Annotated in this window: 107 protein-coding genes, 2 tRNA genes, 1 pseudogene and 2 riboswitches; of the genes and pseudogenes, 96 read left to right on the top strand and 14 right to left on the bottom strand. The window is 43.1% G+C overall.

Going from position 1 to position 115343, the window contains the following annotated elements; genetic code table 11:
• The first annotated feature begins 183 nt into the window (after positions 1-183).
• The 9 genes and pseudogenes from B6K08_RS06905 (at position 184) to B6K08_RS06870 (ending at position 7549) form a co-directional block, all read left to right on the top strand.
• Positions 184-534, top strand: coding sequence for a hypothetical protein (locus tag B6K08_RS06905; RefSeq protein ID WP_143254860.1), 351 nt, complete (start codon positions 184-186; stop codon positions 532-534).
• Positions 521-841 (top strand): type II toxin-antitoxin system RelE/ParE family toxin, encoded by a 321-nt coding sequence (locus B6K08_RS06900; protein WP_080325776.1) that lies wholly within the window; start codon positions 521-523, stop codon positions 839-841. Before B6K08_RS06905 ends, B6K08_RS06900 begins: the two co-directional genes overlap by 14 nt.
• Positions 842-1172: 331 nt before the next feature.
• Entirely contained in the window at positions 1173-1337 is a 165-nt protein-coding gene (locus B6K08_RS13750) for a hypothetical protein (protein ID WP_159446728.1), read from the top strand.
• 124 nt (positions 1338-1461) lie between these two features.
• Positions 1462-1752, top strand: a complete 291-nt coding sequence (gene gatC / locus B6K08_RS06895; protein ID WP_027397042.1) for an Asp-tRNA(Asn)/Glu-tRNA(Gln) amidotransferase subunit GatC — start codon at positions 1462-1464, stop codon at positions 1750-1752.
• Positions 1753-1768: 16 nt separating this feature from the next.
• Complete coding sequence (gene gatA / locus B6K08_RS06890) at positions 1769-3238, top strand: Asp-tRNA(Asn)/Glu-tRNA(Gln) amidotransferase subunit GatA (protein WP_080325775.1); 1470 nt, start codon at positions 1769-1771, stop codon at positions 3236-3238.
• A gap of 2 nt (positions 3239-3240) precedes the next feature.
• The gene (gene gatB / locus B6K08_RS06885; RefSeq protein WP_027397044.1) at positions 3241-4683 is read left to right on the top strand and encodes an Asp-tRNA(Asn)/Glu-tRNA(Gln) amidotransferase subunit GatB; all 1443 of its coding nucleotides are present in this window, start codon (positions 3241-3243) and stop codon (positions 4681-4683) included.
• A gap of 169 nt (positions 4684-4852) precedes the next feature.
• Positions 4853-5518 (top strand): amino acid ABC transporter permease, encoded by a 666-nt coding sequence (locus B6K08_RS06880; RefSeq protein WP_080325774.1) that lies wholly within the window; start codon positions 4853-4855, stop codon positions 5516-5518.
• Between the two features lie 6 nt (positions 5519-5524).
• Positions 5525-6244 (top strand): annotated as a pseudogene (locus B6K08_RS14055) (amino acid ABC transporter ATP-binding protein); the annotation flags it as partial.
• A 423-nt stretch (positions 6245-6667) separates the two neighbouring features.
• Entirely contained in the window at positions 6668-7549 is an 882-nt protein-coding gene (locus B6K08_RS06870) for a transporter substrate-binding domain-containing protein (protein WP_080325772.1), read from the top strand.
• A gap of 103 nt (positions 7550-7652) precedes the next feature.
• Here B6K08_RS06870 and B6K08_RS06865 read toward each other — a convergent pair whose 3' ends face one another.
• Positions 7653-8954, bottom strand: coding sequence for an NCS2 family permease (locus B6K08_RS06865; protein ID WP_080325771.1), 1302 nt, complete (start codon positions 8952-8954; stop codon positions 7653-7655).
• A gap of 261 nt (positions 8955-9215) precedes the next feature.
• Between B6K08_RS06865 and B6K08_RS06860 the strand changes: the two genes are divergently transcribed.
• The 27 genes from B6K08_RS06860 (at position 9216) to scpB (ending at position 31133) form a co-directional block, all read left to right on the top strand.
• Positions 9216-10763 (top strand): SLC13 family permease, encoded by a 1548-nt coding sequence (locus B6K08_RS06860; protein WP_080325770.1) that lies wholly within the window; start codon positions 9216-9218, stop codon positions 10761-10763.
• A 135-nt stretch (positions 10764-10898) separates the two neighbouring features.
• Complete coding sequence (locus B6K08_RS06855) at positions 10899-11147, top strand: IreB family regulatory phosphoprotein (protein ID WP_027397049.1); 249 nt, start codon at positions 10899-10901, stop codon at positions 11145-11147.
• Positions 11147-11563, top strand: a complete 417-nt coding sequence (gene ruvX / locus B6K08_RS06850) for a Holliday junction resolvase RuvX (RefSeq protein ID WP_080325769.1) — start codon at positions 11147-11149, stop codon at positions 11561-11563. The genes B6K08_RS06855 and ruvX overlap by 1 nt, the downstream gene beginning before the upstream one ends.
• Positions 11564-11648: 85 nt before the next feature.
• Positions 11649-11963 carry a DUF1292 domain-containing protein gene (locus B6K08_RS06845; protein ID WP_080325768.1) on the top strand — a complete coding sequence of 105 codons (315 nt, stop codon included), beginning with the start codon at positions 11649-11651 and terminating at the stop codon, positions 11961-11963.
• A gap of 147 nt (positions 11964-12110) precedes the next feature.
• Positions 12111-13211, top strand: a complete 1101-nt coding sequence (mltG, locus tag B6K08_RS06840; protein ID WP_143254859.1) for an endolytic transglycosylase MltG — start codon at positions 12111-12113, stop codon at positions 13209-13211.
• Entirely contained in the window at positions 13211-13825 is a 615-nt protein-coding gene (locus B6K08_RS06835) for an O-methyltransferase (RefSeq protein WP_080325767.1), read from the top strand. The genes mltG and B6K08_RS06835 overlap by 1 nt, the downstream gene beginning before the upstream one ends.
• A complete protein-coding gene (locus B6K08_RS06830; protein WP_080325766.1) occupies positions 13822-15042 on the top strand; it encodes a peptidase U32 family protein in 1221 nt (406 codons plus the stop codon). Before B6K08_RS06835 ends, B6K08_RS06830 begins: the two co-directional genes overlap by 4 nt.
• Before the next feature lie 16 nt (positions 15043-15058).
• Positions 15059-15508, top strand: a complete 450-nt coding sequence (gene aroQ / locus B6K08_RS06825; protein ID WP_027397055.1) for a type II 3-dehydroquinate dehydratase — start codon at positions 15059-15061, stop codon at positions 15506-15508.
• A 12-nt stretch (positions 15509-15520) separates the two neighbouring features.
• Positions 15521-16597 (top strand): M24 family metallopeptidase, encoded by a 1077-nt coding sequence (locus B6K08_RS06820; RefSeq protein ID WP_143254858.1) that lies wholly within the window; start codon positions 15521-15523, stop codon positions 16595-16597.
• Positions 16598-16740: 143 nt separating this feature from the next.
• A complete protein-coding gene (gene efp / locus B6K08_RS06815; protein ID WP_039208017.1) occupies positions 16741-17298 on the top strand; it encodes an elongation factor P in 558 nt (185 codons plus the stop codon).
• 174 nt (positions 17299-17472) lie between these two features.
• Complete coding sequence (locus tag B6K08_RS06810; protein ID WP_027397058.1) at positions 17473-17868, top strand: Asp23/Gls24 family envelope stress response protein; 396 nt, start codon at positions 17473-17475, stop codon at positions 17866-17868.
• 11 nt (positions 17869-17879) lie between these two features.
• Complete coding sequence (amaP, locus tag B6K08_RS06805) at positions 17880-18452, top strand: alkaline shock response membrane anchor protein AmaP (RefSeq protein ID WP_080325765.1); 573 nt, start codon at positions 17880-17882, stop codon at positions 18450-18452.
• 13 nt (positions 18453-18465) lie between these two features.
• Positions 18466-18726: a DUF2273 domain-containing protein gene (locus B6K08_RS06800; RefSeq protein WP_051555430.1), complete on the top strand. Its 261-nt coding sequence runs from the start codon at positions 18466-18468 to the stop codon at positions 18724-18726.
• Between the two features lie 43 nt (positions 18727-18769).
• Complete coding sequence (gene nusB / locus B6K08_RS06795; RefSeq protein ID WP_027397061.1) at positions 18770-19204, top strand: transcription antitermination factor NusB; 435 nt, start codon at positions 18770-18772, stop codon at positions 19202-19204.
• A gap of 68 nt (positions 19205-19272) precedes the next feature.
• Complete coding sequence (xseA, locus tag B6K08_RS06790) at positions 19273-20475, top strand: exodeoxyribonuclease VII large subunit (RefSeq protein WP_080325764.1); 1203 nt, start codon at positions 19273-19275, stop codon at positions 20473-20475.
• Positions 20476-20479: 4 nt separating this feature from the next.
• Positions 20480-20722 (top strand): exodeoxyribonuclease VII small subunit, encoded by a 243-nt coding sequence (gene xseB, locus B6K08_RS06785; RefSeq protein ID WP_080325763.1) that lies wholly within the window; start codon positions 20480-20482, stop codon positions 20720-20722.
• A gap of 2 nt (positions 20723-20724) precedes the next feature.
• A complete protein-coding gene (locus B6K08_RS06780) occupies positions 20725-21609 on the top strand; it encodes a polyprenyl synthetase family protein (protein WP_234985274.1) in 885 nt (294 codons plus the stop codon).
• Positions 21610-21624: 15 nt separating this feature from the next.
• Positions 21625-23511: a 1-deoxy-D-xylulose-5-phosphate synthase gene (gene dxs / locus B6K08_RS06775; RefSeq protein WP_080325762.1), complete on the top strand. Its 1887-nt coding sequence runs from the start codon at positions 21625-21627 to the stop codon at positions 23509-23511.
• Between the two features lie 2 nt (positions 23512-23513).
• On the top strand, positions 23514-24344 hold the full coding sequence (locus tag B6K08_RS06770) for a TlyA family RNA methyltransferase (RefSeq protein WP_080325761.1): 831 nt from the start codon (positions 23514-23516) through the stop codon (positions 24342-24344).
• 37 nt (positions 24345-24381) lie between these two features.
• Positions 24382-25242 carry an NAD(+)/NADH kinase gene (locus tag B6K08_RS06765; protein WP_080325760.1) on the top strand — a complete coding sequence of 287 codons (861 nt, stop codon included), beginning with the start codon at positions 24382-24384 and terminating at the stop codon, positions 25240-25242.
• Positions 25239-25700, top strand: coding sequence for an arginine repressor (gene argR, locus B6K08_RS06760; protein ID WP_027397068.1), 462 nt, complete (start codon positions 25239-25241; stop codon positions 25698-25700). Before B6K08_RS06765 ends, argR begins: the two co-directional genes overlap by 4 nt.
• A 36-nt stretch (positions 25701-25736) precedes the next feature.
• Complete coding sequence (gene recN, locus B6K08_RS06755; RefSeq protein ID WP_080325759.1) at positions 25737-27449, top strand: DNA repair protein RecN; 1713 nt, start codon at positions 25737-25739, stop codon at positions 27447-27449.
• Between the two features lie 56 nt (positions 27450-27505).
• Positions 27506-28051, top strand: coding sequence for an NUDIX domain-containing protein (locus B6K08_RS06750; protein ID WP_080325758.1), 546 nt, complete (start codon positions 27506-27508; stop codon positions 28049-28051).
• A gap of 11 nt (positions 28052-28062) precedes the next feature.
• Positions 28063-28689: a site-2 protease family protein gene (locus B6K08_RS06745; RefSeq protein WP_039207987.1), complete on the top strand. Its 627-nt coding sequence runs from the start codon at positions 28063-28065 to the stop codon at positions 28687-28689.
• A gap of 47 nt (positions 28690-28736) precedes the next feature.
• Positions 28737-29834: a tryptophan--tRNA ligase gene (gene trpS / locus B6K08_RS06740; protein ID WP_080325757.1), complete on the top strand. Its 1098-nt coding sequence runs from the start codon at positions 28737-28739 to the stop codon at positions 29832-29834.
• Between the two features lie 7 nt (positions 29835-29841).
• Positions 29842-30573 carry a segregation and condensation protein A gene (locus B6K08_RS06735; RefSeq protein WP_407639836.1) on the top strand — a complete coding sequence of 244 codons (732 nt, stop codon included), beginning with the start codon at positions 29842-29844 and terminating at the stop codon, positions 30571-30573.
• Between the two features lie 5 nt (positions 30574-30578).
• Positions 30579-31133, top strand: a complete 555-nt coding sequence (gene scpB, locus B6K08_RS06730; RefSeq protein ID WP_234985273.1) for an SMC-Scp complex subunit ScpB — start codon at positions 30579-30581, stop codon at positions 31131-31133.
• A 72-nt stretch (positions 31134-31205) separates the two neighbouring features.
• Here scpB and rsmH read toward each other — a convergent pair whose 3' ends face one another.
• A complete protein-coding gene (gene rsmH / locus B6K08_RS06725; protein ID WP_080325755.1) occupies positions 31206-32300 on the bottom strand; it encodes a 16S rRNA (cytosine(1402)-N(4))-methyltransferase RsmH in 1095 nt (364 codons plus the stop codon).
• Between the two features lie 118 nt (positions 32301-32418).
• Between rsmH and B6K08_RS06720 the strand changes: the two genes are divergently transcribed.
• Positions 32419-33441 carry an alpha-hydroxy-acid oxidizing protein gene (locus B6K08_RS06720; protein WP_080325754.1) on the top strand — a complete coding sequence of 341 codons (1023 nt, stop codon included), beginning with the start codon at positions 32419-32421 and terminating at the stop codon, positions 33439-33441.
• A gap of 96 nt (positions 33442-33537) precedes the next feature.
• On the opposite strand, the gene nadE is transcribed toward B6K08_RS06720, so the two are convergent.
• Positions 33538-35421, bottom strand: coding sequence for an NAD(+) synthase (gene nadE, locus B6K08_RS06715; RefSeq protein ID WP_080325753.1), 1884 nt, complete (start codon positions 35419-35421; stop codon positions 33538-33540).
• A 241-nt stretch (positions 35422-35662) separates the two neighbouring features.
• On the opposite strand from nadE, the gene B6K08_RS06710 reads away from it, so the two are divergent.
• The 5 genes from B6K08_RS06710 (at position 35663) to B6K08_RS06690 (ending at position 41865) form a co-directional block, all read left to right on the top strand.
• Positions 35663-36904: a hypothetical protein gene (locus B6K08_RS06710; protein ID WP_080325752.1), complete on the top strand. Its 1242-nt coding sequence runs from the start codon at positions 35663-35665 to the stop codon at positions 36902-36904.
• Between the two features lie 132 nt (positions 36905-37036).
• Positions 37037-37513, top strand: coding sequence for a Cys-tRNA(Pro) deacylase (gene ybaK, locus B6K08_RS06705; protein WP_039207972.1), 477 nt, complete (start codon positions 37037-37039; stop codon positions 37511-37513).
• 118 nt (positions 37514-37631) lie between these two features.
• Positions 37632-39116, top strand: coding sequence for a threonine synthase (gene thrC / locus B6K08_RS06700; protein WP_080325750.1), 1485 nt, complete (start codon positions 37632-37634; stop codon positions 39114-39116).
• Between the two features lie 220 nt (positions 39117-39336).
• The gene (gene pckA, locus B6K08_RS06695) at positions 39337-40938 is read left to right on the top strand and encodes a phosphoenolpyruvate carboxykinase (ATP) (RefSeq protein ID WP_027397081.1); all 1602 of its coding nucleotides are present in this window, start codon (positions 39337-39339) and stop codon (positions 40936-40938) included.
• A 198-nt stretch (positions 40939-41136) separates the two neighbouring features.
• Positions 41137-41865: a LytR/AlgR family response regulator transcription factor gene (locus tag B6K08_RS06690; protein ID WP_039211021.1), complete on the top strand. Its 729-nt coding sequence runs from the start codon at positions 41137-41139 to the stop codon at positions 41863-41865.
• 58 nt (positions 41866-41923) lie between these two features.
• Here the strand turns inward: B6K08_RS06690 and B6K08_RS06685 are convergent, their stop codons facing one another.
• Both B6K08_RS06685 and B6K08_RS06680 read right to left on the bottom strand, forming a co-directional pair.
• Positions 41924-42733 (bottom strand): hypothetical protein, encoded by an 810-nt coding sequence (locus tag B6K08_RS06685; RefSeq protein WP_159446727.1) that lies wholly within the window; start codon positions 42731-42733, stop codon positions 41924-41926.
• Between the two features lie 77 nt (positions 42734-42810).
• Entirely contained in the window at positions 42811-44151 is a 1341-nt protein-coding gene (locus tag B6K08_RS06680) for a GHKL domain-containing protein (protein WP_080325749.1), read from the bottom strand.
• Positions 44152-44396: 245 nt separating this feature from the next.
• Here B6K08_RS06680 and B6K08_RS06675 point away from each other — a divergent pair, with 245 nt between their 5' ends.
• The 3 genes from B6K08_RS06675 (at position 44397) to B6K08_RS06665 (ending at position 47600) form a co-directional block, all read left to right on the top strand.
• Complete coding sequence (locus B6K08_RS06675) at positions 44397-45050, top strand: LptM family lipoprotein (protein ID WP_039211011.1); 654 nt, start codon at positions 44397-44399, stop codon at positions 45048-45050.
• Positions 45051-45126: 76 nt separating this feature from the next.
• Positions 45127-45327: a hypothetical protein gene (locus tag B6K08_RS06670; RefSeq protein ID WP_027397086.1), complete on the top strand. Its 201-nt coding sequence runs from the start codon at positions 45127-45129 to the stop codon at positions 45325-45327.
• A gap of 269 nt (positions 45328-45596) precedes the next feature.
• Positions 45597-47600, top strand: a complete 2004-nt coding sequence (locus B6K08_RS06665) for a clostripain-related cysteine peptidase (RefSeq protein ID WP_039211009.1) — start codon at positions 45597-45599, stop codon at positions 47598-47600.
• Positions 47601-47623: 23 nt separating this feature from the next.
• Here the strand turns inward: B6K08_RS06665 and B6K08_RS06660 are convergent, their stop codons facing one another.
• Positions 47624-48118, bottom strand: a complete 495-nt coding sequence (locus tag B6K08_RS06660; protein ID WP_039211007.1) for a hypothetical protein — start codon at positions 48116-48118, stop codon at positions 47624-47626.
• Between the two features lie 18 nt (positions 48119-48136).
• The gene (locus tag B6K08_RS06655; protein WP_039211005.1) at positions 48137-48991 is read right to left on the bottom strand and encodes a DUF3990 domain-containing protein; all 855 of its coding nucleotides are present in this window, start codon (positions 48989-48991) and stop codon (positions 48137-48139) included.
• Positions 48992-49213: 222 nt separating this feature from the next.
• Positions 49214-49389, top strand: a riboswitch (cobalamin riboswitch).
• Positions 49390-49566: 177 nt separating this feature from the next.
• On the opposite strand from B6K08_RS06655, the gene B6K08_RS06650 reads away from it, so the two are divergent.
• The 8 genes from B6K08_RS06650 to B6K08_RS06615 all read left to right on the top strand — a co-directional run bounded on the left by B6K08_RS06650 (position 49567) and on the right by B6K08_RS06615 (position 60340).
• On the top strand, positions 49567-51732 hold the full coding sequence (locus B6K08_RS06650; RefSeq protein WP_039211002.1) for a TonB-dependent receptor plug domain-containing protein: 2166 nt from the start codon (positions 49567-49569) through the stop codon (positions 51730-51732).
• 54 nt (positions 51733-51786) lie between these two features.
• On the top strand, positions 51787-52800 hold the full coding sequence (locus B6K08_RS06645) for an ABC transporter substrate-binding protein (protein WP_052212489.1): 1014 nt from the start codon (positions 51787-51789) through the stop codon (positions 52798-52800).
• Positions 52790-53830 carry a FecCD family ABC transporter permease gene (locus B6K08_RS06640; RefSeq protein ID WP_039211000.1) on the top strand — a complete coding sequence of 347 codons (1041 nt, stop codon included), beginning with the start codon at positions 52790-52792 and terminating at the stop codon, positions 53828-53830. Before B6K08_RS06645 ends, B6K08_RS06640 begins: the two co-directional genes overlap by 11 nt.
• A gap of 6 nt (positions 53831-53836) precedes the next feature.
• Positions 53837-54604: an ABC transporter ATP-binding protein gene (locus B6K08_RS06635; protein ID WP_039210996.1), complete on the top strand. Its 768-nt coding sequence runs from the start codon at positions 53837-53839 to the stop codon at positions 54602-54604.
• A gap of 257 nt (positions 54605-54861) precedes the next feature.
• Positions 54862-55722, top strand: a complete 861-nt coding sequence (locus tag B6K08_RS06630) for an ABC transporter ATP-binding protein (protein WP_234985266.1) — start codon at positions 54862-54864, stop codon at positions 55720-55722.
• Positions 55715-56743: a FecCD family ABC transporter permease gene (locus tag B6K08_RS06625; protein WP_080325748.1), complete on the top strand. Its 1029-nt coding sequence runs from the start codon at positions 55715-55717 to the stop codon at positions 56741-56743. The genes B6K08_RS06630 and B6K08_RS06625 overlap by 8 nt, the downstream gene beginning before the upstream one ends.
• A 164-nt stretch (positions 56744-56907) precedes the next feature.
• A riboswitch (cobalamin riboswitch) is annotated at positions 56908-57094 on the top strand.
• A 180-nt stretch (positions 57095-57274) separates the two neighbouring features.
• On the top strand, positions 57275-58267 hold the full coding sequence (locus B6K08_RS06620; RefSeq protein WP_052212341.1) for an ABC transporter substrate-binding protein: 993 nt from the start codon (positions 57275-57277) through the stop codon (positions 58265-58267).
• A 90-nt stretch (positions 58268-58357) separates the two neighbouring features.
• On the top strand, positions 58358-60340 hold the full coding sequence (locus B6K08_RS06615; RefSeq protein ID WP_039209970.1) for a TonB-dependent receptor plug domain-containing protein: 1983 nt from the start codon (positions 58358-58360) through the stop codon (positions 60338-60340).
• A 206-nt stretch (positions 60341-60546) separates the two neighbouring features.
• Here B6K08_RS06615 and B6K08_RS06610 read toward each other — a convergent pair whose 3' ends face one another.
• Positions 60547-60744 (bottom strand): hypothetical protein, encoded by a 198-nt coding sequence (locus tag B6K08_RS06610; RefSeq protein ID WP_039209967.1) that lies wholly within the window; start codon positions 60742-60744, stop codon positions 60547-60549.
• 126 nt (positions 60745-60870) lie between these two features.
• On the opposite strand from B6K08_RS06610, the gene B6K08_RS06605 reads away from it, so the two are divergent.
• The 13 genes from B6K08_RS06605 to B6K08_RS06545 all read left to right on the top strand — a co-directional run bounded on the left by B6K08_RS06605 (position 60871) and on the right by B6K08_RS06545 (position 71911).
• Entirely contained in the window at positions 60871-61761 is an 891-nt protein-coding gene (locus tag B6K08_RS06605) for an AraC family transcriptional regulator (protein ID WP_027397742.1), read from the top strand.
• A gap of 36 nt (positions 61762-61797) precedes the next feature.
• On the top strand, positions 61798-62595 hold the full coding sequence (locus B6K08_RS06600; protein WP_080325747.1) for a molybdopterin-binding protein: 798 nt from the start codon (positions 61798-61800) through the stop codon (positions 62593-62595).
• A 91-nt stretch (positions 62596-62686) separates the two neighbouring features.
• Positions 62687-62759, top strand: a tRNA-Lys gene (locus B6K08_RS06595).
• A gap of 41 nt (positions 62760-62800) precedes the next feature.
• Positions 62801-62876: transfer RNA gene (locus tag B6K08_RS06590), tRNA-Lys, on the top strand.
• Positions 62877-62937: 61 nt separating this feature from the next.
• On the top strand, positions 62938-63711 hold the full coding sequence (surE, locus tag B6K08_RS06585) for a 5'/3'-nucleotidase SurE (RefSeq protein ID WP_159446726.1): 774 nt from the start codon (positions 62938-62940) through the stop codon (positions 63709-63711).
• Between the two features lie 88 nt (positions 63712-63799).
• Positions 63800-65041: an adenosylhomocysteinase gene (locus tag B6K08_RS06580; protein WP_080325745.1), complete on the top strand. Its 1242-nt coding sequence runs from the start codon at positions 63800-63802 to the stop codon at positions 65039-65041.
• Between the two features lie 180 nt (positions 65042-65221).
• A complete protein-coding gene (locus tag B6K08_RS06575; protein WP_080325744.1) occupies positions 65222-65899 on the top strand; it encodes a L,D-transpeptidase family protein in 678 nt (225 codons plus the stop codon).
• 12 nt (positions 65900-65911) lie between these two features.
• Positions 65912-67189, top strand: coding sequence for a serine hydrolase domain-containing protein (locus B6K08_RS06570; RefSeq protein ID WP_143254857.1), 1278 nt, complete (start codon positions 65912-65914; stop codon positions 67187-67189).
• Between the two features lie 25 nt (positions 67190-67214).
• Positions 67215-68144 carry an ABC transporter permease gene (locus tag B6K08_RS06565; protein WP_143254856.1) on the top strand — a complete coding sequence of 310 codons (930 nt, stop codon included), beginning with the start codon at positions 67215-67217 and terminating at the stop codon, positions 68142-68144.
• 2 nt (positions 68145-68146) lie between these two features.
• Positions 68147-69064, top strand: a complete 918-nt coding sequence (locus tag B6K08_RS06560) for an ABC transporter permease (protein WP_080325743.1) — start codon at positions 68147-68149, stop codon at positions 69062-69064.
• 15 nt (positions 69065-69079) lie between these two features.
• Positions 69080-69994 (top strand): ABC transporter ATP-binding protein, encoded by a 915-nt coding sequence (locus B6K08_RS06555; protein ID WP_234985265.1) that lies wholly within the window; start codon positions 69080-69082, stop codon positions 69992-69994.
• A 68-nt stretch (positions 69995-70062) separates the two neighbouring features.
• On the top strand, positions 70063-71028 hold the full coding sequence (locus tag B6K08_RS06550) for an ABC transporter ATP-binding protein (RefSeq protein WP_080325742.1): 966 nt from the start codon (positions 70063-70065) through the stop codon (positions 71026-71028).
• 55 nt (positions 71029-71083) lie between these two features.
• Positions 71084-71911 carry a M15 family metallopeptidase gene (locus tag B6K08_RS06545; protein WP_080325741.1) on the top strand — a complete coding sequence of 276 codons (828 nt, stop codon included), beginning with the start codon at positions 71084-71086 and terminating at the stop codon, positions 71909-71911.
• Between the two features lie 84 nt (positions 71912-71995).
• Here B6K08_RS06545 and B6K08_RS06540 read toward each other — a convergent pair whose 3' ends face one another.
• Both B6K08_RS06540 and B6K08_RS06535 read right to left on the bottom strand, forming a co-directional pair.
• Positions 71996-73126, bottom strand: a complete 1131-nt coding sequence (locus tag B6K08_RS06540) for an amidohydrolase (RefSeq protein WP_080325740.1) — start codon at positions 73124-73126, stop codon at positions 71996-71998.
• A 12-nt stretch (positions 73127-73138) separates the two neighbouring features.
• On the bottom strand, positions 73139-74713 hold the full coding sequence (locus B6K08_RS06535; RefSeq protein ID WP_080325739.1) for a peptide ABC transporter substrate-binding protein: 1575 nt from the start codon (positions 74711-74713) through the stop codon (positions 73139-73141).
• A gap of 164 nt (positions 74714-74877) precedes the next feature.
• Here B6K08_RS06535 and B6K08_RS06530 point away from each other — a divergent pair, with 164 nt between their 5' ends.
• The 24 genes from B6K08_RS06530 (at position 74878) to B6K08_RS06415 (ending at position 107054) form a co-directional block, all read left to right on the top strand.
• Positions 74878-75498 carry a M15 family metallopeptidase gene (locus B6K08_RS06530; protein ID WP_080325738.1) on the top strand — a complete coding sequence of 207 codons (621 nt, stop codon included), beginning with the start codon at positions 74878-74880 and terminating at the stop codon, positions 75496-75498.
• A gap of 27 nt (positions 75499-75525) precedes the next feature.
• Entirely contained in the window at positions 75526-76809 is a 1284-nt protein-coding gene (locus B6K08_RS06525) for an amidohydrolase (protein WP_080325737.1), read from the top strand.
• Positions 76809-77390: a ribonuclease H1 domain-containing protein gene (locus B6K08_RS06520; protein ID WP_080325736.1), complete on the top strand. Its 582-nt coding sequence runs from the start codon at positions 76809-76811 to the stop codon at positions 77388-77390. The genes B6K08_RS06525 and B6K08_RS06520 overlap by 1 nt, the downstream gene beginning before the upstream one ends.
• A gap of 223 nt (positions 77391-77613) precedes the next feature.
• Entirely contained in the window at positions 77614-78960 is a 1347-nt protein-coding gene (locus B6K08_RS06515; protein ID WP_159446725.1) for a TolC family protein, read from the top strand.
• A gap of 6 nt (positions 78961-78966) precedes the next feature.
• Positions 78967-80175 (top strand): efflux RND transporter periplasmic adaptor subunit, encoded by a 1209-nt coding sequence (locus B6K08_RS06510; RefSeq protein WP_080325734.1) that lies wholly within the window; start codon positions 78967-78969, stop codon positions 80173-80175.
• Between the two features lie 13 nt (positions 80176-80188).
• The gene (locus B6K08_RS06505; protein ID WP_080325733.1) at positions 80189-83368 is read left to right on the top strand and encodes an efflux RND transporter permease subunit; all 3180 of its coding nucleotides are present in this window, start codon (positions 80189-80191) and stop codon (positions 83366-83368) included.
• Between the two features lie 167 nt (positions 83369-83535).
• Positions 83536-84252, top strand: a complete 717-nt coding sequence (locus B6K08_RS06500) for a hypothetical protein (protein ID WP_080325732.1) — start codon at positions 83536-83538, stop codon at positions 84250-84252.
• A gap of 166 nt (positions 84253-84418) precedes the next feature.
• On the top strand, positions 84419-87700 hold the full coding sequence (locus B6K08_RS06495; protein ID WP_159446724.1) for an FtsK/SpoIIIE family DNA translocase: 3282 nt from the start codon (positions 84419-84421) through the stop codon (positions 87698-87700).
• A 1-nt stretch (position 87701) separates the two neighbouring features.
• Positions 87702-89063, top strand: coding sequence for an MATE family efflux transporter (locus tag B6K08_RS06490; RefSeq protein WP_200810399.1), 1362 nt, complete (start codon positions 87702-87704; stop codon positions 89061-89063).
• On the top strand, positions 89042-89578 hold the full coding sequence (gene cobO / locus B6K08_RS06485; RefSeq protein ID WP_080325729.1) for a cob(I)yrinic acid a,c-diamide adenosyltransferase: 537 nt from the start codon (positions 89042-89044) through the stop codon (positions 89576-89578). Before B6K08_RS06490 ends, cobO begins: the two co-directional genes overlap by 22 nt.
• 126 nt (positions 89579-89704) lie before the next feature.
• Positions 89705-91363, top strand: a complete 1659-nt coding sequence (gene ilvD, locus B6K08_RS06480) for a dihydroxy-acid dehydratase (protein WP_080325728.1) — start codon at positions 89705-89707, stop codon at positions 91361-91363.
• Positions 91364-91379: 16 nt separating this feature from the next.
• Positions 91380-91862 (top strand): tRNA (uridine(34)/cytosine(34)/5-carboxymethylaminomethyluridine(34)-2'-O)-methyltransferase TrmL, encoded by a 483-nt coding sequence (trmL, locus tag B6K08_RS06475; protein ID WP_039209908.1) that lies wholly within the window; start codon positions 91380-91382, stop codon positions 91860-91862.
• Between the two features lie 74 nt (positions 91863-91936).
• On the top strand, positions 91937-92863 hold the full coding sequence (locus B6K08_RS06470; RefSeq protein ID WP_027397764.1) for a manganese-dependent inorganic pyrophosphatase: 927 nt from the start codon (positions 91937-91939) through the stop codon (positions 92861-92863).
• A gap of 89 nt (positions 92864-92952) precedes the next feature.
• A complete protein-coding gene (gene pcrA, locus B6K08_RS06465) occupies positions 92953-95328 on the top strand; it encodes a DNA helicase PcrA (protein ID WP_080325727.1) in 2376 nt (791 codons plus the stop codon).
• Between the two features lie 20 nt (positions 95329-95348).
• Positions 95349-97355: an NAD-dependent DNA ligase LigA gene (gene ligA, locus B6K08_RS06460; RefSeq protein ID WP_080325726.1), complete on the top strand. Its 2007-nt coding sequence runs from the start codon at positions 95349-95351 to the stop codon at positions 97353-97355.
• A 5-nt stretch (positions 97356-97360) separates the two neighbouring features.
• Positions 97361-98284, top strand: coding sequence for an RluA family pseudouridine synthase (locus B6K08_RS06455; RefSeq protein ID WP_039209898.1), 924 nt, complete (start codon positions 97361-97363; stop codon positions 98282-98284).
• A 184-nt stretch (positions 98285-98468) separates the two neighbouring features.
• Positions 98469-100154 (top strand): methyl-accepting chemotaxis protein, encoded by a 1686-nt coding sequence (locus B6K08_RS06450; protein WP_080325725.1) that lies wholly within the window; start codon positions 98469-98471, stop codon positions 100152-100154.
• Positions 100155-100285: 131 nt separating this feature from the next.
• Entirely contained in the window at positions 100286-100900 is a 615-nt protein-coding gene (locus B6K08_RS06445; protein ID WP_080325724.1) for a 4'-phosphopantetheinyl transferase family protein, read from the top strand.
• Between the two features lie 82 nt (positions 100901-100982).
• Positions 100983-101222 carry a TetR/AcrR family transcriptional regulator gene (locus tag B6K08_RS14315; RefSeq protein WP_080325723.1) on the top strand — a complete coding sequence of 80 codons (240 nt, stop codon included), beginning with the start codon at positions 100983-100985 and terminating at the stop codon, positions 101220-101222.
• Between the two features lie 7 nt (positions 101223-101229).
• On the top strand, positions 101230-101655 hold the full coding sequence (locus B6K08_RS06435) for a hypothetical protein (RefSeq protein WP_159446722.1): 426 nt from the start codon (positions 101230-101232) through the stop codon (positions 101653-101655).
• Positions 101656-101769: 114 nt separating this feature from the next.
• On the top strand, positions 101770-103041 hold the full coding sequence (locus tag B6K08_RS06430; protein WP_080325721.1) for a hypothetical protein: 1272 nt from the start codon (positions 101770-101772) through the stop codon (positions 103039-103041).
• A 38-nt stretch (positions 103042-103079) separates the two neighbouring features.
• Positions 103080-104696: a bifunctional metallophosphatase/5'-nucleotidase gene (locus tag B6K08_RS06425; protein WP_080325720.1), complete on the top strand. Its 1617-nt coding sequence runs from the start codon at positions 103080-103082 to the stop codon at positions 104694-104696.
• A gap of 141 nt (positions 104697-104837) precedes the next feature.
• Positions 104838-105449: a hypothetical protein gene (locus B6K08_RS06420; protein WP_080325719.1), complete on the top strand. Its 612-nt coding sequence runs from the start codon at positions 104838-104840 to the stop codon at positions 105447-105449.
• Between the two features lie 141 nt (positions 105450-105590).
• Complete coding sequence (locus B6K08_RS06415; RefSeq protein WP_080325718.1) at positions 105591-107054, top strand: radical SAM/SPASM domain-containing protein; 1464 nt, start codon at positions 105591-105593, stop codon at positions 107052-107054.
• 112 nt (positions 107055-107166) lie between these two features.
• On the opposite strand, the gene B6K08_RS06410 is transcribed toward B6K08_RS06415, so the two are convergent.
• A complete protein-coding gene (locus B6K08_RS06410; RefSeq protein ID WP_080325717.1) occupies positions 107167-108105 on the bottom strand; it encodes a hypothetical protein in 939 nt (312 codons plus the stop codon).
• A 452-nt stretch (positions 108106-108557) separates the two neighbouring features.
• Between B6K08_RS06410 and B6K08_RS06405 the strand changes: the two genes are divergently transcribed.
• Together B6K08_RS06405 and B6K08_RS06400 are read left to right on the top strand one after the other, a co-directional pair.
• Positions 108558-108758 (top strand): hypothetical protein, encoded by a 201-nt coding sequence (locus B6K08_RS06405; protein ID WP_027397086.1) that lies wholly within the window; start codon positions 108558-108560, stop codon positions 108756-108758.
• A 120-nt stretch (positions 108759-108878) separates the two neighbouring features.
• Positions 108879-109688, top strand: coding sequence for an ion transporter (locus tag B6K08_RS06400; RefSeq protein WP_080325716.1), 810 nt, complete (start codon positions 108879-108881; stop codon positions 109686-109688).
• A gap of 159 nt (positions 109689-109847) precedes the next feature.
• On the opposite strand, the gene B6K08_RS06395 is transcribed toward B6K08_RS06400, so the two are convergent.
• Genes B6K08_RS06395 through B6K08_RS06385 form a run of 3 tightly spaced genes read right to left on the bottom strand, consistent with a single transcriptional unit; the run spans position 109848 to position 110689 of the window.
• Positions 109848-110135, bottom strand: a complete 288-nt coding sequence (locus tag B6K08_RS06395) for a HigA family addiction module antitoxin (protein WP_039209867.1) — start codon at positions 110133-110135, stop codon at positions 109848-109850.
• 11 nt (positions 110136-110146) lie between these two features.
• The gene (locus B6K08_RS06390) at positions 110147-110425 is read right to left on the bottom strand and encodes a type II toxin-antitoxin system RelE/ParE family toxin (protein WP_072033483.1); all 279 of its coding nucleotides are present in this window, start codon (positions 110423-110425) and stop codon (positions 110147-110149) included.
• Between the two features lie 24 nt (positions 110426-110449).
• Positions 110450-110689 (bottom strand): hypothetical protein, encoded by a 240-nt coding sequence (locus B6K08_RS06385; RefSeq protein WP_039209862.1) that lies wholly within the window; start codon positions 110687-110689, stop codon positions 110450-110452.
• 93 nt (positions 110690-110782) lie between these two features.
• Between B6K08_RS06385 and B6K08_RS06380 the strand changes: the two genes are divergently transcribed.
• The 4 genes from B6K08_RS06380 to B6K08_RS06365 all read left to right on the top strand — a co-directional run bounded on the left by B6K08_RS06380 (position 110783) and on the right by B6K08_RS06365 (position 114769).
• Positions 110783-111076, top strand: a complete 294-nt coding sequence (locus tag B6K08_RS06380; RefSeq protein ID WP_027397777.1) for a type II toxin-antitoxin system RelB/DinJ family antitoxin — start codon at positions 110783-110785, stop codon at positions 111074-111076.
• A 3-nt stretch (positions 111077-111079) separates the two neighbouring features.
• A complete protein-coding gene (locus tag B6K08_RS06375; RefSeq protein WP_039209977.1) occupies positions 111080-111412 on the top strand; it encodes a type II toxin-antitoxin system RelE/ParE family toxin in 333 nt (110 codons plus the stop codon).
• Between the two features lie 437 nt (positions 111413-111849).
• Positions 111850-113616, top strand: a complete 1767-nt coding sequence (locus B6K08_RS06370; RefSeq protein ID WP_039209858.1) for an autotransporter outer membrane beta-barrel domain-containing protein — start codon at positions 111850-111852, stop codon at positions 113614-113616.
• 181 nt (positions 113617-113797) lie between these two features.
• A complete protein-coding gene (locus tag B6K08_RS06365; protein WP_234985258.1) occupies positions 113798-114769 on the top strand; it encodes an Rpn family recombination-promoting nuclease/putative transposase in 972 nt (323 codons plus the stop codon).
• Positions 114770-115343 lie beyond the last annotated feature (574 nt).

Here is a 115343-nt window from a genome sequence, read left to right as displayed (position 1 = left end):
CAGATGCATTTCACCGGGGGACTTTCTGCGGTATTCCATATTTAAGATAATAGATTTATTTAGGGACTGCTTCGTGCAGTCCTTAATTTTTTTCATAATAAGGCATAAAAATATAATAGACTTATGCTATATGTATATTTTTATTAACAAAAATATGAAAATATATTAATATAATATTGCCTGATGTGGTATAATAATAAAAAGTATAATAAAGTCAGAAAATATAACAAAAAGAAGGGAGAGGTCAATATGACATATACTCTGGCGCTGGATGCGGCTGATGAGGCTTTAATTGAACGATATGCTGCGAAAGAGAATCTTAGCGTACCAGACTTCATGCTTAAGGCAACTAAGGAAACGATTGAACGACGCATTCATGTTGCCCGCCCGAAGGCAAGGGACGAAATGACCAACGAGGAATTCGACGCAATGCTTGAACGAGGTATGGAAGATATACGGCAAGGGAAAGTTACGCCTGTAAATGAAGTCTTTGCGGAAATCAGGAGGGAACTGGGACTAAATGGAACAGTATAAGATTGGACTTTCTGACGAAGCAAAAAAGGATTTGGGGAACATCTCATCATATATATTGTATGAATTGAAATCACCACAAGCTGCGGAGGCTGTACTGGTGGATTTAGAAAGTGCCATTGTTTCTCTTGACCTTTTGCCGGACAGAATTCCTCTTGCACGTGAAGATTATTGGAAAAAACAAGGCATACATGCTATGGTAGTCCGAAACTATTTGATTTATTTTTTGATAGATGAAGTGAAACATCAGGTGAATATCGTCCGTATTATCTATGGTAAACGTGATCAGGCACAGGTTGATTATAAATAATGCCTAAAGTTATTTTGCCTTCCCCTCTAGGGGAAGGTGTCGAGCCATGCTCGACGGATGAGGTGAGCTATTTCTAATTCCACATTACGAATTATCATAGAGGAGGATATGAAAAATGACTACATGGAAGTATGATAGTCCACTAGGGGGGACATCAGCAATCGTAAAGTTGCTAATGGTAATGGCTGGAAAGGATTAAAGGGACAGGCGGCTCTGCCTTGGCTGTTTCCCTGTGGATAGGGGGAGCCGGAGTAGCCGTGGAGGGCTTGGCCAACTCAAGTAACGCGGGCACTGACGGCTTGGCAACCTATACCAATATGGGTGTGGCTCCATGAATGTGGAAACTGGTTCCCATGTAAAGACCCGTAGCTGTAATGCTATTTTGGCGTTGGGCCATAAGAATGAAAAGAAAATAATATTTGAAGGGGCTGCTTCGGCAGTCCTTTTTAATATTAAAGAAGCATCAGAAACTATAGTACATGCCAGGACGAAGTAATGAAGCCGAAAAAGTTTTCCCCATATAAATTGGGCGGTTTAAATTAGCCCGATATTATGGTATAATTGCTTCTGTGTTTAAACAATGAAATCTATATCAAATATATGATTTGGATGGTGATAAAATGAAGGTTACCAAGAAGGATATGGAAAATGTAGCAGTATTGTCCCGTCTGGATATTCCTGCTGACAAGGAGGCTCAGTACACCCAGCAGCTCAATGATGTGCTGGAGTATTTTGACAATCTGAGCGCCGTTAATACCGACGACATTAAGCCACTGGCCCATGTATTGCCTATCAGCAATGTGTTCCGTGAGGACGTGGTGAAGGAATCCCTTGATCGTGATTTGGCTTTGTCCAATGCACCATTGAAGGAAGATGGATATTTCAAGGTTCCAAAGGTATTGGAAGACTAAACTAGGAGGCAGCACTGTGAAATTATTTGAACAGCCAGCACATGTCCTGCACGACATGCTTGTTAATAAAGAAATAACCTCACTGGAGCTTACTGAAGCAGTTTTGGCCCGTATTGATGAGGTGGAGGGTGATGTTAAGGCTTATCTGACCATTACCCGTGACGTGGCTATTGCCCAGGCAAAGGCCGTAGATGAGAAGATTGCCAAGGGTGAGACCATTTCCTTCTTGGAAGGTATCCCTGGCGCCATTAAGGATAACATCTGCACCAAGGGGGTAAAGACTACCTGTGCATCCAAGATTCTGCAGAATTTCGTTGCTCCTTATGATGCAACTGTTATGACCAAGCTGAAGGCTCAGAATCCTGTTATTATTGGTAAGGCCAACATGGATGAGTTTGCCATGGGTGGTTCTACTGAGAATTCCGCTTTCCAGAAAACCGGCAATCCATGGAATACTGAGTGTGTTCCTGGTGGTTCCTCCGGTGGTAGTGCCGCTGCTGTTGCTGCTGGTACTGCTGTATGGGCCCTGGGCTCCGATACTGGCGGATCCATCCGTCAGCCAGCATCCTTCTGCGGTGTTGTAGGTATGAAGCCAACCTATGGCCGTGTATCCCGTTATGGTCTGGTGGCTTATGCGTCCTCTTTGGACCAGATTGGACCTATAACCAAGGATGTTACTGACTGTGCTCATATCTTAAATATTATCTCCGGCCGTGATGAAATGGATTCCACCAGCGTAAATGAGGAAGTACCTGATTTTACAAAGGCTCTGGTGGAGGATGTTAAGGGCCTGAAGGTGGGTATTCCTAAGGAATACTTCGTAAAGGGCATCGACCCTGATGTGGAAAAGACCGTTCGTGAGGCTATTGATAAGCTGAAGGAGCTGGGTGCTGAAATCGTTGAGATTTCCCTGCCAAATACCGATTATGCAATTTCTACATATTATCTTATTTCCCCGGCTGAGGCTGCCACCAATCTTGCCCGCTATGACGGCGTAAGCTATGGTGAGCGTGCTGAGGATGCCGCTGATTTGGTTGAGATGATTACCAAGACCCGTACCCAATATTTGGGTGAGGAGGTTAAGCGCCGTATTATGATTGGTAACTACGCCCTTAGTGCTGGTTACTATGATGCGTATTATCTGAAGGCCCTGAAGGTTCGTCGCCTTATTAAGGAGGACTTCGATAAGGCCTTTGAGCAGGTGGATGTAATTGTATGTCCTACTGCACCAACCCCTGCCTATAAGATTGGTGAGAAGATTTCCAACCCACTGGAAATGTATTTGCAGGATGCCTGCACTGTTCCTCTTAACCTTGCTGGTCTCCCAGGTATTTCCGTACCATGCGGTTACAGCTCCGACAATATGCCAATCGGTTTGCAGATTATTGGTAAGGCCTTGGATGAGGAGACTATCCTCCGTGTGGCCTACACTTATGAGCAGAGCCAGTCATACCATAATGACCGCGCTCAGTTGGGAGGTAACTAAGCATGAGCTATGAGGCAGTTATTGGACTTGAGATCCATAGTGAATTAAAAACTAATACCAAGATTTTCTGTGGCTGTGCTACTACCTTTGGTGCTGAACACAACACCCATGTGTGCCCTGTATGTCTTGGTCTTCCGGGGGTATTGCCAACCCTTAACAAGCGGGTTCTGGAATTTGCCATTAAGGCAGGTCTGGCCCTGAATTGTGAGATTAATAAATTCTCCAAATTTGACCGTAAGAACTATTATTATCCTGACCTTCCAAAGAACTGGCAGACCTCTCAGTATGATTTGCCAATCTGCGAGAACGGTTATGTAGATATTACCAAGAGCAATGGTGAAACCAAGCGCATTCGCATCACCCGTATTCACATGGAGGAGGATGCCGGTAAGCTGGTTCATTCCGGAAACACCATTAAGGATTCCGATACATCCAATGTAGACTACAATCGTACCGGTGTGCCTCTTATTGAAATTGTATCCGAGCCGGATATGTCTTCCCCTGAGGAAGCCCGTCTCTATATGGAGAAGGTTAAATCAATCTTGCAGTACATTGATGTTTCCAACTGTAAGATGGAGGAGGGGAATCTCCGTGCTGACCTTAACGTATCTCTCCGTCCTGCTGGCAGTGATGTTCTGGGTACCCGTACTGAGATGAAGAACATTAACTCCTTTAAGGCTGTGGAAGAAGCCCTGACTTACGAGATTGAGCGTCAGGAGGAGGTCCTTGAGGATGGTGGTCACATTATTCAGGAGACCCGTACCTGGGACCCTGACCGCGGCATTACCCTTTCCATGCGCAGCAAGGAAAATGCCCATGATTATCGTTACATGCCAGAGCCGGATTTGGTGCCTATTATCACTACTGACGAGGAAATCGAAGCCTTCAGAAAGTCTCTGCCAGAGCTCCCAGATGCCCGTAAGGCCCGTCTGGAGGAGCAGTTTGGTCTCTCTGCATACGATGCTGGCATCATTACCAGCTCCCGTGAAATGGCTGAGTATTTTGATGCGGTTATTGAGACTGGTGCTGATGCCAAGCTGGCAGCAAACTGGATTATGGGTGATTTGTCCAAGAATTTGAATGCTGAAAGCCTGGAAATTTCCGATTCCCCGGTTGACGCAAAGCGTCTGGGTGAGATGATTGGTCTTATCAGCAAGGGAACCATTTCCTCCAAGATTGCCAAGAAGGTATTTGAGGAAATGTGGAAGAGTCCAGACAGTCCAGAGAAGATTGTTAAGGATAAGGGCCTGGTACAGATTACTGATACCAAGGCTATCGAGGAAATCGTTGACAAGGTTATCGAGGCTAACCAGAAGGCCGTTGAGGACTACAAGTCCGGCAACAAGAAGGCCATTGGTGCTCTCGTTGGCCAGGTAATGAAGCAGTCCAAGGGCAAAGCCAACCCACAGACTGTAAATCAGATTTTGGCCCAGAAGCTGGGATAAGTACATAGTGAATAATTAAACGGAGCTGTTTCTGTGTGGAGATAGCTTCGTTTTTTTTGTTTTAGCCAAATTTTTGTCCATTTTAAAGGATTTACCATTTATTTGTCGAAAAATAATAAAGAAATAAAGTAAATTGAGAATAGAAAACAGATTGGAGGCATCATATATTATGGATACAATATATCAAATATTTATTGCCAACGGTGCCTTCGCTACTATCTGTAAGGGCCTTTTGGTAACTGTGGAAATCTCCTTGGCCGCCCTTGTATTGGGAACCTTGCTGGGGGCTGTGCTGTGCTTCTTCCGAATGGGAAAAAACAGGCCTATGCGATTTTTGACAGCAGGCTACATTGCTTTGGTACGAGGATGTCCAGTGCTGATGTTATTGATGCTGCTATTTTACGGCGTGTTGGCCCAAAGCGGACTTGCACCAATAGTGGTGGCAATTCTTGCCTTTGCCCTTCATACGGCGGCCCATGTGGCTGAGCTGTTCCGTTCCTCCATTATGGCCACTGATTTCGGACAGGTGGAGGCAGCCAGAACCCTTGGCTTTTCCCGTATCCAGGCTTTTCGACTGGTGACCCTGCCTCAGATGATGCACATTGCCAGACCAGTTTATCAGTCCACCATAGTGAACCTGATTCAATGGACCAGCGTAGTAGGCTATGTGACTATCACTGATCTTACCCGTGTTATTTATAATACGGCCTCCAGAACCATGCAGCCAATGATAACTATACTTGGCGGAATGATTATCTATATTGCCATATCCTATTGCGTGTATGGAATTTTCGCCTGGCTGGAATGGCGGGATAAGAGGGAGGTGGCGGAATAAATGGGCATTCTTGATGTAAAGGGCCTGTCCAAAGCCTTTGGGGACTTACAGGTGTTAAACAATGTTGACCTCAGTGTTCAGGAGGGAGAGCGGATTGCCATTATCGGGGCCTCGGGCTGTGGTAAAAGCGTTTTCCTGCGTTGTTTGAATCTTTTGGAGGTACCGGATGAAGGTCATATAACCATTGGTGGTGAGGAAATTACAGCCAAGGGAGCTAATATTGACCTTATTCGCCGTCAGATGGGTATGGTATTCCAGAAATTTCATCTCTTTTCCCATTACAATGTGATGGATAATTTGTGCCTGGCACCAACCTATCTTTTAGGCATGGACCGTCAGACGGCGGAGAAAAAGGCTATGTCCTTGCTGACTCAGGTGGGTTTGGCTTCTAAAGCCCATGTATATCCTACAGTTTTGTCAGGTGGTCAGCAACAGCGTATTGCCATTTGTCGTGCTCTTATGATGGAGCCAAAGGTGTTGCTGCTGGATGAACCAACCAGTGCCTTGGATCCTACGATGGTAGGCGAGGTGTTGGCGGTTATTCGGATGCTGGCAAAGAAAAAACTGACCATGATTATCGTTACCCATGAAATGAAATTTGCTCAGGAAGTGGCAAATCGCGTATTGTTTTTTGCTGATCATGGGATATACGAGCAGGGCCCGCCGGAGGAGATTTTCAATTCTCCAGAGAGGGAAAAAACCATTTCTTTTATACGCAAGCATACATTCTTTAGTTATGAAATTTCCAAACGGTCGGAGTTTGACCTGATGAAGCTTCAGGGGGGAATATGGAGCTTTGCGGAAAAATATGGTATTAATGATAAGCATACTTATTTGCTCCAGCTTTCCAGCGAGGAGCTGATATATGAATTTTTCCATGGCAGCTTTGCCGACGATGAGGAGGTGGACCTTAAGCTGGATGTGACTTATGCTCAGGCCATGGATTGCATCATCTTGGAAATTGTTAGCGGTGGTGTTGCCTACGACCCGATTTTGGCTGAAAGTCAGGATGAGGATGGTATGGAGCATATTGGTATCACCCTGTTGAAAAAACGGGTATCCAGTATTTCTTACACCCATGAGGGTGGAAAGAACCGGGTGCGTGTTGAAGTTGCAGGAAATTAATTTTAGGTTGAGGAGGAAAGAAAAATGAATTGGAAAAAAGCGGCTACAATTTTATTAGGTTGTGCCCTTGCAGGGGCCGTTCTGGTGGGATGCGGTGGTCAACAGGCTGCCCAAAAGGATAATAATCAGGATGGGAAAAATATTGTCAAGGTTGGCTTGCTGACAAGACAAAATCTTAGCGAAGATAAGCTGAATAGTTTATTAAAGGAAAAAGAGTCATCCGGTCAGGCAATGATAGTTACTTATTATGATAATCTTTCCGCTATGCAGATGGCCTTGGATGCCGGTAACATTCAGTCCATGAGAATTTATAAGAGTGTGGCATCTTATTTGACAGACCGCAATAATAATTTGGTAGTAAAGGAAGTTGCTGATCATCCAATGGATGAATTCTGCTTTGGTGTCAGAAAAGAGGATGAAAAATTACAGGCTGATTTGAATCGGGTTATCGCTGATATGAAGGCCGATGGCACCTTAGAAAAGCTGTCCAAGGAATATGTTACCGCGCTGAAGAAGGGTGAGGAGCCACCTGCAGTAACCTTGCCATTCCAGCCAGGGGATGTTCCTTTGAGAATCGCTGTAACTGGTGATTTACCTCCACTTGATTTAGTTAAGGCTGATGGAAGTGCAGCAGGCTTTAACACAGCTATTTTGGCTGAAATTGGTAAACGGCTGAGATGCAGCATTGAGGTAGTACAGGTTGCCAGTGGTGGCAGAGCTGCTACTCTGACCTCCAAGAAGGCCGATGTGGTATTCTGGACCGTTGTTCCTGTTGAAAAGAAGGCTAACAATGAGGCTGTTGGTATTAAAGGGTTGTTTATGCCACGCGATGCCGATGTTCCAGAGGGTATGGCTTTGACAGATTCCTATTTTAGTGATGAAGTCGTTGATGTAGCAAAGAAATAAAATTTATTAAAGATAAAAAACGGGGCTACTTATTTCAATATAAGCAGCTCCGCTTTTAATTTGTGGTTATTAATTTCTTTTTATTAACTGACGTGCTAGTTACTTACAGTATATGCAAGAAGTCCAACAGGAACCAGATGCTGAACAGATAAAGCAATGGATGAATCTCCTTATATTTGCCGGCAGCAATGGTGATGGCAACATAGCTTATCATGCCGAAGGCAACACCGTTAGTGATACTGTAGGTGAGGGGCATCATAATGCAGGCCAGAACAGATGGATACAGTGTTCGTTTTTCTTCCCAGTCCAGAGTGCTGATTTCACTGAACATCTGTATACCAGCAATAATAAGGACTGGAGCAGTTATGGCTGGTACAGAGGCTACGGCCTGAGCCAGGGGGAAGATAAATATCAGTGATAGAAATAATATACCGGTAGTTACTGCCGCCAAACCAGTACGTGCACCCGCCATAACACCGGCGGAGGACTCAGCGAAGCTGGAGCAGGGGCCGGTTCCCAGCAATGTGCCCCAGAAGCTGGCAAAAGCATCTGCCATAAGGGCACTGCGCAAATGAGGAAATACGCCGTTTTTTACGATTTTTGCCTGTTTGCCTACACCTATCATGGTTCCGGTTGTATCAAACATGGTTACCAGCAGAATTACCATTATAATAGGTATCATCTCATGTATTCGGTCAAATTCCAGGCCTCCCACTGTGGAGCCAATGTTTGATGGCAGTGATATCAGTTCTGAAGGTAATTGAAGCATTCCTAGTGTCCAGGCAACTATAGCCATAATTACCATACCCAATAGCATAGCTGCAGGTACATTTAAAATAGATAATATAAGACACAGAAGAACACCAATAGCAGTAAGGGCAGTGCCGTGATCCGCAAGGCTGCCCATGGTTACAAAGGTGTCCGGGTTTTCCACCACAAGTCCGCCACTTTTCAATCCGATAAAGGCAACAAACAGTCCTATACCGGCGGTAATACCAATTTTCAGACATTCAGGAATGGAGTTAACAAGCTGCTCCCGGAATGATGTGAGACTTAAAACCAAAAAAATGGCAGATGCCACAAAACAGCAGCCTAAGGCATCCTGCCAGCTGTATCCCCTGGATACAACTATTGTATAGACAACATAAGCATTTATGCCAAGACCAGGTGCAATAACTATGGGATAATTTGCCATCATACCCATGTAAAAGCAGCCGATGGCAGTTGCACAAATCGTTGCCAGGAATACGCCACCAAAATTCATACCGGCGTGTTCAAAGAGGGCTGGATTTACCACTATAATATACATTATGGCGAAAAAATTTAGAAGTCCACACAGTAATTCAGTTTTTATAGAAGTATTTCGCTGTTCAATTTGGAAATGATTCAAAATAAAGTTCTTCATATTGTATCAATCCTTTCTGAGTTATGGCTCATTCCCGAATTAGACGAGATGGATTTTGTATTTGGTTATACATTATTATTTATACTATTGTATATTTAATTATGTCAAATGGTTTATTATTATGCGTTAACTATTCTTAATAATACAATGATAAATTTTATTTTATATTATTTGTATTTTTGTAGGAAAAAAAGAAATAATGTCGAATACACTTCAATATATAATGTATGATGAATTATATATACAAAGGGGTGTGAAGCGATGCGAAAACTTAGTCAGGAAGCCCTGGAAATAAAAAGGGCAGAGCAGGCCTTCGACCGAAAGCGAAAGACTATCGGTATGTTTGGCGCCCCCATATTGGCTATCTTAATTTTTTTTACGCCAATAGGCGGGCTATCGGTGGAAGCACATAAGCTGCTTTCCATAATGGTATTGGTTTCATTGTGGTGGATTACAGAACCGGTTCCAATTCCAGTTACTTCTCTTATTGGCCCAGTGTTGGCTGTTATCACGGGCGTGGTTAAGGCCTCAGATGCCTTTGCCGCCTTTGCGAATCCTATGATTTTCCTTTTCATGGGTGGATTTATTCTGGCCAAGGCAATGATGCTTCACGGGCTGGATAAAAGATTTTCCTATTGGCTGTTGTCCATGTCCTGGGTAGGCTCAAACCCAAGAAGGATTTTTTTGGCGATTGGTCTTGCCGCAGCCCTTTGTTCTGGCTGGGTCAGCAATACTGCTACCGCTGCCATGATGCTGCCAATATGTTTGGGCCTCTTGGGTGCCATTAAGGATATGATGGCGGCCAACGGAAAGGATATTGATTTATCAGATTATAAATATGCTACAGGACTTATGCTTATGACGGCCTATGCGGCTTCCATCGGTGGTGTGCTTACCCCTATCGGAACTCCGCCAAACCTGATTATGTTGGGTTTCTTGGATCAGATGGCCAATATTCACATTTCCTTCTTTGAGTGGATGACTTGGGGATTTATAGCCATGGTGGTATACTTTGTCATTGCTTATGTGGTGCTGATGAAGCTGTTCCCACCTGATGTGGACAAGATTGAGGGGGCAGAAGAATTTATTGCTCAGCGTACCAAAGAGTTGGGAGAATGGACAAGAGCCCAGAAAAATACTCTGTTTTGCTTTATTGTAGCCGTAATACTGTGGGTTACCCCTGGTATATTAAGCATTGCCTTGGGTACAACTTCACCCGTTCTTACAATGTATAACAGATTATTCCCAGAGGCCATTGCTGCCATGGCAGGAGCTCTGCTGCTCTTTATTATTCCTGTGGATTTCAGCGAAAGGAAATTCACTATTAAGTGGGATGAAGCCAAGGACGGTATTGAGTGGGGTACTCTTATCCTCTTTGGTGGCGGTCTTGCCATGGGTTCCATGATGTATAAGACTGGTCTTTCCGCATGGGTTGGTGACCTGATTATCGGTGGTCTTGGTGGTTCCGTTTCCCAGGTAAGCATTGTGGCAATTTTCTCTGTATTGGCACTGTTGCTGGCAGAGCTTACCTCCCATACGGCGGCTACCAATATGATCGGTCCTTTGGCCATTACAGCTGCCATGTCAGCCGGTCTTAGCCCGGTTCCTGTTTGTATTGGCATTGCTTTGGCAGCTTCCTTGGGCTTTATGCTTCCAGTTTCTACACCGCCAAATGCCATCGTATATGCCACGGGATATATTCCAATTACCAAGATGCTTCATACTGGTGCAATTATCGATTTTATTGGTATCGCATTTGTAACTATTCCATTGGTAGTTTATTTTGTAACCTGGGTAGTTGGAATTTAATTTTCAGCAGATAAATAATTAGGCAGATTGCCAATACTAGAGAATGGGCTTCAGCTTTATGGGGCTCATTCTTTTATTTTTCAGATTCATGTGTTAAACTATTATCATGAATGAAACAAAATCGGAGGTGTAAATATGGTTAGTGAAGAAACTATGATGTTCCGTTTCGGTGCAGATGAGAATAAGGCAGAGAATATTATAAAGAGCACCTGCTCATCCATGGAAAAGAAGGGCTATAACCCAATTAATCAGTTGGTGGGGTATCTTTTGTCAGGTGATCCAACCTATGTTACCAGCTTTGAGGATGCACGCAAGAAGATTCGCACTTTGGAGCGGGATGAGATTTTGGAAGAATTAATCAGATCATATTTGGAGAAGAAATAATGGAAAGAGCTTTGGCCCTTGATGTGGGAGATAGAACAATAGGAATTGCTGTCAGTGATCTTCTGGGAATGACTGCCCAAGGCGTGGAAACCATTCGCAGAACAACCATGGAGGATGATATTAATCGTATCAAGGAACTGACGGCAGAGTACGAAACCACCAAAATGGTGGTGGGCTATCCCCGCAATATGAATGGCACCGAGGGTCCCCGTTGTGAGTTTGTAAAGGAATTCTGTGAGGAGGTCAAGAAAGCTATCCCGGATGCCAATATTATTCTTTGGGATGAGCGATTATCTACTGTGGCGGCTACCCGCTCCCTTATTGAGGCTGATGTGAGCCGTAAGAAACGCAAGAAGGTTATAGATAAGATGGCAGCGGTATTTATTCTGCAGGGGTGGCTTGACGGTAATGGTTGACAATGGTATTACTATAGGGTAAAATTCCACTGTTTACCGAGTTAATTCGTGACCTTAGGGTCATGTAACCAAAAAGGAGAAAAGCATGGCAGATAATAAAAATGTACCTGAAGATTATATGGATGATGATATTATTGTTACCTTTCAGGATGATGAGGGGAATGAGCGTTATTTCGCAGAGGAAATGCGTATTCCTTTAAATGGTGCTGAATATGCACTGCTGGTGGGCCTCAATGTGGAGGAGGACGAGGACTTTGACGAGGAAGAAAATGTTACCATTGCCAAGATCGTAAAGGACGAGAATGGCGAGGACGAGTACATTGTGGATTTTCCTGAGGAAGAGTTCGATGCAGTTGTAGTTGAGTACAACAAGATTATGGACGAGGCAGAGGCTGAATAATCTTCCTGAATTAAGGGCGGTTGCTTTTGAAGCAGCCGTCTTTTTTGTGGTAAAAATCTGTCTTTATTTTTGTGCTTTCCTATGGACTATGATATTATATTACTATCTGTAACTATGGATATATGAAAAGATTATGGGGTGAACACTGTGGATTTTAAGAATCTGAAGGATTCATTAAAAGACATCGTAACTGAGAGTATTTCGTATGATGCCAAGGCAAGTGAGGAAGAAATAAAAAAGAAAAAGAGAAATATCATCATAGCTGTTTCCGGCCTTATGGTGGTATTTGTTTTGTTTTTTGGAATAATGTTCTTTTCCTTTAGGCTGGGCAGTCCTATGAATATGGACGGCAAAAAGGATTTGGTATATATTCATGTGGCCAAGGGAATGAGCAGTGCCGACATAGGCAAGGAGCTGGAAAAGAAGGGCGTTATCAGCTCAACCACCAAATTTTGGATTGCCACAAAATTAAATGGGGCTGATTCAAAGTTCAAGGTGGGAACCTTTGCCCTTGCCAAGAATATGAGTGCGGCGGATGCCCTGTCGGTTCTTATTAACGGCAATACTGTGGCTGTGAGGGTAACAATTCCTGAGGGCTATGGGGTAAAGGACATTGCCAAGCGTCTTGATGAGTATGGTGTTTGCACCGAAAAGGAATTTTTGGAGCTGGCCAAGGATTATGCTCCTTATGATTACATGGAAAAGCATAAGGATACCGTTTATCGGGTGGAGGGCTTCCTGTTTCCGGATACATACGATTTTGCCAGTGACGCCACTGCCAAGGATGTTATGAATCGCATGATAGACGAGTTTGATAACAAGCTTACTGCAGATATGAGAAAAGAGGCGGCAGCCAGGGATATTTCTATTTATGATTTGGTTACCATGGCTTCCCTTGTTGAGAAGGAAGCCCGCTATGAGGAGGACATGCCTATTATTTCCCAGGTGCTGTGGAAGCGTCTGAATATCTCCATGCCTCTCCAGAGTGATGCCACCCTTCAGTATGTAATGGCGGAAATCAAGGAGGACGTATCCATTGCGGATACCAAGATAGATTCACCATATAATTCCTATCAGAACTACGGCTTACCACCTGGACCTATAGCCAGCCCGGGGCTGAAGGCCTTGAAGTCTGCCCTTAGACCTGCGTCTACTGATTATCTCTACTTTGTGGCTGACAGACAGGGTAAAAACTATTACAGCAATACCTATGATGAGCATCTGGCCATCGTGTCGGAGGTTCGTTAATGGAAAAATTTGAGGCTTTAATTGGGGAAATGGAGGAATACGGCCGCAGTAATCACGTTCCCATTATAAATGAAAAGGGAATGCCGGTACTGCTGGAGATGGTTCGTCAAAAGAAGCCCCACCGTGTACTGGAAATCGGTACGGCCATCGGCTATTCAGCTTTGCTCATTGCCCATAATTCCGCAGATGATGTGGAAATAGATACTCTGGAGCTTTCCCAGGAGCGGGCAGATATAGCCAGAGCCTATATAGACAGATCTGCTTATAAGGACCGCATCAGAATACATATCGGGGATGCAGGGGAGAATATATTGAAGCTCTCCGGTAAATATGATTTTGTGTTTATTGATGCTGCCAAGGGACAATATCCAGATTATTTCCGTAAGGTATATCCCCTTTTGACAGAGAATGCCATGGTGCTGGCGGATAACGTGCTGTTTCGTGGATATGTACGGGGGGCTGCAGAGTGTCCCCGTCGCTTTAAGACCATAGTGAAAAGACTGCGGGAGTATATTTCCCTGGTCAGCGAGAATAATGAATTTGAAACTGTAATTCGTGAGGACGGCGACGGTCTGGCAGTAAGCCAGCGGTTGCCCAAGGAGAACAATAGATGATAAAAAAGCCTGAATTACTGGCCCCCGCCGGTAATATGGAAAAACTTAAGATGGCTCTGATATATGGTGCTGATGCCGTATATCTGGGAGGCAAGGCCTTTGGACTTAGGGCCTTTGGAGGCAACTTTGACTATGATGAGCTGAAGGAGGCTGTGGACTTTGCCCACAAGCTGGGGAGAAAGGTATATGTCACTGTAAATATCTTTCCCCATAATAATGATATGGAAAAGCTGCCGGAGTATTTGGCATACCTTAATGAGATAAAGGTTGATGCCATGCTTATAGCTGATTTGGGGATTTTCACACTGGCCAAGAAGTACGCACCAGATACGGATATTCACATCAGCACCCAGGCCAACAATACCAACTGGGTCACCGTAAACACCTGGGCGGATATGGGAGCTTCCCGTGTAGTGCTGGCCAGAGAAATGTCCTTGGGGGAAATCAGAACAATTCGCGAAAAATGCCCTGTGGAGCTGGAGATGTTCGTTCATGGTGCCATGTGTATTTCCTATTCCGGCCGTTGCCTTATGAGCAACTATATGACGGGCCGTGATGCCAATCGTGGCAGCTGTGCCCAGGCCTGCCGTTGGAAATATGCGTTGGTGGAGGAAAAGCGTCCCGGCCAGTATTTTCCTATTGAGGAGGATGACAGAGGTACTTATTTCTTTAATTCCAAGGATATGTGTCTGCTGCCTCATATTGGGGATGTTATTGACAGCGGTGTGGACAGCCTGAAAATCGAGGGGCGCATGAAAAGCGTTCATTATGCCGCCAGCATCGTTAAGGCCTATAGGGCTGCCATTGACAGCTATTGTGAGGACCCGGAGCATTTTGAGCTGAAGCAGGAGTGGATTGATGAGCTGGGAAAGGTGTCTCACCGTCAGTACACCACCGGCTTTTACTATAACAAGCCAACGGAGGATGACCAGATATACGGCACCACCTCCTATGAACAGACCTCAGATTTTGTGGGGCTGGTTCTTTCCTATGATGAGGCCACCGGCTATGCCATGGTGGAGCAGCGCAACAATATGAAGAAGGGGCAGGAAATCGAGGTATTTCAGCCCAACCTTCCAGGCTATCGCATGATTTTGGATGAGATGTATAATGATGAAGGGGAGCTCATTGACGTGGCACCTCATCCCCAGCAGCTGGTGAAAATGAAGATGGCCCAGCCAGTGGAGCCATATACCATCTTGCGCAGAGATATATAAAAAGGAGTATGATGAAATGGGTAAAGTTCTTGTAATTCACGGACCAAATCTTAATCTGTTGGGCACCAGGGAACCGGAAATTTACGGCTATGAAACCTTGGCAGACATTAATGATATGCTGCAGAAGCAGGCGGCAGCTGACGGGGTACCCGCTGATTTCTTCCAGTCCAACCACGAGGGGGACATTGTGGACACCATTCAGCAGGCACCAGCCAAGGGCTACAATTTCATTATCTTAAATGCCGGGGCCTTTACCCATTACAGCATTGCTATTCGGGATGCCATTGCGGCCATAAATGTACCAGTAATTGAGGTTCATCTTTCCAATGTTCATACCCGGGAGGAATTTCGCCACAAGTCTGTAATTGCACCAGTGGTAATGGGACAGATTCTTGGCTTTGGGGTGGACAGCTACTTTGCCGCCATGGCGGTGGTGTTGAGAAAAATCAAGCAAAGACTTAATTAGGAAGTGTTTTTTGTGGTTAAGGAAAGAATTAGGGCACTTAGAGATTATATAAAGGATAAGGGCTTGGATGGAGTCCTTGTAAGCAAGGAGGAAAACCTCCATTATTTCAGTGGCTTCACCGGTGACGATACCATGCTGGTGGTTTCTGCTGATGATGCGGTTATTGTAACTGATTTTCGATATGTGGAGCAGGCTGCAAATGAGGCTCCTGACTACAGAATTGCCAAACAGGAAAAGGGCCTTTTGCTGAGAGTATCCGAGGTAATCAAGGAGCTTGGTCTTAAGAAAATTGGCTTTGAAGGCGCCTCCTTGGTAGTTGATTGGTACGAAAAAATCAAAGAGCAGGTGGGAGATGGGGCTTCGCTGAATTCCTTGGAGCTTAACAGCCTCCGCCAGATAAAGGACCAGCAGGAGCTGCAGTTTATCAGAAAGGCTGTAGCCATTAGTGATAAGGCCTTTGAGGATATTATTACCTTCATTAAGCCCGGCGTAAGCGAAAATCAGGTGGCAGCCCGTCTTGAAGGGGTTATGCGTTCCTTGGGCTCCCAACGGCCGGCATTTGCCACTATTGTGGCCTCTGGAAAAAGGGGAAGTCTTCCCCATGGAACTGCAACAGAAAAGTTGATTAATGCAGGGGAATTTGTTACAATGGACTACGGTGCTGTGTATGAGGGGTATCACTCCGATATTACCCGTACCATTTGCGTTGGTCATGCAGATTCCAAGCAGCGTGATATATACGATGCTGTGCTTCAGGCCCAGCTGCTGGGGGTGTCCCTGGTGAGACCTGGAGCATCAGGGAAATCTGTGGATGGTGAGGTCAGAAAATATCTTTATGATAAAGGATATGCAGAATATTTTGGCCACGGTCTGGGACACAGTCTGGGGCTGGAGATTCATGAGGCACCTACACTTTCACCGCGCAGCACCTGTGAGGCATTACAGCCCAACACACTTATTACAGTGGAGCCAGGGGTATACATCCCGGACTGGGGCGGTGTCCGCATAGAGGATACAGTACTGGTTACAGACACATCAAATGATGTGCTTACATCATCTTCTAAAGAGCTAATGGAGCTTACATTTTAATTATATGTGAGGATGTATAGCTTACCCTTGCCTTCCCCTCTGGGGAAGGGGGACCGCTTGCGACGCAAAGCTAGTCCTGTAAGGGCGGTGGATGAGGTCAATATAAAAAATTAATTTGCAAATTAAATTGGAGGGTTTTTCTAATGATTACAAGTACAGATTTTCGTACAGGTTTGACAATTGAGATTGATGGTGGCGTATGGCAGGTAGTAGACTTCCAGCACGTTAAGCCAGGTAAGGGTGCAGCCTTCGTTCGTACCAAGATTAAGAATGTAGAAACTGGTGCTGTTGTTGAGCGTACCTTCAACCCTAACGAAAAGATGCCTCAGGCTCGTCTGGATACTGCCCGCATGGCATTCCTCTATGAGACTGACGGCATGTACACTTTCATGGACAACGAGACCTATGAGCAGACTGAGCTGAACAAGGAGCAGCTGGGTGATGCTCTGAACTATCTTCAGGAGAACATGGAGGTTGCTATTCAGTCCTACAAGGGCCGCGTAATTGGTGTAACTCTCCCTAATTCCGTAGAGCTGAAGGTTACTGAGTGCGAGCCAAGCGTAAAGGGCAACACTGCTACTGGTGCTACCAAGATGGCAACTTTGGAGACCGGCTATGCAGTTCGTGTACCTCTCTTTATTAACGAGGGTGATGTACTCCGCATCGATACCCGTACCGGTGCTTACATCGAGCGTGCATAATATTTAATTAAGATTACTTTTGGGCTGTGGAAAATGTTGCGACATTTTCTACAGCTTTTTCTTTTTTCGAATCTTTTATACATGATATGCACATTTCTTGAATATCAACTACATGTTTGGTATAATGATAAGCAAGTAATATTATGCATAATTATTGATTGGGGGGGTATTTGTATGGCAGACGAAATGATTAAAATTGATGACGGTTTAGGTTCTGTTCGCATTGGCGATGAGGTTGTCAGCATGATGGCCGGTATTGCTGCCCTGGAGATTCCTGGCATAGCCGGAATGAGCGGCGGCATTGCCGGGGGCATTGCTGAGCTTCTGGGCAGAAAAAATCTTTCCAAGGGCGTTAAGGTAGAAGTAGGCGAAAAGGAAGCCCGTGTTGATTTGTACATCATTATTAAATATGGTGAGCGTATTCCAGATGTGGCTATTGCTGTTCAGGAGAACGTAAAGAAGCAGATCGAGACCATGACCGGGCTGAGCGTTATCGAGGTCAATGTTCACGTTCAGGGCGTGGATTTCGGAGAAGAAGAAAATAAGGAAGAAACCAGAAAGATCCGCTAGGGGGCAGTTTAATGGGAGTATTTAACAGATTCCTGCTGTTTTTGTACACCTTGCTTTTTGGTGTAGTAAGCCTGGGGGTCGTTTTACTGGTATTTAATGTGGTTCCGGAAAGAGTGCTTCTCAACGAGTATCAGTTTGCTGTAACACAGTGGCAGACAGGTGCTGTTGCTGCTGTTGTGTTTATCATCAGCATTCATCTGTTGTTTTGCTCCTTTGCTGGTAAAGGCAGCAAGGAACTGGCCACGGGAGATATTGTGCTGGTACACGGTACAGAGGGAGATGTGAACGTTTCCATTAACGCCATAAAGGGTATGATAGAGCGAATTTCCGGTGGTGTGCGTGGTGTACGTGAAGCAAAGGTCAAGGCTCTTTTGAAGCAGGACAAGGAAAAGGGCGACTGTCTGAATCTGGATGTTAAGCTTGAGGTGGGGCAGGAGCGCAGTATAGCAAACATTTCTGATGATGTTCGTACCCAGTCAAGCAAATACCTGACTGACATAGCATGTATTTCTAATTTTAATGTTGTGGTTTCCGTTCAGAGTATTTCCAGCGGTGTGGTTGTCAAGAAAAGACGACTGAAGTAATGGAGGTGTCTGAATGGATAACGAAATCAGTTTGAAGCAGGCTTTGGCCAACGCTTTTCGCCGTCAGTGTGAAAGACGTCCAGGAACCCTTATGGGGATAGCTGGTGGCATTTTGATTGCTGTGGGCATTTTGCTCTTTGGCTTTTGGAGTGTCATGTTTGTGGTCATTTGTGGCTTTATAGGCTGCTTTATCGGTAAGAATATTGATAAGGGCGGTAGCTTTATAGATAATATCCGGGATTCCGTTCCCCGGGATATTCACCGGTGGCGCTGATAGCCAAATATATTATTTTGTTTAAGAATCGAGGAATATAAGTATGAGTCGTAGACAAGCTCGTGAGGTAGCACTTCAGGCTTTGTTTCAGTTGGATATGAATCCGTTGGATGAAGGTATGGACGTAGCTCAGGCAAGACAGAATGCCATTGATGCTGCTGTCTTTGCAAAGGATGAGGATGTTAAGCTGGGCAGCAAGGACATGGATTTTCTGAAGGGGCTGGTAAATGGTACTCTTGATAATCAGGAGTCCATTGATGAAATGATTACCAATAGCTCCAAGGAGTGGAAGTTGCAGCGTATGGCCGGAGTAGATAGAAATATTACCCGTATGGCTGTTTATGAGCTTAAGTTCTGCGAGGAGAAGCTGACTCCTAATATCGTTATTAATGAGGCAGTTGAGCTGGCCAAGAAGTTTGGCAGTGATGAGTCCAGCCGTTTTGTAAATGGTATTCTGGGAGCTATTGCTCGTGTATAAGATCTAGGGCCGCATTTTTGGGTGCGGCCCGTTTTCTGTGTTTTAGAATATGCTTTTTCGGGTGAAATATGGCTGTTATCAGAAGTGTTTCTGAGATAACTAAATATATTGCGGGACTTTTAAAGAATGATCTGGCCCTGCACAATGTCACTATCAGAGGACAGATTTCCAATTTTAAGCAGTATTCCTCCGGCCATTGCTACTTTGATCTGAAGGATAAGGATTCTATTTTAAAGTGCGTTATCTGGCGAAGCTATGCGGAACGTCTGAGGTTTCGTCCTGAAAACGATATGCAGGTGCTGACCACTGGCAGTGTGGAGGTTTACGAGCGTGACGGCAAGTATCAGTTTTACGTCAGCCGTATGGCTCCAGATGGTGTAGGAGAGCTGGCTCTGGCCTTTGAGCAGCTGAAGGAGCGCCTTTCCCAGGAGGGCCTTTTTGATGTTGAAATTAAGAAGGGTTTACCCGCCTATCCAAAAACCATTGGTATTGTTACATCGCCAACGGGGGCAGTGCTGAGGGATATTTATACGGTGTCAAGGCGACGTATGCCGTCAATAAGACTGGCCCTTTATCCTGTTATGGTGCAGGGGGCAGGCTCAGCAGAGCAGATAGCCCATGGTATTGATTTTTTCAATACCAAATATCCTGTGGATGTGCTCATAGTAGGCCGTGGTGGCGGTTCTATGGAGGATTTGTGGTCATTTAATGAGGAAGCGGTGGTTCGGGCTATTTTTAAGTCCAGAATACCTGTGATTTCTGCTGTGGGCCATGAAACGGATTTTACACTGGCGGATTTTGTGGCTGACCAGAGAGCAGCTACCCCATCCCAGGCGGCGGAGTTGGCAGTGCCGGATGTGTCTGAGGTAATTCAGCGCATAAATACTGCCAGAGAAAGACTGCAGATGGCGGCTGTTACAAGTATTAAGGACTCCAGACGGAGTCTGGAAGCTATTATGGACAGCTTCGTGTTTACCCAGCCCCTTCGTATGCTGGAATCAAGCAGTATGAGGCTGGATAATTTGCAGTCGAGATTAAACAAGATAGCAATTCAGCTGGTGAAGGAGAAAAAAAACCAGCTGCTTCACGATATGGAAAAATTGGAGCTGATAAATCCTCTGGGAGTTATCAGACGGGGTTATGGTATTGTTCATGACCAAAAGGGCACTATTGTCAGTGATATCAGCAATATAAAGGTTGATGATATTGTGTCTGTAAAGCTTAATGGAGGGCAGTTTGATGCCCAGGTTAAGGCAATAAGGGAGGAGTAGTTCGATGCCACGGAAAAAAGAGGCTTCCTTTGAGGAAAATCTGGCGGAGTTGGAACAGATTGTAGATAAATTGGAAAGTGGCGAGGCAAGCCTGAAGGATGTTATTGATAACTATACATTGGGCATGGAGCTTTCCAGAAAATGTCTGGCTGAACTGAAATCAGTTGAGGACAGGATGAATGTCATCCTCAGCGAAGAGAATGGAAAAGTAGTGGAAATGCCTTTGGAGCTTAAGGGAGGACAATAATTGTGGACAAGACTCAGTGGAATGAACGAATTAAGCTAATAGAAAAAGCTCTGGTGGAGGAGCTTCAGGAAGATAAGGCATTGAACCCAACTCTTTGTGAATCCATGAAATACAGCCTCACTGCAGGTGGCAAGCGATTGCGCCCAATTCTTGTTATGGCGGCGGCTGATGCCATTGGTGCCAAGGGCACTGATTTTATTCATATTGCCTGTGCCATCGAAATGATTCACACCTATTCCCTTATTCATGATGATTTGCCTGCCATGGATAATGATGATTATCGCCGTGGCAAGCTGACCAACCATAAGGTGTATGGTGATGGTATGGCCATTTTGGCTGGAGATGCCCTGTTGACCCAGGCCTTTGAGGTAATGCTTCGTCAGGACAATTTACCGGCAGATGTGCTGTTAAAGGTAGTTCGGGAAATGTCCATTGGTGCTGGCCCTAATGGTATGGTGGGGGGACAGGCCATTGATTTGGAGGCTGAGGGCAAGCAAAAATCCCTTAGTCTTGAAGAATTAAAGAAGATGCACACTGGCAAAACCGGAGCTTTATTTAGAGCTGCCATCAGAAGTGGCGCTATTGTGGCCGGGGCCTCTGACGAGGAGCTGGCGGCCCTTACCACTTATGCTGATTGCTTCGGCCTTGCTTTCCAGATTACTGATGATATTCTGGATGTTATTGGTGATGAAGCGGTTATCGGCAAGCCTGTGGGCAGTGATGAGCGTAATGACAAATCCACCTATGTGTCCCTTACATCCCTGGATGAAGCCAAAAAGCTGGCGGCTGATACTGTGGCAGAAGCCGTCGATGCCTTGGAAATGTTTGGTGACAAGGCCACCTTCTTACGGGAGCTTGTGGAATATCTATTAAAGAGAAATAAGTAATTAAGGAGCCACACTATGTCTGAGAACATATTGGAAAAAATAAACAGTGCTTCTGATGTGGCTAAGTGCAGCTTAGAGGAACTGAAAACTCTGGCTGGCGAAATCAGAGGCAAAATTATAAATACATGTGCTGCCAATGGTGGTCATTTGGCACCTAGTCTTGGTACTGTGGATCTGACTTTGGCCATGTACAGTGTATTCAACCCTGAAAAAGACAAGATAGTATGGGATGTGGGGCATCAAGCGTACTCCCATAAAATTCTCACTGGTCGTAAGGAAAGATTTAGCACTTTGCGCACCAAGGGGGGCATTACAGGCTTCCCTAAACGCTCAGAATCAAAGTGCGATGCATTTGGTGTGGGTCACGCCAGTACCTCCATTTCTGCTGCAGTGGGTATGGCCATTGAGCGGGATATTCGCAAGCAGGATTATAGCGTTATTGCGGTAATCGGTGATGGGGCCTTTACTGGTGGTGAGGCCTATGAAGGCCTTAACTATGGCGGAACCATTGGCAAGAATATGATTGTGGTTCTTAATGACAATGAGATGTCCATTGATAAAAATGTGGGTGCTATGTCAGAGTACTTGAGCCATATTCGCATTATGCCCCAGTATAACAAGGCAAAGAAGGAGCTGCAGGAATTTTTAAAGGGGTTCCCTGGGATTGGCGAAACTGTATGGAACGCAGCGGGCTCCGTTAAGGATGGTATTTATGCCCTTTTGACTCCGGGCAGTGTCTTTGAGTCCCTTGGATATACCTACGTTGGACCTATTGATGGTCACAACATTGAAAAAATGCAGGAGATTTTCCAAAAGGCTAGGGGCATTGAGGGCCCTGTGCTTATTCATGTGCGAACCACCAAGGGAAAGGGATATTCCTTTGCAGAAAATCAGCCCCATAAGTTCCACGGGGTGGGAAAATTTAACTGCGACACTGGTGAAATGATAAAAAAGGAGGGGGCACCTCCTTCTTATACGGATATTTTCAGTGATGCTCTTATCGAGCTGGCGGGAAAGTATGATAATATTACGGCAATTACGGCGGCTATGCCATCTGGCACTGGCCTAAAGAAGTTTTCTGGGGTGTATCCGGAGCGCTTTTTTGACGTGGGTATTGCAGAGGAGCATGCCATGACTATGGCAGCTGGAATGGCGGCAGTTGGTGGCAAGCCATTTGTGGCATTGTATTCCACCTTTGCCCAGCGGGCATACGATCAGATAATTCACGATGTTTGTCTGCAAAATCTGCCTGTTACCCTTTGCCTTGACCGTGGTGGTCTTGTGGGTGCTGATGGCCCGACCCATCATGGCGTATTTGATTATTCCTATTTGCGTCACATTCCTAACATGGTGGTAATGGCTCCTAAGGATGAAAATGAGCTGCGGAATATGCTTTATACAGCAGCAAATTACAATGGCCCTATCAGTGTGCGTTATCCTCGGGGCTCTGCCACAGGGGTACCCGTGAATGAGGGCTTTGAGCAGCTTGAAATCGGCAGGGGAGAAATTCTTTCCAGAGATAGCAAAGCAATAGTATTACTTGCTGTTGGCAGTATGGTAAAGCAGGCTGTAAAGGCGGCACAAATCCTAAAGGAAAAGGATATTTACACCACTGTTGTGAACATGAGATTTGTAAAGCCTCTGGATACTGGTCTCATTGATGAGCTGGTAAGGGATGCCCGCCTTGTGGTAACCCTGGAGGAAAATGCACTGGCTGGGGGCTTTGGCTCCGGCGTTTTGGAATATTTGGCAGATGCCGGTATCAATACCGCTAAGATTATGCGTTTTGGCATAGAGGATAAGTTTATCGAACAGGGCTCTTGCCCTGAGCTTCTGGAGCTTTGTGGTCTTCTTCCGGAACAGATTGCGGACCGCATTGTAAAGGATTATGGTGATTTATAATTATGGGTGATAATACGGAAAAAGTAAAAAAAGAGCGCCTTGACGTGCTTCTAGTGAAAAAGAATCTGGTTCAGAGCCGTGAGCGGGCCAAGACCACCATTATGGCCGGGATGGTTATTGTGGATGGCAACAAGATTGACAAGGCTGGCACCATGGTTAAGGAAAATGCTGATATCCGGGTTTTGGGAAATCAGATTCCTTATGTGAGCCGTGGTGGTCTGAAGCTGGAGAAGGCCATTAAGGAATTTGGCGTGGAGCTGAAGGGAAAGGTTACTGCTGATATTGGTGCTTCCACTGGAGGGTTTACTGATTGTATGCTCCAAAATGGTGCTGTAAAGGTGTTTGCCATTGATGTGGGATATGGTCAGCTGGCCTGGAGTCTACGCACTGATGAACGGGTAGTAAATATGGAGCGCACTAACGTGCGCAATGTAACCTCGGAGGATATCGGTCAGCTTATTGATTTTGCTTCCATAGATGTGGCCTTTATTTCCCTGGAGAAGGTTTTGCCTGCTGTAAAGGCAATGCTGAAGCCGGATGGCCAGGTGGTAGCTCTCATTAAGCCACAGTTCGAGGCTGGCAAGGAAAAGGTGGGCAAAAAGGGTGTTGTAAGAGATCCTAAGGTTCATCTGGAGGTTATTCATAAGGTTATTGATACTGCCCGTGAGATGGAATTTGTCACCAAGGAGCTGACTTTTTCTCCCGTAAAGGGGCCTGAGGGCAATATTGAATATCTCGTTTGGCTTACCAAGGACAGGGAAGCTGTTGATAATGTAACTGATGAGGTAATGGCAAGCACTGTTGAGCTGGCTCATAGCAACCTTGACAAGTAATTTGCGGGAAGATTAGCTAAATAAAGAGGATGTCTTTATGAAGACAATTGCTATTTATCCAAATATTAATAAGGACGAATCAGCCCAGGTTATGGAAAGAATCCGCAGCTATTTTGCAGATAAGCAGGACAGGGTTCGCATTGTTATGTCACGCAGCATTGCGGAAATGTTTAACTGTCCCGAGTACGGCATAGACGATTTGGACAATGAAACCATTGATTTGGGACTGAGTATCGGTGGTGACGGAACTCTCCTGGGGGTATGTCGCAAGCTGTATACCCGAAAGATTCCAGCCTGTGGAATCAACATTGGCCGCGTGGGCTTTCTTACAGATATTGAGCTGACGGAGCTGGAGAGTCGCCTTGATAACCTTTTAAATGGTGAGTATCAGGTGGTGGAGCGCACAGTTATTTCTGGCTCTGTTTTGAGTCAGGGCAATCGGCGTATGCTGGGTCATGCCATTAATGATGTGGTCATTGGCAAGGGTGGCCTGTCCCGTATGCTGAGTCTTAGCATGCGTATAGATGATACCATGATTAACGATTATAAGGCTGATGGTGTTATTGTATCCACTGCCACCGGATCTACGGCCTATTCCCTTTCAGCAGGGGGACCAATAGTAAATCCAAGTGTTCCCGCACTTCTCATTACGCCAATTTGTCCTCATACTCTGGATGCCAGACCGATGATAATACCAGATGATGAGGAAGTGCAGATTTATATAGCGGCAGTTCATCAGGATATTCAGATGACCTTTGACGGTCAGGAGAGCTTCCAGCTTTTGCCCGGGGATGTGGTTTATATCCGCAAGGGAAAGAATCCGGCACGCATAATAAAATTTGGTGACAAAAATTATTACGACACTCTAAAAAGTAAGTTATGGGGGAATTCTAAATGAAGGCTCATAGACAATCAAAGATTAAGCAGATTATTGAAAATCAGATAATTGAGACTCAGGAGGATTTGGCCGCAGCCCTTAGAGCAAGGGATATTGAGGTTACCCAGGCCACCGTTTCCAGAGATATTAAGGATATGCAGCTGGTGAAGATTCCTTGTGGAAATGGCAAGTACCGCTATGCTTATCCAATGGACACCCAGACCATGCACTCCGAGGACCGCATGCAGCGTCTGTTTAAGGAGCTGGTAAAGAAGATAGACTACAGTGAGAATATTATTGTGGTAAAAACCATGCCGGGGGCAGCCAATTCCATTTGTGCAGCCCTTGATAATGCCCGCTGGCCGGAGGTTATTGGCACTGTGGCCGGTGATGATACCATTTTGGCGGTGGTAAAGTCCTCCAGTATGGCTGAGGATGTGGCTCTGAAGCTGGAAGCCATGAGTATGGGAATTAAATGATTGAAGGAATGTTTGGGTAGCTAGGAGATTTTCAAAATGCTCAACACGCTTACAATATGGAACTTCGCTTTGTTGGAGCAGGTTCAGATTGATTTTGACAAGGGTTTGAATATTCTTACGGGTGAAACCGGCGCCGGTAAGTCAATTCTCATTGATGCACTGGGAGCCATGCTGGGAAACCGTCTCTCCACTGATTTTATTCGTACTGGGGCTGACTGGCTTCGGGTGGAGGCTATCTTCTCTTTGGATAATCAGCCAAAGGTTGTTGATTACCTTAACGAGAATGCCATTGATACCACGGAGGGGGAGCTTATTATCACCCGTCAGATAACCAGCAACGGACGTGGCACTATACTGGTAAATGGCTGTCACACCACTGTGGCGGTACTTAAAAAATTGGGAACATTGCTGGTAGACATCCACGGCCAGAACGAGAATCTGGCCCTTCTTAATGCGTCCAATCAGTACAAGCTGGTGGATGGCTCAGATGATCGAATCAAGGTGGCCTTAAGGGCTTATCAGCAGGCCTTCAAGTCCTATAAGGACAAGGAGCATCAGCTGGCTGAAAAGGAAAAAAGCTCTGCTGATAAAGAGCAGAAGCTGGAAATGCTGAAATGGCAGGTACAGGAAATTGAAACGGCCCAGCTACAGGAGAATGAGGATGAGGAGCTGGAGCGTGAAATAAAGAAGCTCTCCAATGCAGAAAAGATTTCCAATTATGTTGGGGAGGCATGCCAGAATCTCTATGGTGGTGGTAACAGTGGTATAGGCATTGTTAGCGCCTTGGAAGAAGTGGTGGAGAATCTTAGGGATTTGTCACGATTTGATGATTCACTGGAGAATGTAACCGATACCATAAAAGAGGCTTGTATTCAGATAAAAGAAGCAGCCTATGAGGTCCGGGACTATGGGGATGAGCTGGAATTTAACCCACAGCTTTTAGATAAGCTCCAAAGCCGTATGGATGTAATAGATAAGCTGCGTAAGAAATACGGTGCCACCATTGAGGATATTATGGCGTTTAAGGAAAAGGCCCAGCAGCAGCTCAATGATATTGAAAACTACGATGATGATATTGCTGCATTGAAGCAGGAAAAAGAGAAGGCCCGTGAAGAAGCCACAGCTTGTGCTTACCGTCTTACGGAGCTTAGAAAACAGGCTGGGGACAGACTTTCCATGGCCATCGAGGAGCACCTTCATGAGCTGGGAATGCCTGATGCCAGGCTGGAGATTGCCATTAATGAGGCCGAAGACCTTGGCAGTCTTGGGGCAGATGAACTGGAAATTCTCTTTTCTGCCAATCCGGGACAGGATATGCGGCCAATTCAAAAGGTGGCCTCTGGCGGTGAGCTTTCCCGTATTGCACTTTCCATTAAGGCGGTTACAGCCTTTAGGGATGATTCTCCTGCCAGCATGATATTTGATGAAATTGACACGGGTATTGGTGGACGCACCGCTCAAATGGTGGCAGAGCGTATTGCCATGGTGGCGGCGGACAAGCAGGTGCTTTGTATCACTCACTTGCCTCAGATTGCCTGCATGGCGGATGTGCATCTTTACATTAACAAGCAAGTTGTTAATGGCATGACCACAACCTCTGTACGGGCCCTTACTGAGGGGGAGCGGGTTAATGAAATTGCCCGCATGGCCTCCGGTGTGGATGTATCTGCTGCATCCCTTGATAATGCCCGTGAAATGCTGGCCAATGCTGGTATAAAGAAGCAGCAATACAACCGTAATTTAGGTTAATTGATATTATGGACTTAAGCAGAGTTTTATACTAAAATATTTGTTTGGAGGCTTCTATGTACGAAGACTTGATTGAAATAAAGGAATCCAGTGAGAATATATTTGATGGTAATTTGCTCCATGTTAGGAAGGATAAGGTGAAGCTGCCAAATGGGGGCACTGCCTACCGTGAGTGGATCAAGCATCCGGGAGCTGCAGCTGTTATTCCCGTTACGGAGGATGGTCAGGTTATTCTCGTAAGACAGTATCGTTATCCTATTGATGAGGTAACTTTGGAGATTCCGGCGGGGAAGCTGGATATGCCAGGAGAGGACCCTTTGGAGTGTGCCAAGCGTGAGCTTAGCGAGGAAACCGGCTATACCGCCAAGGAGTATAAATTCCTTACTAAGCTGGCCACCTGTGTGGGCTTCTGCAATGAGGTTATTTATACCTATGCTGCCCAGGGCCTTGAGCCAGGAAAGCAGCACACTGATGAGGATGAATTTATTAATGTGGTGAAGCTGCCCCTCAGTGAAGCAGTGGCAATGGTGGAGGATGGCCGCATAAATGATGCCAAGTCCGTAACTGCCATTTTAATGCTGGACCGCATTTTGAACAAATAGTTGGAGGCTTTATGTTTGATTTTAGTTTAATGAGTATTATTGCGGGATTGCCTGGTTTGCTTTTGGCCCTTGTTCTCCATGAATATGCCCATGCCCGGGTGGCTGTGGCCATGGGAGATTTTACACCAAAGCTCACTGGCCGTCTTACATTAAATCCAATGGCCCATATTGACCCTATTGGTTTACTGATGCTTTTGGTTTGCCGTTTTGGCTGGGCTAAGCCAGTAATGGTTAATCCTAGAAATTTTAAGGATATGAAGAAGGGCAATATTTTGGTGGCTCTTGCTGGCCCTGCTGCCAACTTTTTAACCGCCTTTGTTACCCTGTTTATAATGATGGTGTTGTTTAAGATGGGCATGTTAAATACCGTGGGTATAAAGACAGTTTTGTCCATGATTGTTCTCTTTAATATCAACTTTGGTATTTTCAATCTCATTCCTTTGCCACCTCTGGATGGCTCCAAAATTTTGCTGGAGTTTTTGCCGGGTGAGCTGGCTTACAAGTACATGGGAATTGAAAGATATAGCTTTATCATCCTTATTATTTTGATTATGACACCTGTTCTTAGCAGCATTCTTGTGCCATTATCAAGTCTGATTTTGCATATCTTTGAGACTATATTGAGTGTAATCCTGTAAAAGGAAGCATAAATGAATTAAAAAACTGAGAGGGGTTTCAATAAAAAATGGAAAAGATTATTTTAACTGGTGACAGACCAACTGGCAGACTTCACATAGGTCATTATGTAGGTTCTCTGAAGCGCAGAGTTGAGCTGCAGAATTCCGGGGAGTTTGATAAGATCTACATTATGATTGCTGATGTTCAGGCCTTGACTGATAACTTCGAGAATCCTGAGAAGGTTCGTCAGAACATCCTGGAGGTTGCTCTGGACTACCTTTCTGTAGGTCTTGACCCAGCTAAATCCACTTTGTTCATTCAGTCCCAGGTGCCACAGCTCACTGAGCTTACCACCTACTATATGAATCTTGTTTCTGTTGCCCGTGTGGAGAGAAATCCTACCGTTAAGGCCGAGATTCAGCAGAAGAATTTTGAAAAGAGTATTCCTGTGGGATTCTTTACTTATCCTATCAGCCAGGCCTCTGATATTACTGCTTTTAAGGCAACTCTGGTTCCAGTAGGTGAGGATCAGCTGCCTATGCTGGAGCAGTGTAAGGAAATCGTTCGCCGCTTCAACATGATTTATGGCGGTGAGGCTTTGGTGGAGCCGGATATTATGCTGCCGGAAAATGAGACCTGCCGTCGCCTCCCTGGTACTGATGGCAAGGCCAAGATGTCCAAGTCCATTGGCAACTGCATCTATCTTTCCGATGATGCGGAAACCGTCCGCAAGAAGGTTATGGATATGTACACTGACCCTACCCATATTAAGGTTTCTGACCCAGGCCATGTGGAGGGGAATGCTGTATTTACTTATCTTGATGCCTTCAGCAAGCCGGAGCACTTTGAGAAGTATCTCCCAGAGTATGAGAATCTGGATGCCCTTAAGGAGCACTACACCCGTGGTGGTCTTGGGGATGTAAAAATCAAGAAGTTCCTGAACAGTATCCTTCAGGAGGAGCTGGAGCCTATTCGTGCCCGTCGTAAGGAATACGAAAAGGATATTGCCGGCGTATATGAAATTTTGAAAAAGGGTAGCGAAGAGGCCAGACGTGTGGCTGAGAACACCCTGCAGGATGTACGTAATGCCATGAAAATTAATTACTTCTCTGACGAGGAGCTGATTAAGGCCCAGGCTGCAAAGTATCAGGCAAATAAGGATTGATTTTGATTTGACTGAAAAATATTCAGTACGGCTTGAGAGCTTTGAAGGTCCCATGGAGCTTCTAATGCACCTCATTGAAAAGAATAAAATAGATATTTATGATATTCCAATAGCAGAGCTCACGGAACAGTACATTGATTATCTTGATCAGTTCCGTGAGTTTAATTTGGAAATTGCCAGTGAGTTTCTGCTGATGGCGGCCACGCTGTTGCAAATAAAATCCCGTATGATGCTGCCAAAGCCACCTAAATCCAAGGAGGCGGAGGAGACTGAGGATATTGACCCCCGGCAGGAGCTTATTGACCGCATTTTGGAGTACAGAAGATATAAGGAAGTCAGCACTGTACTTCTTGATATGCAGGATATGCAGGAAAAGTATGTAACCAGAGCTCCCATGGAGCTGCCGGTACATCATCTGCCGCCTGATAATATGTCAATGCAGGATTTGGTGAGGGCCTTCAGCAACGTTCTTGCCATGCACAAGGAATTAAAGATTCCCGATGCCTTGGTGGAGCCTGAGGAATTTACCATTTCCGATAAAATGGAGCTTTTATTGTCACTATTAAATAAAAGTGGTGGCAAAATTTCCTTTGAGGATGCATTTCATACAGGAAACCGTTCTGAGCTGATTACGACCTTTTTGGCTATGCTGGAGCTCATAAAGTTAAAGAGCATCAGAGTGTATCAGGTGGATAGGTTTTCTGAGATTTTTATTGAAGTTAGAGTTGGTGAAGATTAATGTTTATGGGTGAACTGACTGGAGCTCTGGAGGCTGTGCTGTTTGCCAGTGGAGATCCGGTGTCAGCACAGCAGCTGATGGAGATTTTTGGAATAGATATGGAGAGCCTTGATGAGTTGGTTGAGGCCCTGCAGAAGTCTCTTGATGAGCGGGGCAGCGGTATTATGGTTCAGCATGTTGCCGGTGGTTGGCAGCTGGCCACCCGTCAGGAGCTGTTTAACTATGTGGAAAAGCTGACGGAAACCAAGGAAAAGAAGCTATCTGCTGCAGCTATGGAAACCCTGTCCATCATCGCCTTTAAACAGCCAATTACCAAACAGGAGGTTGAGCACATCCGCGGTGTGCATATTGAAAAGGTGCTGGCTAAGCTCATAGAGCTGGAGCTGGTGCGGGAGCTGGGGCGTAAGGATGTTTTGGGAAGGCCGATACTTTACGGTACCACTGATAATTTCCTCAAGTGCTTTGGCCTAAATGAGCTGACGGATTTGCCTGATCTTCCTACAGTGGAAATTGATGACAAGGAAATAGAGCAGCTTACTCTTATAGATGAAAATCAGTGATAAAATAAATTGGACTGTTCCGTTGCTGGAGCAGTCCTTTTCTGATGCCTTGATATACGCTTAAATATGAATTTATTTGACTGCCCAGCGCAGCTTGGTGGAATGGGCTCGGCTGTTATTATAGCATTCTTCCTTGCTGGGTCTGATAACCTCTGTGGAAATATCACTGTAAATTCCAGCTCTTTTTAAGGCCTGGAAGGTTTTTTTCACAATACGGTCCTCACCGGAATGGAAAGTAAGGATAGCTGCTCTGCCTCCATCTCTTAAGGCATCGGGCAGCTTTTCCATAAACTCATAGAGAACCTCAAATTCGTGGTTTACATCTATACGCAGGGCCTGAAAAACTCTGGCAGAGGATTTCTTAATGGCCATGTCCCTTTCTTCTTTGGACAGCTTCACCTTTTGCAGCGCCTTGATGATTTCCTGATGAAGGGCAACAGTGGTTTCGATTTTGATGCCCCGTTTTAAATCGTTGCAAATCTGGCGGGCAATTTCCTCAGCGTAGGGCTCATCAGAGTTTTCAATAAACATTCCTGCCAGCTCGTCTCTGTCCACTTCCTTAAGGCGTTCTGCAGCAGAAATTCCGGATTTTGAATCGAGTCTGAGATCTAGAGGACCATCTGCTTTATAGGTAAAGCCACGTTCTGGGTTATCTATCTGCATGGAGGAAACACCCAGGTCAGCAAGGACGAAATCAAAGCCTCCTACCTCCTGGGCCAGCTTATCTATTTCACAGAAGTTCATCAGCCTTGGGGTCCATATATCTTTCCCAAAACCATCCTTTCTAAGGCGGGCTTCTGTTTTGGCTTCCTCAATACTGTCAATGTCACCGCTATATAGATGCCCCTTGCCCTGCAGCTTTTCCAGCATGGCTCGTGTATGGCCACCGTACCCCAGTGTACCATCAAAGCCCTGCTCTCCGGGCTTTATGTTCAGCACCTCAAGTATTTCCTTTACCATAATAGGAATATGCATACCAGCAGGAGTGTTGCCCTTGGCCATAACATGCTTTATTTGGTCGCCATATTTGTCTGGATTCAGCTCCTTGTATTTTTCGGAGAATTTTTTAGGGTATTTGCCACTGTAGCGGACACGTCGCTTATGGGGAGTCTGGCTCTCCTGTGGAGCCTCCTGTTTTACAAGATTTTCTTTATCATTAGTAGTCATATATACTCCTTAAAATTGTCGCAATTATTTAAAAATTAAGTATTTTTTCCTTTATTATACGTTGCTTCGGATATTATAATATACAAAGAGAGTTTTGTGTAGTATAAGGAGGTTTGTTATGAATTTTTCAGAGGTTATTTCCAAGGCCAAGGAATGTATTGGGGATAAGTGCCATGCCTGTCCCGTGTGCAACGGACGTGCCTGCAGAAATGTTATGCCAGGTCCCGGCGCCAAGGGCGTGGGAGATACTGCTATCCGCAATTATGACAAATGGCAGGAAATCCGCATAAATATGGATACCTTATGTCAGGGGAAGGCTGTAGATACTTCTCTGAGCCTTTTTGGAAAGAAATTTAAGGCACCGTTTTTTGCAGGACCTGTAGGCGCAGTAACGCTTCATTATAGTGATAAGTACAATGATGTAAGCTATAATGAGGTACTGGTAAAGGCTTGTGCGGAAAATGGTATTGCTGCCTTTACTGGTGACGGCGTGGATGCCGGGGTTATGCAGGCGGCCACCAAGGCTATAGCAGCTAATAAGGGAATGGCTGTGCCAACGGTGAAGCCTTGGAATATTGATACCATAAAAGAAAAGATGGCTTTGGTAAAGGAATCTGATGCCTTTGCTGTAGCAATGGATGTGGACGCTGCCGGTTTGCCATTCCTTAAGGGGATGAATCCACCAGCAGGACCAAAGAGTACAGCTGAGCTGAAGGCCATTGTTGAAGCTGCAGGACGTCCATTTATTGTAAAAGGGATTATGACTGTCAAGGGTGCCTTGAAGGCGAAGGAGGCTGGAGCTGCTGGCATTGTAGTGTCTAACCACGGCGGCAGAGTTCTGGACCAGTGTCCAGCCACAGCTGAGGTGCTGCCGGAGATTGTGGAGGCTCTTAAGGGTTCAGGGGTCAAGATTCTTGTAGATGGCGGTATTCGTACTGGTACTGATGTGTTTAAGGCACTGGCCATGGGTGCTGATGCTGTAATAATAGCCCGTCCGTTTGTAACTGCCGTATATGGCGGTGGTGAAGAAGGGGTAAAGGCTTATATTGATAAAATTACAGGGGAGCTAGAGGATACCATGAGTATGTGCGGTGCCTTCTCCCTGACGGAAATTGATGCAGATATGGTTAGAGTGCCATAAAAATTAAATAGACGTATACCATAAAAAAGTAAACGCACTGGTGGCTGAATCAGCTATCAGTGCGTTTTAAGTATCATTAGATGTATAAAATGATGATTATTTTAACAGTTCTTCCTTAATTCGGCGATACTGTCTTGTGTAATAAACTCCATTTTGAGCTTCCCTATGGTCAAAGCCGTAGGCCCTGCGGCTAACGGCAATAATAGGAGGGGCCTGAATACGCTTGGCCACAGCCATGCCGGTGAACTGCTTCCACCAGCGTTCCAGATCCTCGATGAAATCCTTGTGGGTAGGGAAGCATTTTTTTACGATGCCCTTTTCACAGCCCAGCTTTTCCTCCAGCATACCATCACGGTACCAGCGAATAATATCTGCAGGAGTAGCCTTTTCCCAGCGTTCAACAAAGCTCCTGAAAAGATAGTCATGGTATGGATATTTTATCGGATCACCCTTGCCCTCGTCCACATTCTGTGCAGATGATAGCTCAGCACTTGGAACAATATCGATGGTAGCCTGCGGAATAACCTCTCTGCCATATACCTCTGTATTCATGTAGCGGGCCAAATCATATACCTGAAATTTCCAGAGATCAGCCAAAGCACACAGGAATCCTGACTGGTCACCGTAAAGGGTGGAGTAGCCTACGGTGGTTTCTGCTTTGTTGGCATTGCATGTAAATCCGCCACCAAAAGCAGCAGCTATTCCAGCTAATATTCTGGCACTACGGTCACGGGCCTGAATATTTTCAGCCACAAAGGAGCTGACCTTTAAATTTTGTACTGAGTTATCCTTCATAAAGGTAACAGGAATGGTTTCCAGTTGTTTTATGGTATGATCCACAGATTCCTGTATTGGCATTATCATGTAGTGACAGCCAAGATTTTCTGCCAGCTTGTGGGCAAGTCCCTTGGTGGTTTCCGAGTTAAATACACTTGGCATGTTGACCAAAAGTACGTTTTCAGCACCGAGGATGTGAGTATAGAGGGCTGCCGCCACAGCAGAGTCAATACCGCCTGATACGCCGATAACCACCTTGTTCATGTATATATCCTTTAGGAAGGATTGAACGCCGTACTTGATGGAATTGAATATATTGGCAATTTCAGGCTTAGACTGCCATTTGGCTTCAGGCATATTATTAATTTCTTCCAGTTCCACATAATTAATACCTTCAACGTATTTCGCCATGCGTACTACAGGATAGCCATTGCTGCTGTACACTGTGCTGGAGCCGTCGAAGGTATAAATAGTCTTACCGTTATTTTGAATGCCTGTATTGTTTACATAAATCAGTGGTGCGCCGTTATCCTTGGCCTCCTTGCTGAAAATCATGCTGCGCTTTTTATTTTTGCCAACAGTATAAGGTGAGGAGGAAATATTTACAAAGAAATCTACGCCCTTTTCCTTGAGAAAATCAATAGGGGCGTAGTTGTAATTATCACTCCAGCCATCTTCACAAAGGAAGCCACCAATGGAATACATCTTACCATTTATATCCAGGCGAACAGGAGAGATAAGATCATTTACATTGACATTTTTTTCCTCTGCCAGCTGTTTTAAGCTATAAAAATGACGAGTATCATCAAATTCACGATAATTTGGCATCAGTGTTTTGATGACAAAAGGATATGGCATATTATCCGGTGCTACCAGCTTGCCATGATATGCTGTGAAGAGAGCATTGAACTTTCTTGGACGGCCATCAGTATTTTTCTTGTTCCAATCCACTGCAACATTACCAAAAATAATAGCCATGTCCTTGGATGCTTCGATGATATCCTGGCCGCATTCCTCACAATCCTTGATGAATGCAGTTTGTTCCCAGGTATCTCCCAACAGATAGCCTGGAATGGACATCTCAGGGAAAATGATAAGATGTGCCGAATTGCTTTTGGCTTCCCATATCATTTCCAACATTTTTTTGGTGTTTTCATCAGGGTGACCAGGAATAATCCGAAGCTGTGCTAATGCAATTTTCATTAATACCCCACACTCCTTTGCATAAAATGTTTTTATGTTTCCATAAACTTATTCTGATAAATATATTGTAACAGAAAAAGAAGGATTTTTCAGATTTTAAGCAAATATTTAGTATATATCTGATACTGTAGTTTTATTTAAGAATATATTAAAGTATGTTACAATAGAATTAACTTATTATAGAAAGGCAAAAGGATTTGCTTTTTGGACACTAAAAGGATTTGGAAGAAGTGGTGGATATATGAATTATAAAGGCGCACTTATAGTTGGCATATTATTGGAAATACTGTTGGCTGGAGCTGCGGCTGCTTTTTATTTCCTATACTATGTTCATACACCTGCATATTCTATGAATGCATTGCAGAAGGCTGTAGTTAGTCATAATACTGAGGAATTTCAGAAATATGTCGATTTGGATGCCGTGTTAAACAAAGGAGCCAATGATCTCAGCAAGCTGATAGATGCGGACAGCCCGGATAAGCAGATGATTCTGGATGGCAGTCTGGTTGAAAAGACCAAGGAAGATATTTTATATTTTGTAGCAAATGAAAAGTGGCCGAAGGAGGAGAATGTTTCTCAGGTAACGGCCTTTCAGGACAAAATTGGTCTTCGTACCATGTCCATGAGAAAAATTGAATATGTTTCCAAGGATCCTGTCATTGAAGCTGATGAGGGTGGGGAAGCAGCTGAGGGCTCAGAATCCAAGGCCCCGGAAACAGCCACAGTGGCTGTGAGAATATTTGAGCCAAATTATGGTGACAGCTTTGTTTTGAAGTTTAAGATGCGTCAGACTGATGATGAAACCTGGCAGATTTACGACATTATAAATTATGCCGAGTTCGTGGATGCCCTGGTTAAACAGAATGACCGGGACATGAAGCGTTATGTGGATAAGGTTCGTACAAATCTAAAAAATACAGAGGACAAATTTGCCGAGCTGAAAAAGAAGATTCCGGAGATAAATAAGGACTGGATTATAGAGGCCGAAAAGATTATGAAGGAATCCTGTGAGGGCCTTGATGAGCTGAAGGTTCCAGTTGGTGGAAAGCATTTGGAGAGCCTTCTTGCAGAGCGTAAATCCATTTTCTATGAAATGATGGATGACTACTATACCTCCCTTAACCATCAGGAAAAGGTGGAGGATTACAAGAAGCATGCTGAAGAGCAGGCCAAGGAGGATGCGGCCAAGGCAGCCAGAGGTGAAAAGGTTAAGAAACGCCGTGCCCCTAATTTTGAGGCCCAGGCTACGAAGATTAATGGGGAAGTATCTGCATCAAATAAGCGGTGGGAAGAAAATAAGGCTGAAATTGCCAAGATTATCGGTCCATCCGAGGAGGTTCGGGCCCGTGGCGTAAGGGCAATGCGAAACAATGACGATGCTGCTGTAAGGGCTGCAAATTACCCTGGTGCCGATGCTGAGGTCGGAATGGATTTTAGTCCGGTTCGGGCGGAGAACCTGCCAGAAGTATCTGCTATTAAATAAATAGTAAATTTCAATAGTAATTAGTATACAAAACGGTAATAATTAACAATAAAAGTCTGTATGTACAATACAAATGTCTTGTGATATACTTATGTAGTGTTTCGAGATATTATGAGACAGGAGTATTCGATTATGAAAATTAAAAAGACAAATGCAGCACGCATATTGGATAATCTGAAAATACCTTATGACATAAAGACCTATGAGGTGGATTTGGACGATCTCAGTGCGATTCATGTTGCAGCCTCCACAGGAATGGATGTAAAAATGGTGTTTAAGACCTTGGTTTGTCGTGGTGACAAAACCGGTGTACTTATGGCCTGCATACCTGGGGATGGTGAACTGGATTTTAAAGCCCTAGCAAAGGCTTCAGGCAATAAGAGCGTTGAAATGGTTGCCCTGAAGGAAGTGCTGGGGCTTACTGGTTATATACGGGGTGGCTGTTCTCCCCTTGGGGCCAAGAAAAATTATCCTGTTTTTCTTGATGAATCGTCGGGGAATTGGGATACCATCGCCATAAGTGCCGGAATCCGTGGACAGCAGCTTCTCTTATCTCCGGATGATTTGGTAAAGGCTGTAAATGCCATTTTGGGAAAGTTAATTAGATGAACTCATCCACCGCCCTTACAGGACTAGCTTTGCGTCGCAAGCAGTACACCGACGGACTTTGTCCTAGTACCGTAGGTGCTTCCCCAGAGGGAAGGCATTAAAAAGGAGTGAAAATAATATGAAATATATCAGCACACGTGGAAACAACCAGAAATTATCTTCAGCAGAGGCTATTATTAAGGGGTTGGCTGATGATGGCGGTCTTTTTGTACCAGACAGCATGCCCCATGTGGATATGGCATTTATCGAAGGCTTACAGCGTCTTTCCTATCAGGAACGTGCCGTAAAGGTTCTCAGCCTTTTTTTGACAGACTATACACAGGAGGAAATTGAGGGCTGTGTGAGCCGCGCCTATGGTAATGGTAAATTTGATGATGACGCTATTGCTCCTGTAAATTTCTTAAAGGATGTTTCCGTGCTGGAGCTTTGGCATGGACCTACATCTGCCTTTAAGGATATGGCCCTGCAGCTGTTACCTCAGCTCTTGTCCACTGCCTTGAAGAAAACTGGTGAAAAGAATGAAGTGCTTATTCTTGTGGCCACCTCCGGTGATACCGGCAAGGCTGCACTGGAAGGCTTTAAGGATGTGGAGCAGACCAAGATTATGGTTTTCTATCCTGATAATGGTGTCAGCCGTATTCAGCGTTTGCAGATGGTTACCCAACTGGGCAGCAATGTGAATGTTACTGCTGTAAAGGGCAATTTTGATGATGCCCAGAGCGGTGTAAAGGCTATTTTCAGCGACAGTAAATTCAATGCCCAGCTCAATGAAAAGGGAATTTCCCTTTCTTCAGCAAACTCCATAAACTGGGGGCGCCTGGTACCTCAGATCGTATATTACTTCAGCACTTATGCAGATATACTTAACAAAGGGTGCATTAAGGCTGGGGATAAGATTAGCTTTGTGGTACCAACAGGTAATTTTGGCGATATTTTGGCGGGCTATTATGCCATGTCCATGGGGCTTCCTGTGAAGAAGCTCATTTGTGCTTCCAACACCAATAATGTACTTACTGACTTCCTCAACACTGGAGTTTATGACAGAAACCGTGATTTCTTCAAGACAATCAGCCCTTCCATGGATATACTTATTTCCAGCAATCTGGAGCGTCTGCTTTATCATGTTACAGGAGATGCAGCCAAGGTGGCAGGATGGATGAAGGAATTGGCTGAAACTGGAAAATACGATGTTGGAGCAGAGGTACTGTCCAAGATTAAAGAGGTATTCAGCGCAGATTGGTCTGATGATGAGGCTACAAAAGGTATGATAAAAAAGGAGTATGATATGGAAAAATATATTCCGGATCCTCATACCGCTGTTGCCTGGAATGCCTTTTATAAGCTGGATGATCAGAAAAATGTTGTCATTGTTTCCACAGCCAGTCCGTATAAATTCAATGAAAGTGTTCTTACAGCCCTTGGTCAGGATATTGATGGCAAGGATGAATTCCAGCTCTTGGATGAGTTGTCCAAATTAAATAGCTTTGGAATACCAGCGGGATTGGCTAAGTTAAAAATGGCTAAAATTTCCCATGAAAACACTGTAGAAAAGGGAGAAATGCCTAAAAGTGTATTACAATTCGCTGAAAATAAGAAAAAGTAATAGGAACTATAACCAGATATTATCATAAAATAATACTTAACAATTTTTGACAAATTGCCTTAAAACGACTAAAATACAAAAAGGATATTCCGCTAGACGGAATTGTGTTTATCTAATCATAAATGTCATAAATGATTTGATTTGAGTCCTGGGTCGAAAGACTCAGAGGGGTAGCAGATCATTGTGGCAGAATAGTTAAAAGAAAGAGGTAGATAGCAAAATGGCAACACTTGACTTGACTAAGTATGGTATCACTGGTACTACTGAGATTGTTCACAACCCTTCTTATGAGGTACTGTTTGAGGAAGAAACTAAGGCTGGTCTCGAGGGTTTCGAGGTTGGTACTCAGACTGAGCTCGGTGCTGTAAACGTTATGACTGGTATTTACACTGGCCGTTCTCCTAAGGACAAGTACATCGTTATGGACGCTAATTCCAAGGATAAGGTTTGGTGGACTTCCGAAGAGTACAAGAACGATAACCATCCTATGTCTGAGGACGTATGGGCAACTGTTAAGGATATCGCTAAGAAAGAGCTCTGCAATAAGAAGCTCTATGTTGTTGATGCTTTCTGCGGTGCTAATAAAGATACCCGTATGGCAGTTCGTTTCATCGTTGAGGTTGCATGGCAGGCTCACTTTGTAACCAACATGTTCATTCAGCCAACTGCTGAGGAACTTGCTAACTTCGAGCCAGATTTCGTTGTATACAACGCTTCCAAGGCTAAGGTAACCAACTACAAGGAACTCGGTCTGAACTCCGAGACTTGCGTAGCTTTCAACACTACTTCCAAGGAGCAGGTAATCATTAACACTTGGTACGGCGGCGAGATGAAGAAGGGTATGTTCTCCATGATGAACTACTTCCTCCCACTGAAGGGTATCGCTTCCATGCATTGTTCCGCTAACTGCGACATGAACGGCGAGAACACTGCAATCTTCTTCGGTCTCTCCGGTACTGGTAAGACCACTCTGTCCACTGATCCTAAGCGTAAGCTCATCGGTGATGACGAGCATGGTTGGGACGACAATGGCGTATTCAACTTCGAGGGTGGCTGCTATGCTAAGGTTATCAACCTGGACCCTGAGTCTGAGCCAGACATCTATGGCGCTATCAAGAGAAACGCTCTGCTTGAGAATGTAACTGTTGACGCTAACGGCAAGATCGACTTCGCTGATAAGAGCGTTACCGAGAACACTCGTGTATCTTATCCTATCAACCACATTAAGAACATTAAGGAAGGTTCTTCCGCTCCAGCAGCTAAGAACGTAATCTTCCTCTCCGCTGATGCATTCGGCGTTCTGCCTCCAGTTTCCATCCTGACTCCAGAGCAGACTCAGTACTACTTCCTCTCTGGCTTCACTGCTAAGCTGGCAGGTACCGAGCGTGGCATCACTGAGCCAACTCCTACCTTCTCCGCTTGCTTCGGTCAGGCATTCCTCGAGCTGCACCCTACTAAGTACGGTGAGGAGCTCGTTAAGAAGATGACTGCCAACGATGCAAAGGCCTACCTCGTAAACACTGGTTGGAATGGTACTGGCAAGCGTATCACCATTAAGGATACCCGTGGTATCATTGATGCTATCCTCAATGGCGACATCAAGACTGCTCCTACCAAGAAGATTCCTATGTTCAACTTCGAGGTACCTACCGAGCTGCCAGGTGTTGATCCTAAGATTCTGGATCCTCGTGACACCTATGCAGATGCTTCCGAGTGGGAGACCAAGGCTAAGGATTTGGCTGGCCGCTTCATTAAGAACTTCGGCAAGTACACTGGCAACGCTGCTGGTAAGGCTCTTGTTGCTGCTGGTCCTCAGCTGTAATATTAGCTTCTTGCTAAAGTACAATGCTTTAAAAACTGAGAGAGTCCCTTTGGGGGCTCTCTTTTTTTGCTTTATTTCACGACAGAAAATGGACTCTGGTAGTAGAAAATAACCTTTTTTTGTTATAAAATAATACTTATAAAGTAGGTGTTTTTCTGTTTACCCAGATAATTTTGATAAAGCAGGGAGCATATAATTATGAATATTGCCATTGTTGACGATAATGAGCAAGACCGTAATGATGTCCTAACATATTGCCAAAACTATATTCATACAAATTTTTCCCTGGAGGAAAGCTCTGTTCACATCACGACCTTTGATAGTGGTGAGGCTTTGCTGGCGAAATACGATGCCGGTACCTTTGACCTGGTTATTTTGGATATTTATATGACGGGAATAACCGGTCTGGAAACGGCCAAGAAAATCCGTGAATCTGATAGCGAGGTCAGCATTATATTTTTAACCTCCAGCGATGAACATATCCTTGAGGGGTATCGGGTATTTGCCATAGGATATTTCATAAAGCCATTGGCAGAGCACCAGAAGGAATTTACCGAGACCTTTGATTTTATTTTCCCGAAATTGCTAAAAAAGAAAGGTGGCATAACCTTAAAGGTCAATGGATCTCCTATAGATATTTCTTATAGTGACATAATTTACATTGATGTCTTTGATTCCCATAATATAAATTTTCATTTGGATAATAAAGTCCTGGTGTCACTTATGTCTTATGGGGAGGCATGTGATATATTGCTGAAGGATGAGCGCTTTTTGGAGTTCAATCATCGAATGATTCTCAACATGGACTATGTGGAGAATATGGAATTAGAGTCCTTTCGTATGACTGATGGCTCTGAGCTTTCTATAAGCCGTCGTAAGCGTCAGGATGTAAAGGTGGCATATATGAACCATATAATCAACAAGTGAAGTAATAAAAAATGACCTTATCTGTTAGTTCCGGCAGATAAGGTCTTGTTTTTTTATGTTATTTGGTGTTTTCTGAGGTATGCTCCAGCAGGGACTTTTGGGCAGCAATATGATTTCTGATGCTGTCGTAGTCACCCTTTTCCAATAAGGCGTAAATCAGTCGGTAGCTGTGACGCATATCGTGGCGTAATACGGAAAGGGCTTTTTCATTTTCCTGCATCAATTTTGTGTGTTCCTTTAGACTTTCACGCTGTTTTGTAAGTCGTTCCTTGTTTTCCATTAGCTTTTTGTGCTGTTGTTCTTCACTGGAATTGTAATGCACAATGAAATAGACAATGAAGAAGAACAGAGGAATGGCCAGTCGGCTTAAACGGTCACTTAATTCTGGCAGGAAGGTCACATTGGATATAGATATCAAACATCCCACATAGAAGGAAATAGGTAAAAATGCTATATACCAGCGAAGCCTGGTGTCGGATACAAATTGCTCGTCTGGCAAAAGACTGGTAAATAGCTTTTGCCCCCAAGGATATATAAGCAAAAACAGGAATATCCACAAAGTGAGTTGTAGTGGCAGCAATATGGCTGTCATGTTGGAATAAATCAGCGTTAGGATAATTCCGGAGCTGGAATGGAGCATAAAGGCGTAGAGAGCCTGAATACCCAATACAAAAAGATGCTGTGGCAAACGGTGGGGGATATGAATTACTGAGATAACTAAATATGGAGTCATACCAAAGAAAAAGAGCAGCTTATATGTTGCCATAGTTATTCCCAGTGAATAGGTAACTGAAAAATTAATAAGCAGTCCGAAAACGCTCCATATCAGCATATTGCGCCATAAGGCACTAGCTTCTTTTCGTTCCATAATCTGGCTGAAGGGCAAATATCGTATATAAGCTCCCGCCAATTGTATTATGGTAACCAAAAGGGCGTAGGAGAATGCTAGCATGATATATCATTCCTCCAATATAAGAACATACTTACCTGATTATTATTTTGGGTAAAGGTGGCATAACCATGATACTTTTCCAAAAACATTTTCAGGGACACCATACCAATGCCATGTCCTTCTCTGGTGGCACGGGGCAGTCCCTCCTCGTCAAGATTAATAGGCGTGGAGCATGGATTGGTTATGGATATTACACATTGCTGGCCGTTATGTTGTATTTTAAGCGATATTTCGAGATTATTATACCCCTTCTTCTGCTCCTTGATGCAGGCCTGAAGGGAGTTTTCCAGCAGATTGGACAGCAATATGCTCAAGTCATTTTCATCAGTATTGAAATTAGCAGGCAGATTGACCTTTGGAATAAACTTTATTCCCAGCTTTTGGGTTCGGGAATTGTAAATGGAAATGGCGGTGTTGATAATTGGCGAATCAGAATATGAAAGAATGACGGCAGAGGGCAGCTTTTGCTCCTGTTTTTCCAGAAATGCTTTTATCTCGTCCCCTCTTTGGGCATCAACCATGTCCAGTAGTCGGTCATAGCTGGCAAGAAAGCTCTGCCGGAACCTTTTTATCATGGTTTTATTTTTTTGTAGCATAAGACGATGTTCTATCAAGGAAACCATCTCATTAGACAGCTGTTGATTGTCAATCAGCAGCAGCTTTTTTTCGTTGTATTGCTTTGCAGCGATTTGAACATAGTGATAACAACATAGGAAAACAAGGGGAAGATAAAATCTGGATAAACGTTGCTCCCATGAAGATAAAAGGGTATTGTCAATGGTCATAATTATGTGAGCAATGAAAATTGAAAGAGGCAGACTGGCAATATAAAGACCAATATTTTTATCCCGAAAGAACTCCTCAAGTGGCAGAAGCCGGGAGAAAATACGCCGCTCTATAGGAAGCAGCAGAACAAACAGCAGGATGTTTATTAAGGTGAAAAGCAGTGTAGTCAGTATATAATGCAAATCATTGAAAAAAATAATTAGGATAAAGCTGCTGAGGGTATAAAGGAAAAAGCTCCATATTCCGGACATTCCCAGTACAAAGATATGAAGGGAAATATGACGGGGGATCGCCAGAAGAAAAATAAAAAAATAGGGAATCCAGCCAAGAATGAGCAGGGTCTTATATGTAATGGTACTAAGAACTAAATCATTTAAAATGTTGTAATAAATAAAGCAGCTTAGGACGGCAAAGCCAGTCACTGAATACCATAGGCGCTGGATATCCTCTTGGTTCATTTCTTTTTTAAACGCCAAAAATCTGAGATATGTATGAGCTACCTGGAGCACAGTTATTAAAATACATATTGGAATAATAAGATTATCCATCACGAACCTCTTTAATAGAAATTAGCTTTTGATTGCTCGTTCTATAACAAAAAAATCATAGAAAAAAAGTCAATTGGTCTAAAAATCGACCACTTTTTGCAAAAATCGACCACTTTTTGCAAAGTCGTTGAAATTGATTGAATATTTTTTTAAAATTAAGTTGTCTAGTGGGGGGGAATATTCTTCTCCTGAGTAGACAATACCATGATGGGAAATAATATTCAAGTTCAGGGAGGAAAAAGAAAATGATGAAAAAATTGCTGTTAGGGTTGGTGGCTTTGATTGCCATTTTCGCTATCGCGGGCTGCGGCACGGAGAAGCCAAAGGACAGTGCCGACAAGGCTGTTTTAGGCTATTCTGAGATAATGGCCTATGGCGTATCAGATAGCATGGCAGCAACTGGTATGACAAAGGCTCAGGAGGAGCAGATTCAGGAGGCAGTAATTGGCGATTTGCTGAAGGCTTTTGCTAAGTTCCCACTGAATGATGCAAATGTTGAGGATATCACTGCTACATACATCACCAAGATGAAGGCAGCTATGCAGATTAAGACCAAGATAAAGACAGATGATGCTGAGCATCCTGTAGTAGAGGTAACAGCAAATGTTCTTGATCAGGCAGGTGCTGCAAAGCTGGCTGAAACTAATGAGGATATTATTGCTCTTGGCGTTGTATTGGGTACCCTGCAGGCTAATGGCTATACTGTTGAGCAGTTCAAGCAGGATCCGGATTTCCAGAAGGCTACTCTGGAGTGCATTGAGAACTACATCAACGAGTTCCCACTCAAGATGGGTCAGACCTATGAGTGCAAGTGCGAAATCGTAAAGGGTGACGATGGCAAGATGTATTGGGCTCCAGTTGATGTTGAAGGCCTGAAGAAGTTTGTAAACGGTTTGTAATTTTATGATTCTTTGAGACACTGTCATGGTATGAAAAAGGTAAAAGTAGTTTTACGAATTGAGAGGAGATTATAATATGAAAAAGTTTAGTATGATTTTGGCAGCTATGGTATTTGCTTTGGGCGCTCAGATGGCTAGCGCAGCTTCTTTGGACTGCAACGTAACTTCTTCCAACTACGCTTTAATGGATGAGGAAGTTGAGCTTATTGTGGATGAGCCTGTAGAGTCCGGTGATGTTCTCGTGGACGAGGACGGCGACGTTTGGGTTGTTGAGTAAAATTTAACCTTCTTAATATTTTAAGTTAAGCACCTGCCAGTATTTTCTGGTGGGTGTTTTTATTGTATTTTTATCGTATAACGAGCTTTAAGATGTCCCCTTCCTCTTTAGGTGAGGGAAAACAAACTACAACAGCTGGTGAGCATATCTCCCTGCTCGTTGAAACGCTAATTGGATGATTTTTCTTCTAAAGAAGAAAAATTTGAACAATGGCGTTATAATACTAATATAGATTTTTAGTAAGTGGATTGAAAAATCGAGGTGGAAAAATGAAGGTTGATATTTGGCGATACTTTAGAAAATTCCTTGTTTCGTGGATTATTATGGTTGCCGTCATATTGACGGGACTGGGGTCCAATGGCTCTTATGAACGGGCCTATGCTAATCCTTATGCTTATAATTCCAGTGATAACTGGGTGGTGTATTGGTATATTTGTGGCTCGGATCTGGAGACAGAGTATGGATCTGCCACAACCGATATAGAGGAGCTGTTGGATGTAAATCTTCCTCCAAATGTAAAGGTTGTTTTTCAGACCGGAGGAAGCTATGAATGGCAAAATGATGTTATGGGGAATAATGTAATCGGTCGTTATCTCTATGATTCCAGTGGTTTGCATGAGCTAGAGCTGGCACCTGATGCTGATATGGGCGACAAGAATACCCTTCAGAATTTTTTGCAGTTCGGCAAGGATAATTTTCCTGCTGATCACAGGGTATTTGTATTTTGGAACCATGGTGGCGGCACCACAGGCGGTGTTTGCGTGGATGAACGAACCGATAATACCCTTAATTTAAATGATATACAGAATGCGTTTACAGATGTCTATGGCACTTCTCAAGGAACTCCTCCGTTTGAATTGGTGGGATTTGATGCCTGTTTGATGAGTACTTACGATGTGGCAAATATGCTTAATGGTATATCCAGATACATGACAGCTTCTGAGGAAATTGAGCCTGGTAATGGTTGGAATTATACTGGTTGGGTCGAGGCTCTTGCCCAAAATCCTGCCATGGATGGTGCTACTTTGGGCAGGTCTATTTGTGACAGCTATATGATTGGCTGTGAGGAATATGGTACTGAGGAAACAGCTACTCTTTCCGTAGTCGATTTGTCCAGGGTTCCAGCTGTAAAATCAGCTTATGAATCCTTTGGTGTAGAAGCACTTACTCAGGCCAAGAATAATCCTCAGAAATTTTTCTCCGACTTTGGACGTGATGCACAGCGGGCAGAAAATTATGGCGGCAACACCAGGGAACAGGGGTATTCCAATATGGTGGATCTTGGTGATTTGGCCTATAGGGCTCAGCATATTATGCCGAGGACAGCCCCACAGTTGATGAATTCTATTGACAATGCAGTTGTATATAAGGTTCAGGGCAAATACCGTCGGAGAGGAAGCGGATTATCCGGCTACTATCCTTATGATGGTGATGTGGATAATTATTCCAGTTATGTTGCCCAGGACGCAGCTTCTTTTGCTCATAAATGTTTGTATTATTATTTGCTCAGTGGTGAATGGCCGGAGGAAGCAGATGAAGTTTTAGCGGGTAACCAGAGCAGCGTAACGGTGCCTGTTCTACCAGCTCAGCCATCTCAAAAGCTTTGTGATGTATCCCAGCTGGAGGATACTCCAGTGTACATAGATAATGCGGGTATTTCCTATGTTTCTTTATCTGAGCAACAGATGGATATGCTTTCAGCAGTTCATTGTCAGCTGGTATATATTGATGAAAAAGAAGATATCTTGTTGGCCCTTGGCAGTGATTCCAATATAATCGGTGATTGGGACAGTGGTATTTTTAAGGACAATTTCTATGGTAAATGGCCAATGCTGGATGGACATCCTGTGTATGTGGAAATCACCACAGAGGAGGATAATTATAACATTTATTCCATTCCTATAAAGTTAAATGGTGTGGAATGTAATTTGCAGGTTTCCTATACATACAACGATGAAAAATATCATATCATTGGTGCCTGGAAGGGTATAGATGATAATGGTATGGGTGATCGTCACTTTATGAAGCTAAAAGCAGGTGACACCATTACTACTATTCACTATGCTATGCCTCTTTCTTCTAACACAAATGAGTATGTTCCAGTGGAGGCTGAAACCTTTACTATTGGCAGTAACCCTGTATTTGATGACGCTGAAACAGGGGATGGACTCTATGGCTATTTCTTCGAGTTCGTAAGTCCTACCGGTGACAGCTCTTTCTCACAGATGGTTCAGTTTACCATCAAAAATGGAGAAATTACAACTGACGTTTAATAAGGTACACAAAAGCGCAGGCTTTAGTAGTCTGCGCTTTTTTCTCGTATTGTTTTTAGTATCTGTAACTGTCTATATATTTCCTCATCTTCGTCTAGTTTTTGATTATGAGCTTCTAATATTCGTTCAATGGCTTGAGCCGGATCTATAGTGTGGTATGGTAAATATAATTGACGAAGTTCTTTAGGTTTTACGATTTTGTAAACCTGTAGGGATGATTTCTCGTATGTGTAGGAAAAGTATCGGTAAATATATCCTATCCAATATAATTCATCAGCAGAAAATTTTGTTTTCCCGTAATTGGATGGACCATATTGTTCCTCAACTCTTTCCAATAAATCATTGGCCTGGATATTGGTTTCCAAGATATCACCACTATCCAAAACTTTGGATATTTGACTGTTCATAAATCTTCGTATGAAAATCTCTGAACTCATAGATAAGGACTCAGCTGATAATTCAAAGGTTTTAGCCTGTAATTCACATAATATAAGTCCGCTTTTGTCTATCTTCTTCATGGTATCATCACCACCTGATTATTTAAGTATTTCATCAATATAATGCCCTTTGCCTCTGTATTTTATTCGGGCTAATTTAACTTTATCATCACCAAGCTTGGTATCGGCTGACCGTATGTTTTTGTAATGATTTCGCTCATTGTTTGAAACATAACATTTTTCAATTAGCTTTAAATTTCCTAGTGATTTTTCGGTAAGAAATACATACTGGTATCCCAAATTGGTTGCAGCAAGACAATGCTTGCATTGTTCATCAGTTATTTCTCCGTATATGAATGAATTTATTATCTGGAACATCCTGTTATCTGCTATAGGGGCAATGATATAATCGTAAAATCTTGATTCTTCAGCCAACTTTTTTATTATGGGATGATTTTTATATTCATCTAACGCCCCTCGATAGTAGGCTATTGTCATCATCCATTCCTGGTCAACGCTATATTGTTTATGTGTCAGACCTGTATCAAAAAAATCTATCAGATAAACACAGGATTTATCAAAGCCTGAAATAAAGGATATGGCCTGTTCGTATTTTTCACCTGTATAAAATCCTTGCCCAAAATCATTGTTTCGACGACTTTTTTGAAGGTCTATATTTCCTACAATTTCACTTTTGGCTCCATGAAATAGAAGTTTATGATTGGGAGACAGGTTATCAAGCCATAGCATTTCTTTCAGCTTATTTAAGTTGATATTATTTTTAAAGGCATAGCCATAGATGGTTTCCAGAATTTTGGCGGAAGGGGTAGTTTTGCCAATTTCATTTCTTGATATTGTAACTTGTTCAATACCTATTTGTGATGCCAACTCTGACTGGGTCAATCCTAATATTGCCCTGATTGCTTTTAAGTCATCTGGAAAATTATACTTCATTTCATCTCACCCCCCACCTAAACTTGCTTATATCATATTACTTAAACAAGTTTAGGTCAACTTATTTATATCATATTACTTAAACAAGTTTAGGCCAACTTATTTATATCATATTACTTAAACAAGTTTGATGATACTTGTTTAAGTATATAACTTATAGTAATTTGATTTGACAATTATAACTAAAAATGTATAATAAATATTGTTGGTATTTAATCAAAATTTAATAATTTAGGAACAGGTGCCGTGAGGCTTAATAGAGAAGCTGGTCAAGTCCAGCACGGTCACGCCACTGTAAGAGGAGCGAAGCTATAGCTTTAGCCACTGGAGAAATCTGGGAAGGTATATAGCAGAGCTATGAATCAAGTCAGGAGAACTGCCTGTTTAACAATCACCGTTTTTTCCTACGAGCGATGGGAAGGGATTATATCATCCTGTTAGTAATAGCAGTGTTTTATATGTCTTTTCTTCCATATTGGTTGAAAAGTTTTTTTATTTTCTTGTTTATTATGGGATTTGCGGTCTGGATTATTCTATGACCGTTTTTTTTATTTTATGTGGAGAAGGAGAAGGTTATGAGTAGTAAGAAGAAAAAGTATTTATCATTAATTGTTGCGTGTTGTTTGGTTACATGCTCCAATAGTGTATTTGCTGAGGAACCAATCGATGAGGATGTGGTTGTATATGGTGATAAAGAAAACCCTATAATTGAAAATCCATATACAACAAAGGGGGACACTAATGTAATTACTCGTGAGGATATTGAAAAGCATAATTATAGTTCTGTTGCTGATGCCATCAAAAATGTTCCAGGTGTATTAATTGCAACTCCTGGGTATAAGGGCGGAGAATATGGATATTCTTCATTTAACTCGGAATTATCAATAAATGGTGAAAATGGAATTGTTGTTCTGGTTGATGGTGTACGTGTAGATAATGATGCCAGTGCCTTTGCCGGGACTAAGGCAAAGGTGGATCTTCATACATTGCCGGGTATTAATGATGTGGAGCAAATCGAAGTAATTAAAGGTACCGGTGCAGCTATTTATGGTGCAGATGCAGCCGGTGGTGTACTTAATATAATCACCAGAAGAGGTACTGATAAGCCAAGAAGTACCTTGGAGATAGCTGGTGGCTCCTTTAATCATTTTAAGACCGCATTTACCCACACTGGTTCTGCCCAGAATGGTTCAATACGTTATTCCTTTGGCATTTCCAGAGATAGACGTGGCGACAGCAAATATCATGATGCTGCTACTGGCAAGGATTATACGTTTAATAATACAGGGTACGTTGATGAAAATATAAACTTTCACATCACCAAGGACTTTGATGCAAAGCAAAGTCTGACTTTAGACTATAGTAATGTTTATGAATTGGCTTACTATCCAATAACGGCGCCAGATTATGCTAATATCAATTCTTTTTATAACGGAACAATGGCTGCTATTGATCCGATAACCCATAGATATACTGGTTTAAGCAGTAAAGTGCCCGGCTATAGAAATATTTTTCTTTATGATGCCTGGTTAGGCTCCTATGATGAGGTCAGAACTCAACGAATGTCTGCAAAGTATGTATTTAATAAGACAGATGAAAATGCTGAAAGCTATGTGAGAATTTTCCGTAATACATCCAAGTATAATATGGTGGATTATTCCTCTATTTGGAATGTGCCATATACTTATCTTAATGAATTTTGGGATGCAGCCAAGGATTCAGCAAATTCACATCGTGATACCGAGGAGACTAAGGGGATTGCTGTACAATTGGCAAATCATATTGGTAACAACAGCCTGACCTATGGTGCCAGATATGCTTTCAGCTACTATAAATATTCTGATGGCAGGGAAGATAAAGAAGCTGACAGAAAGTCGTGGAATATATATGCCCAGGATAAAATCAAGGTAAGTCATAAGTATACGGTTACTCCTGGTATAAATTATTCTTATTATAGCGAAGGTGAATATGCTGGAACAAAGATTAGCAGCAGTAATCAGTTTACCTTCTCCCTGTATAACAGCTATGATTTTGACAGTACTACCAACCTTTATGCATCTGCCAGTCAAATTTTCAGGCCAGTGACCTCCTTTGATTTGTCACGTCAGGCTGAGTACGATAAGCTGCAGGATGAAAAGGGCTGGAACTGGAATGTAGGTTTAAGCAAAAGATTAAGTGATAAGGATTCTGTGGAAATTAACTATGCAGTTACCGATATGACCAATGCTATTGCCAGATATAGTGTTCTTAATGAGGCTACCGGCAAATGGCAGACCAAGGCAGTAAATGCTTCCCGTATGAAGCGATCAATGAATCTTGGCTTTACCCATAAGTTTGACGATAACTGGTCTTTCAGTGGTACCTATAGCTGGGTAAATGAGAACTATCATGCTAAAAATACCCATATTAACCCTGATGGGACTACTGATGATATGATGATCAACAAGTTCCGTCCACGGAATGTATATAGATTTCATTTAACCTACGACAAGGAAAAGTGGTTTGCTGATTTGGCATGTAGCATTTATTCCGGTAATGACACACGGTATTTTACTTCTGGCAGCTTTAATGTGTGGGATCTTGCTCTTAACTATCGGTTAAACAAGGATTTACAGCTTTACTTAAATGTAAATAATATTACCAATGCTGCGTATGAAACTAAGGCATTGGCAAGCTATAGCACTGGAGCATTGCCAGAAATGGGCAGAAACTTTATGTTTGGTGTTAAATATTCATTCTAAGAAATTATATTGTGTAAGGCGGCTTTGATGCCGCCTTACATTTAGGAGCAAAAAATGAGTAAGGGGATAAAATCATTATTAATAATGTTATCTGTGACAATATTATTATCTGGATGTGCCAGATCATCTTCTGATGTACAATCAGAAAATCCCATCGGTGGTTTAGAAGGTGAAATTGTTGTAGATAATTTTGCTACTGGTGGTCATCCTATAGAATTACATTTTAAAAAATCCCCGGATCGAATTGTAGCTGTATGGCAAAACTCTGTGGAAACCCTCTTGGCCTTAGGAGCTGGAGATAAGATTGTAGCGGCTTTAGGTGTGCCCTACACTGATTGCCTAAGGCCGGAATATAGGGATGAATATGAAAAAATACCAATAAAACAGTTTCAGCTGCTTGATACAGAACACATCCTTATGCTTGAGCCTGACTTTATATTGGCATGGAGCTCAACCTTTTCTGAGAAAACAACAAAGCCGACCAGTTTTTGGCACGGACGTAATATAAATACATATTATGCAGCCAATACAATGCCTGGGAAAAAGGAAAGAACTATTGAAGATGAATATAATTATATATTGGATATAGGTAAAATAATTGGGAAAAAACAGAAGGCCATTGAATTGGTCAATGGAATGAAAAATAAAATTGCATCAGTACAACAAGCAACTAAAGATTATAATCACCCCCGAACCATAATTATTGAGCAGATGAAAGATAATTACATGGTTTATGGTTCTAATTCTTTGGCTGGTGATATATTGCAGCAGGTAAATGGTGAGCTGATTCAGACTGGAAAAACTATCAGTTATGAAGAAATGATAGAAGCAAATCCTGATGTGATTTTTATGGTATATTCTGAATTTAATTATGCCAATGCAGATAAGATAACATATGATTTTTTGTCAAAGCCTGCATTGCAGGATATTTCAGCTATAAAAAATAAGCGGGTTTATAATCTGCCATTGTATTCGGTTTACGGTAGTGCCACAAGAACATATGACGGTATATGTTTGATGGCGGCAGGCCTTTATCCTGATTTGTTTGGAGGCAAGAATGAATTGTAATAAAAAATATATTCTAATTTTCATCTTGGCAATGGTACTGGTTGTAGAACTTTTTTTGTCTTTATTGCTAGGCTCTGTTGACTTATCTTTACAGGATATTTGGCAAACCGTGATAAATGGAATAATAAGTGATAAATCAGTAGATGCTCCTGGACAGGGACCTCTTCATGATATTATCTGGATATTACGAATTCCGCGGGTATTGTTGGCATGTATTGCAGGTGCAGGATTGGCGGTGTGTGGTGTAGTAATGCAGGCTATAATAAAAAATCCTTTAGCAGATCCTTATATAATGGGTATTTCTTCAGGAGCATCTCTGGGGGCTACGGTGGCTATATTATTGGGATTAGGCAGTGGAGTTTTTAGTAACTTCATTGGTGTTGCAGCGTTTTTAGGAGCCTTGGGAGTATCTGTACTTGTATTGTTGTTGGCAAATATTGGTGGCGGAGTAAATGCTGTGAAGCTATTGCTGATAGGTATGGCACTAAGTATGGTATGTTCGGCATTATCCAGTTTTGTTGTGTATTTTGCCCAAGACAAAGATGGCATACAAACAATAACCTTTTGGCTGATGGGAAGCTTTGCTGGTGCTGATTGGTTATCTTTACCTGTTGTTTCTGCAATAATCATTTGTGGTATTCTATTTTTTGTAATACAGAATAGGGTATTAGATATGATGTTGTTTGGGGATGAAACAGCAATCACTTTAGGTATTGATATAAGAAAATATCGCCAGATATATATGTTAATAAGCTCATTGATGGTTGGGTTTATTGTTTATTCGGCTGGTATGATAGGATTTGTTGGCTTGCTGGTTCCTCATGTTGCCAGAATCGCAATAGGCACTGAACATCGTTTTTTGCTTCCAATGTCAGGATTAATGGGGGCAATTTTATTGGTTTTGGCAGATGTAGTATGTCGCTCATTGATTGAACATACTGAAATCCCTGTGGGTATTATTATTTCTCTTATTGGTGCGCCTTGCTTTGTTTATATGATTATTCGCAAGGCGTATGGATTTGGGAGGTAATCATAAATGGAAATTAAAATTGATAATTTGGATGTCAGTCTGGGAAATAAAAAAATTATAAATGCACTTAATTTTATTGTTAACCCTGGTGAATTATTAGGAATTATTGGTCCTAATGGCAGTGGAAAATCAACCTTGTTAAAGACCATATATAGAGTTTTGAAGCCTGATAATGGTGCCATTTTTTTCGATGGCATAAATATAAAAGAAAGGTCCTATAGGGAAACAGCCAGACAAATTAGTGTTGTAGCCCAGCATAATGACTTTTCGTTTGATTTCACTGTGGAAAATGTAGTTATTATGGGGAGAGCACCCCATAAAAGTATATTAGAACGGAATAGTAGAGAAGATTATTTAATGGCGGCTGATGCTTTAAAACGGGTTGGACTTGATGGTTATGAGGACCGCCACTTTAACACATTGTCCGGTGGTGAACGGCAACGGGTGATTTTGGCCAGAGCCCTTGTACAGAATACAGATGCCTTAATATTGGATGAACCTACTAATCATCTTGATATTAAATATCAACTACAATTAATGTCACTGGTGAAAAGTACCAAATGTACAACTATAGCAGCAATCCATGATTTAAATATTGCTGCTATGTATTGTGACCGTATAGTGGTATTAAAGGATGGAAGAATAAAAGGAATTGGTACTCCTGAAAACATATTTACCAGTGAAATGATAAAAGACATATATGGTGTTAAAGCTGAAATATTTAGAACTGATAAGGGAGAAATTCATATATTTTTTTCATCTGCAAGGATTTAACCCTATCTTTTATTGATATCGTTTGACATATACAATATAACGAGCTTTAAGATGTCCCCTTCCTCTTTAGGTGGGGGAAAAGAAACTACAACAGCTGGTGAGCATATCTCCCTGCTCGTTGAAACGCTAATTGGATGATTTTTCTTCTAAAGAAGAAAAATTTGAACAATGGCGTTATAAAAAGTATACTTAAAACTATTGGATGTTTTAAAATGAAGTTTGAGTTTAAAACAATATAATAGGTGATGATGTCATTAATGAAAAAAATATTAAGTGTTAAAAACATAACTACTGGTTATGACAAGAATATAATAATAACCAACGCTTCCTTTGATGTGAATCCTGGTGAATTTATTGGTATTATTGGCAAAAATGGTGCCGGTAAAAGTACCCTGTTGAAATCACTTAGAGGCTTTTTACCCTTGGTAAAGGGGAGTATTACCTTATTTGGCAAGGAGCTGAAAAGCTATTCACAGCGGGAGCTGGCAGTTCAGATTGCCTATCTTCAGCAGCAGGTGGAAATGACCTTTGATTATACTGCCAGAGATATGGTAATGGCGGGAAGGTATCCATATAAGAAATGGTGGGAGCAGAGCAGCGATAGTGACGCAGACATTGTGGATGCCTGCATGCAATATACCGGAGTCATGGAGCTGGCTAATACACCTATCAGAGCCATGTCTGGAGGACAGAGGCAGCGTGTTTATCTCGCCAAGGTACTGGCACAGCAGACCCATGTATTGTTTTTGGATGAGCCGGCATCGGGATTGGATTTATTTTATCAGGAGGAGATATTCCGTTTTTGTCAGGAAATGTGTAAATATGGCAAGACGGTTATCATGGTGGTTCATGAACTGAATTTGGCGGCCCGATATTGCTCCAGGCTTATGCTATTAAAAGAAGGGAACATTATTGCTGATGGCAATCCTGGGGATGTACTTACTGACGAACTGCTTACTGAGGCCTATGGGGTGGATATACGTTCTTTAATAAATAAGGAAACTGGCCATGTGGATATTTTTACGGTTCCTGCCCCTGATGATAGCAGGAAAAAAGAGCTCATTAAAACGATAATTGGTGACAAACATAATCACGGAAAGGCGGTAGCGTATGAATAATTATCATCACAAGCTCATAGCCGTTATTTTGTTTGTGGCTCTTTTATTGGTAATCTGCACCTCCCTGTCTGCAGGACAATATGATTTGAGCTTTATGCAGGTGGTGGCGTGGTTTTTTCATAAAATGGGCCTTCCGTTCCTTGAAAATATAAATGTAACAGAGCAGCAGGAGGCTGTGCTGATGTTTATCCGTTCCCCTAGAACTGTAGTCGGGCTTTTGGTAGGAGCCGGATTAGCTGCCTCCGGGGCAGTGCTGCAGGGCTTGTTCAGTAATCCGCTGGCAGATCCTGGTATTATTGGTGTGTCCAGTGGTGCCACCTTTGGGGCCGTAATAGCAATTATTATTGGAATTAACAGTACCAGCCTCGTTGGCCTTCCAATATCTGCTTTTATTGGTGCTGTAATTGCGGTGTCCCTTACCATAGGTCTTGCCACACGACATGGACGTATACCTGTATTGACATTGCTTTTGGCTGGTGTGGTGGTAGGAATGCTATTTAGTGCCTTGACAGCCGCCATGCTGACGATAATGGACGATCACAAGGTTCAGCAGTACCTGTTCTGGACTATTGGCAGTCTTGATTATCGCCGTTGGGAGCATGTATTTATGGGTGTTGTACCTATAAGTTTGGGAATAATCATTATGATGCTTATGGCAAGACACCTGAATATTCTTGCTCTAGGTGAAGCAGAGGCCAAGGCAGTGGGGATGAATGTTACGAAATTCAGGCTAATTTTGCTTGCTGTGGCCACCATGACTACGGCCAGCTCTGTATGTATTACAGGCAGTATTGGATTTGTAGGCTTGATTATTCCTCACATGATGCGTATGCTGGTGGGACCAAATCACCGTCATCTATTACCGGCAAGTATGGTGGGGGGAGCTGTGTTCCTGGTATTTTGTGATGCTGTGGGCAGAATGCTGCTTCCAAATAGTGAAATAAATGTTGGAATAATGACAGCTGTTTTGGGGACGCCATATTTTCTCTATTTATTGAGAAAGAATATGGATATACGATAGTTCATGGTGCGTAAAAGATATTTAAAATTATTATGATTTGTTATTTAAGGTTAATGATAATTCCATAAAGATATTTTAGTTAATAAGTATTTATTTTGGTAATTATAATTGACAATTATAACAAAAAGAGTATACTTTTAGTTGTTGTTTGATTTTAATCAAAATTTAATAAAACTGAAACAGGTGCCGTGAGGCTTAATAGAGAAGCTGGTCAAGTCCAGCACGGTCCCGCCACTGTAAGAGGAGCGAAGCTATAGAATTTGTCACTGGGTTACGGTTAATGTAATCTGGGAAGGCGTGTAGCAGAGCTATGAATCAAGTCAGGAGAACTGCCTGTTTATAAATCACCGTTTTGACCTGCGAGCGACAGGAAGGGGATTTAAGGCTATTTTGCTCTTAATCTTGCTTTTCTGCCATTATGGCATGAAAAGCTATTTTTTTGTGCGATTTAAAACGGTTCGGATTTTTTCTAACCGTTTTTTTTATTGTGCATTGTTGTCGTTTGCCAAGGATAAACAGGGGAGATATTACATGAAAATAGCATTAAACATAAAATTTATTCTACTGTTGTTAATTGCATTGATGTCATTGGTTATGTCTGGTTGCGGTAATGATAGTGCGTCTAAAGGTGGGGAATATGAAGTTACTGACATTCATGGTACAGTAATTCACTTTAAGGAAAAGCCTTCGAGAATTGTCACTATGACTATTGGTACTGACAATATTGTGCTGGGCTTGGTTAAGCCTGAACGAATGATTGCCTGCAATACAAATCTTGATGATCCAGCCAGTTCCAATGTGGTGGAGCTGGCCAAGCAGATTCCCAATAAGGTAAGACATCCGAAGCTGGAAGAAATCATCGCTTTGCAGCCGGACCTGGTGATAGCAGCCGATTGGGGAAATCTTGATTACGTTCAGTCCCTGCGGGATATGGGAATTAATGTGGTGGTAGTAAAGGGCTCCAAAAATCTTGGGGATATTAAAGATAATATTCGTCTTATAGCTGCAGCTCTGGGAGAAGGTGAAAAGGGCGAAAGGCTTATTACTCTCATGGAGGAGCGATTAAATACCCTTAAAGCAAAGATAGATGCACAGGTTCCTGCTGACCAGCGAAAGCGTGTGGCCTTGATATCTGTAGTACAGAATTATGGTGGCAGGGACTGCATTTATGATGATGAATGCAAGTGGGCTGGGGTTATAAATGGTCTTTCTGAGGCTGGGTTAAAACGTGGGGTGAAGCTCACCAAGGAAATGCTTTTAAAGATAGACCCTGATATTATTTTGCTTCCAAGCTATTCCGCCCATGGTTCCTTTGATAATCAGGCATTTAAGGATCAGTATACCAAGGACCCATCACTGCAGCAGATTAAAGCCATTAAAAATGGTGGTATTAGGGAGCCGAGAGATGCCTATATTTATTCATCATCCCAGGACTTTTGCTTTGGAGCCCAGGAGATAGCATATTCTGCCTATGGGGATGCTTTTAAATTAGATGATCAGCAGCATCTGTCTGTGGCTGAGTAGGTTTTGAATATATTATAGGCATAAGATAATGGGCATGTTATCAAGGCTGTAACAGCTTTGTTAATAATAATTTTTAGAGGAGAATGGAAAATGAAGGAAAAGAAGTATTTGAGTGCTGCTATTGCTTTGGCAATAATGGCCGCTGGCTCAAGCGTATTTGCAGCTGATGTTGTGGATTTCGGTGACGAGGAGGTCATTGTAACTGCAACCAGAACTGAGAAGAAGGACGTGGATGTTCCTGCTGGTACTGAGATTGTTACTGCAGATAAAATTAAAGAAATGGGCGTTAGATCTGCTATGGATGTACTGAAGCAATTAAATGGTATTCAGTATGATTGTATAGGTAATGCTAATTCCAATATGGGCACCATGACTAATGATGTAATTATTCGTGGTTATAAGGATGGTACCTTAATTTTGATTAATGGTACGCCTATGGAATATAGAGGAAAATATGATTTAGGCTCCATTGATGCACGTAATATTGAACGTATAGAGGTAATTAAGGGCAATGGTTCTACTTTGTACGGTTCCGATGCTATTGGTGGTGTAGTCAACATCATTTTGAAGAAAAATACTCAGGAAAATACTGTTACAGTAGGTTTTGGTAATCGTGAAGGATATAACTATGGGGTAAATGTAGGCAGTGGTAATTGGCGTGTGGGTTATTATAAATCCATGCTTGGCAAAAGCTTTGACCAGTGTACACCAAATATTAATAAGGATGCAAAAAATGCAGAATTGAGGTATTATACCAGAGATTTATCTAAGGAAAACTTTAATATTTCTGGCTCTCTAAATGATAAATGGGATATTTATTATAATTTTTCTGAGAATATGGGATATTATGACAGATATATAACTGCTACTTTACCAGGTTATACAGGCAAAGCTAAGGTCGGAGATCTTTACCAGACCAGACGTTATGATACTACAAATCACAATTTCCAAGCTGTTTTCCATGATAAGGATTGGAAGGTTTCAATTTTTAATAATCTAAACTTTATCGAATCAAGAGGAGTTACCAACAAATTAAATTATGCAGGTACCCCATACCATACACGTGAGAAAAACGTCTCTTACGGTGCAGATGTTCAGAAGAAATGGTATTTAAATAATTCAACTAATCTTATTGCTGGTATTAGTGGTCAGCGAGAAATTTATAATGCATATATAACAACTGATACAAAAAAGAACATTATTAGTTCAAAAAATTCAAGTTTTGGCAGAAATGTTTGGGCTGCTTTTACTCAGATAGAGCACCAATTTGACGCAAAGAATACTGCAACCTTTGGTGCCCGTGAGACTTGGACTACTGGTGCCTATAGGGATCAGAACTATAATAATTTTAGTATGTCCGGTTCTTGGTTACATAAGATGAATGAGGAAAATAACCTGTATTTGTCTATTGCCCAGTCCTTTAAGATGCCAACTTATTCAGAGATGAATAAGAATACTGATTTCGCTATTCCAAATCCTGATTTAAAACCAGCTAAGGGTATCAATTATGAAATAGGCTGGAAACAAAATCATGGTAGTCACACTTGGAAGGCTGCTCTTTTCCATATTGATGTCGAGGATAATATTACCGCATCATGGGATACGAAAAAGAAATATTATCAGTATACAAATGTAGATTTCCGCAATACTGGTATTGAATTATCCTGCAAGATAGATGGTGGAGATAAGTGGAGTTATAACTATGGTATAACATGGCAGCATCCACAGAGTAAGAGCGATAACGCTAAGAAGCTTCAGATGAGGAATCAGTGGGAAAATGTATATGGTCGTCTCCAGTTAGATGGTGGAATTGGCTACAAATATAAGAAGTTTAAGACTAATTTGAACTTTACATATATGTGCTCTCGTTATCAGTCCCAATCTGGACCAAATGAGGCTGTTAAGCCTTATCTCCTGTCTAATTGGAACTTTATCTATACTCCGGATGAGCATAGCGAATTTAATCTTAATATTGAAAATGTACTTAACAGACGTGATCGCACATCTAATTCTTCCTCTGATTATTTCTGTGCACCAACAACCTTTATGCTTAACTACACTTATAAGTTCTAAAACATCAAGAGACAGCCTTACGGCTGTCTCTTTTTTGAAAAAACATAAAAGTATATGTTTCATTTTTATATGTAGAGTAGGTACATCACGAAAAAACGGGATTGTTTATGTGCCAAGAGGCACAAAACAATCCCGTCGTTTTTAGAACATTATTTTAAATGGGGGGTAGAAATAACTGGATGCTTGCCGTATAATTAGCTTGTATATTAAAGGCAAATAGCTAAAGCAGTTCCTACCACCAAAGCTGCAAAGGTACCAATGCGTAATTCGTGAATACCAAGACGATAACTGAGGTTGCTCTCTTTTACAGAGTGAAAATCCTCGCCCTCCAAGAAACTGTGATGATGGGTATTAACGTTCATTAACAAACGCTCCATGTTGGAAAGTCTTACTGCTGCTTTCATGGTCGATTCCTCCTTTAAAAATTTTATTTATTTCTTATTGTGATTTTATTATATCTTGTAAAGCCTAGGTTTTCTGCCTTTTATACGACAAAAAATGTTCTCTATGCGACAAATAAGGCGGTTTTTATGATTAAGAAAATGACTACAATCCGTATAATGGCGGATAAGGAAAAAGAGCAAATGCATGATAATCCCCTTTTTCCTTGTAGCAGTTATTGCATTGAATGGAATAGAGGAGGTATTCAATCATTGCCATGGCATTGGCATCGTGAGCTGGAATTTATGTATGTTTCATCTGGCCGCGCTGTAGTTGAATACGCAGGTAAACGGGCAATAGTAGAAGCAGGAAATGGCTTTTTTTGCAATTCCAGGGTATTGCACAGATATGCGCTGGATGGGGAACGCTGTCAGCTATATTGCATCTTGTTTGATGAGAAATTCATAAGCGGTGGCATTGCAAATGTTATTTATAAAAAATATGTTAAGCCAATTGTTACCGATGAAATGTTTTCAGGAAAATATTTGCACACTGATGTAAAAAGGGAACGGGATGTCATAATCAATATCAGAAGAGCATTTATAGCTGCTCAAAAAGAAATTTTCGGCTTTGAGCTTGATCTTAGGTATAATATAGGCAAAGCATTGGCTATCCTAAGTGACCATCCAACAGCTTCAAGGATAGGCTATACAACGCCGCAAATGGAACGAATAAAGCTGATGGTGGACTATATTCATGGTCATTATGGTGATCAGATATCTGTGGAGGATTTGGCAGCTCAGGCTGGAATAAGTGAGCGGGAGGCCCAGCGGTGTTTCCAGTCCATATTCAATATGTCGCCACGTCAGTATATACAAAATTACCGGTTACAGGTGGCTGAGGAAATGCTTTTGGAGTCCAATGAGTCAATTTTATCCATTGGTATGGCATGTGGATATTATAACCCAAGTCATTTCAGCAAGGCCTTTCGCTTGTATAGGGGATGCAGTCCCCATGCATTTAGGCAGCAAAACAGTTAATACAATGCTAACTATATATTAAGGAGAAAAGTGGAAATGATTGTAGAAATAATTAGTGTGGGAACAGAGCTCCTTTTGGGCAATATCGTCAATACAAATGCTCAGTTTATCTCGAAGGAGCTGGCAAAGCTGGGTATGGAATGCTACTACCAGACTGTGGTGGGAGATAATCCTGATCGCATAAAGGGTGCTCTTGATGTGGCCTTTTCCCGTGGTGACATGGTTATTCTCACTGGTGGTTTGGGACCTACCAAGGATGACCTTACCAAGGAAATGCTTATGGACTATTTTCATAAGGAAGTAGTTCTTGATAAAAAGGCCTGGGAAATGATGAAGGAACGCATGACCCGCAGTGGCTTTACCCAGTTCAGTGACAGCCAGAAAAAGCAGGCGTACGTACCAAAGGATTCCATTATAATGTACAATCATAACGGTACTGCACCTGGCTGTATTATGGAAAATAATGGCAAGTATTGTATGCTGTTTCCGGGGCCTCCAAAGGAAATGCAGCCAATGTTTAAGGAATATGGCGTACCTTATCTTCGGAAATTCAGTGATAAAGTATTTGTTTCTATGGATATAAAAATGATGAGCCGTGATGAAGTATCGGTAACAATCGTTGGTGAAGGACCATGTGCTGAGCGGTTAGGTGACCTGTGCGACAACGAAAATCCAACGGTAGCCACTTATGCCAAAGAAGATGGCTGTCTGATTCGCATAACCGCAGCAGCCCAAAATCGGGAAGAGGCCCTAAAACTAATCGAGCCAATACTTGAACAATGTAAAAAAGCCTTGGGAGAAAAATATATAAAGAGGATATTTGAGGATAAATAATATTATCCATGTAAAAGTTTACATTTTTCATATTTTTTGTTGACACGGATATATGAAATGACTATAATATCAATTGTTGCGTAAAGCAAATGACTCACTAGCTCAACTGGTAGAGCATCTGACTCTTAATCAGCAGGTTCGGGGTTCGAGTCCCCGGTGGGTCATCATTGAAAATATTACAGGTTGTTTTGCAGCCTGTTTCTATGACTCACTAGCTCAACTGGTAGAGCATCTGACTCTTAATCAGCAGGTTCGGGGTTCGAGTCCCCGGTGGGTCACCATTATGAATCATTACAGGTTGGATATCTTCCAGCCTTTTTTTTGTATATGAAGGGTGATTGTATGAAGATTCTTATTACTAATGATGATGGCGTTATGTCCCCTGGAATTGAAGCCCTGGTTAAGCACCTGTACAAGGAGCATGAGGTTATTGTGGCAGCCCCTGCAAGCCAGCAGAGTGCCAAGGCCCACGCCATTACAGTGGGACAGCGTATTTATATTGATGAATATGAGCCACTTATTGAAAAATATGGTATCAAGGCCTATGGTATCGCTGGAACCCCTGCAGACAGCGTTAAGCTGTATCTTGAAGGGGTACTGCAGAATAATGAGGAGGAGTATCCTGATCTCGTTATTTCCGGAATCAACGATGGCTCTAATCTGGGGACTGATTTAATTTATTCGGGAACAGTTGGTGCTACTAAGGAAGGCTTTATTCATAATATCCGCTCTATTGCAGTTTCTCTTAGCTATAACCCTATTATGACCTTTGATGAGGTGGCCAGGGAGCTGGTAAAGAAGCTGCCGGATATTTTGAATATGGAAAGAGAGGAGAAGGAATACCTTCTCAATATTAATTTTCCTGTTAAGCTGTCCAAGGATTTCAAGTGGCTGTGGGCATATCAGGGCATCAGAAATTATGAAAATGCCTATATTCCGCGGACTGATGCTGATGGAAGAATCTATTATGTGGTAGAAGGCAATATTGTAGATGAGGGCAACAGCCCTATTTCCGATGTGGTTCTTTGTAATCAGGGCAATGTTACAGTTACCCCAATTCGCCTTAAGGTGGCGGATCACAAATACCTTTCAGATGTGGCAGGAAAAGAGTTGTGATTCTTTTTCTGTTAACATAGAAAAAAATGAACAAATGCGGTATAATAAGTTGTTAGCTATTTAAAACAGATTTTTTAGGAGGCGTATTATGGAATCTAAAATTAAAGACATTAAGTTAGCACCTTCTGGTCATGATAAAATCAATTGGGTAAAGAATTTTATGCCTGTTATGAAGGCTGTAAATGATGAATATTCTGTTTCCAAGCCATTTGCCGGCAAGCGTATGGTTATGACCATGCATCTGGAGGCAAAGACTGCATATTTGGCTCTTGTACTTAAAAATGCTGGTGCTGAGGTTATTGCCACTGCATCCAATCCATTATCCACTCAGGATGATGTATGTGCTGCTTTGGTTGAGGAAGGCGTAACTGTATTGGCTCATCATGGCTGCACCATGGAGGAATACGACAAGTATATTGATATGGCACTGGACACTGAGCCTGATATTATTATGGATGATGGTGGCGATTTGATTTATCGTCTCCACAATGACCGCCGTGAGCTGCTGCCAAAGATTATTGGCGGCTCCGAGGAAACCACCACAGGTGTTCTTCGTGACAAGGCACTGGAGGCTGCTGGCAAGCTGGAGTTCCCTATGATGGCTGCCAATGATGCTTATTGTAAGTACCTCTTTGATAACCGTTATGGTACTGGCCAGTCCACCTGGGAGGGCATCATGCGTGCCACTAACCTTGTAATTTCCGGCAAGACCGTTGTTATCGCTGGTTATGGCTGGTGCGGCAAGGGCGGTGCTATGCGTGCCAAGGGTCTTGGTGCCAATGTTATCATTACTGAGGTTGATCCAGTAAAGGCTATTGAGGCTGTATTTGATGGCTTCCGTGTAATGCCAATGGATGAGGCTGCCAAGATTGGTGATATTTTCCTTACCCTTACTGGTGATAAGGATGTTATTCGTGAGCGTCATTTTGCTTCCATGAAGAATGGTGCTGTAATGTGCAATTCCGGTCACTTTGATGTAGAGATTAACATCCCTGAGCTGCAGGCCATGACTGAGTCCCGCAAGCAGGTGAAGGAAGGCATTGAGGAATTTAAGTTTGCTGATGGTAAGAAGCTGTATCTCCTTGGTGAGGGACGCCTTGTGAACCTGGCCTGTGGCGATGGTCATCCAGCTGAGATAATGGACCTTTCCTGGGGCGTTCAGTTCTTTTCAGCCCTGTACATTCTCGAAAATCATGAGAAGCTGGAAAATAAGGTATATGTATTGCCAGAGGAAATCGACCAGAAGATTGCGAAAATCAAGCTGGCTGCCATGGGCATCGAAATTGATGAGCTGACTCCTGAACAGTACGCTTATCTGCATCAGTGCTAATTAAATGAGACTTATTTAAAATAATTAATAGGCTTCTAAGGATTTTAGGAGCCTATTTTTACTATAAATACTTAGCGAACACAAGCCGAAAGGCACAGTGTGAGCTTAGTATGCGTGTAAGGGCAATGAAAGCTGGAAGACTTTCAGCTTGCTTCTTATTGAAAGGACGGTGCCTTTTTTATGAAGGTATTATTATTAACTTTATTGTGCCTTTTATTTAGTTTAAAGGGCTCTCTGGTGGCTGAGGCCGCTGCCCCTAATGAAAAAAATCCCTTCTGGCAGGATAAGCTGAACCAATACAGTGAGATATCCTGTGTTCAGCAGGTGATTTTCGTACAGTACAAGGGGGACAGCAAGGCTGATGTAAAGCTGTATGAAAAGGATGATGAGCAAAAATGGAATATGGTATTGAAGTGTGAGGGCTTTGTAGGAGAAAATGGTTTAGGCAAGACCAAGGAGGGAGATAGGAAAACTCCAAAGGGTGATTTCGGTATTTTTACCGCTGGTGGTATAGAGCCTAATCCGGGTACCAAGGCTGATTACCTTCTTTTTGACGAGCATATTTTCTGCGCTGATGGGCCTTATTATAATAAGCTGATTGACGACCGTAAAATTCCTAAGAAGGTATTGGAAAAGCTGGATTTGGACCCTATGAACAATGGGGCACCACAGTTTAATTATGGTTTATTTTTAACCTATAACCGGGAATGTGTACCAGGACGGGGGTCTTATATTTTCCTGCATTGCATGGGAGAATATGATTATACCTTAGGATGTATTGCTGTCAGTGAGGAAAACATGATAAAAATTCTGCAGCACGTTGATAATAATGTGCGTGTTTGCATTTATCCAGCATAAAGAGGCAATTTCATGGATGAGTATGATTTATTGGAAGATGAATTAAAGGGTATGGTGGGGAACCACTATACCCAGGTTCCAGGATTGGGAGCTGTTCTTATAAAGGACGGGAAACCAGTATTTAGCTATTGTGGCGGGTATGCAGCCTTTGGTAAGGAACAAAAGCTGTTTAAGGCGGATTCTCTTTTTCGTATAGCATCTGTGTCAAAGCAATTTACTGTTTATGCAATTATGCAGCTGGTGGAGGCTGAAATAATTAATCTTGATGATGATATCAGTGATTATTTAGGATTTACCTTACGTCATCCTGATTTTCCAGACGTGAAAATTACTGTGAGAATGCTGGCCAATCACACATCTGGTTTACGTGATGGTGTGGTTTACTGTATCCCACCTGGGTATTCAGTAAGGGCGTTTTTTGTTCCTGAGGGCAAATTTTATGAGGATGGGGCCCATTTTTCCCCTGCAAACGAGCCTGTGGGGGAGTTTTTCTGTTACTGCAACCTCAATTACGGTCTTTTGGGCACCATTATTGAGGCAGTAACTGATGAGCGCTTTGATTATTATTTACAAAATAATATTTTAAAGGAATTGGATATCATCGGAGGCTATTTGCCGGGGAATTTGTCTGCCACGGAATTTGCCAGTCTGGGTACCCTGTATCAAAAAAAGGATATTGGGGGAAGATGGCGGGACGATATGCCATGGCGGCCTGTTATGGATTTCTATAATGGTATCAAGCCTGCCAGGGATACGGTTACAATGCAAAATCCTTATGCCATAAATGACGATCCAAGGGTATATTCATTAGAAAATTATGTTCCGGGTACTAATGCAACCTTCTTTGCACCTCAGGGGGGACTCCGTATTTCCCTGGAGGGTATGTTCAATGCGTTGGTAATGCTGATGAATAAGGGGACATTTAGGGACAAGCAATTTTTATCTGAGACTTCCGTTAATGAAATGACAAAGGCCCAGTGGAGCTATGATGGCAGTAATGGTGATACTGCTGATGATACGCTTCTGTCCTATGGCTTGGGGCTATATCAGATAAGGGGAGATTCTTCTGCCAGAGTTTGTCAGCACCATGATATTTTTCTGGTGGGGCATACTGGTCAGGCCTTTGGCCTTTATTCCGGGATGTTTTATGTACCGGGGACTAAGGATGGCTTTGTGTATATTATGAATGGTGAGGGCATGGCCGAGGAAGATGAGCGGAGCCACGGCGAGTTCAGCAATAACTTTATCTGGGAAGAAAAGGTTATGGACGCTCTTTGTCATGCTTTTTAAATAACATTTTGGGGAGGAAGCCAAAGTGCTTAATTATTTGGGTAAAAGATTATTAAATTCCATAATTGTGCTGTGGATAGTAATGACGGTTACATTTTTGCTTATGCACGCCATACCAGGTGGACCATTTACAGCGGAAAAGAATCTGCCTCCTGCTGTGCAGGCCAATATTGAGGCCCGTTACAAGCTAAATGATCCTTTGACCGCTCAGTATATGGATTATGTGGAGAATATTCTTCATGGTGATTTGGGTCCATCCTTTAAATATGTGGGCCGCTCTGTCAATGATATTATTGGGGAGAGCTTTCCTGTGTCCTTTGAGCTGGGCATGGAGGCCATTCTTATCTCTTTATTGTTAGGTATTCCGGCGGGAGTGCTGGCAGCCTATCGTCGAAATAACTGGCAGGACCGCACTGTTAATTTATTGACAACCATCGGTATTGCAGTGCCGGGATTTGTGCTGGCAGCTCTTATGGTGGAGATTTTTGCCATGAAGCTGGGACTGCTTCCTGCCGCCATGTGGATTGACTGGAAAAGCCGTATCCTGCCTGCCTTCGCCCTTGCAGCTATGCCAATGGCCTTTATTACAAGGCTGACCCGCTCCAGTATGCTGGAGGTTTTGGGACAGGATTATATTAAAACTGCCAAGGCAAAGGGATTGGGGACTACCTATATTCTATTTAAGCATGCTTTACCAAATGCTCTTATTCCAGTAGTTACCTATGTTGGTCCGATGGTAGCCAGTATTTTGACAGGCTCCTTTGTTATTGAGACTATATTTGCTATACCTGGACTGGGAAGCTATTTTGTAACCTCCATATATAATCGTGATTATACAGTGATTTTGGGTGTTACCATATTCTATAGTGCCATTATTATCCTGATGAATATGCTGGTGGATATTATTTATCCTATGCTGGATCCACGTATTAATATTGGGGCGAAGGAGGATTAAGGATGAATAACAAATATGATTTTTCTCCTCTGAGCAAATCTGAGATGGCTTTGGCTGTGGAGTCAGAGCAGGCACCATCCATGGGATATTGGCAGGACGCCTGGATTCGCCTGAAAAAGGACAAGGCTGCCATGCTGGGTATGGGATTTATTGTACTGATGATGCTGGCTGCTATTTTCATACCAATGTTCTCCAGCATTTCCTATGAGGATCAGGATTTTGCCAGAACTAATATGGCCCCAACCATGGAGCATCTTTTTGGAACCGATAATCTGGGAAGGGATATGCTTATCCGTGTCCTTTATGGTGCCCGCATTTCCTTGTCCATCGGTGTGGTGGCTTCTTTGATTAATCTCTTTATTGGAGTGCTTTATGGTGGTATTTCCGGCTTTGTGGGAGGGCGAACGGACCGAATTATGATGAATATCGTGGATATTCTCTACAGTGTGCCAACCCTTTTGTATGTGATATTGTTAATGGTGGTCTTTAAGCCGGGGCTTCTCAATATTTATATTGCCCTGGGTATCAGCTATTGGCTGCAAATGGCCCGAATTGTACGTGGAGAGGTGCTGAAAATCAAGGAGCAGGAATTTGTGCTGGCATCACGCAGCATGGGAGCAAGTCCAGCCCGTATTCTTCTGAAGCATCTTATTCCTAATTCTTTGGGGGTTATTATAGTATCATTGAGTCTTTCCATCCCGGATGCTATTTTTACCGAGGCCTTTTTGAGCTTTATCGGTCTTGGTGTTTCTGCGCCAATGGCCAGCTGGGGTGTACTTTGCTCTGATGGGATTAATACTTTGGGAGCATATCCATTTCAGTTATTTTTCCCTGCTTTGGCCATCAGCTTAACCATGTTGGCCTTTAATTTCTTCAGTGATGGTCTGCGGGATGCCCTGGACCCTAAAATGCGCCGTTAAGGGGGGAGCTTAAGGATGATTTTAGAAATAAATAATTTATCAGTTGGCTTCCATACCTATCGGGGAGATGTAAAGGCAGTCCGGGGAGTTACATTCAATGTTGATGAGGGTGAAATCGTTGGTATTGTGGGGGAATCCGGCTGTGGTAAAAGCGTTACTGCCCATGCAGTAATGGGCCTTTTGCCAGAGGAAAACTCCTTTATAAATCAAGGCAACATAAAATTATTAGGTGAAGATATTACCAATAAGTCCAATATGGAAATGACTAAGCTCCGTGGTACATCCATGGCTATGATTTTTCAGGATCCAATGACTTCATTAAATCCTGTATTGACCATTGGACAACAAATGACGGAGGGTATTATTAAATCCAAGGGGTTAAACAAAAAGGATGCCCATGAGGAAGCCCTGGCTCTTTTAAAGAGGGTGGGTATTCCCAAGGCAGAGGAGCGTATGAAGGCTTACCCCCATGAATTCAGCGGTGGTATGCGTCAGCGGGTAATGATAGCTATGGCACTTATTTGTAGGCCAAAATTGTTGTTTGCAGATGAGCCAACCACAGCCTTGGATGTAACTATACAGGCCCAAATATTGGAATTATTGGATGAGCTTCGTCGTGAAATGAAGATGTCCATAGTATTGGTGTCTCATGATTTGGGAGTCATTGCCCGTATTTGTGACAGAGTGAATGTTATGTATGCTGGCCGTATAGTGGAGTCCGGCCCGGTAGGTGAAATATTCCATAACCCACAGCATCCATATACCAGAGGTCTTCTAAACTCTCTGCCAAGAGTGGATAAGGTGGATGATACTGAGCTGCCTGTTATTGAGGGGCATCCTCCTGATTTACTTTATGATATTAAGGGGTGCAGCTTTGCCCCCCAGATGTGGCGATGCCATGAAGGTTTGTGCTGCCTATCGTCCAAATAATGAAAATATGGGTAAGGAACATTGTGTGGAATGTTGGCTTCCAGTCCGTGACAGAGAGGAGGGGCACCATGAATAATATAGAAATCCCAAATAACAAGCCCTTGCTTTCCGTTAAAAATTTAAAGAAGCATTTTGTTACCAAGAAGAATTTCTTCGGGCATCCGAAGGAGTACGCCTATTCACTAAATGGTATATCCTTTGATATTAATAAAGGTGAGACCCTGGGATTGGTGGGCGAGTCCGGTTGTGGCAAAACAACAGCCGGCAGAACTATAATGGGTATATACAAGCCTACTGCTGGTGAGGTTTATCTCCATGGTGAGAGGCTGGATTTATCCAAGGGACCGGAGAAACGTATTCAGATGATTTTCCAGGACCCTTATGCTTGCCTTAATCCCCGCATGACCGTGGGGGAAATCATTGGCGAGCCACTGGAAATTAATCATGTCTATGATGATAACAAGGCAAAGCTGCAACGGGTGTATGAGCTTCTGGAGCTGGTGGGCCTTAGCAGGGAGCAGGCTAATCGCTTTCCCCATGAATTTAGTGGTGGGCAAAGACAGCGAATTGGCATTGCAAGAGCTTTGGCGGTAAATCCAGATATTATAATCTGCGATGAGCCTATTTCAGCATTGGATGTTTCCATTCAGGCCCAGGTGGTAAATCTTATGAGAAGATTGCAAAAGGAATTGGGACTGACATATCTTTTCATTGCCCATGATTTGGCCATGGTAAAATACATCAGTGACAGGGTGGCTGTTATGTATATGGGAGCTATTATGGAGCTGGCAGATGCAGAAGAGCTTTATAGGAACCCATTGCATCCATATACTAAGTCACTATTGGCGGCTATTCCAGTGCCAGATCCGGATATTCGTCAGGATATTTCCAGCATCAAGGGGGAAATCGGAACCGGCGATATGACAGGCTGTCCTTTCGCTCCGCGTTGCAATAAGGCAACTGATAAATGCTTTAAGGAAATGCCGGCAATCAAAAATGTTGAAGGTCATCAAATCGCCTGTCATTCAATTTAATTTTGAAGGAAAAACGATAACTATGTGGAATATAGACACATTAGGAGGGATTTTAATGAATAAAAAGCTTTTAGGATTAGTTGGTGGAATGCTGTTGGCTTCCTCAGTGTTTATGCCTGTTCACGGTCATGCTGCTTTTTTTGCCGATAAGGCTGATAACAGTGCAATTGTAAATCAGGCCAAAAGCGTGGATGTAAATGACCCTACAGGATTTGTGGTGCTTTCTGATGTAGTGCCTGATATCATTCAGGAGGTCCGTTATTTCTCCACCTACAATTTTGTGGGAGATCGTATCAATGGCTATACCCAGCCAAGTATATTAATGTCTCGGGAAGCCGCTGAGGCATTAAAGGAAGTATCGGATGATGTAAAGAAAAAGGGATATCGGCTGAAGGTATATGATGCCTATCGTCCGCAGCGGGCCGTAGATAATTTTGTGGCCTGGGCTGAGGATTTGGGGGATAAACGTATGAAGGACTATTTCTACCCAGAGGTAGATAAGACCCGATTGTTTGCCGATGGCTATATTGATGCCAAGTCTGGTCATAGCCGTGGCTCTGCCATTGATTTGACTCTGTTTGATATGAATACCGGCAAGGAAGTAGATATGGGGGGGACCTTCGACCATTTTGGTCTGGAAAGCCATCCAACATGGTGCGGTGACCCTGATACTGGCAAATATACCGGAAAATTTGAGGGTAAGTCAGTTCCTAAAAATGGCAAGATTACCGAGAAGCAGTTCAAGAACCGCATGATTCTCCGTGAGGCCATGATGAAGCATGGCTTCGAACCTATTGATACTGAGTGGTGGCATTTCTTCCTGAAGAATGAGCCTTATCCAAATACTTATTTCAACTTCATCATTGACGATATGAAGAAATAAAAATAAGCGCGATGTGACGAATTTTTCCGCCACATCGCGCTTTTTTACGCCTTATTTTATTAAGTCGGCTTAATATTTTAGGCTTTACAAGCCCTTTTCCACAATATCAGCCACCGTCATACACATACCCATTACAGCCTTTAATGCCATTTTTTTGCCATAAGCACTATCAGCAGCAACGGCAAATTCCGGGGTATGGGCTGCTATATCATCACCAATTTTGATTTCTGGCTGAATGGTTGGGACCACATGACTTACATTTCCCACATCTGTGGAGCCGTCGGCATAATCATCCGGAAAGACTTTTATATCTTTAATGCCAAGGCTTGAGAAATTATCCCTGGCATAAGCCTCCAGCTTTTTATGATTAACCATGTTTTTGAACAATGGCTCATAATGGTACAAATCCACCTCTGTACCGTGCTTATCAGAAATTCTTTTAGCAAGCTCCTTGATTTTTGGAAGCATGGCTTCCTCAAGGTATATGGTACTGAGGGCGCGGATGGTGGCTTTCATTACAGCCCTGTCGGGAATGATATTGGGAGCAGTACCTCCCTCGGTGATTATCCTTCCCAGAATATAAGGCTCTGTAAAGGTCTTTGCCAGCTCTGTAAGCTGGGTATAAAAATCCACCAGGGCATCCAAAGCATTTATTCCATGATAATCCGGATCCGCCACATGGGCTGGCTTTCCCTTGAAGGTTATCTGCAGGGGATGGGTGGCGTAGGAGGTGCCACCAAAGGTGGTGTCACTTCCAGGATGACAGATAAGAGCAGCTGTCAGTCCATCAAATATTCCTGCTTCGCTCATCATTACCTTGCTGCCAATAGTTTCTTCAGCGGGACAGCCAAAGAGATGAACGGTAATCTTATCTCTCAGTGCCTTTCCGCAGACTATGGCAGCAGTGGTGCTCATGGCAGCAATAAGATTGTGGCCACAGCCGTGACCAATTTCTGGCAGGGCATCATATTCTGCCAAAAAGCCAATGTTAATATCACCATTTCCATAAGAAGCCTTAAAGGCAGTGGGGAATTGGTCCTTCAGCACATCCTCCACCGTGAAGCCTTCGTTTTTTAACAGCTGCCGGAGATAAGCGGAGGCATTTACTTCCTCACAGCCCAGCTCCGGGTTTGCATGAATATAGTCAGCTATATTATTTAATGTTTCCTTATTATTTTCTGCCAGTGAGCAGAGAACTTCCTTTATATCGGACATATTGAATCCTTATTACTTGTGAGCCTTGATAATATCAATTACACCCGTAGGGGAGCAGTAATAGCCTGTAAGCTTAGGATTTACAGCAATAACCTGGGAGGTGTAGTACAGCGGAATAATTACACAGTCATCAAAGAGCTTCTTTTCGGCCTGATGCATGAGCTGAGCCCTCTTGGCAGGGTCCACCTCTTTATGAACAGCCTTCATGATGGCATTGTATTCAGCATTGTGATACTGGGCATCGTTATCCTTGGCAGTAAATATATCAAGGAAATTTACAGGGTCAGCAAAGTCAGCAATCCAGTTAGCTGCAGCCACCTGATATTCACCGTTTTCACGGGAGGCATAGAATACCTTGGTTTCCTGATTGGTAAGCTCAACATTTACCCCCAGAGCATCCTTCCACATGGCCTGAATAGACTCGGCGATAGCCTTGTTCATTTCATTGGTATTGTAAAGAATGGTTACAGGCTCACCATTATATCCGGAGGATGCCAATATCTTTTTGGCCTGTGCTGGATCTTCAACCACCAGGGAACCGGTTTCTTCAGCAAAATCCTTGCCGTTTACATTTATTCCAGGTGGTACAAAGGTGTTGGCGGCCTTCTTGCCGTTTCTTACTACCTTTTCTATCATATCCTTGCGGGTAACTGCCATAGCAAAGGCCTTACGGACTTCAACCTTGTCAAAAGGTGCTTTGGTTACATTAAAGATATAGTAGCTGGTACCCAGCTGTGGCTCAACCTTGTAAAGGCCCTTTTCCTTCAGACGATCTTCATCAGCAGGTGGTGGATCAACAATAAGGTCAGTCTGGTTGCTCTCCAGCATGGTGAGACGGGTGCTCTTAGATTCGCTAATAGGCATTCTTACAGAGTTGGAAGCCACTACAGAAGGATTCCAGTAGTTTTCATTCTTTTCAAGGATGATTTCGCTGGAATGTGTCCATTTAGTGATCTTGAATGGACCGTTGCCCACGATAGTTTCAGCATTGCCAGCCCAGCCATCCTTGTTTGCCTCAACTGTGTGCTTTGGTACTGGATAGAAAGCATGGAATGCGGTGAGGTCAAGGAAATATGCTGCTGGCTCTACGAGCTTAACCTGCAGAGTATTATCGTCCACAGCCTTAATGCCTACCTTATCAGCACTTCCTTTTTCGCTGTTATAATCCTCTGCACCCTCAATGATGAAAAGCATATACGCATTGCCGGATGCAAGCTGAGGATCCAGTACACGCTTCCAGGAATATTCAAAATCCTTGGCGGTGATAGGAGTGCCGTCAGACCATTTTAAATCCTTGCGAAGGTGGAAGGTATAAGTAAGTCCGTCAGCAGACACATCCCATTTTTCAGCCAGGGCCGGCTGAGCCACACCTTTTTCATCTGCACGGGTAAGTCCCTCAAAGATGGCCAGCTCCACATCACTTTCAGAAAGACCATAGGTCATGGCAGGATCCAGGGAGGACGGCTCGTTGGACAGAGCCATGGAAATAGTCTTTGAATCTGACGATCCGCTGTTGGAACCACAGCCACTTATCATGCCAAGGCACATGAACAGAGCAAAAATTGCCAATAATGCACGTTTTTTCATAGTTAGATTTACTCCTTTTTAGAATAAAGTTTATGTATAAAGCACCTCATTGAATTATAGCATTTTCATTGTTTGTATGAAAAGTGAAATAATGCTTAATTGACTTCTTTTGGTTAATGAAATATCATAAAATGTAGTGATTTAATAGGGAGAGCGAAAATATAATGACAGACAAGGATTTTTATATTGAGGAAATTTCCCCTGAGCTTTTTGCAAGGATGGAGGGTAAGTCCTTTGCCAAGCATTGTATTGTGCCAGTGGCAGAATTAAGGTATCTTCATTTTCTTCATAAAAACCTTAAGGGAGAAACTCTTGAGGGTGAGATGGTCTGCAATTTTCACATTGCAGAACGGGTTTTGGATATTTTTAAAAAGCTATATGAATGCAGCTATCCCATGGAGAAGTTCCGTCTTATCGATGAATACGACGCAGATGATGACAAATCCATGGCGGATAATAACGGCTCCTGCTTTAATTTTCGCCTCGTGGCTCATACCAACAGGATTTCCAAGCATGGCCTGGGGCTGGCAGTGGACATAAATCCAAGGTATAACCCGTATATAAAGACACTGGAGGATGGCAGTATCTATATTGTGCCGGAAAATGGAAAGCAGTATTGCGATAGGGAAAAGGAATATCCCTATAAAATCGTAAAGGATGATATTTGTGTCCGCCTCTTTGAGGAAAATGGCTTTGAATGGGGCGGTGACTGGGATGAGGAAAAGGATTACCAGCATTTTGAGATTCCTCGGGAGCAGATAGAGAAATGGTATCCTGATTATTAATGTTATTATTTTGATGGAGGGTAATAAATGAGCAATTTACTTATTAAGGGCGCCCATGTGCTGTTGGATGATTATACTGTTAAAGAGGCTGACATTGCCGTTAAGGACACTGAGATCCTGTCCATTGGCCACATTCCCGCTGATTTTAAGGCAGATCGCACAGTAGACGGCAGCAACCACTTTGCAGCACCGGGCTTTGTTAACGGTCATACCCATGCTTCCATGACTATGCTGAGAAGCTATGGCGATGACATGGAGCTCATGGATTGGCTCAATAACCGCATTTGGCCAACAGAGGCCAAGATGGTGGAAAAGGATATTCGCGTAGGCGGCGAGCTGGCACTTTTGGAGATGATTAAAACTGGTACTACTGCCTATGCAGATATGTATGGACCTCACATGGAGTCCATTATCGAGGCTACCATCAAGGCTGGTATCCGTGGTGTAATTGCCCGCGGTGCCATTGGACTGTTCCCTGCAGGTCGCCAGATCTTGGAGGACAATGTTAAGCTATTTGAGAATTATCATGGTGCCGGTGATGGTCTTATTACAATCATGATGGGAGTTCATGCACCATATACCTGTCCACCTGAGTTCTGTGAATATGCCAGGGAGCTGGCTGTAAAGCATCAGATTCCAATTCATATTCACATGAATGAGACCCAGGCAGAAATCAAGCAGATACAGGAGCAGTACGGCAAACGTCCATTTAAGTACATTGAAGATACTGGACTGTTTGAGCTTCCAGCTATTGCTGCTCATTGCGTATGGCTGGATGATGAGGATATTGCCATTATGAAGAAGCATAATATTTCCGCTATTCATAATCCTGGCTCCAATATGAAGCTGGCCAGTGGCGTTTCTCCTGTGCCCCGTCTTTTGAAGGAAGGAATAATTGTTGCTCTTGGTACGGATGGTGCTTCTTCCAACAACAATCTTGATATGCTGGAGGAGGTTCGTCTGGCAGCCATGCTCCACAAGGTAAATGAGTTGGATCCACTGGCCGTTCCTGCCAAGGTGGCTCTCCAGCTGGGTACTGAAAACGGTGCCAAGGCCCTTCTGCTGGATAAGGTGGGTAAGTTGGCTCCTGGCTACAAGGCTGATATTGTTCTTTATGACATGAACCGTGCTGACTGGTGCCCTCGCCATGATTTGGTATCCCTTTTGGTATATTCTGCAAGCTCCAGCTCCGTGGATGCTGTAATCTGTGATGGTAAGGTGATCATGGAGAAGGGTGAGGTCCTTACCCTGGACGAAGAAAGAATTCTCCATGAGGCACAGGAAACAGCTATGGATTTGGTGAACAGATAATGGCTCAAAAGAAATTTTATGCTGTAAAGCAGGGGCGTCAGCCGGGAATTTATACTACATGGGCTGAATGTCAGAAGCAGACCGTGGGTTTTAAGGGTGCCAAGTTCAAGGGCTTTGTCACCAAAGCTGAGGCTGAGGCCTATATGAATGATGAGGAAGTATTATCAGCGCCTGTAGAAGGTGTTGTGGCATACGTTGATGGTTCCTATTTTAACGGGGAATACAGCTGGGGTATGGCTATTTACGAAAACAACCAGTTGATATTCAAGGCTAATGGCAAGGGAACCTCTAAGGAGGCTGCCAAGCTCCATAACGTGGCCGGCGAGGTGGCCGGAGCCATGGAGGCAGTGCTTTGGGCCGAGGCCCAGGGGCTGGAGCACATTACTATATGCCATGATTATGTAGGTATTTCCGAGTGGGCATTGGGCCATTGGAAGACCAATACACCGCTTACTACCCGTTATGCAGCCTTTATGAAGGAACGGCGCGTTCTTGTAACCTTTGTAAAGGTGGCAGGCCATACCGGTGTAGAGGGAAATGAGCTGGCTGATAAGCTGGCTAAGGCAGCTTTGGAAATCTAAATTACCAATTTCATATAATTTTAGGATATACATTTTTAATCCCTGACTGTTTAAGCAGTTGGGGATTTTTTCTTAGGGGAGCATTACATTGTTTTTTTTAAGAATGCAGGATTTTTTTATTGAGATATAGAAATAATAACGTGGGTTATGCAATTATTTTCTTTATTTCATTCAGCAAATTGTATATTGCTTAGTTCATTTGAACACAGGGGGGATGTTCTATATGAAATCCAGGAAGAAAAGGGCTGGAGCTATTGCATTAGCTTTGGCTGTGCTTACTGCTTTTGGTACATCTTCAGCAGAGCGTGTGGATATGACTCTTGATGAAGGTATACGATTAGCCCTTGAGAACAACTATTCAATTGAGGAAAGCGGAGCCGATCTGGATAGTGCCTACTGGAGTCTTAGAGAAGCACGCCGGAATGGTGGACCCAAAGTAAACTGGACCAGTACCGCCTATCGTGTAGGGGGAAAAGCCTATGAGGGGTGGAATCACAACGGTTTATATGGTAATCAGTTTTCATTTTCTATGCCCATATATTCTGGCGGGAGAGTAGAAAATGGTATTAAGGCTGCTGAGATGGGACTATCCGGAGCAGAGCTTGAGTATGAACGTACCAAGCAGAATATTCGTAATACTGTTTCAGGGGATTATTACTACATATTAAAGTGCCGCAGTGAAGTAGAGGTTTATCAGGAATCTGTCAATAATCTGCAGGCCCATCTGGACAACGTAAATGCCAAATTAAGGGCGGGGGTAGTGGCCCAGAAGGATGTACTAAGTTCAGAGGTTTCCTTGGCTGAGGAAAAACAGAAATTGGTGACGGCGGTCAATGACTATCATGTGGCAGTGGCTACCTTTAATAATGATGTTGGACTGCCAATGGAAACGGAGACGAATCCAAGAGAGCAGCTGGAATATGAAAAATATGCCTTTACATTGCCTGAGTGTGATGAATATGCAAAGCTTCATCGTCCGGATTTGTTCCAAAAGGAATTTAATCTCAGACAGAAAAAGGCTGAAATGGAGGCTGCAAAATCGGGAATGCGTCCAAAACTGGATGCCGGGGTCGGCCGTAATATCGGGGGCAGTTCTGCCTTTAAGACCGATAGTGTAACCTCAGACAGCTGGACTGCCGGAGTTGCACTTAGCTGGGACATCTTTGACAGTGGAATAACCTCTGCCCAGGTGAATAAAAAGAAGGCTGCTGTGCATCGTGCCGAAGCTGAATTGAAGGATAAGTTAAACAATGTAAGGCTGGAGGTTCGTACTGCATATCTAAATATGCAGGCAGCAGAGGAAAATATCGGTACCATGCGTGAAGCACTGGAGAAAGCCCATGAGGATTATCGCATTGAGGTAGTTCGCTATAACGCAGGTGTGGGCACCAACCTTGAGGTTATGGATGCCCAGGATAAACTGGTTTCCGCCAAGGGCGACTTTATCAACGCCCTGTATAAGTACAATTACAGTAGAGCAAGTCTTGATACAGCCATGGGTGTTCCCGTTGATTTAGATGTAACACCTTATCGTCAGACTTTAGAAAATAGCGAGAAGAAGGGGGAATAACTGGTGATGGGTTTTAGTGGAAAAAAAGCTGGGGCAGTTATCGGTGCTCTTGCATTAATGACCAGTATGATTTTTGCTGGCTGTGGTGGCGATGAACAGGCTTCCTCTGGAAAAACTCCTGTTAAGGCCATGAAGGTACTTCAGCAGGATGCGCCAGTATCCTACAGCTATCCGGGACAGTTAAAGGGTATGAATGATGTTGAGGTACATTCCAGAGTTTCCGGAAGCATTATGGAGAAATACTTTAAGGGCGGGGACACCGTTAGAGAGGGTCAGCCTTTGTATCGTATTGATTCCAGACAGTATGAGTCAGCAGTTATAGAGGCTGAGGCAAAGCTTCATAAGGCAGAATCAGACCTTAGAAAATCCCAGGATGATTTGTACAGAGATGAAGTGTTATTTAATGACAAGGCAATTTCTGAGCAGTCCCTCTTTAATCAGAGAGAAGACGTGAAGGCAAATATGGCTACAGTAGATTCTGAAAGAGCAGCTGTCAGAAAGGCTCAGGAGAATTTGGACGATACCATCGTATATGCTCCTATGAGCGGCCGTGTTTCCGTGGATGATGTGGCTGTGGGAACTTATGCCACCGCCGGCAGCACCAAGCTGGTATCCATTGGTTCCTTGGATCCTATTTATGCCCAGTTCAGTGTAAGTGAGACTGAGTATCTGAATATTTTGGCCAAGGCAATGGAAGAAGGATTGGTTGATGCTAACGGCCAGGATAATTCAGATAATTCTGATTTGCCACCTGTTAAAATAGTGCTGTCAAATGGCTACGAGTACCCATTAGTAGGTAAAATAACTGCTGCTGACAGATCCTTTAATGATAATTCTGGTTCACTTACCATAAAAGCACTGTTTAGCAATCCTTATGGGGCATTGCTGCCTGGTATGTTTGCCCGGGTAAAGTTCTTGGATGTAACGGTGAAGGATGCTGTTTTGGTACCTCAGAGAGCTGTTCAGCAGCTTTTGGAGGAGACCTTTGTGCTGGTAGTGGACGAGAATGGCAAATCCCTCTCTAAGAATGTTGTTTTGGGTGAAAAGGTTGGCAGTTATTATGTAGTTAAAAAAGGATTAACCAAGGATGACGCTGTTATCGTGGATGGCCTGACAAATCTCCAGTCCGGCAAGGACCTGGATGTTACTATGGTAACTGCAGATGATATGGGCTTCTCCCTTAAGGAATCCACTGATATTGTAAGCAAGTCATAAGGAGGCGGGAATTATGGCTCGATTTTTTATACATCGCCCGATTTTCGCCATTGTTATAGCCATTATCATTGTAATTATGGGTACATTGGCGGGATTGAGCTTGCCAATAGCCCAGTATCCTCAGATTAGTCAGCCAACCATTAATGTCAGCACCACCTACATTGGTGCCAACGCCAGTGTAATTAATCAGACAGTGGCCCAGGTTATTGAGGAGCAGGTTAATGGTACCCAGGGCATGGATTATATGTCTTCTACCTCCGATGATAGTGGTAGCTACAGCTTGGACGTAAGGTTCGCTTTGGGAACAGATGGTAATATGGACTCCGTATTGGTTCAGAACAATGTATCCATTGCCAATGCCAGTCTGCCATCTGATGTGCAGGCGACAGGTGTTACCACCAGAAAATCCTCCAGTGATATGACCTATATGTTCGCAATGGTTTCTCCAAATGGTACCTTTAAGCGTACCTTTTTGATGAACTATGCCAATATCTACATTGTGGACAGTCTTAAACGTATCTCAGGTGTAGGTGAGGTATCCTCCTTCGGTTCCACTTATTCCATGCGTGTGTGGTTGAATCCTGACAGATTGGCCGAGTTGGGCATTACTATTACGGATGTTAAAAATGCTATTCAGGAACAGAATGTTCAGGCTCCTGCGGGAACTATCGGTCAGCTTCCTGCACCGAACAATCAGGAGAAGCAATATACAGGCAGCTTGGAAGGCCGTCTTGTAACTCCTGAACAATTTGGAAATATTATTTTGAAGACCAATTACGATGGTTCCTGCATATATCTTAAAGATGTGGCAAAGGTTGAGACTGGTGCCAAGACTACTTCGGTAATTTCCGATTGTGATGGTGCCCCGGCAGCTGGTTTTGGTATTAAATTGACAGATGATGCCAACGCCATGGAAACCATCGGTGAAGTAAAAAAGGTATTGGAAGAAGCCTCCAAGGATTTTCCGGATGATATGAAATACGTTCCTATCATCGATAATACTGAGTTTATTTCAGAATCCATCGGTGAAGTAGTACAGACCTTTAAAGAGGCACTGGCTTTGGTTATCATCATTGTATTCCTTTTCCTCCAGAGCTGGAGAGCAACCCTTATTCCAGTTTTGGCTATTCCGGTATCCCTTATCGGTACCTTTGCAAGCTTTATCATTTTAGGCTTTTCCATTAATACATTGACTCTCTTTGCTATGGTTCTGGCCATAGGTCTGGTTGTAGATGATGCCATAGTTGTAGTAGAAAATGTTGAATCCCACATGCAACGTGATGGTCTGGGACCTGTGGAAGCTACAGAGAAGGCCATGGACGAGGTGCAGGGGCCGGTAGTGGCTATTGCATTCGTTCTTTCAGCAGTATTTATCCCTGTTGCTTTCATTTCTGGTACAACGGGTGTACTTTATCGTCAGTTTGCTTTGACCATTGTAGTGTCTATGGCATTGTCAGCCTTCATTGCTCTGACCCTTACCCCTGCTCTTTGTGCCACATTAATGAAGCCACATAGTGAAAAGCATAATGAAAATTTCTTGGACAGATTTTTTGATCGTTTTAACGATTGGTTTGATCGTACCCAGAACCGCTATACTGGCGGTGTTGCATGGATTATTGATCATGCCAAGACCGGTTTGGCTTCATTGCTGGTAATATGCGTATTGGCAGGCTTTTTCTTCAAGGTATTGCCATCCACCTTTGTTCCGGACGAAGACCAGGGCTATTTTATCGTATCAGTTACGATGCCAGAGGGTACTTCCCTGAATCGTACATACGATACTATGGATGCCTATGCTGATGAGCTGAAGGATGTACCGGGAATCTCTCATATTTTGAAGGTTTCTGGTTATGATGTACTTTCATCCGGTACTAAATCCAATGCGGGTACCCTGTTTGTATGCTTGGATAAATGGGATGAACGTACCACTGATGATCTTTCCATTATGTCCATTATCAGAAATTCCAATATTTTGGGCTTAAAGCATAATGAGGCTCAGATTATGGGTATTCTCCCGCCATCCCTACCTGGTTTGGGTATGGTCGGTGGCTGGAGTATGCAGCTGCAGGATGTAACTGGCCATACGGATAAGGAGCTGGATACTCTCTTAAAGGAAATTCTGTTGGCTGCTAATCAGAGGCCTGAGCTTGAAATGGTATACAGTACCTTCTCCATTGATTCACCAATTTGTAAATATGATGTGGACAGGGAAAAGGTTAAGCAGATGGGGGTAAATCTTGCTGACGTATTTACTGCATTGCAGATTAACTATGGTGGTACCCAGGTTAATGATTTCGTTCAATTTGGTAGAACGTATAAGGTTATGATGCAGTCTGATGCTCAATATCGAAGCGAGTCTGAGGCCCTGAAGTTCTGCTTTGTAAGTAATAATGTAGGGGCCATGGTTCCTTTGGACAGCCTTCTTACTCCAAAAATTTCCACCTCTACATCAGTTGTTACCAGATTTAATGGTGCCAGAAGCATTGGTATTCAGGGCTCTGTGGCTGATGGCTACAGCTCCGGGCAGGCATTGGCTGCCATAGAGGAGGTTGTAAAGGAAAAAGCACCGGCCGGATTCATGGTTGAATGGTCTGGTCAGAGCCGTGAGGAGAAAAAGTCCTCTGGATCCACCGGACAGATTATGCTCCTTTCAGTAGTATTTGTATTCCTCTGTCTGGCTGCTCTGTATGAGAGCTGGAGTGTTCCGTTCTCCGTTCTTCTATCTGTACCTACAGGACTCTTTGGAGCCTTCTTTGTACAGTATGCTCTGCTGAATATTGAAGCCCTTTTCGGACATTTGAATGGTGGACTTCAAAACAGTGTTTACATGCAGATTGGTGTAATCATGCTCATGGGTTTGGCGGCTAAGAATGCCATCCTCATAGTTGAGTTTGCCAAGGCCCGTGTAGATGCTGGAATGGACCCTATAAAGGCAACTATTGAGGCTGCTGGGTTACGACTACGTCCAATACTTATGACATCTCTGGCCTTTATTATCGGCTGTTTGCCACTGGCTACTGCCAGCGGTGCCGGTGCAGCGGCCAGAAACAGTATGGGTACAGCGGTAGTAGGCGGTATGCTGTTTGCCACCTGTTTGGGAATATTCCTTATTCCTGTACTGTACTGCGTGGTAATCTGGTTGTCACAGAAGTTTAAGAAGAAAACAGAAGCTATTACAGAGCATAAAGAATGATGAATTCTAAATGATAAAAATTGTCCCAGTCATAATTAGTTGGCTGGGACATTTTTTAGTGAAATTTAATTTAATTTTAATTAAATCTTTTGTAATACATCACTATACTGTCCGTATGTAATGATGAAAAGGGAAAAAATCATCTGAGATCAAATAGGGGTGAAAAGATGAAAGAATTAATTTATTCAAAAACAAACAATTTATCAATGCCATTATGTAATATCGTTGATAAAGGTGTAGTTTCCGGTAGTGCTGCAGCCCAGGATAATGTTATAGCAGGATGTCAGCCACGGGCCCAGATGATTTACAACATGGCCATAGCCAAGGAACCATACATTACTAAGGATATGCTGGATATAGCCAATAAATTGGATACTACCATGGTGGGGTTGGAGTATTCAATTAAAACAGCCTCCAGCATCAAGAAAAAGATTGAACGCCTTACTAATGCTGCTCTGTTGTCAGGTGAAGCTCCAAAGCAGGATTATGCTTATGTGGCTGAATTAGGCGACCTGATTCGTTATACAGAGCTGGTTCAGCATGATGAAATGGCGGATAAGGTTCTTAAGACGGTGTTGCTCCTTGAGGAGAAGGGCTACATTCTTTATGAAATCGACAATAAATATCTTAACCATAAAGGTCGGTATAAGTCGGTTCATCTTAACGTTCTGAGTCCATCCGGCCAGACCTTTGAAATACAGATACATTCCCAGGAAACGCTTAAGGCTTATCACGTTACTCATAAGCTTTATGAGGAATGGCGCAAGCCCGAAACAAGTATTGCACGAAAAGCGGTCCTCCATGCAATAATAAGGAATACCTATGATAAGCTGCCATTGCCTACGGGAATTTATCAGTTGAAAAATTATAAAAGGGCTATTTAACTTTTATATAGGCGGAAGTTAAATATTGGTAAAAAAGACCGTAACATAAGGGGTTAAGGCTTGAGATATATTCTCAAGCCTTTTATTATTCGTCTGATTTTGTTATAATAAACTGGTGTTTCAAATTAATCCGATGTTAACGGATTTGTTATACGAGGTGAAAATTTTGCAGAAAAAAGTAACTAAACGCTCCTCCAAAGAGAAGGAGAAAAAGGATACTAAAAATAAAGCTAAAAACAAGAAAAAAATTACGAAAAATAACCCTGAGGCAGAGGCAGTGGGGGCAGAGCCTTCTACCAGAAAATTTGAGATAGTAGGCGTTTTATTTGTGGCCTTTGGCTTGATTTCCTTATGTGGCTTATCTGGTTTAAATGTGGGTTATATCGGCCATTATGTAGCCAGCTTTTTAAAGTATTTCTTCGGTATTGGCTCGGCGGTAACAGCCCTGCTCTTTGTAGTAGTAGGTGGCTATAATATTATGAAGCATAAGCGGGTGGGCTTTAATAAGACCTCCATTGGTGTAATGCTGCTTCTTATTTCCCTTTTGGGGCTATATCATCACATGGTTATTCCGATGGGTTCCGAGGTGTTGCCGACCAGTCTGGCCGAAGGCGGTGGCCTTATGGGTGGCGTACTGGCCTTCATTTTGCATAAGCCATTGGGTAATGCAGGCACTGTTATTGTGTTTATTGCTGCTATTATCGGTTCTATTTTATTGGCCACTCCATGGTCCCTGGCCCAGGGTATTCTTAACACCAAGGCTGTGTCAGAAAAGGGCGCAGATGTGGCCATGGATATGGCAGAGGTGGTATACGACAATGCAAAATCCGTAGGCAGTAAGGTGGGGAATAAGGTTCAGAACCATGTAGAGGAACAGGTGCAGAAATTTAAAAGCCGTAATTCCTTCTATGACCAGACAAGGGATGATTCCTTTATGGATGATCCGGCTATGGACGGGCAGGACTACACCTCATCCGCCTCATATAGTTCGACATTTTCCCCGGCAGGAGAAGGTGTAGGAAATATTGAGCCCATTATTCCACTAAATAAGGGAGATAATGCTCCCTCTTGGCAGGCACCTTCTTCAAAGGCGAATCAGCAGCCCTTTGATAATCCCTATGTCAATAATACTGTCGCCCAAGAGCCTGTGAATAATGAGGCTCAGAGCACGGGTACAGGCCTTTATGAAGCCATGTTTGACAGTCCGGATATGAGTGGGAGCAAGGAAGAATATATCAGTGAATTTGCCTATAAAGCAGCAGGAAATTTGGACAGAAATCTTAAAAAGCTTGATACATCAGGCTATAAGAATATCCACACCAATAAGGTGGGAAAAAGAACCTTTGACAACTGGCGATTAAAGGGTAATTTTGATGCAGAGCTTGACGACGAGGAAGAGGATATCCTTAATGCAGATACTCCGGAATCTGAGGAAGATTTGGATTTCCTTGTGGAGCAACGGGAAAATGTGGATGAAACAGTCAAGGTCAGTGAAATTGAAGAAAGCACAGAAACTGTTTTGGAACCAGCTGATGAACCTGATGAGGAAGATATAAATCCGATGATAGTAGCTTCAATTGATGACCTTATCAATGCTGAGGAGGAGTCTGACGAAACCTCAGAAACCTTTAGCTTTGAAGGAACTGATTTTGAAGAAGACGAAGAAGATTCTTCCGTTGATGAATATGTTGATAAATCCATTGATGAATCCGCTGGTGACTCTGACGATAGTGTAGATAGTGACTTCAAGATTGATTTTAGCTCCGATCACGACGGAGAGTCCTCCTTCACACAAAGTCTTCCGGAGGATGAGGAGGATATTGCTGCTGATGTAGCTGAAAAGGCAGCAGCCCTTGAAGCATCCAAGACAGCTGGAGCAGCTGCTGCAGCCGAGGAGGTTGGCAAGCTGGCCCAGGCGGCAGCATTAAGTGCCCAGCTGCAGGAGAAAGAAGAAAAGGTAGAATTGCCTCCTTATGAAGTGCCTGATGTTAAGGACGTTTTAAAGGAAGTCGTAAAGGAAAAGGACGACAAGCTGGAAGCTGAGATTCAGACCAAGGCCAAGGTCCTGGCTCAGACCTTGAAGGATTTTAAGGTTAATGCCACTATTTTAGGAGCAACCCATGGTCCTGCTGTTACCCGTTATGAGGTAAAGCTGGCTCCAGGTGTAAAGGTGAACAAGCTCACAGGCCTGGCTGATGATATTGCCCTTAGTATGGCTGCTACATCTGTACGTATTGAGCAGATTCCAAACCGTTCCACAATTGGCATTGAGGTGCCAAACCGCAAGCTGGAAAGCGTTCCTCTCCGTGAAGTTTTGGAAAATCCAGCCTTTGATGAGGCCAAATCAAAGCTGACAGTGGGCTTTGGTAAGGATATCAGCGGTAAGGCAATTTTCGGAAATCTTGCAGATATGCCTCATTTGCTGGTGGCTGGTGCCACTGGTTCCGGTAAATCTGTATGTATCAACACCATTGTTACCAGTATTCTCTTTAAGGCAAAGCCAGATGAGGTCAAGTTTATTATGATTGACCCTAAGATGGTGGAGCTGTCTATTTATAATGATATTCCTCATCTGATGGTCCCTGTAGTTACTGACGCCCGTAAGGCGGCATCTGTTCTTAACTGGGCAGTTCAGGAGATGGAAAAGCGCTATGGCCTCATTGCCCAGGCTGGGGTCAAGAATATTGAGACCTATAACAAGTATTATGCAGAGGAAAAGGACAAGCAGATGTCCTCAGTAGTAATTATCATCGATGAGCTGGCCGATTTAATGATGGTGGCACCTCACGATGTGGAGGATGCTATCTGCCGTCTGGCCCAGAAGGCCCGTGCAGCCGGTATTTATCTGGTATTGGCAACCCAGCGTCCTTCTGTAAACGTTATTACAGGCGTTATCAAGGCCAATATTCCGTCCAGAATTTCCTTTGCTGTTACATCCCAGATTGATTCCAGAACTATTTTGGATTCTGCTGGAGCAGAAAAGCTGTTGGGCAAGGGCGATATGCTCTTTAAGCCTCAGACCGAGCCAAAGGCTACCCGTGTTCAGGGTGCCTTTGTCAGTGATGCTGATGTGGAATTGTTAGTGGAACGCATCAAGCAGCAGGGCCATAAGCTGGAGATTAATCAGGAGATTATTGATTTTACCAATAAGGCTGAGCAGGAGGCCGAGGGTGATGAAGGTGATAACACCAAGGTAAAAAGCAGTGTTGATGAATTACTTCGTCAGGCTGTTGAGCTGGTTATGCAGACAGGGAATGCTTCTGCCTCCAGCTTCCAGCGCCGTTATCATATTGGCTTTACCCGTGCCGGCAGACTCCTGGATACCATGGAGCAGTTAAAGATTGTGGGCCCACCACAGGGCAGCAAGCCACGGGAAATTCTTGTAACTGAGGACCAGGCCTTTGAAATTATGGATAAGTTAGAAGAGCATTTAAAGGAAGAGAAGTAATTTGGCTTTAGGAAGTATAAATATGCTGGAGGGCAGTATCTGGGACAAGATATTGAAATTCGCGATTCCACTTGCCTGTACCAGTATTATGCAGCAGTTGTTCAACGCAACGGATGTTGCTGTGGTAGGTCAGTTCGTGGGCAAGGAGGCATTGGCCGCAGTTGGTGCTAATGCCATTGTCATAAATCTTATGCTGAACCTTGTTATCGGTCTTTCCATCGGTGCAAATGTAGTTTGTGCCATGCGTATAGGCTCCAAAGACTATCTGCGCATCAAAAAGACCATTCATACATCAATCGTGTTGGCTGTTACCAGTGGTATTGCGCTGGCCGTTTTTGGCGTGTATTTTGCCCCGGATATTTTGCGCATGGTTGATACCCCTGAGGATATTATGGATCAGGCGGTGCTGTACCTTCGCATTTTAATGGGGGGCGTGCCTATTATGCTGGTATATAACTTTGGAGCCTCCCTTTTACGTGCCAAGGGAGATACCAAGCGTCCCCTTTATGCTATGCTGTGCGCAGGCACAATTAACGTGTTGTTGAATCTGTTTTTTGTTATCCAGTTGGGGATGGCAGTGGAAGGTGTTGCCATTGCCACTGTAATGGCCAGCTGTGCCAGTGCCAGTTTGATGATTTATTGGCTTCATAATGAAAAGGGGCCAATGCAGTTAAGATTTGATAAATTGTGGGTTGATAAAGCTATCCTTATCCATATTTGCAAGGTAGGATTGCCAACGGGCTTTCAGGGCATGGTGTTCTCCTTTTCAAATGTAATTATTCAGGTGGCTTTAAATAATTTGGGTGCCGAAGTGGTGGCAGCCACTGCAGTTGCCTTGAATTTTGAATTTGCGGGCTTCTTTATTTTGCAGGCCTTTTCCCAGGCGGCAACCACCTTTGTGGGACAGAATTACGGTGCAAAGAATATTGCCCGCTGTCGTAGGGTAATAAAGGTAACCCTTGGTATCAGTACGCTTATTACGGGTTCCATTAGTATTGCTTTTGCTGTCTTTGCTTATCCTTTGTCAGAGATTTTTACAGCTGATCCGGCAGTTTTGGAATATGCCGCAATACGTATTCGGTACATTCTTACCTTTGAGGTAATAAATATATTTATTGAAACCCTTAGTGGGGCCATGCGTGGCGTGGGCTATTCACTGGTTCCGGCCATTGCCTGTATGCTGGGTGTTTGCGTGTTCCGTATTTTTTACGTTTATACCGTCTTTGCAGAATATCCAACCTTTGAGGTGCTGATGGCAGTATATCCAATAAGCTGGAGCGTTACTGTATTTGTAATTGTAGGACTGTATATTCACGTGTTTAACAAAGTGGAGAAGAAGCTATGGAAGAAAAGAATGGCTTAATCATTGTTCATACGGGAAATGGAAAAGGAAAAACCACGGCGGCATTGGGCCTTGCCATGAGAGCCTGGGGGGATGGGCTTCGGGTTCTTATTTTACAGTTTATTAAAGGCGGCTGGAAATACGGAGAAATTGAAACCATCAAAAAGCTGGGGGAAATAGACGGCCGTATTGAGCTAAGAAGGCTTGGCAAGGGCTTTCAGCGAAACACTGATGATAAGGCAGAGCATATTGAGGCAGCTAAAGAGGCACTTAAAGAAGCGAGGAAAGCCTTTGAATCAGGCAGCTATGACCTTATAATTCTCGATGAAATAAATTATGCAGTGAAGTTTGAGCTGATAGCTGTTGAGGATGTGAAGGCTCTGCTTGCCAAACGGCCTGCTGAGCTCCATGTGGTACTTACCGGCCGTGATGCCAAGGAGGATATAATTGATATGGCTGACTTGGTAACGGAAATGAAGCTCATAAAGCATCCTTACCAAAAGGGCATCAAGGCACAAAAGGGCATAGAGTTTTAAAAAATCAGATAGGGCTAAATGAATCAATTATCAGTTTTAAACGCGTTTGAAATATGATAAAATATGCGTATGTGTGTAGCTTGGTAAACAAGCTTTAGAATCAAATATTTAGGCAGGTGTGTATTTATGAGATCAGATGTTGTAAAAAAAGGCGCTACCCGTTGCGCCCATCGTTCCCTGTTTAATGCCATGGGCTTTGGCCCAGAGGATTTGAAGAAGCCATTGATTGGTATCTGTAACTCCTTTAATGAAGTAATTCCAGGCCATATTCATCTTAAAGAGATTGCTGAAGCAGCCAAGCTGGGGGTAGCCGCAGCCGGCGGTACTCCTATGGAGTTCCCTGCAATCGGTGTTTGCGATGGTATCGCCATGGGGCATACAGGCATGAAATACTCACTTGCCAGTCGTGAGCTGATTGCTGACTCCATTGAGGCAGTGGCTATGGCAACCGGCTTTGACGGATTGGTTTTGATTCCAAACTGTGATAAGGTTGTTCCGGGTATGCTTATGGCAGCAGCCCGTCTTAATATTCCTTGTATCGTTGTAAGCGGTGGCCCTATGCTGCCAGGCCGTTATCATGGCAAGGACATAAGCGTCAGCCAGTCCTTTGAGGCAGCAGGCGAATTTGCGGCTGGTAAAATCAGCGAGGAGGATATGACAGCTATCGAGGCAGTGGCTTGCCCTGGCTGTGGCTCCTGTGCTGGTCTGTTCACTGCAAATACTATGAACTGTCTAACTGAGGCTCTGGGTATGGGTCTGCCAGGAAATGGCACTATTCCAGCTGCGTACACAGGGGCACGCAGACTTTTGGCCAAGCGTGCTGGTGAGCGTATTCTGGAACTGGTAAAGAAGGACATTAAGCCACGGGATATTTTGACTCAAAAGGCCTTTGAAAATGCCATTACTGTGGATATGGGTATCGGCGGTTCCTCCAATACTGTACTTCATCTCACTGCTATTGCCCATGAGGCCGGTATTGACCTGCCTGCCCAGAAATTTGATGAAATCAGTCACAATACACCATATATTGCCTGTCTGAGCCCTGCCGGACATCATCATATTGTTGATTTAAACGAGGCTGGTGGTATTTCAGCCGTAATGAAGGAGCTGTCAAAGAAGGGGATTATTCACACGGACGCCCTTACTGTTTGTGGCACTGTGGCAGATCGTATTACCAATGCAAGGATTTTGCGCCCAGATGTTATAAAAACAGTTGAGGAGCCTTATCGCCCAGAGGGTGGTCTGGCAATTCTCTCTGGTAATCTCTGTCCTGAAAATGCTGTTGTAAAGGCTTCTGCAGTAGCTGAGGATATGCTGGTATATTCCGGCAAGGCCAAGTGCTACAGCTCCGAGGAGGATGCTGTAAACGCCATTATGGATGGTGACATTCATGACGGTGATGTTGTGGTTATCCGCTACGAAGGCCCTAAGGGTGGTCCTGGTATGCAGGAGATGCTGAATCCTACTGCGGCTATTGTGGGCCGTGGCTTGAAGGTTGGCCTTATTACAGATGGCCGTTTCTCTGGAGCCAGCCGTGGTGCCTGCATTGGCCACGTATCTCCAGAGGCTATGGCAGGTGGTCCTATCGCCCTTATTGAGGACGGGGACATTATTGATATTGATATTCCAAATCGCAAGCTGGAGCTCCGCGTAGACGACGAAACCCTTGCCAAGCGTAAGGCTGCATGGGTTAAGCCGGAGCCAAAAATCAAGCACGGCTATCTGGCACGCTATGCCAAGCTCACCACCTCTGCATCCAAGGGTGCTGTGGTGACAGCTGATTAATTTTTGAGGTTATATAATGCATATTGTTCTTATTGAGCCGGAAATTCCCGGCAATACCGGTAATATTGCCCGTCTTTGTGCGGCTACTGGTATTGAGCTTCATTTGGTGAAGCCCTTGGGCTTCTCCATTGATGATAAACACTTAAAGCGGGCTGGTCTTGACTATTGGGATATGGTGAAGGTTCATGTCCATGAAAACTTTCAGGAAGTTCTGGATAAATATCCGGAAAATAACTTCCATTATTGTACCACCAAGGCCCCTAGAGCCCATTCCGAGGCCACCTTCCAGCTGGATGATATGTTGGTTTTTGGCAAGGAAACCGCTGGTATCCCGGAGTCCATTTTAAAGGCCAATTGGGAAAAGTGTATTCGTATTCCAATGATAGAAGGTGCCCGTTCACTGAATTTGTCCAATTCTGCGGCTATTGTGGCTTATGAAGCCATGCGCCAGCTGGATTATGTAAATCTTCAGCAGGTTGGACCAGGACCAAGAACTTGACCTCATCCGAGCACTTCGTGCCCACCTTCCCCAGGGGGGAAGGCACTTGATATATTTTAGGAGGATTATTTTTAATGAGTATTTATGTTGTAGGACACAAGAATCCAGACACCGATTCCATCTGCGCTGCTATTTCCTATGCAGCTTTAAAGCAGGCTATGGGGGAGGATGCAACTGCTATCCGTTGCGGTGAAATCAATAAGGAAACCCAGTACGCACTTGATTATTTCGATGTGGCTGCTCCAATTTTGGCAACCAAGGTCGAGGCTGGTCAGAAGGTTATTCAGGTGGACCACAATGAGGTGGGCCAGGCTATCGATGGTCTGGCTGATGCTGAGCTTATTGAAATCGTTGACCATCATCGTTTCGGTGGTCTGAACACTGCTGGTCCAATCTATGTTCATACTGAGCCAGTTGGCTGTACTTCCACTATTATTGCCAATATGTTCTGGGACAAGAACATCAATATTCCAAAGGACATTGCAGGTCTTCTTCTTTCTGCGATTATGTCCGATACAGTCCTTTATAAGTCTCCAACCTGCACTGATAAGGATCACGATGCTGCTGAGAAGCTGGCTGAGATTGCAGAGGTTGACCTTCATGAGTATGCTATGGCTATGCTGAAGGCTGGTGCCGGCGTTGGCGACAAGACTCCTGCTGAGATTGCCAAGACAGATTCCAAGCCATTCAGCTTTGGTAGCTACAAGGCTCTGGTAAGCCAGATTTCTGTTATGGACACTGCTGAGGTTCTTGATATGAAGGCTGATATTACCGCTGCCATGAAGGATATTTGCGATAAGGAAGGCTATAATCTGATTATGCTTATGGTTACCGATATTATTGAGGAATCCACTGATCTGGTATTCTATGGTGAGCCTAAGAAGCTGATTGCAGATGCCTTCAAGCAGGATGCTTCCGGTGATTGCATTCATCTGCCAGGGGTAATGTCCCGCAAAAAGCAGATTGTACCTCCTCTTACCGAGGCTGCTGCAAAATTCTAAGTAATTTTTACCCCTTCAGCATGGCTCTATTGCCTAAATAGGCCCTGAAGGGGTTATTTCTTTTTTGATTAACAACTAGGAGGATAACCTTGGATATATTCAGTGGATTAAATCCCGCCCAAAGGGAAGCGGTGGAATGCCTTGAAGGACCACTTTTGATAATGGCGGGAGCAGGCTCCGGAAAAACCAGAGTTCTGACCCATCGTATTGCAAACCTTTTAGCCCATGGAGTATCTCCATACAGCATTTTGGCCATTACCTTTACCAATAAGGCAGCAGCTGAAATGCGTGAGCGTGTTGACCGCATGATTGGTGCAGGTTCAAAGGATATCTGGCTCAGCACCTTCCATAGTTTTTGTGCGCGGATTTTACGCCGTGAGATAGAGGCTACGGGAATATACCAGAAAAATTTTGTCATATATGATGCCAGCGATACTCAGTCTATGATTAAAAAGTGTCTTAAAGAGCTGAATCTTGATGACAAGCAGTATTCCCCAGGAGCTGTTCTGGGGGCTATTTCCAATGCCAAAAATCAGATGATGGGTCCGGTGGCCTTTGCCCAGCACGTCCGCATAAATGGTACATTTTACGACCAGAAGGTGTCCGAGGTTTATACCCTTTATCAGAGCAAGCTCCGTTCCAATAATGCTCTTGATTTTGATGACCTGCTTTTGGTTGCTGTATCCGTACTGGAGGAAAACGAGGAAATCAGAACCCGTTATCAGCGCCGTTTCAGGTACATTATGGTGGATGAGTATCAGGATACCAATGGGGCCCAATATGAGCTGACCAAGCTGCTGGCCGGTGGTCATCACAACCTCTGCGTTGTGGGTGATGCGGATCAGTCCATTTATGGCTGGCGTGGTGCGGATATGCGTAACATTCTTAACTTTGAAAGTGATTATCCTGAGGCCCGCACCATTATGTTGGAGCAGAATTACCGTTCTACCAAGAAAATTTTGGCAGCAGCCAATGCTGTTATTGAGCATAACTCTAATAGAAAGAAAAAGGTGCTGTGGACGGACAACGCCGATGGAGACCATATCACCACATATTTGGCTTCTGATGAGCGGGATGAGGCCAGATTTATTCTGGATAACATCGTAAAGCAGAATACCATTTTCAACACCCCTTATGGGGATATGGCAGTGCTCTACCGAACCAACGCTCAATCCCGAGTGCTGGAGGAAGCCTTTATGCGTCAGGGGATGCCATATACTATTGTAGGTGGCCTGAAATTCTATGAACGTATGGAAATCAAGGATATTCTCGCCTATATGCGCGTGTTGTCAAATCCTTTTGATTCTGTTAGTCTTCAGCGTATTATCAATGTGCCACGTCGCGGTATCGGTGAAACATCCATTAATAAATTGCTGGCTTATTCCAACGAAAAGAAAATTACTCTCTTTGAGATAATTGCCAATCCTGATACCTTAAATGAAATTCCTGGTTTAACTGCTAGGACCAAGAATCCGTTGGGGGTTTTCTCCATGCTTTTGCTGGACCTGATGAACAAGCAGGAAAGTATGTCAGTATCCCAGCTTATGGAGGAGATTATTGATAAGACTGGCTACATTGAAGCACTAAAGGCGGATAAGAAGAAGGGAGAGGAGAATACCTCCCGCATAGAAAATGTTCGGGAATTTGTGGGTGTAGCCAAGGATTTTGAAAAGACGGAAACCGAAACCAGCCTCTTTAATTTCCTTGAGCATATTTCCCTGATTACTGATCTTGATAATGCCGTTGAGGCCACTGACAGGGTTACCATGATGACCCTTCATGCAGCCAAGGGCTTGGAGTTCCCAGTGGTATTTATTGCCGGAATGGAGGAAGGCATGTTCCCTCATTCCAGAACCTTGGACAGCCCAGAGGAGCTGGAGGAGGAGCGTCGCACCTGCTATGTGGGCATAACCCGCGCAGAGCGTAAGCTGTTTTTGACCTACGCCTCCATGCGTACTATTTATGGTCAGACCAGAGTTTATGATCCATCCAGATTCTTGGAGGAAATTCCGCCTCAATACAAGGAGGAGCTTTCTGCCAGAGGACATAGAAGCTTTGGTGGCAGCAGCTATGGAAATAGCTATGGTGCCTATGGTAATGATAGGGGCCAAAGCAGCTCCTATATGCCGAGATTCTCCCAGGGAAGCAGCAATGCTGGACGACAGGGTCAGTCCATGTCTGCTATGGATGCTCTTAAAACCGTTCGTGGTGCCACTGGACCTGCCCGAATCGTCACCAACAGCAATAATTCTGCCACAGCAACCACCAACAGACCATCCGGCCTTATTAAGCCAGATACAAGTGTTGAGTGGAAAGCCGGTGATAAGGCGGCACATAGCAAGTTCGGTACAGGTACCGTGATATCTATATCTGGCAGCGGGGAAAACACCGAGCTTCAAATAGCATTTCCAAATCAGGGGGTCAAGAGGCTGGTACTGAAATACGCCCCTATTAAGAAAGTGTAAATATTTAAAGAAGGCTTAATATGGACATTAAAGAAATAAAAAAAGAGTTGGCTGCTCTCAGAAAAGAAATTAAATATCACAGTAATCTGTACTACAACAATGATGCTCCTGAGATTTCCGACTACGAGTTTGACCAGCTGATGCTAAAGTTAAAGAAGCTGGAGGCGGAGTATCCTGAGCTTATTACCAAAACCTCCCCGACCCAGATGGTGGGGGGAGTAGCCAAGCGCGAGGCTGGTGTTTTGGTGGCCCACGATGTACCAATGCTGTCCTTGCAGGATGTTTTTTCCAAGGAGGAGGTTACTGATTTTGTAACTTCCCTGCAGGAACAGCTGGATAACCCGGAGTTTGTGGTAGAGGAAAAAATTGATGGTCTATCTCTGGCCCTTCGCTACCGTGACGGTGAGCTGACCCAGGCCATAACCCGTGGCGATGGTGTTGTGCAGGGTGAGGATGTTACGGAAAATGCCAGAGTTATTAAGGATATTAAGCAAAAGCTGAAGGAACAGGTGCCATATTTTGAAGTTCGTGGCGAAGTGTATATGAGCCGTGAAGCCTTTGAACGGGTGAACGAACGTCAGGAGCTGCTGGGTATGAAAACCTTTGCAAACCCTCGTAACTGTGCAGCGGGAACCCTTAGACAGCTGGACAGCCGCATTACAAAAGAACGAAATCTCTCCATGTTCGTGTTTAATCTTCAGACAGCAGAAGGCATTGAATTCGGCACCCACACTGAAGCCTATGAATTTATGAAGAAGCAGGGTATCAAGGTAATTCACAACTATCGTGTTTGTCATACGGCTGAGGAAGTGCTGGCGGCCATTGATGCCATCGGTGAATCCCGTGGTGAGCTGGAATACGACATCGACGGCGCTGTAGTAAAGCTGAACAGTCTGGCCCAGAGAGAACAGCTGGGAGCCACCTCCAAGGTACCACGTTGGGCTGTAGCCTATAAATATCCTCCAGAAGAAAAAGAAACTGTTTTAAAGGATATAGAGCTGTCTGTAGGCCGTACTGGTCGCATTACCCCAACAGCAATCTTTGAGCCAGTGCAGCTTTGCGGTACAAAGGTGGAGCGTGCCACCCTTCATAATCAGGATTATATTGATGATCTGGATATCTGTATCGGGGATACCATCAGAGTATTCAAATCAGGGGAAATTATCCCAAAGGTTCGCAGTGTGGTCAAAGAAAAGCGTCCTTCCGGGGTTGTGAGATTTACCATTGGTAATATATGTCCTGCCTGTGGAGCAAGGGCCATTAGAGAGGAAAATACCTCGGATATTAAGTGTATCAACCCATCCTGCCCAGCCCAGCTGGAAAATCATATCATCAATTTTGTCAGCCGTGATGCCATGAACATAAAGGGGATTGGTGAGCAAAATATAAAGGCACTTATTGAGGCTGGTTATATTAAGGATATTGCCGATATTTTTGTGCTGAAAAATCATCGAGATGAACTGATTGAAAAGGGGATTATCGGTAAGGAAAAGAACACAGACAAGGTGCTGGCAGTTATTGAAGAATCCAAGAACAACGAGCCGCAGCGACTTCTGACAGGCTTCGGCATCTCCGGTATCGGCAAGGCGGCAGCCAGGGAGCTTATACTTCATTTTGGAAGTATTGATGCGCTGGCAAAAGCTGATTTTGAGGCAATAATGAAGGTTCGTGATATTGGCGAAATCAGCTCTAAGGCAATATATGATTATTTTAGGGACAAGGTAAATATTGATATTATTAATCGATTAAAGGAGCAGGGGGTAAATATGGTACTGGAGGATACTGGTATAGTCAGCGATATTTTGGCTGGCAAAACAGTAGTGGTAACTGGTACATTGCCGACTCTTAGCCGAAATGATGCCAAATCCCTTATCGAAGCCAATGGAGGCAAGGCGTCTGGCAGTGTTTCCAGGAAAACAGACTATGTTTTGGCAGGAGAAGCTGCCGGAAGTAAGCTGACCAAGGCCCTGGAGCTTGGCATTCCCGTAATTGATGAGGCTGAATTCCTAAAAATGATAGGACAGTAGCTAGTATGAAGAAAAATCAAAATTCATTAAAAAAATATATTGTGGCGGATAAATATGGCGATATGGCTGTGGAGGATTATTTAAAATCAGTTATGAAGGTATCCTCCCGCAATCGTCAGCGTCTATTTCGTTCCAAAAATGTATTTGTAAATGGACGCTCTGTTCATTCAAAGCAGCGTATTAAGGGTGGCGATATGGTTGCTATCCGCCTGTTTGCCGATGATACCTTTGGGGTAAAGCCACAAATTGGACCAGTGGATGTTCTTTACGAGGACGATGCTGTAATTGTTTTGAACAAGCCTGCAAATATGCTGGTACATCCAACAGGGCAGACGGACAGCTTCACTCTGGCCAATTTTTTGGCGGGATATTTTCAAGATAAGGGACAGACTATTACCATTCGTCCTTTGCACCGCCTTGACCGTGACACCACTGGGTGTGTACTGTTCGCCAAGAAGCCGGAATACCAGACTAAGCTGGAGGCGCAGCTTAAAGCAAATACCATGCACCGCATTTATAATGCCATAGTAACTGGTAAAGGCATATTGGAGGAATATCCTGATGGTCGTATCGAAAAGAATATTGGCAAGGTTCCGGGGATGTCCAACCGCCGTCGTGCTGATGACAAGGGGCAGCCAGCAGTAACCCATTTTAAGCTGGTGGAGGAAATTGGCCCCAATACCCTTTTGGAGTTGTGGCTGGAAACTGGACGCACCCATCAGATAAGGGTGCACATGGATTTTGCAGGACATCCGGTGCTGGGGGATAAAATGTATGGCACTCCGTCCAGACTGATTAATCGTCAGGCCCTTCATGCCGCTGCTATTCAATTTAAGCATCCCGTTACAGGCGAAAATGTGGAGGTTACAGCACCTATGCCTATGGATATGCAGGAATGCATAGAAAAGCTGACGGCCTTCTGGGATTAAAATGGCTTGTTTTATTTATTACTAAGGATTATGAAGATAATTTTTAATTATTTTTATTAAAAAAAGAAGGATAATAGGTTATTGTGTAGAAATATTAACTCATAATTAGGATAGTAATAGCCATTTTTATGGTCAAAAACTTGGACACATACTGAGGGGGAGTTATAAAAAAGTGGGATTAAAAATGAATATGCAGAAAAAAGCAATTTTATTTTTTAGTATCTGTATCATAGCTGTCTGTCTGGTGACGGCATTTCTAGGATATCGGAATGCTGTATCGGGATTCGATAAGACTTTGACAGACAAGGCATTAAATGATGGAATTTACTTGCATGAAGTTATTGACGGCAAGTATGATGGCTCATGGAGCATTAAGAATGGTCAGCTGTACAAGGGAGATGTCCTTATAAACGGCAAAAATGATATGATTGACCGTCTGAGTTCACAGACACATGATGCTATTACCATCTTCCAGGGAGATACCCGTGTATCTACCACAGTAAAGAAAGAGGACGGTTCCCGTGCCACCGGCACCAAATGCTCGGCAGAAGTAGCTGACAGAGTTCTTAATAAGGGCGAAACCGTAAACATGGTAACTCAGGTTGTAGGCAAAGATTATTATGTATGTTATCAACCTATAAAAGATTCAAGTGATAAAATTATTGGTATGTTGTTCGTAGGTGTACCAGCTACTGACCTTAATGCCATGGCAAATACTTTTCTGGTAAGTATGGCTATTGCTACTGTTATTCTTATCCTAATTATGGGTGTCGTTGTTACCTTCGCTGTTCGTCATACCTTAAATCCTCTTAAGGAGGTTCAAGATGCATTGGATAATGTGGCAAATGGAAATCTCAGTATTCCGGATCTTCATATTACCGGCAGCGATGAAATTGCCATGTTGGCTCATGATACCAATAGTATGAAGAATGCTATCAGGACATTGATGTCTAACATTGTCCACTCAGCAGAACAGGTAGCCGCTGCCAGCCAGGAGCTTACAGCTACTGCCGATCAGACAGGCGAGAGTATCCGTGTTATTGCCAACAGTGCCGTAAAAATGGCTGAAAATAACCAGGATCAGGTAAGAGCCCTGGAAACTACCCATGATAAGGTTAGCGACATGAATAGTGATATGACTGACCTTACAAATTACTCCAATGATATGAAGGAAGCCGCCAATGAGAGCCTTAAGGGAGTTGCCAATGGTCAGGTTACCGTTCATAAGGCCATTGAGACCATGCACAATATGTCAAAGCAGATAGACGCTTCCTCCGTTATTGTGGAAGCCCTTGGTGAGCGTTCTGGTAATATCGTTCAGGTTATTGAGACCATTTCTGATATTGCAAGTCAAACCAATTTGCTGGCTCTTAATGCTGCTATTGAGGCAGCCCGTGCTGGTGAAGCAGGCCGTGGCTTTGCTGTAGTAGCTGAGGAAGTAAGGAAGCTTGCAGAGCAGTCTGAGAGTGCAGCCAAGAGCATTTCCGACATGATTACTACTATCCAGTCTGATACCATCAAGGCGGTTCAGGCCATGAAGGAAAACAATGAGGGTGTACAGGAGGGTACGAAAATTGTTTCTGAAGCAGGCTCTGCTTTTGATCAGATTTCCGAGCTTATTACCAACATGAATAGTCAGATTGATGTATCTCTGAAAGCCATCGAAAAGACTGGTGTTGTTTGCAACGATATCAGAGAAACCATGGATAATGTTGTGCAGTTGAGTAACCGCTCCGCAGATGAGGCTCAGGGTGTAAGTGCTTCCACTGAGGAACAGGCTGCCATGATGGATGAAATCTCCAAAGCAAGTGCTACCTTGGCAGAGCTGTCCCAGTCTCTCAGGAGTTATATAATCAAGTTTAAGATTTAATCTGCACAAGTTCAGTTTAATCTTTCAACTTAGAAGCATAATGCTTTCATAGCACAAACTGGTAGATAAAATTAAGAATAAAAATCTCCTGATGGATTCCTTCAGGAGATTTTTTTAGGGGGAAGATTTTCGTGACAGATATGGTTCATAATATAAATGTAAAGGTATATATTGCTGATAGCTCCAAGTTCCAGGACAAGGAGCTGTTTCAGCAGCTTTATGATAATGCCAACGAATATAGGAGAGAAAAAATAGATAAAACAGATGACCAGCGTGACAAACAGGCAGTTTTGGCGGCAGGGGTGCTTTTATCCAGGGCCTTAAAGGAGGCCGGCTACAAAGAGCAGGAGCTGGAGCTGCAATTTAATAATAACGGTAAGCCATTTTATTCCAAGCATCCTGAACTGGGCTTCAGTCTCGCCTATTCCGGAGACAGGGCTATGTGTGCCATTGCCATAGCTGATGGCCCTATTGGTGCGGAAATCGGCTGTGATGTGGAGGAAAATACAAAAGAGCTGGCAGAGTATCTGGATGAATATAATATGACGGCAGATAAGTGGACTAGGCTGGAAAGCTATGCCAAGGCAACCCAAGCTGATATGGAAAGCCTTTTCTATGGAAGTGCCTCTGTTATTCCTGGTTTTATTTTTTCTCATCCGGAATTGGATGACAATTATAAATATAATGTATGTTGTAGAATAAAAATACCTTCCGAAAATATAATCATCGTTGATTTAACGAAATAAAATTAATGTATTATTAAATACTATTAGCTTTTATAAAGAAAAATAACACTTTAGCTTGTAAAACTTTACTTTTCTAATTATAATGAAAAGTAGAATCTGGATAAGTAAGTTTTGTTTTTATGGTTATTACAGAAGGGGTTTGATTATCATAAGACGCACAGATACTAAACAAAGAATATTAAATGAGTCACTTAGATTATTTTCAGAGTATGGATATGAGGCTGTAGGGGTTGAAATGATTGCAGCTGCTGTGAAGGTAACTCCGCCTTCCCTTTATAAGCATTTCAGCGGAAAAAAAGGAAATTGTAGAGGCCATCAGTGATTGGGTAGTGGATCTCTATGAGGAGCATAGCCTATCTGTGGCAGATCTGGATGACATTGATATTGAACAAATGGATGAGGATAGCTTTGTCAATTATTTAATGCCGTTCGTAGAAAATATTCTGCATGATGAAATTTTGAAGAGCATTAAAAAGCTGCTGACTATTGAACAGTTCCGCAACGAACGGGCTCGTCTCATGTACATTGAAAAGTGCTATGAGCTGCCTGAGAAGCATACCCTTAATCTGGTGGAGCGTTTGGTTAAGCTGAGAAAGCCAGATGCTGGCATTGACGTTGATTATGTTGCCAAGGTTCTTACCTTCCCGGCAACAAATGTACTTAATAGATGTTATTGTGACCCTGAATATGAAAAAGAGGGTTTGGATTTCTTAAGAAAACATCTTCATAAAGCTTGGCAGTTCATATTTGAGTAAAAACATAACGCAGTTATTCTTTTTTCCTTTTTTAAAAGGAAAATTATGAGTAGCTGCGTTATAATTGTATTTGGGAAAGATTTTTAAAACAAATTAAAGGTGGGGTGAACTGACATGGAAAATAGTGGAGACGGTAAGGGGATATTTACACTAAAGCATTACCTGTTTTTGCTGATATGGTGGCTTTCCTTGGGCTTTACTCTGGATACTAATTCAGCCCTTTTAGGATTGGTTCTGAGCTTTGTGTTTTTTACCATGACGGCCATGAATGTGCTGAAGAAATCAATAATAATTATGCTGGCGGTCTTTATACTGACGGCCATATTCCCACCATTAGGCTTTGCTGTGGCCTGTCTGGCATTGATATTTTTCCTTATGCGTATCAGCTTTGTCATAGATAATTGGCGGGCCTTAAGCGTTGGCCTGTACGCCTATGGAATATATCTGCTGGTTGTGGTTTTTAATTCCTTCTTTTATGAAACTGTAGTGGTTCAGGCTACCCTTAGAGTTGTGGATTTCTTTAATGCCGGTGGCGAAACTGCTGTGGAAACCTTTGGCCAGCAGGGAGTGGATGCTGTCAACGCCACCACTGGCTTTATCAAGGAAGCTCTCCATGTGGGCTCATATATTTTGCCTCTGTTTTTGGCATTTTTCTTCCACAGGCTTCTGGGCTGGCTGTATAAGCACGGTTATACTACAGACAGGGCCTTCTATGTAATCGGCTTAACCCCTTTGGTGGTTATGGCCATGGTATTACCATTCCTTAAAATTGACCTTGCAGGGGATACATTATTCTCCGGTTCCTTGGCAGATGGCACTGACGGCATTGCGGGAATCGATGGAGTGAATAATACTATTAATGTGCCAACTGTAGAAATGCCAAGTCAGGTAACCACGATTATGGATGTGGCCAATGTGGATATGGGAAGCTGGTTTGTGGAAAATGCAGCGGCTCTTTCACCGGCTATTGAATCATCAATGGCAACCCTTGCGGTGCGGGGAATATATGTTGGCGCTGAAAAATATGAAGGCAAAGCTGGTTTTCAGACCATCTTTAATGGTGGTATTCAAACCATTAGGAAGGATGATGACAACCATACAACTATAAAAGATGAAACAGGAGAGGATATCTCCAAAATAATTTATGATAAGTCCACAGATACGGACCGTATTCTTTTGGAGGACGGCAATGAGCTTATTTTTACTAAGGCCTCAGGTACTATCGTGGACAGTGATGGCCATTTTATGGGAAGATTTAAGCAAAATTCTGATGGGAACACAGTGCTGGTAACCAGAGAGGACAAGGTTATCAGAACCTACCATCGTGACGGAACTATTCGAAACGCCAAGGGCGAAGTGGTGGGTGAGGCCAAAATAGCTGTATAGCTTTGGACAATTTATTTTTCTTAGGGGGATGAAAAACAATGAATCAAAAGGGCTACGACATTTTTAAGCGTTCGTTGTACTCGTTTCTGGTAGTATTTTTATTGCTTTGCCAGACGGTATTTGCGGCTGATTTTAGCAAGGTAATGATTCTGCACACCAATGATACTCATGGCTTTGTCATGGGAGATGACAAGCATATCGGTATGCCTATTATTTCCCAAATAAAAAAGGAAATGGAAGCAAAGGGCTATAATGTTATTATGCTTGATGCCGGAGATATTATTCAGGGCAATATCTTGGCGAAATATGACAAGGGACAATCCTGTATTAAATTGATGAATTCTATAGGCTATGATGCTGCGGCTATTGGTAACCATGAATTCGATTATGGCCTTGATGTGCTGAACGAAAGAATGAGGGAAGCTAAATTCCCGTTTATTTCATCCAATATTATCGACAACAATACCGAAAATACCTTTGTGAAGCCTTATACTATTCTGGAAAAGGAGTATGGCAAAATCGGTATTATTGGTTTAACCACTCCGGAAACAAAGACCAGTGCCCTTCCTGAAAATGTCGCCACCTTGAATTTTCTTGAAGGAAAGGTGCTTATGGCCAGCACCCAGATGTATGTTAGCAAAATGATTGCCGAAAAATGCGATCTCATTATTGCGTTGGGGCATTTGGGCAGTAAAGACAGCTGCATGGGCAGCCGTTCCGAGGACGTTATTGCAAATGTAAATGGAATTGATATTTTTATTGATGGTCACGATCACTTAGTGAAAAATAATATTGTTGGCCATGCATTACAAGTTGAAACCGGTAGTTTTACTGAGCATTTGGGCTGTATAGTGTACGAGGACGGCAAATGGACTGAAAAGATGATTTCCCTTGGGGAATACACAAAGGCTGACAGAAATGTGGAGAAGCTAGTGAACAATGCCTCCTATAATGTTGATTTACATTTGTCCACTATTGTTGGAGACGCAGTTAATGATATGAGTGGAGAGTTTATGCCGGGGCTGAGAAATCAGGAAATGGCCATGGGGGATTTCTGCTCAGATGCAATATTATGGCAGTCAAATCAGATTTTGGGTCAGGATAAAAAGGCTGATGGCTGTATTGTAAATGGTGGAGCCATCAGAACAGGCTTCAATGCCGGAAAAATCAAGGTTAAGGACATTCAGTCTGTATTTCCATTCGATAATGAAATGTGGGTTCTTACCATAAAAGGCTCCAAGCTTTTGGAGATTATTGAGGCTTCAACCCAGAATACTCCATCTGCGATGGGTGGCTTCCCACAGGTTTCCGGTATTGAATATACCTTGAATTTAACGGTTCCTTATCAGAAGGGACCTCAGTATCCTCGTTCCATGTATTATGCTCCTTCAGCTCCCGGAAGTCGTGTTACTATAAATTCTGTAGGAGGAAAAGCCTTTGCTCCTGATGCTGAATATAGAATAGTGGTAAATGACTTCATTAAAGCAGGCGGTGACAGCTACACCGGACTAACAGCTAAAGATGCAATTATTTCCGCTGAAAATCTTGGCCTTTTGGACAGTGAATGTCTGCAGAAATACATTACAGACAGACTTCATGGGAAGATTACCCCTGAGTACAGCAAAGTACAGGGCCACATCAAAATAATTTCATGATTTATCTGTGGATGACTTCATAAATTTCAACAAAAAAGAAGGAAATACATCTTTTTTGTAGAAGTAAACATTGAGATTAGTACTCGATATGTATTTGTTGAGTATCCAAAATATAGTTCATTAAAAAGAGGAGGTCACAAGATGAGAAAACTATTTGCCGTTTTAGTTGGAATGCTGGTTATGCTATGTGCATCCATGTGCTTTGCTGCGGAAACCTATCAAATGGTATACGAAGCGTACAATTTCTCCGAGAATCTGGGAGAAGATGAGGCTGTAAACGAAAACTTCAATACTCCTTATGGTACCCTGAAGATCCAGATGAGAAAGCTGTGGAATTCCAGCAGTGACAAGAAAATGCATGTAATCACCTGGTTGGATGATAAGAGAATATCTGATAACTATTACCCACAGGTAGAGAATGGATACACCTTCCGTGTAATCAAGAATACCAGCAACAGCGAATTATACTTTGTAATTGAGTCCATGGAACGTGCTTATATGTACGGCTATTCCCCAGAAAAGAAAACCATGATGACATATATTGACAGCTTAAACTACGCTCATGAAACAGGCGCACGGCCTACTATCGTAGTGTTGAGAGATGGAAAGCTGGTATTGGCCTTTGATCAGGTATACCGTCCATATCCTAGCTCTGCACGCTATCAGTTCTTCTGGGATAATTCCACCAAATGGTTTGGCTACAGAGATCTCGGAAAAGACTGGGCTCCAATATATAAGGACAAGCAGAGCTGAGCTGCTGAGTAAAAATTAAAAGTTGCTTTTTGAAGTTATTAAAAGGCCTTCTATGATTAAAGCATAATCATAGAAGGCCTTTATTGTTGTTATAGAGCTGTTAACGTATGTAATTGCATGTGAACCTGCAGGATATTTTTAGTGAATGTAGAAGTTGATAATTATGTAAATAAAAACTTAGGGGAGTTGGTTCGTGTGTATTATAAGCTGAAAGAAGATTTGCGATTAAGGGGCTGGGATCTGCTACCTACGGGTATTGTGAGACATCTTTCAGAAGCAGTCAGCTTTATGCCCACGGATGTTTATCGGGCATTACAAAAGGCCTGCAGCTCCATACCTGCAAATAGTCCTCTTTTTTCACCAACAGAAAAGAAGTATCTTAAGGAGCTATCTGAGGAAGGCATTTTGGAAGAAACTGATACACCGGTACCTCTTTCTGAGGAGCAAAAATACCGTGCATATCCAAACCGCTTTCTTTACTCCATTCATTGGTCCATTACGGGAAATTGTAATTGTCGCTGCCGCCACTGCTATATGTCCGCGCCGACGCGCATGACTTCAAAAACAAGCATGGATGACGAGCCTTCCCTTGAGGATTGTCTGGACATTGTTCGGCAAATGGAGGCAGCTGGCGTGCGTGTTGTTTCCCTGACCGGAGGCGAGGCCCTGTTGCGTCGCGACTTCTTTAAAATTGTTGACGCACTTCTGGCTGCAGATATCCTTATTACCACCGTTATGTCAAATGGCTTGCTGGTTAATGAACATACCTTGGATGAATTTGAGCGTCGGGGAATCAAGCCTGAATTTAATATGAGCTTTGACGGAATTGACTGCCATGACTGGCTGCGGGGAATTCCGGGAGTGGAAAAGGCAGTAAGGAATGCCTTTAAGCTGTGCAAGGAACGTGGCTTTCCTACTGGTGCAGAATACTGTCTGCACAAAGGCAATATTAATGCTTTGCGGGAAAGTGTAAAGCTCCTTGGGGAGCTTGGCTGTCAAACCCTGAAGGTGAATCGCCTGAGTCTGGAAGGAGAAGGCTTGGCCATAGCGGATAAGGCCATAACCATGGAGGAGGAATATCAGGTCTATTTAGATTATATTCCGCAATTTTACGAGGATGGAGCACCTCTCAACATAATGCTGGCAGGCATTTTCAGTAATATTGATAAGGATGACTATATAATTCCATGCAAAAAGAATTTGGAGGATGAGGACTGTGATAATTACTGCCTTTGTGGTCATGCACGCAGCCAAATGTATATAACCCCTGATGGCTATATGGTTCCATGCATTCCTATGGGAAGCGTGGAGGGTGGACGCCGTCATTTTCCTAATTTAAAAACGACTTCCCTCAGCTCTGCGTTGAAGGACTCATATTATATGGAATTTATTGATATGCGTCTACGGGAGTATTTCGCTCATAATCCAGGCTGTGAGTCCTGTAAATATCGTAACTGTTGTGCTGGTGGGTGCCGGGGCCATGTGGCGGCTGTAGGCGGTGGTGAGGATTTATTGGCCAGAGATGAGGATACATGTAAATTCTTCCAAAAAGGCTGGCATGATAAGCTGATAAAATTGATGGAAGATATCAAAGGGAAAAAATAACAAAAAGACCATGAATTCCATTTTTTAAATACTAAAAGGCCTTCTAGGATTAAATACATCATAGAAGGCCTTAATTATTGCTGTGGAGTCCTTATGTGGACTTTAAGAAAGTTTATTTTTTCTTAATATCATAGCAGAATACTTCAGAAATTTCCTTGTCATAGCCAGGATAGAAGCCCTTTACCATGCCCAGTACGATACGGGAGCCACGGTTGTAGTGAACCAGCATCTGCTTCTTTGCTTTGTTAAAGGTAATACCCTCAATTTCTCCCTGGAAGGTTACATCGTCAAGGGTTCTCTCGAGAACAACAGTGGCATTGGATGCACCTGGCTGAATATCTACGCGGTATACATGGTCTGGCTCAATCTCATCAGCGGTGCCGTCATCTGCAGTGAGATAGAAAGAACCATTGTAATATGCTATTCCCTGTACCCACTGTGGAGGGCACTGGAGATGAACCTTGCGGAGATATTTGCCGGTCTTTAAATCATATTCATAGAGATAGCGTCCAGATTCTTCACCTACCCAGGAACACATCCACACGGTCTGGGTATCTGGATTAACACAAATACCAGAGCATTCTTCCTGACCTGATGAAGGCTCAAAGGAGAAGGTTCTCTTTAATTTCAAGGTATCAGCATCGTGAATTGCAATCTGAATGTCCTTGCCAACACCATCCATGAAATTCTCAGCGCCTACATAGATTTCGTTGTTGTAAACATCAATATCACCAATATGGTTGGACGGGATGCTGTATCCCTCAAAAGGATTCTTATTAATCTCGATCAAATTCCAATTCTTGTCATATTTTGCAAGAGTCTTTGAGCCGGAAACCCAGAAATAATCACCCTCAGAAGCTACACCCTGGCGTCCCTCAACCTGGTGTACAGATTCCACTTTGTAGGTGGCTTTAGGCAGCATTTTCTTTGCGTTGGTCTCAGGTCTGCCATCTAATGGTGACAAGCCGGACATACCAGTGGCGGCCATGGCAGTAGCTGACACACTGAGAGCCAGACCTAAAATTGCTGCTGTTAATGCTTTCTTCTTCATAATTAATCCCCTCCAAAAAATAAAAATATAACTTTTGATGTTCTAACACATTTTCCCCTAAAATATTAAAACATCATCTCACGATTTAGAATATTCAATATATATTTTTATTTTCCTGCTAAAGGTTAATTAATTTGACGAATTTAGTTTTAAAGAAGGTAAAGGAATCATGGCATCAGTTAGCATCGGTTAAAAAGTTACTTTCTATGCAATTTTTGTTATATAAGAAAGGTCAAAAGGTCTAAAAATCGACCACTTTTTGCAAAAATCGACCACTTTTTGCAAAGTCGTTGAAATTGACTGAATATTATTTTAAAATTGAATTGTCTAGTAGGGAGAAATATTCTTCTTCTGAGTAGACAATACCATGATGGCAAATGTAATTCTTTAAGGTACTGTCATGGTATGCAAAGGGTAAAAATGTTTTTTAAAATTGAGAGGAGATTATAATTATGAAAAAGTTTAGTATGATTTTGGCAGCTATGGTATTTGCTTTGGGTGCTCAGATGGCCAGCGCAGCTTCTTTGGATTGCAACGTAACTTCTTCCAATTACGCTTTAATGGATGAGGAAGTTGAGCTTATTGTTGATGAGCCTGTAGAGTCCGGCGATGTTCTCGTGGACGAGGACGGCGACGTTTGGGTAGTTGAGTAAAATTTACCCTACTTATTGAGTTGGATGGTTCACCAGAGATGGTGAGTCATCCGGTTCGAAAGATATAAAAATAAAGGCGCGAATGTCTGTCGCGCCTTTTGTCTTGAGGAGTCTATTAGTATGGAAATACTACAGAAAGCACTTGACTGGAAGCACACCCAGAAAATAATTACCTCTGTTATTATATTAAATGCTATTGTGTTGGGTATATTGACAGACAGGTCATTGACAGCGGAACAGATTTTTCTGTTGGAGGCAGTGGATAGGGCTTGTTTGGTGATATTTGTAATAGAGCTGGTGGCCAAGCTGCTGGTTTATCGGAAAAATTTCTGGTCAGATGCCTGGAATATTTTTGATTTCGTTGTTGTGGCCAGCTCTATCATCTTTATTTCTTCCAGTGTATCTATTATCCGGGCATTTCGTATATTTAGATTACTGAAGGCTTTGGCAGAATTCCCTGAGCTTCAGATATTGGTTTCAGCCATGTTAAAGGCCATACCTAGTATGAGCTGGGCCCTGGTTCTTTTGTTTATTATTTTTTATATCTTTGCAGTTTTTGGCAGTGCCCTGTATGGTGAGAACTTCCCTGAGCTGTTTGGTGGTGTTGGTGGCTCCATGTTTACGTTGTTCCAGGTTATGACCTTTGAGTCCTGGGCAACAGCTGTGGCCCGACCTATAATGGAGGTTCAGCCTTACGCCTGGATTTATTTCCTTGTGTTCATCCTTCTTACCTCTATTACCTTGCTGAATGTAATGGTGGGTATTGTTGTAGAGGCTGTAGGTACAATTTCTGAGGCAGCCAAGAAAAAACAGGCCGCCAAGGAGGCTGCAAATGCAAAATCTGAAGGATATGAAGCCGATGAGGTGGAAAAAGAAATTCGCAAGCATTTTGAGCAGATTGAGGAGCTGCTGAAGGCAAGAAAAGCATAGGAAGTTTCTTTATTCTATCTCCAAATGTTTGGAACCGCTGTTATAATCAGTAAGATGGGACTGCTTCGGCAGTCCTTTTTTGGGGTGGAAATAAAAAGGAAAGGCCAATCCTAAGGATTTCCTTTCCATGCTGGTATTTAAGCATCATGATATTTTGTCTTATGCTAAGGCTCGTATTTTTTCAAATTCGTGCTTCTTTGAATTTAAAAGAGTTCCCAGTTCATAGTTGGACTGAAGATTAATCCAAAATTCCGGCCCTGTGGCAAAATATATACCTAAACGAATGGCGGTATCAGCCGAAATTCCCCTTCGTTCATTTACAATTTCTCCAATTCTGGTAGTTGGAATATTTAAATCTCTGGCTAATTTGTTTTGTGAGATATTCATTGGTAGCATAAATTCCTCACGTAATATCTCACCTGGATGTATCAGATTTTCTGTACGCATAATAACCCCTCCTAGTGGTAATCAACAATTTCAACATCAAAAGCATCCTGTTCATGCCATGTGAAGCATATACGCCACTGACTGTTTATTCTGATACTAAATTGTCCTGCTCTGTCTCCTGTAAGGGCTTCAAGGTGATTTCCGGGTGGTACCCTCAGTGTTGACAGACTGATTGCGGCATTTATCATATCCAGTTTGCGCAAGGCTATCCGTTCAAAGTTATTAAATCTTTTGGAGTGACCTGTTTCATATAAATTTTTGGTATCTTTATCTGCAAATGTCTTTATCATACATTAATTTTATAACGTTTAACGTTATATGTCAACGATTATAAAATCATCCGCGGTGCAGATATCAGCGGAACCAGTGTAAGAGGCGAAATAGGTGCTACCTTTAGACCTGGGGATAAGAGCAATGTGACTCTTGATCTGAACCTCAGTGGCTTTGCCGGCAAGAAGCAGGGCCTCACCGGAGGATTTTCTGCGGTATTCCATATTTAAGAAAATAATATTTGAAGGGGCTGCTTCGGCAGTCCCACTTTTTTTACCACTCATAGCTGCTCTCAGTGAGGGCCACTTTTAATTTATATAAAATGTATTGCGAATTGCGTTACTTTTGTATATTATTGCGTAAAGAGGTGATTTGGTATGGCAGTAAAAACAGCAAATGTTAATTTAAGAATGAAAGCTGATATAAAAGAACAGGCAGAAATCATCCTTGCCAATCTTGGTATACCGCGCTCTGTGGCAATCGATATGTTCTATAGACAAATTATAGCCCATAATGGTATCCCGTTTAGTCTGACACTTCCTAATAAAATAATGGCACGTGACGAAATGACAAATGCACAGTTTGATAAATTTATGGAAACTGGATTAAAGCAGGCCAAGCAGGATGAATCCTCCGACGTGGATGAAGTTTTTTCTGAGTTGGGGGTCTGATTGGTGAAAGTATATAAAGTTAAGATTACAAGACAGGCTAAAGATAATCTCCGCAGTATACATAAGTATATTTCCGAGGATTTGTATGCACCTGATGCAGCAAAAAATGTATTGTCTTTATTAAAAGAGGAAATCAAGAGCCTATCCACTATGCCCGAACGAATAAAACTTATTGAGGATAAAAGGTGGAGAAGTGAGGGAATTCGTAAAATGCTTGTCAGAAATTTCTTTGTATATTTTTGGATTGATGAAGAAAAAGATATTGTACAAGTAATAGGAGTGGTATATGTCGCCCGTAACCAAACTGTTCAGTTAGATCTAATGAAATTACAATAATATTTGCTTTATATGCCAGGGGATATTAAGGTTCCCTGGCTATTTTATTATGTGAATTATAAAAATCTGGAATGAATCCAAAGACACTTCAGTATCTGATGGGGCATTCTGAGCTACAAAGTATAACAATATTGTTATAAAAAAGGTCAAAAGGTCTAAAAAACGCACACTTTTTGAAAAAACCGTACACTTTTTGCAAAGTCGTTGTATGTTTGGAATATTTGTGATATTTTCTAAAATAAGGCAAAAAATGTGCCTCACGGCATTATTTATAAGCATGGAGGATGTAAAAATGGATACAAGGAAGTATGAATGTCCACTAGAGGGGGGACATTGGCACCAGCAAAGCCAATAAGGGCAGGGGCTGGAAAGGCTTAAAAGGGCAGGCTGCTTTGGCACTGGCCGTTTCGCTGTGGATAGCGGGAGGCGGTGTTGTCGTGGCGGGACAGATTACGACTGTCGAGACGGATTACACAGGGGAGGTAAACGGAAATCATAGCGGAGATAATTGGGGGGATCGGACTGGCGACCCCAATGACAATGAGGTCACAGTAAATGCGGCCGTTAAGGTTACGGGAGATGTCCGTGGGGGATTCTACTTCAACAAAGATGGTAACGTAACCAATAATATCGTTACTATCAACGGCACGGTGACAAAAGCTGTTTATGGCGGCGAGTCTGACCACGGTTACGACGTCATGGGCAATCAGGTTACCGTCACTGGCACGGTGGGCGAAAATGTCTATGGCGGTTGGACAGGGGGAGGGAGTGGGACAGCAACGGGCAACAGTGTCACGGTCAACGGCGGCACAATATCCATGAACGTCTATGGCGGATATTCTACGAAAGGAAGTGACACAGGCAATACCGTCACATTGAACAACGCCAATATTGCGAGTGATGTTTACGGCGGCTATGATTTTAACGGCACAGGCGACGTCATTACGGGCAACACGCTGAACCTTTCTGGTGCGAACACGGCGCGTGCCGTTATGAACTTTCAGACCATCAACATCAGGAGTGCTAAGTGGGGAACTCCTGCGCTGACCATAAATGGAAGTATTAGTAATGTTTCATCTATCGACACCAGAGGAATAACCTTTACTGGCGTAGATTTCATAAAAGCTGGACAAAAAACCATATTGATAAAGAATAAAATGAATGGTTTCGGGGGAACAATTCTTTCTGGAAAATACAAGGTTGGCACAACACTCCAAGGTTTGGGTACAGCCTCTATTTTAGAAGATGACCTCATCTATACTGCGAATACAGATTCCAAGCCGGAAGCTCAGGAACAGACACATAATACTGTTATGGGGGCCACCGCATCCATGGCGGCCCTTTCTGCCGGTAATGATTTCGTTGGTGCTGCCACGGAAGGGCTGGCTATGGCAGGAAATACAGGCACTGACGGTATGGCCACATACGCCAATATGGGTGGTGGTTCCATGAATGTGGAAACTGGTTCCCATGTAAAGACCCATACCTGGAATGCTATTTTGGCATTGGGCCATAAAAACGAAAAGAAGCTGTCCACCACAGAATATGGTGCCTTCTTTGAATACGGTACTGGAAATTATTCCACCTTTAACGGGGATGAACGTGGTGACGGCTCCACCCGCTATACTGGTGGCGGTATCTTAGGCAAATGGCAGAAGAATAACGGCTTTTATGTAGAGGGGAGTCTACGGGCCGGTTCTATCCATGATGATGCCAATAACGTGCTTCGTGATGCAAATGGTAATCCATACAGCTATACCACCGATGCCACCTATTGGGGTGCCCATATTGGTGTAGGCCGTGAAATCAAGCTGAACAAAACGGCTGTATTGGACCTTTATGCCAAGTATTTCTATAACCATCGTGGCAGTGTATCCTTTGATGCTGGTGGCCATTATGATTTGGGTGCAGTGGAGTCCAGCGTTCTTCGTGTAGGAACCAGATACACTGTGAAGCAGAATGATAACATTAATTACTACGGCGGATTGGCTGTAGAGCATGAATTCTGCGGCAGAGCATCAGGCTTTGCTGATGGTGTGGCCATCCGTGGGGCAGATATCAGCGGGACCAGTGTCCGTGGAAAAATCGGCGCCAAGTTTAAGCCGGATGAAAAGAGCAATGTTACCCTTGATCTGAATCTCAGCGGATTTGCTGGGAAGAAACAGGGCCTCACCGGAGGACTTTCTGCGGTATTCCATATTTAAATAATATTTGAAGGGGCTGCTTCGGCAGTCCCTTTTATGGTGCCTGTAATTGTTTTAATGAAATCTAAAAAATAAATAATAATATAATGTATATAATTATATTATTGTAGAACTATTAAACAAGATGTGTTAAAATGATAATATAGTTAATGACATTATTGTAGAAACTTGATTAAGGAGAATGGGCATGGGTCGTGCTGATGAACGGCGGAAAATACAATATGATAAGGCCTGCAAGGAGGTTTTATCCGAGAAGGGGATTATAGGCCATATATTAAAAACTTGCGTAAGGGAATATGAAAATGTCTCTATTGAGGATATAGTTAATAAATATATTCAAGGGACACCAGAAGTGGAAAAGATTCTAGTTCAGCCTGATGATGTTATTTATCGCATTGAGAGTCAACATACCGAGGATTCAAGCGAAGGAGAAAACGCAGTATTCTTTGATGTGAGATTCACTGCATTGGCACCTGATACAGAGGAACTTATTGAACTGATTATTAACATTGAGGCACAGAACAAATTTAATCCCGGTTATCCCCTTTTGAAACGTGGAATATATTATTGTAGCCGGATGATTTCCGGTCAATATGGAACGGTATTCACCAAATCCCACTATGAGAAAATAAAGAAGGTATATTCAATTTGGGTTTGTACTAATTCCAATAAAGAATGGGAATATAATATTGCCAGGTATGGTATAATAGAAGAAAATATTATCGGCAAGGCGAAAGCAAAAACTTCTCATTATGATTTGTTGTCAGTGGTAATGATTTGTCTTGGAAAAAAACAATATACCGAGCTGGAAGGTCTTTTGAGACTATTAAATCTTGTACTTGTAGATAATGACCTTAAGCAGCAGGAAAAGAAAAACAAACTGGCAGAGGAATTTTCTATAAAAATGACACCAAGGCTTGAAAGGGGTGTACAGGAAATGTGTAATTTGAGCGAAGGCATAGAACAACGCGGAATAGAAAAAGGAATAGAGAAAGGAATAGAAAAAGGAATAGCACAGGGCAGGGAACAGATGGCAAATGAGACTGTTATTGAAATGCTCAAAGGAAAAATGTCAGTTGACATGATTGCTCGTTTCACTAAGCTAACCGTTGAACAGGTAAAGGAAATTGGCAAGAAAAACGCTTTAATTTAATAATTTTTCAATAATCAACTAAAAAATCACCTGTGATAGAATCAATGATACAAGTATCCGTCACAGGTGATTTCATTTTATGCCTTTTCTAATGAAGCATCATCAAGCAGAAAATCAACTATATTCATTTTTTTGTAGCCAAAGCCGAGATCAATAAATGGGTCATTATCCATAGTAATTACAATTTTTTTGTATCCATCATTTTACCACTTTTGAAGGGAAAACCATGCCTCTCCATATAGTCAAGTGTTTTCTTCAGTAAAATCAATACTTCTTTGAGTCCTCATAATGAATGAAGCTAAGGTTATGGAGTGATCTTCACCTCATACAGGGCAGATATATAGTGTTAATGGGTATACCAAATAAAACGTCATCACTAAACTATTTTAAATGGCCTCGATGTAATACCCATCCCTATATGGCAGCTCACCTCTCATGTCCAACAGGATCATCCCAACAAGGGGAGTCCTCACTTCCTTCGTTCTGCCTATCCATAACCAGGGTGCCAGCTTAGCTATTCATCAGGGTCATGCCCTCCGGAGATAATTCCTGCCGGCTACCAGCTCATTCTTTG

The sequence above is a fragment of the Anaerovibrio lipolyticus DSM 3074 genome (assembly GCF_900141865.1).
Lineage (GTDB): Bacteria > Bacillota > Negativicutes > Selenomonadales > Selenomonadaceae > Anaerovibrio > Anaerovibrio lipolyticus.
The sequence above is the reverse complement of the archived record's forward strand: the minus strand, read 5'-3'. Positions and strand labels throughout refer to the sequence as shown.

Excerpts from the sequence above, each read along its gene's own strand:
- B6K08_RS06905 (WP_143254860.1), top strand. The coding sequence starts at position 184 with ATGTGGTATAATAATAAAAAGTATAATAAAGTCAGAAAATATAACAAA.
- B6K08_RS06900 (WP_080325776.1), top strand. The coding sequence starts at position 521 with ATGGAACAGTATAAGATTGGACTTTCTGACGAAGCAAAAAAGGATTTG.
- B6K08_RS13750 (WP_159446728.1), top strand. The coding sequence starts at position 1,173 with ATGAATGTGGAAACTGGTTCCCATGTAAAGACCCGTAGCTGTAATGCT.
- gatC (WP_027397042.1), top strand. The coding sequence starts at position 1,462 with ATGAAGGTTACCAAGAAGGATATGGAAAATGTAGCAGTATTGTCCCGT.
- gatB (WP_027397044.1), top strand. The coding sequence starts at position 3,241 with ATGAGCTATGAGGCAGTTATTGGACTTGAGATCCATAGTGAATTAAAA.
- B6K08_RS06880 (WP_080325774.1), top strand. The coding sequence starts at position 4,853 with ATGGATACAATATATCAAATATTTATTGCCAACGGTGCCTTCGCTACT.
- B6K08_RS06870 (WP_080325772.1), top strand. The coding sequence starts at position 6,668 with ATGAATTGGAAAAAAGCGGCTACAATTTTATTAGGTTGTGCCCTTGCA.
- B6K08_RS06865 (WP_080325771.1), bottom strand. The coding sequence starts at position 8,954 with ATGAAGAACTTTATTTTGAATCATTTCCAAATTGAACAGCGAAATACT.
- B6K08_RS06860 (WP_080325770.1), top strand. The coding sequence starts at position 9,216 with ATGCGAAAACTTAGTCAGGAAGCCCTGGAAATAAAAAGGGCAGAGCAG.
- B6K08_RS06855 (WP_027397049.1), top strand. The coding sequence starts at position 10,899 with ATGGTTAGTGAAGAAACTATGATGTTCCGTTTCGGTGCAGATGAGAAT.
- ruvX (WP_080325769.1), top strand. The coding sequence starts at position 11,147 with ATGGAAAGAGCTTTGGCCCTTGATGTGGGAGATAGAACAATAGGAATT.
- B6K08_RS06845 (WP_080325768.1), top strand. The coding sequence starts at position 11,649 with ATGGCAGATAATAAAAATGTACCTGAAGATTATATGGATGATGATATT.
- B6K08_RS06835 (WP_080325767.1), top strand. The coding sequence starts at position 13,211 with ATGGAAAAATTTGAGGCTTTAATTGGGGAAATGGAGGAATACGGCCGC.
- B6K08_RS06830 (WP_080325766.1), top strand. The coding sequence starts at position 13,822 with ATGATAAAAAAGCCTGAATTACTGGCCCCCGCCGGTAATATGGAAAAA.
- aroQ (WP_027397055.1), top strand. The coding sequence starts at position 15,059 with ATGGGTAAAGTTCTTGTAATTCACGGACCAAATCTTAATCTGTTGGGC.
- efp (WP_039208017.1), top strand. The coding sequence starts at position 16,741 with ATGATTACAAGTACAGATTTTCGTACAGGTTTGACAATTGAGATTGAT.
- B6K08_RS06810 (WP_027397058.1), top strand. The coding sequence starts at position 17,473 with ATGGCAGACGAAATGATTAAAATTGATGACGGTTTAGGTTCTGTTCGC.
- amaP (WP_080325765.1), top strand. The coding sequence starts at position 17,880 with ATGGGAGTATTTAACAGATTCCTGCTGTTTTTGTACACCTTGCTTTTT.
- B6K08_RS06800 (WP_051555430.1), top strand. The coding sequence starts at position 18,466 with ATGGATAACGAAATCAGTTTGAAGCAGGCTTTGGCCAACGCTTTTCGC.
- nusB (WP_027397061.1), top strand. The coding sequence starts at position 18,770 with ATGAGTCGTAGACAAGCTCGTGAGGTAGCACTTCAGGCTTTGTTTCAG.
- xseA (WP_080325764.1), top strand. The coding sequence starts at position 19,273 with ATGGCTGTTATCAGAAGTGTTTCTGAGATAACTAAATATATTGCGGGA.
- xseB (WP_080325763.1), top strand. The coding sequence starts at position 20,480 with ATGCCACGGAAAAAAGAGGCTTCCTTTGAGGAAAATCTGGCGGAGTTG.
- dxs (WP_080325762.1), top strand. The coding sequence starts at position 21,625 with ATGTCTGAGAACATATTGGAAAAAATAAACAGTGCTTCTGATGTGGCT.
- B6K08_RS06770 (WP_080325761.1), top strand. The coding sequence starts at position 23,514 with ATGGGTGATAATACGGAAAAAGTAAAAAAAGAGCGCCTTGACGTGCTT.
- B6K08_RS06765 (WP_080325760.1), top strand. The coding sequence starts at position 24,382 with ATGAAGACAATTGCTATTTATCCAAATATTAATAAGGACGAATCAGCC.
- argR (WP_027397068.1), top strand. The coding sequence starts at position 25,239 with ATGAAGGCTCATAGACAATCAAAGATTAAGCAGATTATTGAAAATCAG.
- recN (WP_080325759.1), top strand. The coding sequence starts at position 25,737 with ATGCTCAACACGCTTACAATATGGAACTTCGCTTTGTTGGAGCAGGTT.
- B6K08_RS06750 (WP_080325758.1), top strand. The coding sequence starts at position 27,506 with ATGTACGAAGACTTGATTGAAATAAAGGAATCCAGTGAGAATATATTT.
- B6K08_RS06745 (WP_039207987.1), top strand. The coding sequence starts at position 28,063 with ATGTTTGATTTTAGTTTAATGAGTATTATTGCGGGATTGCCTGGTTTG.
- trpS (WP_080325757.1), top strand. The coding sequence starts at position 28,737 with ATGGAAAAGATTATTTTAACTGGTGACAGACCAACTGGCAGACTTCAC.
- scpB (WP_234985273.1), top strand. The coding sequence starts at position 30,579 with ATGGGTGAACTGACTGGAGCTCTGGAGGCTGTGCTGTTTGCCAGTGGA.
- rsmH (WP_080325755.1), bottom strand. The coding sequence starts at position 32,300 with ATGACTACTAATGATAAAGAAAATCTTGTAAAACAGGAGGCTCCACAG.
- B6K08_RS06720 (WP_080325754.1), top strand. The coding sequence starts at position 32,419 with ATGAATTTTTCAGAGGTTATTTCCAAGGCCAAGGAATGTATTGGGGAT.
- nadE (WP_080325753.1), bottom strand. The coding sequence starts at position 35,421 with ATGAAAATTGCATTAGCACAGCTTCGGATTATTCCTGGTCACCCTGAT.
- B6K08_RS06710 (WP_080325752.1), top strand. The coding sequence starts at position 35,663 with ATGAATTATAAAGGCGCACTTATAGTTGGCATATTATTGGAAATACTG.
- ybaK (WP_039207972.1), top strand. The coding sequence starts at position 37,037 with ATGAAAATTAAAAAGACAAATGCAGCACGCATATTGGATAATCTGAAA.
- thrC (WP_080325750.1), top strand. The coding sequence starts at position 37,632 with ATGAAATATATCAGCACACGTGGAAACAACCAGAAATTATCTTCAGCA.
- pckA (WP_027397081.1), top strand. The coding sequence starts at position 39,337 with ATGGCAACACTTGACTTGACTAAGTATGGTATCACTGGTACTACTGAG.
- B6K08_RS06690 (WP_039211021.1), top strand. The coding sequence starts at position 41,137 with ATGAATATTGCCATTGTTGACGATAATGAGCAAGACCGTAATGATGTC.
- B6K08_RS06685 (WP_159446727.1), bottom strand. The coding sequence starts at position 42,733 with ATGGAACGAAAAGAAGCTAGTGCCTTATGGCGCAATATGCTGATATGG.
- B6K08_RS06680 (WP_080325749.1), bottom strand. The coding sequence starts at position 44,151 with ATGGATAATCTTATTATTCCAATATGTATTTTAATAACTGTGCTCCAG.
- B6K08_RS06675 (WP_039211011.1), top strand. The coding sequence starts at position 44,397 with ATGATGAAAAAATTGCTGTTAGGGTTGGTGGCTTTGATTGCCATTTTC.
- B6K08_RS06670 (WP_027397086.1), top strand. The coding sequence starts at position 45,127 with ATGAAAAAGTTTAGTATGATTTTGGCAGCTATGGTATTTGCTTTGGGC.
- B6K08_RS06665 (WP_039211009.1), top strand. The coding sequence starts at position 45,597 with ATGAAGGTTGATATTTGGCGATACTTTAGAAAATTCCTTGTTTCGTGG.
- B6K08_RS06660 (WP_039211007.1), bottom strand. The coding sequence starts at position 48,118 with ATGAAGAAGATAGACAAAAGCGGACTTATATTATGTGAATTACAGGCT.
- B6K08_RS06655 (WP_039211005.1), bottom strand. The coding sequence starts at position 48,991 with ATGAAGTATAATTTTCCAGATGACTTAAAAGCAATCAGGGCAATATTA.
- B6K08_RS06650 (WP_039211002.1), top strand. The coding sequence starts at position 49,567 with ATGAGTAGTAAGAAGAAAAAGTATTTATCATTAATTGTTGCGTGTTGT.
- B6K08_RS06645 (WP_052212489.1), top strand. The coding sequence starts at position 51,787 with ATGAGTAAGGGGATAAAATCATTATTAATAATGTTATCTGTGACAATA.
- B6K08_RS06640 (WP_039211000.1), top strand. The coding sequence starts at position 52,790 with ATGAATTGTAATAAAAAATATATTCTAATTTTCATCTTGGCAATGGTA.
- B6K08_RS06635 (WP_039210996.1), top strand. The coding sequence starts at position 53,837 with ATGGAAATTAAAATTGATAATTTGGATGTCAGTCTGGGAAATAAAAAA.
- B6K08_RS06630 (WP_234985266.1), top strand. The coding sequence starts at position 54,862 with ATGAAAAAAATATTAAGTGTTAAAAACATAACTACTGGTTATGACAAG.
- B6K08_RS06625 (WP_080325748.1), top strand. The coding sequence starts at position 55,715 with ATGAATAATTATCATCACAAGCTCATAGCCGTTATTTTGTTTGTGGCT.
- B6K08_RS06620 (WP_052212341.1), top strand. The coding sequence starts at position 57,275 with ATGAAAATAGCATTAAACATAAAATTTATTCTACTGTTGTTAATTGCA.
- B6K08_RS06615 (WP_039209970.1), top strand. The coding sequence starts at position 58,358 with ATGAAGGAAAAGAAGTATTTGAGTGCTGCTATTGCTTTGGCAATAATG.
- B6K08_RS06610 (WP_039209967.1), bottom strand. The coding sequence starts at position 60,744 with ATGAAAGCAGCAGTAAGACTTTCCAACATGGAGCGTTTGTTAATGAAC.
- B6K08_RS06605 (WP_027397742.1), top strand. The coding sequence starts at position 60,871 with ATGATTAAGAAAATGACTACAATCCGTATAATGGCGGATAAGGAAAAA.
- B6K08_RS06600 (WP_080325747.1), top strand. The coding sequence starts at position 61,798 with ATGATTGTAGAAATAATTAGTGTGGGAACAGAGCTCCTTTTGGGCAAT.
- surE (WP_159446726.1), top strand. The coding sequence starts at position 62,938 with ATGAAGATTCTTATTACTAATGATGATGGCGTTATGTCCCCTGGAATT.
- B6K08_RS06580 (WP_080325745.1), top strand. The coding sequence starts at position 63,800 with ATGGAATCTAAAATTAAAGACATTAAGTTAGCACCTTCTGGTCATGAT.
- B6K08_RS06575 (WP_080325744.1), top strand. The coding sequence starts at position 65,222 with ATGAAGGTATTATTATTAACTTTATTGTGCCTTTTATTTAGTTTAAAG.
- B6K08_RS06570 (WP_143254857.1), top strand. The coding sequence starts at position 65,912 with ATGGATGAGTATGATTTATTGGAAGATGAATTAAAGGGTATGGTGGGG.
- B6K08_RS06560 (WP_080325743.1), top strand. The coding sequence starts at position 68,147 with ATGAATAACAAATATGATTTTTCTCCTCTGAGCAAATCTGAGATGGCT.
- B6K08_RS06555 (WP_234985265.1), top strand. The coding sequence starts at position 69,080 with ATGATTTTAGAAATAAATAATTTATCAGTTGGCTTCCATACCTATCGG.
- B6K08_RS06550 (WP_080325742.1), top strand. The coding sequence starts at position 70,063 with ATGAATAATATAGAAATCCCAAATAACAAGCCCTTGCTTTCCGTTAAA.
- B6K08_RS06545 (WP_080325741.1), top strand. The coding sequence starts at position 71,084 with ATGAATAAAAAGCTTTTAGGATTAGTTGGTGGAATGCTGTTGGCTTCC.
- B6K08_RS06540 (WP_080325740.1), bottom strand. The coding sequence starts at position 73,126 with ATGTCCGATATAAAGGAAGTTCTCTGCTCACTGGCAGAAAATAATAAG.
- B6K08_RS06535 (WP_080325739.1), bottom strand. The coding sequence starts at position 74,713 with ATGAAAAAACGTGCATTATTGGCAATTTTTGCTCTGTTCATGTGCCTT.
- B6K08_RS06530 (WP_080325738.1), top strand. The coding sequence starts at position 74,878 with ATGACAGACAAGGATTTTTATATTGAGGAAATTTCCCCTGAGCTTTTT.
- B6K08_RS06525 (WP_080325737.1), top strand. The coding sequence starts at position 75,526 with ATGAGCAATTTACTTATTAAGGGCGCCCATGTGCTGTTGGATGATTAT.
- B6K08_RS06520 (WP_080325736.1), top strand. The coding sequence starts at position 76,809 with ATGGCTCAAAAGAAATTTTATGCTGTAAAGCAGGGGCGTCAGCCGGGA.
- B6K08_RS06515 (WP_159446725.1), top strand. The coding sequence starts at position 77,614 with ATGAAATCCAGGAAGAAAAGGGCTGGAGCTATTGCATTAGCTTTGGCT.
- B6K08_RS06510 (WP_080325734.1), top strand. The coding sequence starts at position 78,967 with ATGGGTTTTAGTGGAAAAAAAGCTGGGGCAGTTATCGGTGCTCTTGCA.
- B6K08_RS06505 (WP_080325733.1), top strand. The coding sequence starts at position 80,189 with ATGGCTCGATTTTTTATACATCGCCCGATTTTCGCCATTGTTATAGCC.
- B6K08_RS06500 (WP_080325732.1), top strand. The coding sequence starts at position 83,536 with ATGAAAGAATTAATTTATTCAAAAACAAACAATTTATCAATGCCATTA.
- cobO (WP_080325729.1), top strand. The coding sequence starts at position 89,042 with ATGGAAGAAAAGAATGGCTTAATCATTGTTCATACGGGAAATGGAAAA.
- ilvD (WP_080325728.1), top strand. The coding sequence starts at position 89,705 with ATGAGATCAGATGTTGTAAAAAAAGGCGCTACCCGTTGCGCCCATCGT.
- trmL (WP_039209908.1), top strand. The coding sequence starts at position 91,380 with ATGCATATTGTTCTTATTGAGCCGGAAATTCCCGGCAATACCGGTAAT.
- B6K08_RS06470 (WP_027397764.1), top strand. The coding sequence starts at position 91,937 with ATGAGTATTTATGTTGTAGGACACAAGAATCCAGACACCGATTCCATC.
- ligA (WP_080325726.1), top strand. The coding sequence starts at position 95,349 with ATGGACATTAAAGAAATAAAAAAAGAGTTGGCTGCTCTCAGAAAAGAA.
- B6K08_RS06455 (WP_039209898.1), top strand. The coding sequence starts at position 97,361 with ATGAAGAAAAATCAAAATTCATTAAAAAAATATATTGTGGCGGATAAA.
- B6K08_RS06450 (WP_080325725.1), top strand. The coding sequence starts at position 98,469 with ATGAATATGCAGAAAAAAGCAATTTTATTTTTTAGTATCTGTATCATA.
- B6K08_RS14315 (WP_080325723.1), top strand. The coding sequence starts at position 100,983 with ATGAAAAGTAGAATCTGGATAAGTAAGTTTTGTTTTTATGGTTATTAC.
- B6K08_RS06430 (WP_080325721.1), top strand. The coding sequence starts at position 101,770 with ATGGAAAATAGTGGAGACGGTAAGGGGATATTTACACTAAAGCATTAC.
- B6K08_RS06425 (WP_080325720.1), top strand. The coding sequence starts at position 103,080 with ATGAATCAAAAGGGCTACGACATTTTTAAGCGTTCGTTGTACTCGTTT.
- B6K08_RS06420 (WP_080325719.1), top strand. The coding sequence starts at position 104,838 with ATGAGAAAACTATTTGCCGTTTTAGTTGGAATGCTGGTTATGCTATGT.
- B6K08_RS06410 (WP_080325717.1), bottom strand. The coding sequence starts at position 108,105 with ATGAAGAAGAAAGCATTAACAGCAGCAATTTTAGGTCTGGCTCTCAGT.
- B6K08_RS06405 (WP_027397086.1), top strand. The coding sequence starts at position 108,558 with ATGAAAAAGTTTAGTATGATTTTGGCAGCTATGGTATTTGCTTTGGGT.
- B6K08_RS06400 (WP_080325716.1), top strand. The coding sequence starts at position 108,879 with ATGGAAATACTACAGAAAGCACTTGACTGGAAGCACACCCAGAAAATA.
- B6K08_RS06395 (WP_039209867.1), bottom strand. The coding sequence starts at position 110,135 with ATGCGTACAGAAAATCTGATACATCCAGGTGAGATATTACGTGAGGAA.
- B6K08_RS06390 (WP_072033483.1), bottom strand. The coding sequence starts at position 110,425 with ATGATAAAGACATTTGCAGATAAAGATACCAAAAATTTATATGAAACA.
- B6K08_RS06385 (WP_039209862.1), bottom strand. The coding sequence starts at position 110,689 with ATGAGTGGTAAAAAAAGTGGGACTGCCGAAGCAGCCCCTTCAAATATT.
- B6K08_RS06380 (WP_027397777.1), top strand. The coding sequence starts at position 110,783 with ATGGCAGTAAAAACAGCAAATGTTAATTTAAGAATGAAAGCTGATATA.
- B6K08_RS06365 (WP_234985258.1), top strand. The coding sequence starts at position 113,798 with ATGGGCATGGGTCGTGCTGATGAACGGCGGAAAATACAATATGATAAG.